A 115,343-nucleotide genomic window follows, 5' to 3' on the forward strand; every position below is an offset into this window, starting at 1 on the left:
TCATCGGGATGAGGCGCCAATAATTCGAGCCGACTAGAAAGCGCGCCATGTGTGGCACGACAAGGCCTACGAAGCCGAGCAGTCCGACGATGGAAACCGAGATTGCCGCTAGGTACACCGCGATAATCGATAGAATAATGCGCGTCTGATTCATTTTTTCACCAAGATTTACTGCGATATCATCACCGAGACTCAAGATATTGGCTTTTCGAATGAAGAGAATCGCAAAAATCCAACCGATTATGGAGTAAGGAAGGAGCAGTTGAACGTCGCCGATTCCTTTTGCAGCAAGGCTTCCGTTCATCCATTGTACGACGGCGGGTAATCGGTCGCTATACAGAATCGAGAGCAGACCGATGATTCCGCCCATAATCGCGTTGACGGCAACTCCGGACAGGATGATGCGCATCGGTGAAATTTTGCCATTTTTCCAAGCGAGCGCGTAGACAATCACGACCGCGACAAGCCCGCCAATCATGCCAGCAATCGGTGCAAAACTGCCAAGGTTCGGGAAAAGGAGTACGATGGCCAAAACGGTGACGGCGGCTCCGCTGGAAACCCCGGTTAAACCAGGATCTGCTAGTGGATTGCGCATCACAGCTTGCAAAAAAGCTCCGGATACGGCGAGATTAGTACCGACAATGACGGCGATGAGGACACGCGGAATCCGCAAATTCCATAAAATTGTTTGGGATAACTCGGCGCCTTCGCCAAATAAAGTACGGACGCTTTCTATTGGAGCGATGTGAATACTTCCGACGCCAACTGCAACAATCATTGCGACAACAAGCAAAATGGATGTCGTCCCGATGATAAACCAGCTTCTTTGTTGACGTTCCATCTTATTTGTAGAGAATGTCTTTCAGCTGCTCTAGACCAGTTGTCGCGTTGGCAAGGGATGCATAGCCGAAAATATCATAATCGAGCGCTTGAACTTTGTCATTTTTGAAAGCATTTAATTTTTCCCAAGCGCCGTTTTTCTTCACATCTGCTTTGAATTGCGTCAAGGCTGCGTTGGCATCTCCGTGCGATACGAGTAGAATCGCGTCCGGATTGGCAGCCGTCACGTCTTCCATATTTAGTGGTACATAGGATTCTTCCGTTTTCATTGTTTCGGTGACGATATTCTTCGCTTTCACCGTTTTCACGAGGCTGCCGATGTAGGTTGTGTCATTCATCAGCATGAATGAGCTGCCAGTTCCGAACAAAATCATCACTTTTGGCGCGGTTTTATCTGGAATCGAGGCGACGATTTTATCTTCGTCTTTTTGTAGTTTTGTGAGGTATGTAGTCGTCGCTTTTTCTTTATCAAACGCTGTGCCAAGAACCTCTAGCGATACTTTTAGATCAGGATAAGAGTCGGTCGGCAAGTATGCGCCTTTTAGATTGATTTGGCTGATTTTCTTGTCGATGCTAGCTTTGATGGACTCGGAACCGATGACTAAATCCGGATTCAGACTGGCGATTTTTTCAACATCGGGCTCAACGGCAGAACCGATTTTTGGAATATCTGTAAAATTGTCTGGAAGTTTGTGCGTAGTGCTCGGAATACCGACGGGCGTGATTCCTGCTATATCAAGCATTTCTGTTACGGAAACAGAAGTTGCGACGACATTTTTGGCGGGTTCAGTTGGGAATTGTGCCGCGAGTGTCTTGATTTGTGCGGTTTCTGTTTTAGATTTCACTGGCGCCGTGTTACCGTGCCCTGATGTCTCGACCTCAGCTTTCGTGGTTTCATCTGCTGTACCGCACCCAGCTAAGGCTAAAGCCGATACGGTTACTATACTAAAAACTAATTTCTTCATCATCTCATGGAGACCCCCTTTATTTTTAATTGATAGTGATAATCATTATCAATTAAAAGGAGTATACCAAATTTGGTTTTGTTTGGCAAGGTGTTATCGAAAAAGAGGAGTTGCCAATTATATCGAGCCGTGATATATTATAAACATCAAATACATCGAGGTGTGATATATTTATGGATGAAAAATTAATAAAAACCTATGTTCCGATGACGGAGACGGCCTTTTATATTTTGCTATCATTAATGCGACCGAAGCACGGCTATGCAATCACAGATAACGTGAAAAATATGACGAAAAACCGTATTGTTTTGGGACCAGGAACAATTTATGGTAGCCTGTCGAAAATGAAAAAAGATCAACTAGTTACGATTATTCAAGAAGAAAAAAACCGGAAAATCTATCAAATTACGGAACTCGGCAAACAAGTTCTTGGGATGGAAAAATCGCGTATTGAGGAACTATATAGGAATTCTAGGGAGGCGAGCGAGTGTGACGAAGAAGGTATTTAAATTCATTACAGTGGATAATGTGGAAAAAGAAGAAGCGTTTTTGGAAGAAATGGCGAATAAGGGGTGGTTTTTCAGTAAGTATGCTTCATTACGGTACCATTTTGAACAAGGAGAGCCGGCTGAATACACATATTGTATTGATTACAAGGAAAATGTAGGTGACGAGGAGGAGTATTTGGGACTATTCGAGGACGCAGGATGGGAGCACGTGTATGCGTATCCAATTTTGAATGGTAGGTGGATGTATTTTAGGAAAGAGGTGAAGGAAGGCGCGCCGAAAGAAGCCATTTTCACAGACGATGCTTCCATGGTGGCGCTTTGGAAAACAATACGTTCGCGGTGGACTCGGTTTGGCGGGAGTGTAATCTTGATGCTAATCGCCGTGGGAATCGCCACCTTACTTACTTCAACGTATCTGATTGGAAGTATTTTCACGTTTGCGGTAGCGCTACTTCTCATCGTCCTCTACGGCAAAATGTACATTAGGATAACGCGAAAAATCAAGCTCAGAAGTTAGCGTTCATCCCGAAATTGCTTTGGAGTCATGCCATAATGGCGCTTAAACTGCTTGAAAAAGAAACTGGGCGAGGCGTAGCCAATCTCTTCGGCGATATCGACAAGCTTGTTATCCGTATACGCGAGTAGGTGCGTTGCGTGATGGAGCTTTTGCTTGGAAACGAGCTCCGTCCATGTCTTCCCAGTCTCTTTTCGCAATTTATTACTCAAATAATTCTTATTAAAACCGAACTCCTGCGCCATTTTTACGAGCGTAACCGTCTTGTAATTCCTCTCAATATACTCAAGCATCGGAAATAGCGCCGAATTATCAGCAATACGAGCTTGATAGGCTTTATTTTGATGAAAAACACGCGCCAGCTCCATAAAAATAAGCGCCAGATATTGCTTCATCATCTCGCTAGAATAATCTTTCGGATCGAAAAATTCAGTGAGCATCATCTTCGTAATATGCTGCAATTGCTCATTTTCCTCAGCATCAAAGCGGATAAAATGATCTTTTGTATTACTTGATAAGGCGGCGGAAAGCAAGAAGTCCGAAACAATACTTTTATTGCTCTCCAACGTCTTAATAAAAGTCGTTTTAATCGTTTCACTACGAAAAATCACATTTAGCAAAATATCATTTTCGCCCATTTCGGCAATACTATGACTCGTATTTTGGTCAAATAAACAGAATTGCCCAGCGCTAAATTGATATTCTTCACCATTAATCACCTGCTTGGAGACGCCTGAATAAATATAATTCAGCTCAATAAATTGATGCGTATGCTCTGGCATCGGGGCAAAACGATGATGTTTACTAATGAAAATATCACCCTGCTCAAAAAAGGCGAATCGGGCATCACAATTTTATCTTTTCGCGTCTGCAGCTGGACGTCATTAATATTTTGATGGTCCAATACTTGCCGTTTTTCAATAGCATCATACGCACGTAAATACTGATCTAATTGCTGAAAATTCATGACCGAATCGCGCTCCTTTTATAAATGATATTTGCGAATAAAGTAGGCCGGGGTACAGCTCCACGCATGACAATAAGAATTAATGAGGTGACTTCCATATGGCGAAAACGACAAATCATCCGGTTTGAAAAGCTCCCAAAACGTGTCGGCGCCTTGATGCAACATATCGCCCCAATAACCGACGAGCACTTGCTTAGCGGCTTCTTTATCTCCAACTTTGAGCCAAGCAGCTACTAGAAAATGATACGCAAACGGTGTTGTCAGCCCGATTTCTGGCGAATACTCGGCTGTCCGTCGCAACAAATCCCGTGCTTCCTCATCTGGCAAAACACCTGCCATGACCATCCAAATTTGACTATGCCACGCTATTTGTTTCTCGGGACCGCTTACAAACAGTTTTTGCGACGGGTCCCAAAGATATTTTTTCGCGGCAAATGTCACTTTTTCAAGTAGATCAGAAAGCCAAGATTTTTCATCAGAATCTAGTATTTCCGCTAACGAAATTGCCTGTTTCAACGTGAAAATGAGGAGTCCTTGCACAGATGCTTGCTTTGTTAGCGCTTCATTCCAGTCCACAAAAGCCCACCAATACGGCTGTTCCACGGCTAAATAGTTCGCATCCAACAACTGTTGCGCAAATCGAATCTGGTTCAGCGCCACAGGCCACAACTCCGTCAACGTCTCCAAATCCCTAGTTGCCTCATAATAGTCATGTAACGTCGTCGCGAAATAAAGCGCATAATCCACCAAATACGTATCATCCGGAATCGGCTCCGGCTCAATAAACAAATTCGCGGCCACGCGCCCATCCGCATCCGTAAGCCCTGCAAACAAATACAAACAGCGCTTCACCAAATCCCGGTTATCAAACGTTTCATAGTTTGTCTGCGCTTGCAAATACAAATCCCCGAGCCACAAACGCCGATCCCGCTTCGGTCCATCCTCGAAAACATCCTGCATGCAATCCGCCAACGTCTTCACGCTCACCCGATCTAAAGCCTGAAAAAAGTCACTCGTATCCGGGGCAACTTTTAACATCGCCCGATCCGCCGAACTTACCGTCTTTATTTTAACATGTTGTAGCGCGACTTTATACTTCGGCGACGAATCAATCACGTCAATTTTCAAATAGCGAAAACTGTAGCGCCTCGTCAGCGTCAAATCACGCGGTAAAATATCGATATGATAATACTCCTCCTGAAGCCACGATTTACTCAACCAACCATCATAATTTGTAAATGGTTCCGCGACTTCCACTGGCATTTCTCCAAACGTAAACTTGAGGTATAGCGGCGCGTCAGGTGGGCTCCCAACAGGCACCAGCGCAAGGCTCGGAAACCCAACGACATGCTCCCCGAAGTCAAGAATCACGCTATCCCCTTGACCAAGTAAGACCCGACCTAACTCTGAAATCGGCGCCACATCGCGGACTTTCCACCCATGAATCGCTTGTTCATCCGCCACGACCTCTACTATCGATTTCGCCGCGATATCCCGATGCAATAACGGTTTTCGAAACGCCTCAGCCTTCGCCAAAAACGCCTTATTTTTCACAATCACAACATTCTCATTGACCTGCATATTCATCCAAAAAACCTCTTTCTAATCCTCCAACAAACGCGCATCAAGCTCTTTGCGAATCTCCGGATACAATTTATCTAACTTATAAAATGACATAATGACCATCGAAAGCACCACCAAAATAGCTGGAATCACGAGATAATTCAATTTTATCGCTAGCAAGGCGTCCGAACTTTGCGTTGTATTCGTCGCATAATGCCCCCAAGTCAAAATCACACCCGAAATCGCGCCAGCCACCGCCATCGCCACTTTTCCGATAAAGCCATTGACCGCCGAAAGCACACCGGCCGCACTCACGCCAGATTTCCACTCACCGTAATCAACTGGATCTGCCTGCATCGAGAAATAAATACTCTGCCGAAGCCCGTGTCCAAGCGCCGCGACAACCGATCCAATCAATAATCCCGTCACATTCACATTCGCAAAAATCATAATCGCCAGCCCCAGCAAATTCGCCACGCTACCAATCATAAATACGCTCCGCTTCAACATCCGACTCGAGAAAAACGGCGTAACTATCGTCCCAACCATCGGAACCATCGAGCCAATCCCAGCCACCACAATCGCCAAATCCGGCCGACCAACATTATACGTATAATAGTAGATAAGCGAACCTTGCATAAAGAAATACGAACCCCACATAAACAAAATATTCACCGCAAAAATGTACCATGGCTTATTCCCCTTAAGTGCAAGGAAAGTCTGCTTCACTGTTACTTTTTCAAGCTTCATCTTCACTTTTTCCTCCACATTTCGGAAGGTGAAAAAGAAGAGCAATGTCCCAACTACTGCAAAAATTACCATCGTCCAAAAGAAGCCCTGGGACTTAGAGCCACCACCGAGTAACCCGACTAATGGCAATGTCAGTACACTAACAATCGTCGCGCCAACAAAAGCAAAAATCATTCGTGTCGTCGCCAAAATCGTCCGTTCATTCGCATCGCTCGTTAAGCTAGGCAAAATCGAAGCCATCGGAATATTCACCATCGTGTAAGCCAGTGACAGACCCAAATAAGTGATATAAGCGTAAACCAATTTTCCAGCAGGCCCAATATCTGGCACATAAAAAGCTAGAATCGCCAGTAATCCAAACGGAATCGCGCCAAGCAAGAAATAAGGCCGAGATTTCCCCCATTTTGTATTCGTTTTATCAATCAAAACCCCCATCAAAACATCAGCGACCCCATCCACAACCCGAGTTACCAAAAATAATACACTGACCTGAACCGCGGCTAATCCGAAAATATCCGTATAAAAATACATTAAATAAAGCGTTATCATTTGCCAAATCAAATTACAAGCCAGATCAGCCGACCCATATCCAATCCGTTGCCGCCATTTAGAAATCCCTTTATGAGCCAATACCGTCGTGTTTTCCATTCAAAAGCCTCCTCGTCAAAATTTTGCGCTACGTAACATACTTCAATTAAAGCGCTTTCTTAACGATTCGACAAGAACAGTTATACATATGTTTGTGGTTGATTTACAGGTGTGTGCTTTATAAATAGTAGTCAATAAAACATCATCCCAATTTAAAAAAATAAAATTTCTACGATTGTTATCAAGTGGTCGGGCAAGCCAATTTCATATGATATAGTAGAAGAGCCATCTGCCTCTAAGATGAGTATCACATCTAGAGAAGGGGGGTGTACACATGTTTATCTTATCAACTATTCTTGCACCAATCATTGTTGGTTGCGTCCTTGCAGTCTTCAATAACTGGTTAGAGATTCGGAGCAAGAAGCAAAAAGATCGTAGACGGTAACTAACCAAAAGCAACCCCTATCTCGTGCCTGAGATAGGGGTTTCGCTTTGGGTATACCCATGTTTATCATTATCTGACTTTATTATACCACGGACCTAAATTTTCGCAAATACAAACCCTCTCTGTCTAACAAACTGAAAAACCAAATCAATTTTCTGGAAAATCCCTGTTTCTGAATTTTTGGATGGTAAGCTATGAGTATATTAAATCGCAACACAAAAAAATAATTGCAAATAAGAGAGGAAGTTTTTTATGAAGAAAAGTAAAAGCTGGATTGCATTATTTATTTTAAGCCTGACATTGGTAGCCGTTGTCGCAGCATGTGGAACGACAGCAGGTGCGAACGATATCGGGAAAACAAGAACGGCCAATGATTTAGAAATAACAGTGACGCACGTCGAAACTTTAAATAGTAAGAATGATAAAACGCAACTCGCAAAAATCGATTTTGAAGTCTTGAATGTAGGATCGGACGAAGCAGGCGTTGGAGCAGGAGATTTCGTTGTGAAGACGGAGAACGGCAAAAAGCACAGTGTCTACGGAATGCACGCCAACAACTTCGGTGACGCGATTGCAGCAGGAAAGATGCTTCGAGGCTCAGGTTATTACGAAGTACCAGCGGGTAAGCAGGACGTGACGGTCATTTATCAACCGGCAGTCGGCAAGGCAGATCAAGAAGCGACATGGACGATAACGCTCCCTGAAAAATAAGAAAGGTGGAATGCAGAACAATGAAAATTACAGTAGTAGGACTTGGATATATCGGCTTACCAACCGCGATTTTGTTTGCGAAGTACGGCAATAAGGTGACAGGGGTGGATTTATCCCCAGTCATGACGGACAACTTAAACGCTGGACGAATTCACATTGAAGAACCTGGACTCGAGGCAGATTTGCAAGACGCTTTAGCCTTAAATAATTTTCACGCCAGTACAACACCAGTAAGCGCAGATGCCTATATCATCGCTGTACCAACACCTAACAAAAACGACGAATATAAATCATGTGACACAGCGTATGTTGAGTCGGCGCTAGGCAGCATTGTACCACTTTTGAAGGAAAACGACACGATTATCGTCGAGTCAACGATTGCACCAAGAACGATGGCAGACGTTGTACAACCGCTTATTGAAAAACAAGGATTTACCGTCGGACAAGACATCTTCTTAGCACACTGTCCAGAACGAGTTTTACCAGGAAACATCATGCACGAACTAATCCACAACCCGCGAATCATCGGCGGAATCACCGAGCAATGTACCGAAAAAGCAGCAGCGGTATACGGCGAATTTGTTGAAGGCGAGATCATCAAGGCGCAAGCTGGTGAAGCAGAACTCAGCAAATTGATGGAGAATACGTATCGTGACCTAAATATCGCATTAGCTAACGAACTCGCAAAAATCAGTAACCACCTCGAAATTGACGCGCTACGTGTGATCGAAATGGCGAATAAACATCCCCGTGTCAACTTGCACCAACCCGGCCCCGGCGTTGGCGGACACTGTTTAGCCGTAGATCCATACTTCGTTATCGCAGCAGCCCCTGAACAATCCCCACTTATGCAAACAGCCCGTAAAGTAAACAACAGTATGCCAGAATATGTCGTCGAAAACGTGAAACAAATCATGGAACAGCGCGACGGAAACACAGTGACATTATTCGGACTTACTTACAAAGGTAATATTGATGACATCCGTGAAAGCCCAGGGATGGAAATCAAAGAAATGCTCGTAAAAGAAGGTTTTAATGTCAAAAGTTTCGATCCCCATGTTGTATCCGCACCACTAACAGGCGAAGAAGCATGTGAAGACAGCTCGCTAATCGTTGTTTTAAGCGACCATGACGAATTCCGCACCATTCCGACTAACTATACTGACAAAATGCGCTCAGCAATCGTTTTCGACACGAAAAATATGGTTCAAAATGTCGGTGAACAAGTTGTTTATGCCAATTATGGCAATTTATATAAAGTCACGAAGGATGTGGCAGAATACCAATTCAATTAAGGACGTGAAAGCCCATGGAAAAGACCTATTACAGTTTCCGAGAACAGGCCAGAACAGCCCGAGAATCCCACGAAAAACCAATGCACGACAAAGTATGGCGCATCTTCGACATCATCGCCGCCGTCTTTGCCCTCCTCATCTCCCTCCCAATCCTCCTCGCAATTGCCATCACCATCAAATTCGAAAACTGGAAAGCCCCGATTTTCTTCAAACAAAAGCGCGTCGGAAAAGACGGCGAACTCTTCTATATGTATAAATTCCGCTCGATGTATGTCGATGCAGAAGCACAACTCGCCAAACTTCAGGCTCAGAATGAAATGGACGGCCACATGTTCAAAATGAAAGACGATCCCCGCATCACCCGCGTCGGCAAATGGATTCGCAAAACGAGTCTCGACGAATTCCCCCAATTCATCAATATTTTAAAAGGCGACATGTCCTTCGTTGGACCCCGCCCACCACTGATGACAGAATATGCAAACTACACAAGCCACGAGAAAAAGCGTCTCCTCGTAACACCAGGATGTACCGGTTTATGGCAAGTCAGCGGCAGAAACAACCTGACTTTTAACGAAATGATTGACCTTGATTTACAGTACATCGAAAAGAGATCGATCCGCTTCAACATCAAGATTCTACTACTCACTTTTAAGGAATTCACAAGCAAAGGAAACGGTATGTAAAACCGCGTGTCTAAAAAGTTGATTTTCAAAAATAAGTTTCTGGAAAATCCCTGTTTTAGGGAAAATTTTTGATAAAGTATACGTAGGCCAACAAATTAGGAGGTGGGAACAATGTGAAACGAAGCAGTACTTCCCAATAAGAAAACAAACAATTATTTATTCCTCGTAACAAATTCCCTCATAAAGATTCTTAATAATAATACCCCAAAAATTCAAGTTGTGAGACAGACTCTCATAACAAAAGGAGAAAAATAAAACATGAAAAATACAATCCCATTCAACGTAATACCTACTAAAAAGGTGAAAAAAGCTTTATTCGCAACACTAGCAACAGTAACGGTTTTATCACAAATGTTAACAGTCTATCCAACAACAAGTGCAGCGGCTGAAACTGGCTCCGAAATTGGAACAACAGAAGCACCAACACAAGTAGGCGATTTTGCAACATTAAAACGAATCATTGAAGAAGATAATGGCATTACAAATATCGAATTAACAGCAGACATCACGATGACAGCAGGAATTAAGATTAATCTCAAGAAAACATCCCTTACAATTGATGGTAAAGGTTATACGCTGACAGAGAGCAAAGTGTCTATAAATGACGCATGGCAAACGATTTACACATACACTGGCGCAGCGATGAAAACCATGAATATCAAAAACATGAAGATTCGCGGTTCCCATTACTACTCACCATTCACAGTATACGGTGGTTATAAAGGTGTAGAACAAAACTTTGAAAACATCGATTATGTTGGTCCGCAATTTGTTTATAATACCGCTGGATCTGTTAACTTCACAGGAAAAAACAAAATTGTAAACGGAAAAGGTGTTGAGAATTTAGGAACACTAAATGAGCTTGTGGAAGCTAATAACGTTACGATCGCAGGTGAATTCATTGGTGAGCATAATACAACAGGAACGTATGCTTTCGTTTTAGCTGGTGCAAATCCATATTTCACTATTAAAGATGGTGCAAAAGTAGATATCGCTGCTAATGGTGGAGAACTTTTATACGCCCCAGCAAACACAGCAAACTTCACTGTAGGGAAAAGCGCAACATTCAACTTGAACACGCTTCGTGAGGTATTCCCACTTGCAATGGCTAACGTAACATTTGATACGAGCTCTACAACAACAATTAATCGTACGGACGTATCAGCCGCCGCACTAATATCCGTAGGGCAAACTTTAACTATAAATCCAAACGCAAGCTTAGTAGCAAAACAACCAGCAGCATCAAATGCAGCAGCACACATCTTCCGTACAACAGTAGCAAACGCAGTTATCAACATTAATGATCCGCGTAAATTAGACCTAGATGCAAACGGAACTGGCGCTAACCGTGTATTCTCAGCAGCGGGCAAAACAACAATTAACTTCAAAGGCCTATCAGAAATTGGCGTATTTAAACCGACAAACAAAACAGAAACACCAGACCTATCATGGCAAGAAGCTACCTTCCAAGTTATCCAAGCATCTGCACAAGCTGGAATCGTTCAAGTAGGCGCAGCTTCATCTACTGGCGATATCCAAACTAAATTCGTACTAGCAGACGCAAAACGTATTACTACAACAGGAACCGTTGAAATTGCACAAAAAGCAGTAAACGAACTTTTCACTAACAACGACCCAGCAACAGACGCAATCAAAGATACAACAACACAAGCAAAAATTGACGCAGCACAAAAATTAGTAGACGCAGTAACAGACACAGTTGAAAAAACAGCACTACAAAAAGATTTAGACCGCGCCCAAGAACTTTTAAATGAGCGTAACGCGGCAAGTACAGATAAAGAGCGTCAAGCAGCAGCACAAAAAGCGGTTAACGAATTATTCACGAGTGACCAACCATCAACAGACACAATCAAAGATACAACAACACAAGCATCTATTGACGACGCACAAGGATTAATCGACCTAGTAGTAGACCCAACAGTGAAAGTAGCACTACAAAAAGATCTAGACCGTGCGCAAGAATTGTTAGATGCACGTAACGCAGCAAATGCAGCAGAAAAAGCACGTCAAGAAGCGGCATTAAAAGCAGTAAACGAATTATTCAACAGCGACAAACCATCAACAGACGCAATCAAAGACATCACGAACCAAGATGCCATTGATGCAGCACAAAAATTAGTAAACGCAGTAACAGATGTTGCGGTAAAAGCACAATTACAAAAAGATCTAGACCGCGCACAAGAATTGCTAGATGCACGTAACGCAGAACTAGCAGCAGAAAAAGCACGTCAAGAAGCAGCATTAAAAGCAGTAAACGAGTTATTCACTAGCGACAAACCATCAACAGACGCAATCAAAGACATCACGAACCAAGACGCAATCGACGCAGCACAAAAATTAGTAGACGCAGTAACAGATCCAGCAGCAAAAGCAGCACTACAAAAAGACTTAGACCGCGCTCAAGAATTACTAGACGCTCGTAACGCAGCAGCATCATCAGAGCAAGAACGTCAAGAAGCAGCGAAAAAAGCAGTAGATGAGCTATTCACTAGCGACAAACCATCAACAGATACAATCAAAGATACAACAACACAAGCTTCCATCAATGCAGCACAAAAAGCAGTAAACGTAGTAACAGATCCAACAGTAAAAGCTGAATTACAAAAAGATCTAGACCGTGCGCAAGAACTTTTAGATGCACGTAATGCAGCAGAAGCGGCAGAGAAAGCACGCCAAGAAGCAGCACAAAAAGCAGTCAATGAATTGTTCAACAGCAACCAACCATCAACGGACGTAATCAAAGGATCAACAACACAAGAAAAAATTGATGCAGCGCAAAAATTAGTAGACACAGTAACAGATCCAACAGTAAAAGCACAACTACAAAAAGATCTAGACCGTGCACAAGAACTTTTAGATGCTAAAAATGCAGAACAAGCACGTCAAGAGGCAGCACGTAAAGCAGTAAACGAGTTATTCACGAACGATACACCATCATCAAACGAAATCAAAGATCCAACAATTCAACCATCTATTGATGCAGCACAAAAAATCATTGACACAGTAACAGATCCAGACGTAAAAGCACAACTACAAAGAGATTTAGACAAAGCGCAACAACTACTCGACATGCGTTCATCAACAGTCGGAACAATCACACCAGCTGACTTCCTAATCGGTGGCGACAAGTATGTCACAGGAACATTCACGGGTAGCGTAGCGAAAATCTCCCTACTAGTGAACGACAAAGAATACACTGGCGGAGCAGTCAAAGCAGATGGCACATTCACCTTCTACGCTAACGACAAAAACATCAAGAAAACCGACACAGTATTCGCAGTAGCATACGACAAATACGGTAAAGAACTAGAAAGAACAAAAGTGAAATTTGTAGTCGTAACAGCAGGTAAAATCACACCAGCAACCTACAACCTAGCATCAGACAAAAACATCACAGGAACGTACACGGAAGACGTAGCAAAAGTAACGGTAACAGTTGGCGATAAAGTGTACAAAGGCGGAACAGTAGCAAACGGCACTTTCACCTTCTACGCTTTTGACAAAATCAAGAACGCAACAGACCTTGTAACGATCCACGCATACGATTCAGTAGGCAAACTACTAGATACGAAAACACTAAAAGTAGTAACAGGTGTACCAGTCGTAACAAAAGGTAGCATCACAGTGAACGACATGTTGGTACCAGGCGACAAAAACATCACAGGAACATATACAGATGATGTACACTATGTAGTAGTAACAGTAGACGGTACAGAATATAAAGGCGGTACGTTTGTAGATGGCGAATTCAAGTTCTACGCTTTCGACAAAATCACGAGCGCAGGCAGCACAGTAACAATGCAAGCCTTCGATAAAGCCGGCAAAGTACTAGATACGAAAACAGTAAAACTTGTAGGACCAGCAGCAGAGAACGTAATCAAAGGTGCTATCACTCCGAACGCATTAGTACTTGGAACAGATAAAAACATCACAGGAACATATACAGGTGAAGTAAAATCAGTACAAGTAACAGTAAATGACACAGTCTATAAAGGTGGAACATTCACAGACGGCGAATTCAAGTTCTACACTTTTGACAAAATTAAATCTGTAACGGATGTAGTTACTATCAAAGCACTAGATAAAGAGGGTAACGTGTTAGATACGAAGACAGTACAAGTAACAAAATAATCAAAAGCAAAGCGGCGATCCAGTTTATGGGTCGCCGCTTTGCTTTTGATGTGCGTAGTTTTGACAGGATGGTAGAAATTGTTTATGATGTAGGGTATAGAGATATAGTGTGATGAATGAAATTTTACGGGTTTTGTGAGTAATTCTGAGTATGCTTATTTTTATATATGTGATAAAGTTCACATTTAGTTTCTAACTAAAACAAATGGAGGAATGCAGAATGAATATAGTAATTTTAGGCGCTTTTGGACATCTTGGGAAGGCGGTTTACCAACTTTTGGAACCACTTCCGAACGTCAATTTAACATTGTTTGGTCGGGAAAAAGAGAATATAGAGGTAGCCTCAACTACAAAAGTCATTTTTGGCGATGCGACGAACCCAGCGGATTTGGAAGGGGCGCTACAAGGTCAAGATGTTGTTTTTTCCACACTAGGCCCATTCCACGTTGAGACTTTCGCCACGCCACTGGTTGAAACGATGGAGAAACTAGGAGTGGCAAGGCTTTTTTGGACGACGCAATTTCAAATTAGACAAGCCGAAGTAACAGAGGAGAACATTGCGCTCGCGAAGACTTTTGGTTTTGACGAGGAGACGGAGAGAACGTATGTGGCGAATCAGCAACTAGGCGCGCGGATCATTGAAGACAGTAGTTTGGATTATACGTTGTTGATGCCGCATTTCTTCAAATACGATAATAGTATTGAAAAAGCGATTCTTCAGGATGAGAATGAAATGGTAAAAGGTGAGCCGATAAGTATTTATAGCTTGGCAGTTGTCCTTGCGAATTTGTTGCTTCAGCCGGAACATTACAGTAGAAAAGGTATTATTATTTCTGCATCTAAATAAACTATAAGAAGAGCCTAAAAGATTATTATTCCGATCTTTTAGGCTCTTCTCGCGTATATACGCTTATAAAATTGGTACGCTGACTGTTTGGATTTCGCCGCCCAGTGAGTCGTATGCTGTCAGTGAAACGGTGTCTGTCCGATTCTTAATCAATGTCTTCGCATAATACTGGAAGTCTGGCCCTGTTGATGGGACATTGATGGTTGTTTGCTTCACGTTATTTACAGTTAAGCTAATTCGTGCTACGTCACCAGTAAATTGACCTTTGACATAACCGTCTCCGAGCACGAATGGATTGACCGTTACGCCGCCGTTTGCTGATGTTACTGGGACTGCTTTTGTGCTAACGATATCACCAGCTGTGTTATAGCCGACTAGTTCGATGATATCAGTAGTCTTCGTGATGTTGGTTTTCGCGTAGTATTTAATGGTACCATCTGTCACGTTGATGCGTTGTAGGGGTACTTTGTTAATCTGCAGTTCTACTTTCGCGACATCGCCAGTGAATGTTCCTGTTACATAGCTATCTTTGCCGATTTTGAATGGTGCGATAGTGTCGATGCTACCAGGTAGGCTGATGCCATTTAGAACGGTAACTACTTTCGTATCGAGGACTTTGCCGACATTATCGTAGGCCGTCAGTTTGACATTATCGTTTAGGTTACGAATCACGTTGTTCGCATAATACTTAAAGTCTGGTGCGCTGACGCCGATTTTTGTACCTTCGACGTTATTGACGGTTAAACTAATTTTCGTGATATCCCCTGAAAATTGCCCGGTTACATAGTTGTCTTTGCCGATTTTGAACGGAGCTGCGGTAGTGATTGTACCAGCTGTAGCCGCTTCTTTTGCAATGATAACTGGCTTCGTGTCGAGAATTTTGCCGTTATTATCATAGGCTGTCATTTTCGCGTTGTCTGTCATGTTCCGGATGAGTTTGTTGGCATAGTATTGGAAATTTGCTGTTGTCGCGCCGATTTTCGTGCTTTCTACATCATTGACGGTCAAACTGATTTTCGCCACATCTCCTGAAAACTGTCCGGTTACATAGTTGTCTTTTCCTAGATAGAATGGGTTTAGGGTTAGTTGCCCGGCTGTTGGTTTCTGCACGTTTACCTGTGTTTTTTGAAGCTCGTTTCCGTCTTTATCATAGCCAATCATGTTGACTTTATCGGTCGGCGTGTTGATTTTTCCTTTTGCGTAATATTGGTACGGAGAGCTGGTTGCGTTGATGATTTGTTGTAGCGTACCGTTTATTTCAAGGGCAATTTTTGCGACGTCGCCGGTGTAGGTGCCTTTGACATAGCTATCTGTTCCGATGAAAAAGTCGTTTGTTGTGATGGTTCCAGATGTTTTGCCTCGGTTTGCGAGTAGTTCTTTGGCTGTGTTTAGATTGTTTTGTAATACAGATTTTGTTGCTAAATCGGCTACAGCGTCTACTGCTTTTTGTGCTGCGTCGATTGCGGCTTGATCTGTTTCTTTCTTGATTGCTCCAGATGCGATGTTGTCGTTTGTGAATAAAGCTTGTACTGCTTTTGTTGCGGTTTCTTCTTTTTGTGCTTGTTCTGCGGCTGAACCGTTATCGATCATTGGGCCCCAGTTGTTTGTTGTGAATGCGCGAACGGTTAGTTTTGTTGTTTTTGGAAGGATGGTTCCTGCTGTATATTTCGTTGCATTGCTTGATACAACGCCGTTTGCTCCCATTGGATCTGTGCCGTCTGTTGTGTAGTAAACGTCTGTGTTGGCGTTCGGATTGTTTAAAACAACGCCAGAACCGCTCGGTATAATGCTTACGTTTTGTAGTGTGTGGGCCATGCCGTATTTTGTCCACATTTCTAGGTTGTATTTCACGCGGTCAGGGACTTGGGCCTGGATTTTGACTTGGGCTGCTAACCAATCTTTGTAAATGGTAGTTCTAGCGCCCATGTATGCTGCATCTAGTTTGTACGCCGCGTCGATTTGTTTTTGGTTATCCAGAATCAGTTGTCTCACGTTTGCGACAGATAGTGGAGCGCCTGCTGCACCCGCGAAGTCACCGTTTGCTGGGCCGATTTGTTTTAGTACTTGGTCTTTCACGAGCGTTTTGAATTCTAGATTTCCAGCTGTTGGAACAGTCGTGCTATCCCCTGAAAAATTACCGAATAGAATGCCGGCGCCTTTTCTTGAGTTAACGTCTGACCATTTGTAGCGATACGTTCCGCCACCGCCTACGAAGATAGAAGAGGTCGTGCCAGTGCCGCCGTTATTGTAGAAAGCACCGTCTGTATCGTTGATGTTGAATTTCATTTTGATGCCGTTGCCGTTTAAAATATCATTGGAAACGACCGCGTCAACTTCTTGTTCGGTATCAATAAACATGAAGAGAATTTGTGTTTTGATTAAATCTTCGACATCCACATAGTTTTTAAATTCTTGGAAGTTTTTCGCTGTTGCAACGGCTTTTACTTTTGTCAAAATGTTCGTATCACCTTCGCCAGCTTCTACGATACCTGGAGTGAAATAGCCATCTTGGAAGCGGATTTTCGTGTAGTTGTCATCGCTGTCGCCGAAGTATTCTTCAAACATGTTTTGACCAAAGTCTTCACGCATTGTTTTGACACCCATGTATTTCCCGTTGTAGTAGTAGTGTACATATTTTGTGTGTAGGGAAATTTTATTCATTTGCTGTGCTAAGGTGTCGGTTACTTTTTCGTCGTAGCGGTTGTAGCCAAGGTTGTAGACGTCATTTTGTGGACCGTCTTGTCCTTCTTTTAGTTCTAGTTTGCTGAATTTACCTACGACTGGGAAAGCTTCGCCTGGTGTTGCGTCAAAGAAGTTGTATTTTGCTTTTTTTGCATTGTAGTCACGGTGGAATTTCACTGCTACACCGGAGTTGTATTGAGCCACACTTGCTTGGCCGAATTTTTTGGCGCCGGAGTAGTTAAAGTAGTTGGTTCCGCCAGTGCCCATGTGGGAGTCTAAATACTCGAATGTGCCCGGTGTGTAAGGGTCGGCAACTAGATTGGCTGCTGCACCTGTCACGGAAACAATCGGGAAGTCATCGATGGCTTGCGCGTATTCATCGCTCGTAATGTTGTTTTTAAATTGCCACTGGTAGCCTGATGTAACCTCGTTCTTGTAGTTATCGCGCAGTACGTAGGTGTTGGAAAGGACGCCTGTGTTACCAGTTGCATCATAACCATAGACTTTGACAACGGTTGTTTTGCTAATCGTGATTGGGCCAGTGTAAATCGTCCCTTTTGTTGCGCTCGGTTCGCTGCCATCTAGCGTGTATTTCAGTGTGATGCCAGCTTTAGAGGTCATCGTTAAGTCAAAACCAGTGTCATACATGCCGCGATCTTTGCTAAATTGCACGGCGTAGTTTGTTTGACCGCTGTTGTTTGATGTGCCGAACGTTTCAGAGCTGAATAGCGTTAGTGTTTTACTTGCATCTGTTTGACGTCCGAATGTTTGGTTGTAAGCTTGTTTTGTATATTTGATCGAGTCTACCGTTTTAAATTCAGAACCGACTTTTGCGGATAAAACAACGTCGCCACTACCACCGATCTCGAAGCTTAAGTGGTTGTTTCCAAGTTCTGGTGCTTTGTCGGAATACAACACGCGATATCCTTTTGCTGGAATAATAAGGTTGGAAAACTCGAATTTGTCGAGCGTTTTTGTTTTATCGGTCAAGTACATGCCTTTGCCTAAAACAACTGGTACATCATTGTCGTTGTAGAGTTCGACCCAGGCATCTTTAGAGCTCGCAGTTCCTTCTGATGATAGTTCGTTGATGTAGACGTTTTTGATTTTGTCTGGTGTTGCAAGTGCGTTCTCGATGTTTGGACCTTTGCCATTGTTTTTATATTTGATGATGAGTCTTGCTGAGTTGGCACCGCCGCCTTGATAGACACTGCCGATATAATTGTCGCCATCGATGCGGAATGCCATTGATTGACCGTCTTTCCAGCCATTGAAGCGATTTTCATTGATGATGTCTTTCAAATTAGCTGTGCGAACGATTTGGTTTGTTGCTGCGAATGATGGCTGATTGTACTTCACGACTAAATTACTGTAGGGACGGGAGGTGATGTTTCCAGTTGTCGCGCTGTAGATTTCTGGACTACCAAGTTCGCTACGGATTTCCATGTTGGAGCTTACATTCGCTGTCCCTTTTGCTGATGTCGTAAATTCTAAATAAGCATCTTCAATTTCAGCTGAATCTGGAAGTGTCACATTGTTAAAACGGAATGCTGAGATATCTTTGTAAGCGGGAGTGAGGGTAGCTGTGTAGTAACCGCCGATTCTCAGGTTGGCAGCAAGGTTCATTGTTTTTGCTGTCCCGTATTCCTCTGCGTCATCGTTTGCTGTGGCCACTTGAGCGCTAGAATCGCCATCTTCTGAGTAATATTCTAGGACTAGTTTTGGAGCCATTGTAGCACTTGATTCAAAAGAACGAGCAGCGTAAGAGCCTGTTTTATCACCGTCTACTTTGAAAACAAGATCTTTCAGCACGGTATTTGAACTGCGCATTTCATTGATAACTTCTGTCAAATCACCAGTGTTTACAAGGTCGTTTACTGCTACGTTTGCTGGTGTTGTAGATTTCGCAGCTGTTTCTGTAAGTGCGCGGTCTGTGAAGGAAGCAACGGTGGATGCGAAGGCCTCACCATTTCCGACTTGACCTGCAACTGACAAATTCGTTGGTGTCGTTGATGCTGTTAGTGTCGTGAAAGTAAGGTAAGCTTTTGTAATTACGGCATCCGCTGGGATAGAAACATCGGCAAAACGCACAAATGTAGATTCTGGTACAGCTTTTAAAAGGCCGTTCAGGTTGAGCGATGTGGCTGTCAAATTGGTAGACGTGGCGTTTACGGAAGCGTCATCTGTACCAGCTTTGACAAGGTATTCTTTTTTCGCTGAAGGGATATTTTCCGCGTCGTCACGAAGGGAGTACACATACGTTTGAACACCGCTATTTTGTTTGGCATTGTACGCATAGGCTTTCACTGTCATGTTTTTGTCGACTTTGATGGCACCAGTGTAAGTTGTACCGTTTGTTTCGCTAGGTGTCGAACCGTCGAGCGTGTATTTGAGCGTGTTGATGCTATCTGTTTTTAGTGTTAAGTCGAACGTCGTTTTATACATACCGGTTTTCTGACTAGGCGTGATGCTTACTAGTGGTGTAGCACCGTTGTTTGAGCTTTCATACGTCCCCGTTGTATAGGAAACTAGATTTTTGTCGGCGTCATTAAAACGGCCTAATGTTTCGTTAAAAGGCATTTTTTTCACGTCAAAAGTATCAAGCGTGTGGAAGCTGCCGTCGTATTTTGTAGATAGATAAAGCGTCGTATCGCGATCGCCTAGCGTGAAGTTTGCAGACGCATTATTTTGCGTGCCGTTCGCTTTTACGATGCGATATCCTTTTGCTGGGATGTAAATGTTGCTCAGTTCAGATTTGCCTAAAGCATTCGCGTCATCGGATATAAATACATCTTTTGAAAAGAATACTGGCGCATCATTGTTGTTGAAAATTTCGATCCAGCCGTCTGCTTGGTTGTCCGTCCCCATGCTCGCAACTTCGTTTATAAATAGGTTTTTCATTTTTGCCGGATCTTGGGTGACTTCCTCGCCGATTGCGTCTTTTTCGCTGTATGAATACTTAATAACGAGTTTTGGTTGAAGTGCTGCGTCGGTTCCACCTTGATAAATACTACCGATATAGTTGTCACCATCAACTTTGAAAGCGAGTGCATTGCCATTTGTCCAACCCATTAAGCGTGTTTCGTCAATGATGCTTTTTAGATTTGGTGTGCGGACGACTTGTTTGGTAGTTGTGAAAGAAGGTTGCTCATATTTTACGGTAGAAGCTGTGTAGTTGCGGTTGCTGATGTTTCCAGCTGTCGTTGTGTAGGCTGCGGGATTGCCTAATTCGGCTGAAATCGCCATGTTGGAAGATTGATTGGCAACGGTAGCTTTTGTTGTGAATTCTAAATAAGCATCGTCAATTTTCGCATTTTCCGGAAGATCTACATTCGCAAAACGGAACCCGGACAGGTTTTTATTTGCCGGAGTTAGCGCTGCTGCTGTGTAACCGCCGATTTTCATTTCAGCATTTAAGGCGATAGCTTTGCCCGTGCCGGATTCTTCTGCGTCATCAGATGTGTTGCTGATTTTGGCGTTGTATTCGCCAGTTGGAGACGTGTACTCAATCATGAGTTTTGGCGCCATTGGAGCGCTAGAATCGAATGAGCGCATAACGAAGGAACCTACGCCACTGCCGGTTACTTTGAATACATAATCTTTGATGTCCGCAGTATTTGCGCGCATTTCTTTCACTATAGATGAAACGTCGTCGGTATTGAAAATGGTGTTTGTGGCAACAACGGGGGTTTTCATGCTCATCGTGGTTGTTGTGAATGTGCGGCTTGCGAAGGATGCGGCAGTACTGGCAAATGCTGCTTGTGTGCCAAGTTCTCCTGTTACGTTGATTGTGGTGGATTGTGCTGCTGAGGATGCGTCGCGAGTTGTGAATGCGATGTAAGCTTTCGAGATTTTTGCGTCTGCTGGTAGGTTTACATCGGCAAATCGTAAATAAGTCGCCTGTGTTGCGCCTGCTAAACCGTGTAAATCGAGGCCGGTACTCGTTAAGTTCACCGCTGTACTCGAAACTTCGGCATCATCGGCACTTTTTTGAATTGGAAATTCTTTTGAGAATAAAAATGCTTGCTCCTCGTTTACAGTGTTTGTAGATTGCGTCGTGGCTTGGGTTTCTGCGAATGTCACGATATTTCCAATGGAACTAGGTACCATGAGAGAGACGATCATCGCCATCGATAAAACTTTTAATCCAAAATTACTTTTCTTTTTCATGTTTAAAATCATAACTACTTATGCATAAATCTTTATGGCTGGCAGTTATATCCTCCTTATTTTCTCTAGAATAGTTAACATTTTCACGGTAAATGTGTCTTACCTATTTTCTGCAAATTTTGCGTGGTTTATATCTTTTTCATGAATTAATTTCCTGATCGCTATAAAGTATACCTGTGCGCGATAGCTTTGGCGTATGCCCCGTTATATGCGCTGTTTCATCACCACTTTCCTTTTTGTTTTGACTGGGAACCTACACTATTAATCTCTTTTGTCCCTACCTATATCTTACCTGCATTTCGGGTTATAAGTCATTAAAAGGCGGGCAACTTTTTTTCTGTAAAAACAAATAGTCATAAAAAAGACACGTGATTTTTAAGGTGTATGCCTCGTTTTTATATTCGTCTTTATGTATTTTTATTCATATAAATGCAAAAAAAGTACACTCACCAAATCTGGGAGTATACTGTTCTTCATTAACTATTATACCTTGCTTCTACAATCTCGCCCAAAGCTGCGAAATCCCGTTTTATTGGAGGCATATGCCAAACAAGTACGTCGACATCCGTTATATTGGGAAGGGGGGAGTCGCTGATGATAAGATCGTGTTGTGCCCAGTGCTCCGTGGGTTTAAGGTCATCACAGAAAACAATGATTTCCTCTGAATAATACCGGCGAATCTGCGTTTTCAAATATTCCTCCCACATAAAACCGCTTTTCGAGATAATCTTAATATGCAGGGAACGAGTATAGGACTCAGTTAATAAGGCCACGGAAAAAAGATTATGGATATACGTCGCAATAACCTCTCGATTTGATCTCAAAAACTGGAAATCAGGCAAAGTTTCGTATTTTTTAAGGATAGTAATAATTTTTTCTCTATCCTGTGTATCGGGCACGAGTTTTTTTGAAAAATAATCAACATCTAGAATCAGATTCGCTTTTTCAATGAAGAGGAAGCGCGCCAGATAATCCACAATGGTCACTTTTAGCACAAGCGTATCAGCAATTCGGTCATCGACAATCGTCAAGAGATCCTCAGCAATTAAGGTACGCGGGCCCTGAAATTTCTCAGTATAGTAAAGACGTACATTCATTCGCTCACGATTGACGTACGTAAATGAACCAAGAAAGGACATTATAATCATCATGTAACGCTCCACGGGAATTAGCTGGCTACCAAGTGCCTTTTCTAAATCGCTAAAATCGATATCCATCGCGTTATGATACGTATAAATATCTTGCCAAAACTGCTCATCTTCCGCACTTGGATTAATGTTGTAGCCTTGTTTGATGCGCCTTAAAGATACCGCAATGACGGTCGCATAATCAACACGAGTACTCGGCGAAAAATAAACTTTCATATGTTGTTCGAATTTTTGAATAAATTTATCGATACAGCTCTCAAAGTCGAAATCTGGAATAACCCAACCAGAATACGGATAGCATTTACTGAAAAGATGATAGAAAAAGAAGCGGATATTAACCTCACCACCCTCAATTCCAAGCGGAGCACTGTTAAGCACGAGGCGACTCCTGGCTAAGAACGTATCCACCTCCGCCAATTTCACATAAAAAGTAGATCTACTAACGAAATTGTTCTCCGCCCATTCCGAGATTGTCGTCTTCTCTCCATTAAAAACAGAAAGAGCCAATTGGAACAGATGACTTGTGGAAATCATGTATGCCGTCAAATAATCAAAATTAATCTGAGTAGTCGTTTTTATCGATAGTTTTTTGTCAACCTCAAGTATCTGAGCAATATCCTCAGGAAGTGTAGCATTGAGAGTCTCAATATCAGCGTTCAGCGTGTTAACAGAACATTCGACAGTAGTAGCAACCTCTTTTTTTACAATCGGAGCATCTGCAAAAAACAGCAAATTGAGTAGTTTTAATCGGCGATAATCCGAAGCGGGAATGATATTCTTCACTAGTAAAACCTCCCTCATATTCTTATAATACTATCCTAATGAAATTTCCAAGAGAGGTCAAATGTAAGCGCGCGGGTGTTCATTACGCAACAAAAATTTAAATCGTGCTTATTCGATAGAAACCAAGGGATAGCGTTCCAAACACATCTATAAGAATGAAAATCCCCAATGAGCAAATAAACACAGTTGCTAACGAAAACTAGCTATGATATAATTATACCTCGTGAGTAATTAAAAATTATTCCTTGCCCGTTTCTAGTTTCAAAGCCGCAAAATGCGTTGGAAAAACTAGAGAGGTTGTTATAATATAAGAGATGAAACGCTTAAAAAAGATTGTAGGTTCTTCTTGTTTTTAAATGGGTAGGACGTAAAATTCTGCTTTAAACAAATCGAGCGAAAGCGTTTGTATTCCACCAATTTTGTGGAAGCCGGAAGTTGAGCATACTTGCGTATGTGAGAACCGGAAGTTCGCAAAATTGGTGGAATACGAACGCTTGCCGCCGATTTATATCGCTTATCGAACAAACCTCAGGGCCGCTAAGACCACAAGGAGGTGTAAAGAGATGGCAAGAACATATGAAATTATGTACATTATCCGTCCAAACATTGAAGATGAGGCGAAGAAAGCTTTAGTAGAGCGCTTCGACGGCATTTTAACTGACAATGGTGCGGAGATCATCGAATCGAAGGATTGGGGTAAACGTCGTTTGGCTTATGAAATCGAAGACCATAAAGACGGTTTGTACCAAATCACTCGTATTTCTGCTACTACTGCGGATTCTATCAATGAATTCGACCGTTTAGCAAAAATTTCTGATGATATCATTCGTCACATGGTTATTAAAGAAGAAGCTTAATATTTCCCGGGTCATGGCTCGGATTTTTATGAAAAAAAGAGAGGAGGTTGGTTCTACTTATGATGAACCGTGTTGTATTAGTTGGTCGTCTGACAAAAGATCCTGAATTACGTTACACTCCCGCGGGCGTTGCAGTTGCGACATTTACACTTGCTGTAAACCGTAACTTTACTAACCAAGCTGGAGAACGTGAAGCAGATTTCATCAATTGTGTTGTTTGGAGAAAACCAGCTGAAAACGTTGCGAACTTCCTTAAAAAAGGGAGCTTAGCAGGTGTTGACGGTAAGGTCCAAACGCGTAATTATGAAGGTCAAGACGGCAAGCGTGTCTATGTAACAGAAATTCTTGCTGAAAGTGTCCAATTCCTAGAACCCCGCAGTGCAAACGGCGGCGGTAATGGTGGCGGTGGCTACAGCAGTAACAATAATGATGGCGGTGGACAGCAGTCGTACGGTAATAGTACTGGCGGCCAAAGCCAACAGAATGATAATAGCTACGGACAACAGAATCAACAACAACCTCAATCTCAGAGTTACCAAGCACCACGTAACGCTGATCCATTTGCTAGTGATGGCAAGCCAATCGACATTTCAGATGACGATTTGCCGTTCTAATAAACGGGAAAAGCATACGTATCATTGGATTTTAATTTGATAGGAGGAAACTATAATGGCTGGAGGACGCAGAGGCGGACGCCGTCGGAAAAAGGTTTGTTACTTTACTTCGAACGGAATTACGCATATCGACTATAAAGATACTGAGTTACTGAAGAAATTCGTTTCCGAACGTGGAAAAATTCTTCCTCGTCGTGTAACTGGAACGAGCGCTAAATATCAACGTAAATTAACGATTGCTATTAAACGCTCACGCCAAGTAGCATTACTACCATTTGTTGCTGAAGAGAAATAAGATTGATAAAAACCTTCCGAATTTCGGAAGGTTTTTTTATGGGCTCTATTCATGATAGGTAAAGAGGTTCTAGCTCATTATAACGAATCTTACTTATTAAGTCGTTTATTAACCTCAATCGTAATGAATTCTGGCAGATAGTCAGGAGTACATCCTTTTGACACAATTTGGCCTTTGTAAAGTTCCGTTTTCTCGCCTATTTTAATACAACGAGCACGGTTCTGTTCATCATAAACACCTATCCAGCCCGCGGTAAAATTCATAGCCCACTGTACTTCTGATTCTTCCTGCATAATAGTAGCTTCTAATGCAGTCAGCAAGTCTTCGGTGTTATCCGGAGGTGTTTGTCCAGTCCATCTAAGTCGTGCTTGATAATACCAGAAAACGCGTCTTTGAAGGGCGGAAGAACTGTTTTTCCATGACTCCATCAATGTGATTGTCTTCTTGCTTTTCATGAGTTGATTAGCCATTAGCCAATCCATCAAATTATTTCGCTCAACAAAAGAGTGCGGTTGCATATCCGTATCAAGTTTATTTAAAAAGTCCTGTGTAAGCAGTTTTTTGTCCATAATTAAGATGGCTAATAGTCTGGGGCGAAACGCTTCTGTTGACCAAAGTTCTAAGGCTAACTCATGATCTTTTTTTATATCTTTCGCGATTTTTTTTAAATCTCCTAGCTTTGTTTCATTATCAATCTGAGTTAAAATATTTTCTGCTACGGAAGAGTGTGTTGATTTTTCAGCCATTTTTATCAAACTCCTTATATATTTGTGATAAGCTATAGCAAAAATTGATTGCAGTATAAGATATATCCTAAAATTTACTTGCTTATATTGTAGCACATCTAATTATGGAGAACAAAATGTACTTATATTATTTAAAGCATTGACGCATGTATGCTTTAAAGGTATGATGTAAATAGGATTAAGAAATACATTTTATAACAAACTAATAGGGAGCTACAATTATGTTTTTAAAATCATTATTTAGAAAAAAACCATTAGAATCACTTATTCATAACAAAAGTAATAGCATTCATTTAAAGCAAACGCTTGGCGCGATGGATTTAATTTTCCTCGGTGTTGGAGCGATTGTTGGAACCGGGATATTTATTTTGCCAGGGACGATTGCGGCGCTTCATTCAGGTCCGGCGATTGTACTGTCATTTATCATTGCAGCGCTGGTCTGTGCGCTTGCGGCCTTATGTTACTCGGAATTTTCGTCGGCAGTACCTGTTGCTGGTAGCGCCTACACGTATGGCTATGTCATTTTTGGGGAGTTCATTGCTTGGTTGCTCGGTTGGGCGCTTCTGCTTGAATATGGCTTGGCCGTGGCTTCTGTAGCTAGTGGTTGGTCGTCCTACTTCAAAACGCTACTGGCTGGATTCCATATCAACATTCCAGATGCGATTTCGGGCGCGTTTGATCCAGCTGCAGGAACGTATGTCAACATTCCTGCGATTGCGGTTGTTGGGATTATTGCCTTTTTATTGACGCGCGGTGTTCGTGAATCGACACGGGTCAATGCGTTCATGGTTATTTTGAAAATTAGCGTTATCTTAATATTCATCGTGGTCGGCGTGTTCTATGTGAAGCCAGATAACTGGCAACCGTTCATGCCATTCGGATTTAGTGGCGTACTGAACGGTGCAGCCTTGGTGTTTTTCGCTTATCTCGGATTTGACGCGGTTTCCTCAGCTGCCGAAGAAGTGAAAAATCCGCAGAAAAATATGCCGATCGGGATTATCGGATCGCTGCTTGTTTGTACGGTTTTGTATATCGCGGTATCGATTGTATTGACTGGAATTGTATCGTACAAAGATTTGAATGTCGCCGATCCAGTTGCATTCGCGCTACAAGTCATTAACCAGAACTGGATTGCTGGATTTGTTTCACTTGGCGCAGTTGTTGGGATGCTTACAGTTATTCTCGTGATGCTTTATGGCGGAACACGCTTGATTTATGCGATGGGACGCGATGGATTGTTACCGAAAAGTATGGCAAAGATCGATGAAAAAACAAATACGCCAATCAAAAGTACATGGACATATGCGATTGTTATCATGTTTTTCGCGGGTGTTGTACCATTGAATCGTTTGGCGGAGCTCGTGAATATGGGAACGTTATTCGCGTTTATGATGGTATCAATTGGGATCATTTTCTTGCGTCGGAATAAATCGATTGCGAGTGGCGGATTTAAAACGCCATTTTACCCAGTGTTGCCAATTGTCTCATTCTTGATGTGTTTATTCTTAATTACGAGACTATCCGTTGCCACTTGGATTGCGTGTGGGATTTGGTTCTTGCTAGGCCTGATTTTGTATTTTGCATATGGACGCAGGAATAGCACGCTGAACAAGTGAGTACTGTTAGCGTTGAAAAATAGATGTGGGCATGTTACAATGAGCGTAGGAAAATAATTATCATGTGAACACCCAAATACCCTAGCTGCGGTAACAGCTAGGGTATTATTTATGGGGTTAGAAGTGTCGCCTACTTTTTATCGCTACGACTTTCTAACATGTGTTTGAAGTACACAATAGCGCATCCAACCACAATTGGAGCGATAACACTGGAAAAAATAATTATCATGTGACACACCTCCCTTCAGTCAGAAAGTTCATCTGAAGGTAGACGACAGCTCAAGTATAGCATGATTAGTAGGATAGAATAAGAACAATTACATACATTTAGCGTCAAAATTTTGTCGTGTTTGTAGTCTTTTTCTTCCTTCGGTACAATGGATATATGAAATAACGAGATATCAAAGGAGCGCGATAGTAGATGGCAGATTTGGTTTTTGATAGCGGTAGAATCGTTAGTGATTTATTGGCAAACTTTCAGCAGGTGAAAAATTCGGGCGTGATGGGCGTTGATAAGCGGATTAGATTCTTGGTTGCGCAGCTTTTCACGAGTGAGGGAGAAGTGTTTGATGGTAAGGCATTTAAGGATGTGACGATGCTGTTCAAGAAGCGGTTGGGATTCTTTAATGTGCTAGATGGAGACACGCGGGCATCGCTTGCCGGGCTTTTGTTGGTGAATGGGCAAAATGATGAAAAGATAGTGGCGCGCGTGATTGATAATTATGAATTACTCGTGGAAAGTGGATTCAAACGGACAAATTTCACGTATTTTGGCGCGTACTTACTTTTACGGTCGGATAAACCGCGTAATGTGGCGGACCGGGCGCGCGATATTTACATGGCTTTGCGGAAACAGCATCCATTTTTGACGGGAGCGGAGGATGTGACGTCGGCGGTTTTGATGGCGCAATTGGATACGCCGCTTTCGGTAGAGCAGTTGACGGAGATTAACGAGTATTATTTTACCGAGTTTAATCGTGCGGGATTCAAAAGAAGTGACAGTTTGCAGTTTTTGGCGGCAACTTCGACGTTGATTTATATGGAGCGTGACGCGAATCATGTGAAAAAAGTGGTGCGTTTGGCGGAGGAATTGGAGCGCGCAGATGTGAAAATTCGTCCGATTCATTATGTGACGCTTGGAATTTTAGCGTATGTGCGGGAAAGCACGGAATTGGATGCAGTATTTTTTGATTTGTTAGCGGCGATGCGCGATGAGAGTGGCCTGCGTTGGAATCGCGAATTTTACACGGCGATGGCGCTTAGTTTGTATACAGAGGATCAAGCGCGGAACATGACGCAGGACCAGGTTGAGAGTTTGATGGTATCGGTTCACATTCTGATTGCGATAGAACGGGCGGCGGCAGCAAGTGCGGCAGCGGCGGCGAGTGCAGCGGCAGCGAGTAGCGGAGGTTCTTAATTGACTTCGCCGAGCTAGAGTGTGAAAATGAAAAAGGAAGCGTTTATCAAATAAGACAAAGAGGTGTTCTCATTGAACAAAATTAATCTTGGTAACAGTGGTTTACTCGTTCCTGAAATCGCGCTAGGTTGCATGCGTATGGCCGATTTATCGAAGGACGACGCGGCAAAAATGGTCAATACGGCGATGGATGCGGGAATTAATTTCTTCGACCACGCGGATATTTATGGTGGTGGAAAATCAGAAGAAGTTTTCGCAGATGCAGTCGGAATGAATCCAGCAGTGCGCGAAAAAATGATTTTACAATCGAAATGCGGTATTCGTCCAGGCATGTTCGACTTTTCCAAAGAACATATTTTAGAGTCGGTAGATGGTATTCTAAAACGTTTACAAACCGATTATATCGATATTTTGTTGCTTCACCGTCCCGATACATTAGTGGAGCCAGAAGAAGTAGCAGAAGCCTTCACAGCGCTTAAAAAGAGTGGGAAAGTACGCGAGTTTGGTGTAAGTAACCAGAATCCGATGCAAATCGAGCTTTTGAGCAAATATGTGGAGCAGAAATTGGTCGCGAATCAGTTGCAGCTTAGTGTTACCAATACTGGTATGATTGATGCGGGACTTAATGTGAACATGACGATTGACCGTTCTGTAGACCGCGACGGCAGCATTTTAGATTATTGTCGCCTGAAAGATATTACAATTCAAGCTTGGTCACCATTCCAATTCGGCTTTTTCGAAGGGGTTTTCCTCGATAATCCGAAATTCCCAGAGTTGAATAAAGTGATTGACCGGGTTGCTGCTGAAAAAGGTGTGAAAAATACGGCGATTGCAACGGCGTGGATTTTGCGTCATCCGGCGAAGATTCAAACCGTGGTAGGAACGATGAATCCTGAGCGTTTGCAAGCGATTAGCGAAGCATCGAATATCACGCTAACACGTCAAGAATGGTATGAAATTTATTTGGCAGCGGGGAACGAGTTGCCTTGATGATTTGAAAAAAGCTACACATGTTTTCTCATCCTGGAAATAGGGCGAAAAAACCATGTGTAGTTTTTTTAATGAAATATTTTCTGCCAAAGAGTACGCTTGGTGTTTGTTTCTATATAATCCGCTAGCAAGACTTGCGTTTTCTGAATAGACGTATCGAGTCGTCCGAACTGACTTTGCGTCGTCTTGCTTGTTTGCTTTATCTGGCTTTCCATTTTCTTGAGCCGCGAGTCTAGCGTCACAAGCCGTTTATCTAAATGCTGGAGTAATACAACGGTATCCGTGATGGTTTTGTTTAATTTTTTTGTATGCGTATAGAAAACGTTATATTGCTGCGTATCTTTCGGTAAATACGGAATAAATTGTTGGCGCACTAATTTTCGTCTGTGTTGCCATCTTTGAAAAATGTTCATATGGAGGAGCCGTTTCTGGTACAGATGTAAAGAGAGCGAATCTTTGGCGAAATTGCATGTCGCACAGGCACAGACGAGGTTGGTGAACGTCGTTAGTCCGCCTTCACAAGCTGGAATGACATGATCCGCAGTGTCGCCACGCCCGCCACAATAAACGCAAAGTTGCCGATCACGCCTGCGAACCATTCGCTTAATATCAATTTCGCGATAGAAAATATGAATCCGATCTGGCTGAATCATACCAGCGACCCCGCCGCGAATAAGCTGCTTTGCTTCGTCATACGCTATTTTACGCTTACCCTTGTTCTTCGTATGGAGCGCAATGGCCGTGATACTTGCTTGCTTTGTTAGTAATCTGTCGTCATAAAAATAATGAACCCCATCGAAAACTGTCTTCATGTGTAACCTCCTATGCATTATGTCTATTCATGAATTGTACAATGGATAGATAGGAGAGTCAAAATATAGTTTGTCTTATTTAAAACGATTCATCACAAATCAAGTTTTACCGGTAAAACGGCTTTAAACAGCGTATCCATATGAGCCCAATCCGCGGGCGTCGCCATCTGTTGCGACCAGTACATGATTGCGCCTAAGTTCGCCGCATAAATATACGTCAATAAATCTGCAGGAATATCACTAGTGAGCGTTAACTTATCAATGTTCTCCTCGATATCTTTTTGAAACTCTGTCAAGAAAAAAGAAGCCATTGTCTTGAAAAACGTATCATCATTTTTCTGTTTTTCAAGAACCAGTTGCATATCCATATAAACCGTATCAAACCCAGACTGAAACGGGTGATTAATCCGGTCTTTAATATCGAGCGCAAAATAATCCTGAAACTGCTCATGTAAAACATATACTAATAAATCATATTTATCATAAAAATGTTTATAAAAAGTAGTGCGGTGAATTAAAGCTTCTTTGCAAATACTATTCACTGTAACGCTTGCCAGTTCCTGCGTTTCGAGCATTTGCAATAGCGTTTTGTAAAGTGCATTTTTCGTTTTTCGCACACGTAAATCGGAATCGTTCATCTACACATCTCCTAAAGTGTTGCTTAACTATACAGACCAAACAATCTGGTTCTTACATTTCATCTCAAAATCGTGTAATATACACTGTATGTCTATAAATATATAATAGCGTGAATTGAAGGAGGAAACAACCAATTGGCAAATTTACTTTACAAACTAGGGCAGACCTTTGCGAAACACAAATGGAAAACAATTATTTCCTGGTTTGTTGTTTTAGGAATTATCGTGGCCGTGCTGGCTATCAAAGGTATTAATTTTACCGACGATATCAAAATGAGTGGTCTAAAATCACTCGATACATCGAATAAAATCGAGGAAGAATTCAAGCAGGACAGTCAAAAAGGCAGCATCCGCGTCGTTTTCAAAAGCGACCAAGAAAAAGGGATCATAACACCTGAATCCCAAGCTGCAATCACACAAGTTTTAGCAGAAATTAAGAAAAATGACGATAAAATCGAAAGTGTCGCGAATCCGTATGAAGCAAAAACAATTAGTCCAGACATGACGACTGCTTTTGCTGATATTAGTTATAGTGTCAGTGCACTCGCGGTAAACGAGAAATCGATCGATAAAGTCAAAGATGCACTCAAAGGAATGGATGACAAAGATCTTCAAACTGAAATGACAGGTAATGTTATGATTACGCCAATGGACATCGGTGGTTCATCCGAAGCAATCGGTATCGTTGTGGCACTCGTGATTCTAATCATCGCGTTTGGCTCCGTTATCGCAGCTGGATTACCAATCATCACAGCAATTCTAAGCTTAGGAACGAGTGTCGGCATCATTGCCATCATTTCAAGCTATTTCGAAATGCCAAACGTCACGCTCACGCTGGCAGTCATGATTGGCCTCGCCGTCGCGATCGATTACGCGTTATTTATCCTATTTAAATACCGCCAAATCATCCGCACCGAGAAAAATCATCTAAAAGCAGTCGGACTAGCGACAGGAACAGCAGGTAGCGCCGTTATTTTTGCCGGAATTACCGTTATTATCGCCGTATGTGGTTTATCCCTTGTCGGCATCGAATTCCTAACTGTTATGGGACTCGCGTCTGCACTCAGCGTCCTATTCGCCGTGCTTTCCGCGCTAATCCTAATCCCAGCGTTCATCGGCGTTTTCCATAAGAAAATCAAGCCGCAAAAAGAAAAAGCGGGCAAAAAGGGCGACAACATTTGGACGAAATTCGTTGTTGGGAAACCGCTTATCGCGTTCCTAGCAGCAGTTATCGTTCTCGGCGGACTAAGCATCCCGTTCGGCTCGATGGAACTTGGAATCCCAGATAACGGCTCCAAACCGAAAGATTCCACTGAGAAAAAAGCCTACGATATTCTATCCGATAAATTTGGCGAAGGTTTCAACGGGCCATTAGTTATTTTAGCGGATACAACAGAAAAAGGCAGTGCTGCCAATCTAGCTACAGTCACAAAACATATTTCTGGCATGAAAGACGTGGCTATCGTAACGCCGCCAATGCCGAATGCGAATGGTGATTACGCGCTGATTACCGTTATTCCAAAAACTGGACCGACGAGCAATAAAACAACGCAACTCGTTCATGATTTGAGAAGCTACGCAAAAACAGCAGATAGCAAATATGGTATCAACATGGAAGTAACCGGACAAAGCGCAATCAACATCGACATGTCCCAAAAACTCAACGACGCGATTCCAGTTTTCGCAAGTGTAATTGTTGTGTTGGCATTCATCCTGTTGACCGTGGTGTTCCGCTCGCTACTGATTCCACTGACAGCCGTACTTGGCTTCGTGCTTTCACTAACGGCAACACTCGGCTTCACGACAATGGTTATGCAAGACGGCGTATTTAGCGAACTATTCGGCATCAGCACCACCGGCCCAGTTCTCGCCTTCCTACCAGTCATAACGATCGGTATTCTGTTCGGACTCGCAATGGATTACGAGGTATTCCTCATGTCCCGCGTCCACGAAGAATACACGCTAACAAAAGACAACACGCACTCCATCAAAACCGGCTTGAAAGAGAGTGGTCCAGTCATCATTGCAGCAGCTCTCATCATGTTCTCCGTCTTCATCAGTTTCGTTTTCGCGCCAGACCCAATGATCAAATCAATCGGTATCGCGCTAGGCTTCGGTGTATTATTCGATGCATTCATCGTGCGTCTAACGATCATCCCAGCCCTAACGAAATTATTCGGAAAAGGTTCATGGTACATGCCGAAATGGCTCGATAAAGTGTTGCCATCGATGGATATTGAAGGGCATCATTTGAAGGATAAGAAATAAGATTTTAATAGCATAAAAACCCGTGGACGACGTATGAATTACGATGTCCGCGGGTTTTTATGCTGCTTAATAAATACGGTTACTATTGAATCTACTGAAGGCTAATTGTTTTAGATGATACCGCAGATCCTGCTGAATCATAACTGATAAGCGCTACTGCATCTATATTTCAATGAATGTAGCTAGTACGAGCAAGAGAATGGCATGTTTGACACACCCAAGGAGACTATAACGAAAGTCTATATAAGGATGTGTCAAACATGTTTTTTACCTTATGGAATCTTGACATCGACTGATATAATTTCTACGTTGTTTGAGTCAAGACCGATTAGCTTCACCTTGTTTGATGCAGTTAAGCCTATTGATTTGATGTAATATTGAAAAGTACCATCGGGCTGAACATTGACAGTAGTTTTTTGTTCTACATCATCAACAATAAGCCGTATCTTTTGTATATTCCCCTCTACAGAGCCTTTAATATAACCTGTTTTATTAATCTCGCTTGTTAGTATTTTTGGCTTGTTCAAGACCTTCACTGTAGATTTAGCAAGAACATTGCCCTTCGAATCGTAAGCGGTCGCGATAACAATTTGTGTGGATGATGAGATGAGATTTTTTGCATAGTATTGGAAATCGGAACCTGATGCAGGAACATTAATCCTTGTGCCAGCTACATTATCGACGGTTAGTTCGATTTTAGCAACGTCACCTGAAAATGTGCCTGTAACATGAGAGTCTCCCAATGTGTAAGTATTTGTTTGAATATCTCCTGATGGTCCAATAGGAACGGTGACTTCACTTACTGGTATACCGGCTGAATTATAACCGATTAATTTCACCACTTGATCTTTATTTGTAATTAGCTTGTACGGATAATATTTAATTATGTTATTTGTTACGTTGATGCGTTGCTTTGTTTCATTATCTATTTTTAACTCTACTTGAACAATATCACCAGTGTAGACCCCAGTTACGTAGTCATCTTGATTTAGCATAAATTTAGACGGTTCAATGCTACCGGTTGCTCCGACGTCTACTTTTTTTCTATCTAATTCTTGACCTAATGAATCGTAACCAACTACAAAAACTTTGTCGTCTAACTTTGTAACCAGGTCTTTTGCATAGTACTTGAGGTTTGGTGGTGTTACACCTATTTTTCCTTTTTCAACGTCATTTAATATAATACTGATTTTCGTAATATCACCAGAGAATGTACCTTGTATATAGTTTTCTAAGTTTATTGTGTATGGGACTGTTGTCAGAGAGCCTTTTGTTGTGATTATATCAACCTTGACTCGATCCAACTCTTCACCAGCCGAATCATAGCTGATAACATATACTTCTTTGGTTGTGTTATTTATACCTCTGATAAAATAGCTGTACGTTGGGGAGGTTGGAGCAATTTTTTGTTGCAAAGTACCGTCAATTTCTAAAGCTATTTTAGCAACCGGTCCAGTATATGTTCCAGTTACACGGTTGGTGCCATCGATTATTTTGTATTCATCTGCTGTCAATGTGGAAGGCTCTTTTTCAAAAACGAATTGGAATGATTCGCCTGTCTTTCCTGATGTATTTACAGTTATATCCCAATTATCCCCAGAAGATGTAACTATACCTTTTTCGGATTTTATACTAATTGTTGAATATGATTCTTTAGGTACAGAAAAATGAATCGAGTCTGCTTCCATGGAAGGGTCTGATAGTGTAATTGTTTTTGCTTGTTTATTTTCTATTGCAACATAGCGAATCATAATAGAACCGGGTGTGTAAGCTTTGCTGTTAAAATTATGATTTGTCACAGTTGCATACCCAGCTTCATCAGGAGCGCGGTAGTTCATGATTGCTAAGTCTTGTTCTTTGTCAAGTATGCCTTGAACGGTACTTGTATTCGTAGTTAAGACACTGGAATTAGTAGCCATTTTTTCTGTATCTTCCTTAGAGCTACCAGGTAAAATCATGTACATGTAGGAACCGTTTAATGGGTTTGCTCCGTGTGGTATAGTTAAGCCAGCATATGTTGCACTAACAACTTTTCTATTATTGCCTGAGTCAAGTTCATCCCAATCTCCAGTTTGCTTTTGTTTATAAGCGCTGACGCTTGATAGTTGTGGGAAGATATACCCTATATCTTGACTAGGTTTTGCGCCAGTCAGATGAGCCCAGCTAACATTTGTAATCTGTTTTGTTGCATTCTGAGCTAAAGGTATTTCTTGTCCGTTAACGCTAAGTGTACTAGAAGAATTCGTTAGTTGGCGATTTTCAACGATTGTTTGGGTGTTTAGACCTTCGTGCGAGTTTATATCTGTACCCATCGCTACAATTCTATCATCCAAGAAGAACCAAGATTTTTTTGCAGAAAGTGAGCTTCCTGTTACATTTGCCATGCTGTAGTCCATTGTAGCAGAACCATTTAGACCGTCTGAGACACCGCCAGACCAAGATTCGGTATTACTAAATAATTTTTGATTATCAGCGGGCGCTTCAAGCGAAGGGAGTTTCATATCCGATGTTGTACCAGGTAGCATTGCCATCCCAACTGTTGGGTAGTAGTCGCCACGAAGAGCATTATCTCCGTTGTAAAGAGAAAGTGCACCAGTGCCAGTATAAAAGCCAGTTTTATTATGTGGACCAATAAATTCAAAAGCAGAAATATTCTTAGAGAACATGCTGATACCAGCTACATAGTCTTTATTGCGATCAATCATTCGGCGTGCTGTTGCCATCATTATATTTTTTTTACTCTCGCTGTAGGTATCAGAAACATTATTATTTGTTAGTAGTGTTTTAAATGTTTGTGCTTGTGACAGTGTCATATTTTTATAGAAATCGGGTTCAAAGGAGGATTCGTAGATGGATGATTTTACAATATTGCTATACGTATTTTTGAGAGAATCTTTTTTTTGGCTGATCAGATACATATTATAAAGCATTTTGTTTGCAATATCTTTATTGGAGCCCTCTTTGTTTGAAGTTATTTTGCGGCCGCGAGTCATATCCAAAACTTCATCTTTATATAGTACTGGTAGATAACTTTTATCTAGGTATAAGTAAATATTATTTTGGAAAACTTGGAAATTATTAGCGGAATCAGAGTTGTTAAGAAGGCTTGTTCCAGTGAATAATTGCAGTAGGCTAGCACTCGTCTCTAGTATATCGGTGCCGTAACCACCAGTATTATAGGGTGTATGTTTGTGCTGGATGAAAGAGCCGTCTGCATAGAAGCCGTCGCTCGGTGTTGTACCAGGAGCGATAGTTCTGTAACCTCGCTCCATTATTTTAGCGCCTAGATTGATTTTATCTTGATCTAAACCAATTACGCCTCGCAAGACAATAATAAAACCTTTATTAATTCGATTTGATCCTGATCCAATTGTTAAATCAGTTTCACTCTGTGGTTCAAAGTGGTCAAAAGCATTTAGATAGCCTTGGGTTAAGTCTATAGAATCCTTATCTTGTTCTGCTAGCTCGATTAGTTCCCTTTGCATTAGAATAACAGTATTAATAAGTTGCTTGGGTATAAATATATTCCAGTCGTTTATATCGTTTTTTTTGATTGCTCCATCTTCGTCATCTGTATCAGTAATATCACCTGTATCTGCGGGTTGTATATTTTCGTTATACATATCCATATAAATAACTTCGAGCGAATCAATGATTTGTTGTTTTAGAACAGCGTCTTTATAATAAATAGAGCCAGGTGTATTGTACTGAATAGCCATTAATTGTACATTTGCGGTTGTTGTAACAATGGATTTGGAGTTTTCTGGCCAATTTTTTAAACCGCTGAAAATGTAACGTTTTTTAGAATCAGTAGGTACCCCTTTGATATTTTTTGATATGTCCGTTAGAATAGCGCTTAAATCAGCATCTCGATTTTTTATTACATTCATCAGGGTAGCGTCGTTCTCATCTACTGAGGTGCCTAGTAGAAAGGTACGCCAGTTGTTTAAAGCTTCGTTTTGTTCAGCTACCGTTATTTTTTTCGGTATGTCTGCTGCCGATGCTGTAGTGGTGCTAATAAATAGTAAAGCTGTAACTAGCAAGATTGCTATAAAATATTTTCTTATCATAATTGTGCTCTCCCTTTTAAAATTATTGTATTGCAAATTAACAGTCTTTTTTGTATAGGTGTAATTATTCTTTATTGAATGGACTATACGACTTTGTTTTTAGCAATAGCTGAATAAGTATCTATATAATAATTGTGTATTTTTAAACAAAAATATTATATTTTAAATTAACAGTCTTTTTTATATAGCTATAACCCATTCTTAAATGAATGAGTTATGCAATTTTATTTCTTAGCGATAGCTGGATAGGTGCTTAAATAAACTTGTCTACCTACATCTAGAAATAATTCATCCTCCAGAGGGCGGTCATGAATGACAGTATCAACTATATGGGTAATTAGATTAATATGCCCTTTTAAAAGAGGGCTATGTGTATCAGCTGTGGGCATTATAATAAGGTGAGAATCATATCTGTCATCTTTACATAAATATTTATTTAGTTCAATTAACTGTCGAAAACCATAATCTCTTATTCCAGTGTAATAATAGAATTTTTTATTTTCGATTGTTACAGGGTAGTTTGAAAGTAAACTAGAGAAATCTTTTACGTTGTCTTCAAAATTTGTATCGTTATTGAAAAATAATTTTTTGCCACTTTCTCCATAGGGAGCTGTTGATATGTTTAAGTCGGGAACCATTCCAAAAATCTTTGTAACATAAGGGTTGATTAGACCGTATAGAATAGATGCTACACCGCCTTTGGAACTTCCAATTAATATGACTTCTTTGTAATTATGTTTGCAAATAAATTCTGATAATTTGTTGTTAAATTCTTGTATGATTAAATTTCCGTGATCAAACATGTACCATCCATACAGATGAGAGTAATAGTCCTCAATAAAAAAGAAGTCAGGTTCACTAAATTGTTCAGAAAGTTTGTAAAAATGATAACGGGAGTGTTCTGCTTTTACGGATTCCTGAGTTACTGTTCCTGCAACAATTTGATCTGCGTAATCTTTATTAAGCTTGGTGAAAGCTCCTTGAAACACGATTATAACTGTATCTGATCCTTTATTTATGTGTTTTCCCTCAAAACGAATATCCAATTTTGGTCACCTCCTTAATTTTATAATGATTTGTCTCCATTTTATCACATGATTGAAATAGATGGTTAGAGGATATGTTTGTGTATTAGATTAGCCTACGCTCTATGATTCATACTACATAAATAATAATTCAAGCGCAATATTTTTTTGGACCCATGTACTCAAAAAATTAAAAAATACACAACATTGCCACACTAATGTACCGAAAAAGTATATTGATTCACAATTTCTGTGTAAAAACGTTGTGTGGGAGGGTATGAATTTCTTTTGCAGTAAAAAACATTTTTATATTTTTGCTTCATGGTACATGCCGAAATGGCTCGATAAAGTGTTGCCATCGATGGATATTGAAGGGCATCATTTGAAGGATAAGAAATAAAGTTTTAAATAGAATAATTAAACCGCGGACAACGTATTAAGTTACGGTGCCCGCGGTTTTTTGGTGAACTCAAGTAGGCGAAAAAACACCGTGAGTTGCTTCTCCTCGCCTACTAGTATAGATGATTATTTAAATGGTATAAAAGTTATTCTTGGTTTCAAGTTTGTTTTAGCAGGGGTTACCATATTGCTGAAGTTCTCGAAAGTGTAGCTGAATGATTCACCCGTTTTAGCAGAAGTATCTACTGTTATCGTCCAGTCGTCACCTGTTGATTCGATAGTCGCATTAGCAGGCGTACTAGGTGGCGTAAATGACTCCTTGGGAATTGCAAACTTGATAGTGTTCAGTTCTTTTGAAGGATCTGCAAGTGTGACGGTCTTTGTATTGACAGTTTCCCCAGATACGGATTCGGTCGAAAAACGAATCATAATTGAACCAGTTGTGTAGGCAGTATGGCTATAGTTTTTGTTGAAGTCTGTGGTCGTAAGTGAACCAGTGTGACGATAGTTGTACATTAATAATGTCGTGTTAGTGTCCACTATACCTTGAGCATACGCATCGTTAGAAGTATGAATACCATTGTTCATACCCATTCCGATTAGATTGGCTTGCTTTTCTGTGTCTTCTCTCGAGCTTCCGGGTAAAATAACATATGTGTAGGAAGCGTTTGTCGGATTTGCTCCGTGAGGTATTGTTAAGCCGGCATAAGTAGATTTAACTTCAGGAGATTCACTATCTTTTGTTGATAGATCTGACCAGTGACCAGATTGCTCTGTTTTATAGGCGTTGACAGCGGTAGCGTAAGGGAAAATATAACCGATACGTTGGCTTGGTGTTGCGTTATCTAGATACGCCCATCTAGCATCTTGAGTCTGAGTTGTTGGGTTATTTAAGGCTATACTCTGCCCATTGACACTAAAATCGGCTGAACTATCGCGTAGTTGACGATTTTCAACAATTGTTTGGGTGTTTAAATTATTGTCATTGACTATACCATTTCCCATAGCTACAATCTTACCGTCTAAAAAGAACCAAGATTTTTTAGCGGCTAGATTGCTTTCAGTTACGTCTTGCATACTATAGTCCATAGTAGCAGATCCATATGTTCCATCTGAAACACCACCAGTCCAAGATTCGGTGTTGGCATAGAGCGGTGTTGGGTCCGTTTTAAGCGTCTTACGGATACCCAAGTCAGTTGTAGTACCAGGTAAGCTTGTCATGCCTACAGTTGGATAATAATCATTTTTGAAAGAATCATCGCCGTTATAAAGTGAAAGTGCACCAGTCCCTGTATACATTCCAAGTTTATTTATCCCATTGATGGATTCAAACGCAGAAACGTCCTTGGAGAACATACTTAAACCGGCAACATATCCAGGCTTTTGATCGATCATCTGGCTTGCACGGGACATCATAACATTTTTGGGACTTTCAGGATAAACGCTTGAAATCTTACTGTTATTGAGTATTTCCTTGAATTTTTGCGCCTGTGGTATTGTTAAATCTTTGTAAAAATTCGGTTTTAAAGAAGACTCGATGATGGACGATTTAAGTAGAGTCGCATATTTAGCTCTGTAAGTTGTATCGGATTTCTTCTGGCTGATAATGAACATATCGTAAAGCATGTCATTTGCCTTGTCCTCAGAGGTAAAGGTTGAGTAAGCAATAGCTCGTCCGCGAGTCATGTCTAGCGTTTCATTTTTGTACAAAACTGGTTGATAGGTTGTATCTAAAAGATTAAATATAGTGGAATATCCTGTGTAAGCTGTTAAACCAGTTGTGCCATTTAATAGCTGGAAAATGTCTGCGCTACGAGCTAAGATATCAGAACCATATCCAGTAGTGTAAGGAGAATAGCTGTGTTGAATGAAGGTGCCGTCTTTATAAAAACCATCCCCTGTAGTAGTCGTCTTATAAGCGGGTTGAAGAATTCTGATTCCAAGATCCGCCTGCTTATTCCCTAAAATATCGGGAGAGGTAGGATTAGGATCACGATCAAGGATTCCGCGCAGGAGTAAAACAAACCCTTTGTTAACACGATTTGCCCCAGTACCAGGTGCGCGCCAGTCGGTTGTACCATCTGGATCAGGCCCATAATTATATACTTGATATGGCTCCAAGCCGTCGATAGTAGTTAGATAGTTTTGCACCAATTCATTCGTTAGATTTTTATCTTGTCTCATCAGAGTAAGCGTGTTGAGGATAGAAAGTGGTGCTGAAATTTGCCTCTCATACCAAGCGTTGCCCAATGCACTACCATTTTGAATAGTAAAGACATTAGTACTATACCATCTAAGTGCGTGAATAATTTGTTTCTCTAAACTAGGACTGTTCTCGTAAGTAGAATGCGGCGTTCTATAAAGAGTTGCCATTTTTTCAATTCTTGTAGCTATAACAGCCCAATCGGTAGCAGATACTGGACTGTTCTCAGTTATTGGGTTTATATCAGTAAAAAGTTGCTGTTCCATGTTAATTGGATCGTCAATATCTGCGCTAGGGTTAACAAAATTGATTAACATCTTTTGTAATTCGGCATCTTGAGCGTTTAAGACACCTGATAAATCAATATCGGAAGTATCAATGGGTTCTCCAATCAAAGATTTTTCCCAGTTATCAAGTGATTTATCCCGTTCTGCTTGCGTTTGTGTAAATGGAGTCTGGGTATCAGCAAATGTTTTATCCGACCCGACAAATAGTAAGACTAGAACCAACATTACTGCAATACAATATTTTTTCATTTTAATCATCTCTCTCCCTTTTTATAAAATGTGTAACTTTATACATTTTATGTTCGGGATACACCTTATTCAATGTGTTATTTCATATAATATGTTAAAAAAATAACTAAAAAAGTTAAATTGTCACAATCGGATTAGGAAAATGTTACTGAACCTCTTTTTTCTAGGTATAAAATCTTGACAATCATCACTGTTAGGCGTAATTTTGAGGGGCATGAATAATAAAGAAATGAGATGATGTAGGTTGAGTATTCAAGATTTACCAAAAGTAGGCCTAGGAACGTGGTTATTAACGGATTTCGATGATTTGAAGCAATCGATTCAAACGGCTTGGAAAACGGGATATCGGCATATTGATACGGCTCAGGTTTATAATAATGAATATGATATTGGTGTGATTTTGAAAGCGTTGAGGATTGATCGCTCGGAGTTGTTTTTAACGACGAAAATAGCACCGCAGAACTATCTCAAACATACAAAAGCGTCTGTATCGGAATCGCTAGCGCGCCTGCAAACGAGTTATGTGGATTTAATATTGCTGCACGCGGAGCTTGGGGAAACTGCGAATCTGGCGGCATATCAGGCTTTGTTGGATTTACAAATGGAAGGTGTCGTCAAGCATGTCGGGGTATCGAATTTTTCGATTTCGGGGATTCAGAAGCTGGTGGAGGAGACGGGGGTTAAGCCGTATTGCAATCAAATTGTCTGCTCACCGACGACGCGCCCGCTGGAACTCGAGGCTTATTGCTTAGAGGAGGGTATTTTGTTAACGGGTTATTCGATTTTGAAGCCTTACACGACACCGAATCCGTTTTATCCGGACTCTGCTTTGACGTCGGACGAGAAGTTTCAGTTGGATGATTTATGTAAGAAATACGATGTGAATATTGGTCAGTTATTGAATAAATGGGCACTACAACATGATTATCATGTGATTCCAAAATCAAAAAATCCGAAGCGTGTGGAGGAAAACTATCAACTGGATTTCGAGATTTCAGCCTCTGATTTGGAGATTATAGACGGGATGAACAGATTTTCAAGCGCTGAGTATCAAGAAAGCGTGAAACAGTGGGAAAGTCGGGTTACGGAGGAACAATCCGAACAAGGCTTGCTGTACAAAGAGCATTTCTAAAAAATAGAAGCGGGAAACGAGATCGCATCATGGTCTCGTTCTCCGCTTCTATTTTTAAAGGGTTAACCGAAAACAAATCCCACGTAAATGCTATCCGCCGTTTTTTGTTACGTATACAGTTATTATGTAATTCTTAAATTTTGACAGGAATTCTCCTAATATTGCTTGCTAGCCCCTCGTGTACCTTGTGTTATGCCGAAAATGTAAAAAAGTTTTCAATGGATTAAAAAAGGGAATGAGTAATTAAGATGAACTTATAAAGAGGGGGATACATGACATGAAACGTTGGGGAATATTACTTTTTGTGGTGGCGTTGATTTTACAAATTTTTGTGCCACAATTAGGCTTAGCGGATGAGAAAGAAAAGGCGGGGTCAGAGTTTTCAATGGGGTCGGTTACGTTAGCTGACACGAAAGAGGACGGACAATCGGTTTTTTCGGTAGAGGCGAAGGTGGAAAATAGTGGGGCAGAGGGAGCGACGCAAGAAATCACGGTGTCGGATAACTTGACGCTTAGCTCTAGTCAAAACACGGAAATCGTGAACGGAAATAAGGAGTCTGTCGGAACTTACAGTGTGAAAGAGAATAAGCTTGAGTTGAAGCTAACGCCGGACGCAAATGGCACGGTGAAATTCGAAGTGGCAGGCAAGTATACGGGCGAAAGTACGGCTGACGGGAAGGCTCTCATTACTTTTTCTGATGGAAAAACAAATGGTAGTCAAACGATTGATGTACCAAAATTAGAAACGAAAGAGCAGGAGCCAGCAACGGATGGAGATATAACGAAGGATGAAGAGAAGCCGGCAACTGATAAGGATGTAGTGAAGGAAAAAGAAGAGCCAGCGACTAAAGATGATGCTGTGCAGAAAAAAGCCGGTAGCACTACAAACGACAAAGTGACGAAAAGTTCGGTTGGGATTCAAGCGGCTGAGCCACAAAACGTGAAAGATATTTTTGCGAGCTTGGGCTATTCGGAAGAGGATTCTACAATATTGACGGGAATGGAAATCACATATACGGATGCAGACGGAAACCCGGTGACGGAGCCGACTGTGAATGATACGATACATTTTGCCTTTACTTGGGCGATTCCTAATGATGTTGGGGCATTAATTAATGATGGCGATTATTACATTGTCCAGTTGCCTGATAATGTGATGATTACCCAAAATCAGACTATTTCACTGAATGAATACGGCGAGGTTCAAATTACAACAGACGGGCAAGTGAAATTCGTGTTTACGGACGCGGTTCATGAAAGTTCTGATGTAAATGGGACGATTGAGTTTGAGGCAGCGTTTAATCCAGATAATATCGATGGACCGGGTGATATAGTCATCGATATTCCACAAGAAGATAAACTACCGCCAGAAACGGTTGTTATCAAACCGGATACAGATTTGACTGTCGAGAAAAGCGGTCATTTTGATAAAGAGCTGAATCCAGATTATATTACTTGGCAGGTGGATATTAATAAGAGCTTAGATACGATTGATAATGCGGTAGTTGTCGAAAATTTTCCGGCGGGGACTACGTACGAATCGGTTGAGGTTTACAAGGTGGATGTTGATTTATCAGGTAATGTTGTCGAGGGAAGCGAAGTACTCCAGACGGGCGGTTACACAGTAGATGCGAATGGGACGGTTACTTTTACAGAACCGATTTCAGACGCTTACCGACTGGTTTACACGACGAAAATTGATGATAGCGCGAAACCGCCAGAAGGTGGCGCGGTGCCATTCGTCAACACAGCGACGTTGCAAGGGGATGGTGTTGATATTCCAGCAACAGCAACAGTTACAGCCAATTATGGAAAACTGTTGAATAAAACGGTAGGGCATTATGACAGCGCCAACCAAGTGGTAGATTGGACGGTACAGTATAACTACGGAGAATTAGATATCCCTGAAAGCGACGCGGTTATTCATGATACTTTTGGCTCGGATCAAATGGTGTTAGTACCTGGTTCTGTGCAGATTAATGAGGTCACGTTCGACGCTGATGGGAATCAAATTCAAGGAGATCCTTACGTAGAAGGAACGGATTATACTATCGTGCCTACTGCGGATGGATTCGATATTGTCTTTTTACATGATGTTGATACAGCGTTAAATATCACGTATGAAACCACATTTGAAGGAACTGTCGATAGTAACACGAGTATATCAAATACGGTTACAACTGATACTGGTGGCGAGAGTACGGGCACGGGGTCTGTTACGCAGCAAAATATAGTGAAAACGTTGAGTAATGTTAACTACGATACTAAACGTGCGACTTGGAACATTGATGTTAACAAGAACCACTACGAGATGATTAATTGGTCGCTGACAGATCAGTTAAGCCCTGGTTTGACAATGGATACATCGACTTTCCAAATGAAAAATGTAACTACAGGAGCTACATTGGTTGAGGGAACGGATTACGATTTGGAATATAATACAACGAGTAATCAGTTTACGGTAACGTTTATTGGGGCGCTCGCAGCAGGCACGACAGATGAATTTATGATTACGTATACGACGGATTACGATACGAATGTGGAAGGTATTGATGACCCGGATCGGATTTTCACGAATACAGCGACGGCAACGTGGGAAGACGGTAGTGGTGGCCCGCATACAAGTACGGATGATGCAACGCTAAATCCGAAAGATGCGGCGAAGGTCAACGGTTTTAAACGTGGTAGTTATAATGCAACAACGTCACTGATCACGTGGGGTATTGGGTTAAACTATAATACGAATGACTTAGGGAGCGCGAAAATTACTGATCCAATTACGGATAATCAGGTATATGTTCCAGGTTCGCTGCATATATATAATTATACGGTTAACCCCGATGGTTCCATTGAATTAGGAGCAGAAGTTAGTGATTATGATCAATTTACGATTGAGGAACCTTCAGTGAGTAATAATCAGACGCTGACCGTAGAGTATGATGATAGCGTCTCGGGTGCCTATATAGTTGAGTTCCAAACAAGTCTGGAAGGGCAAGTGGTGCATGCGACGTATACCAATGACGCCGTGTTCTCCAATGACACGTATCCAGACAGCACATTGAGTGCGGAAGTATCGATTGCTAATGGTGATAGCCTGGTGAATAAAACTGGGTTCCAAGATCAGGATGGTTTTGTAAATTGGTCGCTTACTGTTAATCCTAGTTTATCAACCTTAGATGATGTCGTCGTAACGGATACACCTTCCAATAACCAGGCGATTGACGAAGATTCGATTGTTTTGTATCGGACGACTGTCCAACCGGACGGGACGATTACTAAAGATCCGAATTTGCCATTAGTTGAGGGCGTTGATTACACGGAGACGTTAACGACGGACAATTTAACAGGGCAGCAAGTACTCACGATTGCATTTTTACATGAAATTGATACGGCGTATATTCTCGAGTACCGTGCGATGATATTTATAAGCGATTCGGGAGCTACTGTAGCCTCGAATGAGGTAACGATTAACGGTAACAACGAGGTGACTATTGAAGATGGCGATGGAACGGACGTGCCGATTACAATAACGGACGGCTCGGGTACGGCTTCTGGTGTCAAAGGAACGATTACTTTTCAAAAAGTGGATACGGATGGGAACCCATTAACTGGTGCCGTTTTTGAAATGTTAGATAAAACGAAAGGTGTCGTTCTCAGGGAAAGTGAAGTGGATGCGAACGGGGGCCTAATGTTTGGGAATGTTCCATACGGCGATTACTTTATTCGGGAAGTAAAGGCTCCAGCAGGATATACGGTGAGTGATGCGTTAGCTGAGGGCGTTCCTGTGGCTGTATCAGCAGAGAGTTCAAACCAAGCGAATGTAATACCACTCGTTAACGCGCAAAATAAAGTGACATTGACGAAGCAAAATGAGGCATCACAACCGATTGCGGGTGCGGAATTCAAGCTTGAAGTGGAAGGCGATTCTGGCTGGACAGAAATTAATCCAGACACGAATTACGTAACGGATGCTGACGGTCAGTTAGTGATCGAAGGGTTGCTACCAGGTTCGTACCGCCTCATTGAAGAGCAAGCACCGCCAGGCTATATTTTGAACACAACGCCAATTCCATTCACCGTTGTGGAGGAAAGTGACGGTCAAATTCCAGACGTTGCGGTAGGACCCTTTATTAATTACCAAGGCGATATCGAGTTTGTGAAAACGAATGAGGATGGCAACACGTTGAGCGGTGCAATTTTTGCAGTAAAAGATGCGAATGGTACTGTGGTGAAACGGGCGGTTGCTGGGCCACGAGGGAATGTGAAGGTGACTGGTTTAGCGCCAGGCTCGTATACGATAGAGGAAACGCGAGCACCAAGAGGTATGATTCTAAATACAGCGCCAATCCCGTTTGTTATAGCCGCTGAAGCAGAAGGGGACCCGGGTATAGTGTCACTCGGCGATGTGGTTAACTACAAAGGCAGTGCCATCTTGAAAAAAGAAGATAGTTCTGGTAACCCGCTTTCTGGAGCCGTGTTCACATTGAAGAATAGCGCGGGCGAGACGATTCAGACTGATTTAGTATCAAATGATGATGGTGAAGTCATAGTGGAAGATTTAGCACCAGGTTCATATACGTTAGAGGAAACGAAAGCGCCAAAAGGTATGATTCTAAATACAGCGTCGATCCCGTTTGTTATAGCTGCGGAAGCACAAGGGAAACCAGACGCAGTGTCACTCGGCAACATGATTAACTACAAAGGCCGTGTTATTTTGAAAAAAGAAGATAGCTCTGGCAATGGGCTTTCCGGAGCCAAGTTCGTACTGAAAAATAGTGCGGGAGATACGCTTCAAACGAATTTAGTATCAAATGGTGCCGGTGATATCAGGGTGAATGATTTAGCACCAGGCGACTATCAATTTGAAGAAGTAGCTGCTCCAACGGGTTATAAACTCGATAAAAAAGCCATTCCATTCACGATTGTAACAACAGCAAACGGTGAACCAGAAGTGTTGGCATTAGAATTTGTCAATCAGAAGCTGGACAAACCGGATGGTGACGGAATTACTGTAACGCCAAGTAAACCAGGAACTCCTGATTCGTCCAATCCGAGCGCTGTGACACAACAAGGCAATATGGTATTGCCAGCGACAGGAGATAGTAACGGTGAGCTGTGGCTCGTAGGTTTTGGTGTATTATTCCTTATCGGTGGTACGGCATTATGGTTATACCGGAGAAAAGTTTCATGAGCGTAAAATAAGTATGATAGCAAAGAAGCGAAAGAAAGCATGCCTTAGCTGGTATACTTTCTTTCGCTTTTCGTCGTTTTGTAGCATGTAATGGTAATTTAATTAAAGTCAGTAGAATACAGCTATTTCTGCTTTGTTTATCAATAAATGACGTTAGGATTGTTACATTTTCGCTTCATAGTAACATCTAAAACCCGATTTATGGTATGATTAGAGTATTCTTATCTTCTAGAAAAAACGGAGATAGAATTTTAAAAGGGATGCTTGGAAATTTATATTCTATAAGGCGAATTACATAACAATAGACACCTAATTTCGATGTTAATCTAAAAAGCAAGGGGGATTTTTGCTGATGTCAGGATTTTTTCAGAAAAGGACGCTAAAATATCCACTATATGCGCTAATAGCAGTCGTAATTGTCCTGACAGTTATCACTTTTTACTATAAGTGGTGGTTGGCAGCACTATTATTTATAGCTGTTATATCGCTAGTCATATCATTGTTTATCATGGAAAGTCGGTTGAATAAAGAGGTTCAGTTATACATTTCAAACTTGTCGTATCGGATTAAGCGCAGTGAGGGTGAGGCGCTAGTTGAGATGCCGATGGGGATTTTGCTATATGATGAGAATTATAATGTCGAATGGTTTAATCCGTTTATGGCGAAATATTTTGGTCAGGATGATAACATTCTGGGGTCGTCGCTTGAGGATGTTGGACCGGAGTTTTTAGCGGTAATTCGCGGGGAAGAGGACCAAGGGATTCAGTCGATTGCGTGGCGGGATCATCGTTTTGATACGATTGTGAAGCGGAAGGAACGCATTATTTATTTGTATGATCGGACGGAATACTATGATTTGAATGCACGTTACCAGGCGGATAAATCTGTTTTTGCGATTATTTTTCTGGATAATTATGATGAGTGGACGCAAGGTATGGATGACCGTAGACGTAGCGCGCTGAACAACTTGGTGACATCGATGCTGACGAACTGGGCGAAGGAACACCGGATTTATTTGAAACGGATTTCATCGGATCGCTTTATCGCCTTTTTGACGGAGGCGCAGTTGGAGCGGTTAGAAGAGGAGAAATTCCAGATTCTTGACCGGATTCGGGAGCGGACGTCGAAGCAGAATATTCCGCTAACGCTCAGTGTTGGGATTGGTTACAAAGAGACTGATTTGATTGATTTGGCGGATCTTGCGCAGTCGGGGCTTGATTTAGCGCTCGGCCGTGGTGGAGATCAGGTCGTGATTAAGCAACCTGAGGGGCAAGTTCGCTTTTATGGCGGCAAGACGAACCCAATGGAAAAAAGGACGCGAGTTCGGGCGCGGGTTATCTCGCAAGCGCTGCAAGAAATCATTACGCAGAGCGATCAGGTTTTCGTGATGGGGCATCGGTATCCTGACATGGATGTGATCGGTTCGAGTCTAGGCGTGATGAAGATCGCGGAAATGAACGAACGGCAGGGCTATGTCGTGGTTGAACCGGGAAAAATGAGCCCGGATGTGCAGCGTTTGATGCGCGAAATCGAGAAGTATCCTGACGTGATTCGCAACATTATCACGCCACAGGCTGCGCTCGATATGATTACGGACAAAAGTTTGCTAGTCGTTGTCGATACGCACAAGCCATCGATGGTTATCAATCACGAATTGCTGGAAACCGCAGCGCATGTCGTGGTTGTGGATCATCATCGCCGTTCCGAAGAATTCGTGGAAAACCCTGTGCTCGTCTACATTGAGCCATACGCATCCTCGACGGCAGAACTTGTGACGGAGCTTTTCGAGTATCAACCAGCCACTGAAAAAGTGGGCAAAATTGAAGCGACGGCGCTCCTTTCGGGGATTGTTGTGGATACGAAAAACTTCACGCTTCGCACGGGTTCCCGTACTTTTGACGCGGCGAGTTATTTACGCTCACTTGGTGCGGACACGGTTCTTGTGCAGCAATTCTTGAAAGAAGATATTGAGACATTTAGACAGCGGAGTCGTTTGGTCGAGTCACTAGAAGTGTACCATGACGGAATGGCGATCGCGACGGGGCATGAGGATGAAGAGTTTGGAACGGTCATCGCGGCTCAGGCAGCAGACACGATGCTTTCGATGGAGAGCGTCCAAGCCTCATTCGTCATCACGCTGCGCCCGGATAAAATGATCGGAATTAGCGCACGCTCACTCGGCGAAATTAATGTCCAAGTTATTATGGAAAAACTGGGCGGCGGCGGACATTTATCCAATGCGGCTACTCAGATAAAGAATAGTACAATTTTAGAAGCTAAAAAACAACTTTTACAAGCCATCGATGCTTATTGGAAGGGAGAAAACTAAGATGAAAGTTATATTTTTAAAAGATGTAAAAGGCACAGCTAAAAAAGGTGAAATCAAAGAGGTCGCAGAGGGCTACGCGCAAAACTTCCTCATTAAAAAAGGCCTAGCAACAGAAGCGACAAACACGAGCATCAGCGCGCTTGAAGGTCAAAAAAAGAAAACAGAAAAAGAAGCAGCACAAGAACTCGCAGACGCGAAAGCTCTGAAAGAAACCGTTGAGAAATTAACAATTGAATTGAAAACAAAATCAGGCGAAGGCGGCCGACTTTTCGGATCAATCACATCCAAACAAATCGCCCAAGCCCTTGAAAAAGACCATAAAATCAAAGTCGACAAACGCAAAATCGAGTTACCAGAACCAATTCGCGCATTAGGACACACAAAAGTTCCCGTGAAACTACACCACGAAGTAGTAGCAACACTTGACGTACACGTTTCCGAAGAAAAATAAAACCATGAACCACTGATACAACCATGATTTTCACTGCAAAACTAAGCGGGCGCAGGCAAATGCTCAGATTCTAGGCAAAGCCGAGCACCGGAGCGGAGCGTACTGTGGTACGAGAGCACCGGCGCACAGGCTTTAACGACGAAGATGAGCGTTTGCCTGCGCCCGCGCGACGAGGAGGGGATGGGGAGTGGATTTGCAAGATCGCACACCACCTCAAAATATTGAGGCTGAACAAGCCGTTTTAGGAGCCGTTTTTCTGCAACCAGAAGCGCTGATTACAGCCTCCGAAATATTAATGCCAGATGATTTTTATCGGCAAGCGCATCAACTTATTTTTCAGGCAATGCTTGAACTGAGCGACCAAGGAAAAGCAGTCGATGTCGTGACTATTTATGAAGCGCTAGCCTCCACTGGCAAAATTGAAGACGTCGGTGGCTTGCCGTATTTGACCGAGCTTTCTGGTACGGTTCCGACTGCTGCCAATTTAGAATATTACGCCCATATTGTGGAAGATAAGGCCTTACTCCGTAGACTGATTCGTACCGCGACACAAATCGCGACGGATAGTTATGCGCGTGAGGATGAAGTCGAAACACTTATGGACGAAGCTGAAAAGAACATTTTAGAAGTTTCTTCACGTAAAAACGTTGGGGCTTTTAAGAATATTAAAGATGTCCTCGTCAAAACGTATGATGATATCGAAATTCTCCATAATCGAAAAGGTGATATTACTGGTATTCCGAGTGGATTTAGCGCGCTTGATCACATGACAGCGGGTTTTCAGCGCAATGATTTGATTATCGTCGCCGCCCGTCCTTCTGTAGGTAAAACCGCCTTTGCGTTGAATATCGCGCAAAATGTGGCGACTAAAACCGATGAAAATGTCGCGATTTTTAGTCTCGAAATGGGAGCGGAGCAGCTCGTGATGCGGATGCTCTGCGCAGAGGGAAATATCAACGCTCAGAACTTGCGTACCGGTGCCCTAACCGCGGATGACTGGCAGAAGCTGACTATCGCGATGGGTACGTTATCCAATTCTGGTATTTATATTGATGATTCACCCGGCGTGCGCGTGAACGAAATTCGTTCTAAATGTCGTCGTTTGCAACAAGAAGCTGGACTTGGCATGATTGTGATTGACTACTTGCAGCTTATTTCAGGAAGTGGCCGTAATGGCGGTGAAAATAGGCAACAAGAAGTTTCCGAAATTTCGCGTTCCCTTAAGGCGCTAGCTAGGGAATTGAAAATCCCAGTTATCGCACTATCCCAGTTATCGCGTAGCGTGGAATCACGACAAGATAAGCGCCCGATGATGTCGGATATTCGGGAGTCGGGTTCGATTGAGCAAGATGCGGATATCGTGGCTTTCTTGTATCGTGATGATTACTATGATCATGAAAGCGAGAATGATGGTACAATCGAAATCATTATTGCTAAACAGCGTAACGGGCCAGTTGGAACGGTGCAGTTGGCATTTGTAAAAGAATATAATAAGTTCGTAAATCTTGAAGTGAGATTTGATGATTCTCAAGTTCCGCATGGAGCCTAGGACACAAAAAGTAGTTGCATGGACCAATTTTGGTTTTGCAACTGCTTTTTTTATGAAAACTGTAACAAAATCTATGCATTTTACTCTTGTTTAGGGGAAATATGTTATTTTTTATAGGAGAAATAATGGTATCGTTAGAGTACGATAGAAATGATAAAAGAGAGGAGGACGGATAGCATGCAAGAAATGCTAGTGGAATTGTACAGCCATCGTGTTATACGTCAGCGGTTTAACTACGATAATTTTTTAGATACGTTGTTAGAAAATCGAGTACCATATACTAAAAAAATGATACCAAAACAAACAATTTTAATAAAAGAACGGGAAGCAGACTCACTCGTATACTTCATTGAGAGTGGGATTGTATCGTTGGAACGAGACGAGCAAGTTATCTCTTTTTTAGGCGATAAGCAAATTGCAGGTTTGAGCAATACCTTCATTATTGAGGAGAGTTTATACACGTTTAGGGCACTAGAAAGATGCAGTGTTTATGCATTTGCGCGTGATGCGGTCGTGGAGCTGTTGCTTAGTATGCAAGAAGGCTGGATTTATTTATATATGAACCACATGAACCATGATGGCTTTTTAATCGAGCAATGTTTGATGATGCGCGAACCAAGTGAAATCAGATTAAAAGGTTGTCTGACGGAGCTATTGGGGAGATATGCGGTTTCGGATGGTAAAAATCAGATGCTAGCAAAATGCTTCACAAAAAAAGTGATTTCAAATTATGCGAATGTTAGCACAAAAACAATGACACAAATATGGAAAAGCTGGAGTGATCAAGGATACATTGATGGCGCTGCAAACCAGTTTATATTTTATTCTTTGGATTTTTTAAAGGAGTAAGATAAGAGGATGAGTCTGAGACAAAACTCAAGATAAAGCAAAAGCGCCCTCCCGTTTCTTCGGGTAGGACGAAAAATTCTGCTTTATACAAATCGAGCGAAAGCGTTTGTATTCAGGGGACTTGGCGGAAGCCGGAAGCGGAGCATACTCGTGTATGTGAGAACCGGAAGTCCGCCAAGTCCCCTGAATGCGAGTGCTTCTCGCCGATTTATCTGGGTTATGTCCCAGACCTATCCTCTTTTTGTGTTTAAAGTTTGTGTGTCATGGTGTAATCGTCCATGATGTAACCGCCGCCGACATCGGTGACAATGGCTTTTTCGACGATGAATCCCATTCTTTTATAAGCTTCGATGGAATTTGTGTTGTATTTGTTAACGTAAAGTCGGATAGTTGGCATGTTGTTTTTTTGTGCGAATTGTAGAATCTCAGAGAAAAGTTGCTTGCCGATACCTTGGTTATGATAGGCTGGATCGATATATAGTTTGCTTAGGAATAGTTCGTCGTCTTTTTGATAGAATGCACTGTAACCAACGAATGTGGAGGCTTTGTAGGCCATGAGGTAAGTTGTGCCGTTCGTTAGTTCGCTATATATGGTGTCGGCGGATTGGAATTTTTTCAACATGTAGTCGATTTGTTCTTCGGTGATGATGGAAGGATAGTGCTCGTGCCAGATATGATGTGCGAGTTCGGAAATATGTTGGCTGTCTTCTTTAGATTTAGCGATTTTGATATGCATGGGAAAACTCCTTTGTTTTTATTATTTGATAATCGTAGCATATTGGGGATTTAATGGGAAGTGGGGCGGGTTGGAAAGGTAGACAAAACACATAAAAATAGACTTATCATAGGAGTTGCGCGAGGGTCATTGATTTTCGAAATAGAGGCCGATATACTGAAAATGAAAACGAATACAAAAATGGCTGAAAAACTGTTTTGGGATAGGTGAGAGGGGCGGAATTTTATGAAAAAGACGGCGTACATAATTTCACATTCGCATTGGGATCGGGAGTGGTTTTTACCGCTGGAGACGTTGCGTTATAAGTTGGTGATGTTGCTTGATGAGACGGCGGATTTGTTGGAGAATAAGGATGGATTTGACTATTTTCATTTGGATGGGCAGACGATTATGTTGGAGGATTATTTGGCGGTGAAGCCTGGTGAGCGGGCGCGGATGGAGCGTTTGGTTCGGGACGGGAAATTGCGGATTGGTCCTTGGTATATGTTGCAGGATGCGTTTTTGACGAGTAGTGAGGCGAATGTGCGGAATCTGCTTTATGGGATGCAGGATGCGCGGGAGTTTGGTGCGGTGGAGCGGATTGGCTATTTTCCGGATACGTTTGGGATTTATGGTCAGGCGCCGCAACTTGTGAAGCAGGCTGGGATTGATTCGGTGATTTTTGGACGGGGTGTGAAACCGACTGGATTTAATAATCAGGTTTATGAGGGCGGTTACACGTCGCCGTTTTCGGAAATGTTTTGGCAGGCGCCGGACGGGACACGGGTTTTGGGAGTGCTTTTGGCGAATTGGTATTCAAATGGGAATGAGATTCCGGTGGGGCGCGAGGATGCGATGGCTTTTTGGGATAAAAAATTTGCAGATGTGGAGAGTTATGCGTCGACGGGGGCGTTGCTGTTTTTGAATGGGTGTGATCATCAGCCGGTGCAAGTGGATTTACCGGAGGCGTTGGATGTGGCACGGGAGTTGTATCCGGATGTGGATTTCAAGCATAGTCATTTTACGGAGTATGTGGCGGAGTTGCGGAAGTTATTGCCGGTCGATGATTTGCAGGTGATTGAGGGCGAGCTTACGAATCAGCGGACGGATGGCTGGTCGACATTGGTGAATACGGCCTCGTCGCGGATGTATTTGAAGCAGGCGAATCAGCGGGTGCAGCAGTTATTGGAGAAGCAGGTCGAGCCGATTGCGGTGATGGCGACGCGGACTGGGACGGCGGTGTACCCGGAGGAGTATTTGAAATTTACGTGGAAGTTGCTGATGGAGAATCAGATTCATGATAGTATAACGGGCTGTAGCGTTGACGCGGTGCATCGGGAGATGGAGACGCGGTTCATGAAGGCGGAGCAGGCGGCGCGCGCGATGCTGGATGATAAGGTGGCGCGGATTGTGCGGCGGGTGGATACGAGAGCGGCGGCGATGACGGCAAAATTGGATGGGGATGCTGTGCCGGTTGTGGTGTTTCATACGTCGGGTTATGCGGCGACGCGGGTCGTGACGGTGGATGTGGAGCTTGCGCGGACGTATTTTGCGGAGATGCCGTTTGAGGAGATTCCGGCATATTTGGATTCGTTGCCGAGTGTGCGATTGGAGATTCGGGATCGGGACGGGAAATTGGTGGAGGCGGACGTGACGGAGTTGGGGATGCAGTTCGATTATGAGTTGCCGGATCGGGCGTTTCGGAAGCCTTATTTTGCGAGGCGCTATCAGGTGAGTTTTGTTGCGGAGGATTTGCCGCGGATGGGTTTTGTGACGTATTTTGCGGTTCCTGTGCGGGTTGAAAAGGAGACTGTAAGGGTTGAAAATGACGCGAAACGGTTGGAGAATCAATTTTTGCAAGTGGATATTGCGGAAAATGGTTCGTATACGCTGCATTGTAAGGAGTCGGGGCAAACGTTTGCGGGGCTCGGGGTGTATGTGGATCAGGGTGATATTGGGAATGAGTATATGTTTAAGGAGACTGGTGACGGGCTACGGGTTTCGACGGAGGGTTTGGACGCGGAGTTTGCGGTTTTGGAGAGTTCGAAGGTTCGTAAAACGGTGGAGATTACGCATCGGATGATGTTGCCGGAGAGCGCGGATGCGGAGGCTTTTGCGGATGAGAAGGCGCGTGTGGTTTGGCATCCTGGCAGGGTGTCGCCGAGATCGGATCGGTTGCGGGAATTTGTTGTAAGGACGCGATTGACGCTGGATTCGGGTGCTAGGGCGTTGAAGGTGGATGTGCGGATGGAGAATGAGGTGGCGGATCATCGTTTGCGAGCGATTTTCCCGACTGGAACGACGCGCGCGACGCATTTTGCGGATAGTGTTTTTGAGATTGTGGAACGGCCGAATCAGGTGAGCGAGGAGTGGCAAAACCCGAGCAATGATCAGCGGCAGCAGGCTTTTGTGGCGCTCGGTGGCTTGATGGTTGTGAATCGTGGCTTGCCGGAGTATGAGGTGAGTGCGGATGGTTCGGAGATTCGTTTGACGCTGCTTCGGGCGAATTCGGAGCTTGGTGATTGGGGCAACTTCCCAGCTCCTGAGGCGCAGTCGTTTGGCGAGCAGACCGCGGAATTTTACGTGATGCCGTATGTGGAGGAGGCGCTTCGGACGGAGGCGGCGAAATGGGCGTATGAGTATCAGATGGAACCGCTGGCTGTGCAGGCAGATGGGCAACATGATGGGGAACTTTCAAGTCGGATGGAATTTGCGATGTGGAAAGATGCGCCGGGACTTATTTTTTCTAGCTGGAAACGGGCGGCGAGTCAGGATGCGGAAATTTTGCGGTTCTATAGTGTGCGGGAAACGGTGCAGGAAATCGAGTTGCTGGACGAAATGCGTAAGACGACGATTTTGGAGGAAGCTAGTCCGGGTGTCGAGTTAGCGACGAATTGGGAAGTCGCACCGAGTGAGATTATAACGTGGAGAAAAGAGGATGGGAAATGACGACTAAAAATGTGCCGAAAAGTTTTCAGAAAATGATTGATCGGGTTGCGGAAGTTTTTCCAGAGCATGAAAAATTACAGGAAATGTTTCAGCAATGCTTTTTAAATACGTATGCGACGACGCTCACGGAGACGAAGGAAGGGTTGCCGTTTGTGATTACGGGGGACATTCCGGCGATGTGGTTGCGTGATTCGACGAGCCAAATTCGGCCGTATTTGATGGTCGCGGAAGATGATCCGGAGATGGCGGCGGTGATTGCGGGGCTTGTGAAGCAGCAGATGCGTTTTGTGCAACTGGACCCGTATGCGAACGCGTTTAATCAGGAGGCGAATGGCAAGGGTTTTCAGGCGGATAAAACGGAGATGTCGCCGCACGTTTGGGAGCGCAAATACGAGATCGATTCGCTTTGTTATCCGATTCAGCTGGGTTATTTGTTGTGGCAGAGTACGGGAAGTCTCGCGCATTTCGACGCGGATTTTCGTCAAGGCGTGGCGGCGATTCTGGATGTTTGGAAAACGGAGCAGCGTCATGAAACGGAGTCGCCGTATTCGTTTGAACGCGCGGATGTGCGCCAGTCGGATACGCTAAATCGCGACGGGAAAGGTAGCGAGGTTGCATACACCGGCATGACGTGGAGTGGCTTCCGGCCTAGTGATGACGCGTGTCTTTATGGTTATCTTGTGCCGAGCAATATGTTCGCGGTTGTCGCGCTTGGGTACCTCGAAGAAATCAACGCGGTGTGCTGGAATGACGCGAATTTAGCAGCCCAGATCGCGACGCTAAAAAAGGAAATAGAGCAAGGGATTCAAAATTTTGCGGTGCAGGAGCATCCTTATTATGGTGAAATGTACGCCTATGAAGTCGATGGAACCGGACGCAAAAATTTCATGGATGACGCGAACGTTCCGAGCCTCCTAGCTGCGCCATACTTAGGTTTTGGCGATTTCGCCGATCCGAAATACCTCGCAACACGGAATTTCATTTTGAGTCGCGAAAATCCTTTTTATGTAGAGGGAAGTCAGTTGACCGGGATTGGAAGTCCACATACGCCAGATCATTACGTGTGGCCAATCGCGCTTAGTGTGCAAGGTATGACAGCAACGAATTTGTCGGAAAAACTCGCGATTCTTGAAATGCTCACAACGACAGATGGTGGGACAGGATTCATGCACGAAGGCGTTAACGCGAGCAATCATAACGAGTACACCCGCGAATGGTTTGCGTGGTCGAATGCGATGTTCAGCGAGTTCGTTCTGAGCCTGTGCGGTATCTGTGTGAAAGGTTCCCCACTGGCAAAAATTATAAAATAAATCGCGAAAAGAGTGCGCCTAATTTGGCTCGCTCTTTCGTCGTAGGAGATGATCATGATGAATAAAGTAGAAAAAATGGATAAATTCTTCGTCGCTAGCCAGTGGTTAATCCGCTTCGTCTGGGCGAACCTCGTTTGGATGTTTCTCATCATTTTAGGACTCGGCGTTTTCGGCTTCATGCCAGCGACAGCAGCGCTTTTCACCGTAACCCGGAAATGGTCGCAAAAAGATATTGATATCGCAATCTGGCCAACAGCATGGAAAGCTTACAAAAAAGCTTTTGTCGAAACGAATCTAGCGGGGCTGTGTTTTGTAGCTATTCTTGGATTTTTATACATTGATCTCCGTATCGTTTTTGCAACAATGAATGGCTTAGCATCAAGCTTACTCTACTTTTTCTTGTTTTTCCTATTCGCGATGACGATACTTGCGATGGTGAACTATTTTTCCGTCTATGCGCATTTCATTTATCCGCTACGAGGCTACGTTATCCAGTCGTTTTTGCTCGCCTTCACAAGCTGGAAAACCTCACTGCTCCTCATCGCAGGCTTCGGAATCGCGGTCTATCTTATCGCCCAAGTCCCAGCGCTGATCCTTTTTATTTCAGGCGTTTTGCCGGCATATTGGGTGATGAAAGTCAATCTCATCCGTTTTCAGAAAATGCAAGCAAAAATCGCGGCCCAATCTGCGCAAAGTGTGGCATAATAGGGTCTGGAGGTGTTTTCTAGAATGAGTGCCAATAAACGAAAACGGCGAATTTTTCAGCGAATGTTATTGATTTTTTCCTTAACATCGCTGTTCACCGTTGGATTGTTACTATTTTTCATATCAAAGTACTATACGAACATAAAAGTCGATGCGGTGTTGCAAGAAACGAAAGCGGTTTCAGAGTCGCAATTGGTCGCTGTAGACAGGAAAGAGGCCGCGCTCGTCGCGATGACGCAGGAAATCTACAAAAATAGCGATCTTATGAACGACGTCCAGATTGCGATGACCCATGATTACGCCGATTATATCCGGCAGAACATTGATAATTACTACGCGCGGCAAGGCTTTTACAGCGTGGATTTGCAGAGTTTTCTGAGGTCTTATTTTACATATGATGAGGATGTAATCGCAGTGCAACTCGTGTCGGCGGACAAAGAATTCACGTATACTTTTCCGACGAATTACGGCAAGTGGCAACCTATTTTCGAAAAATACGGCGAGAAAAAATTACTGCAAAGCATTTCGCATAAAGATAACGTTTTCCGATTGGGTGGGAGCCTCGTGTTCAAGCAAGTCATTAATGATCCGAGTACGCTACAACCGCTCGGAACCGTGTTGATGTATGCCGATCCGGAATTCCTCGGGGATCTGGTTCCAAAAGCCAAATCAGAATCCACATTTGCCGTCCTAAATCGCTCTAAGGCAACGTTATACACCAATCACACGCTTCCTGACATCACGACTGAAAATATGGAAAACGGCTACCGTCACGGCAGCGGCTACATCCAAACCACCGAAGAACAGGCATCCGGCGTCTTCGGCCAAGTCATCATCCCAGAAAGCCAAATCGGCGGTATCCCCGTTCTCCAATGGACACTATTCGGCGTCGGAGTTGGCCTCGTCCTGATTTCCATCACCATCAACTTTTTCATCAGCAGACGCTATTCCAATCGCATTCAGGTCATTATCGACGGCATGGATCAAATGGAAAAAGGCGAGCTCCGCGCCAAGCTTCCCGTCGACGAACGTGAAGACGAACTCACGCTAATCAGTCAAAGTTTTAACAAGATGGGGGACAGCCTGAACGACTATATTAAGCAGGTTTACACGCTCGAAATCGAGGAACAGAAAGCCCAGTTGAAAGCGCTACAAGGCCAGGTCGAGCCTCATTTTCTCTACAACTCTTTGGAAGCCATCCGGATGCACGCGAGGCTGGAAGGCGCGAAGGTGACGAGCAACATGATTTACCACCTATCCACGCTCCTGCGCTACACCGCCGACAACATCGAGATGGTCACGCTCGCTGATGAAGTAGGCTACGTCCGCCAATACCTCCAATTCATGGAACTCCGCTACCAACAAGAAGTCCCGTTTTTCCTAGAAGTCGAGGAACCGTTATTGGAGCACCCGTTTTTGAAATTCACACTACAACCACTCGTCGAAAATTTCTTCAAATACGCGCGGCATGAGGAGAAACGAACGAGCCTCACATTCAGCGCAAAACGGGTTGACGACGTACTCGAAGTGAAGATGCGCGACGATGGACTTGGCATGACAGACGATAAAATGCGCCAAATACAGAGCGATTTAGCGGATGAAAAAGGGGGGCAGGGCCGTATTGGACTTGTGAATATTCACCGCCGCATCCAACTTTATTTTGGGGAACAATACGGACTCGCAATCACGAGCATCGAAGGCCGAGGCACCGAAGTGACACTGCGCGTTCCGTACACATCTGATGGGAGGAAAAACTATGTTGAAAATGCTTTTAGTAGATGACGAACCGTTGATTGTGCAGGGTTTGCAGGCAGTGATTCGGGAATTTGATGAGGAAATCGAGATTATCGGAACCGCGAAAAATGGGATGGAGGCGCTGACGCATTTCGCGAATGAGCCGTGCGACCTCGTGATTACGGATATCAAAATGCCAAAAATGGACGGTTTGCAGCTGATTGAGGCGTGGAAAAAGGAGCAACCCGAGACGAAATTCATCGTTTTGTCGGGATTCCAAGAATTTGAGTATGTGAAACGAGGACTCGCCATCGGGATTGAGAATTATTTGCTCAAACCGCTAAACGAGACGGAGTTACTTGAGACAATTACGCAAATTAAAGAGAAAGTGGAAGCTGATTTTCAAGCGACAGGGGACGATGAGGCGTACTATATTTTGCGGGATAATGCGCTGTGGCGTTGGTTGAACGACCGAATTGGGATCGAGGATTGGAAGGAACGGATGGCGCTTTATAAAATGCCACTTGCCAAAGAAATGAGGACGGCGCTTGTGTGGATTCAGCCGATGTATGGGCAGGTGGATCGGACGGCAGACGGCTGGCATAAGCTACAGAGCCATTTGCGCGCGGAATATCCCTTCATGTTACTGAATCCAGAAGAAGAACTACTCATCGGTTTGATGGCAGAGGATGAAGCCGGAATCGCGGCGCAGATCACGACGGTGTACGAAGAAATTGGCGCCCTCATCGGCGTGGAACAATGTTTCTTTTTGATGAGCGAAGTCGGCACCGGGACGGCCTATTTCCCCAAAGCATTCCGAGGTCTCGAACAACTACTCCAAGAACGCCTCGTCTCCTCACCAGGCACGCTCATTTCAGCTGATAAAATTCTACCGCATCGCTGGCGCCCGAATTTCAGCCAACACCAACTAGCGCGCGCCCTGGTTTTGCAGGAAAAAGAAAAGACGCTGACATGGCTCGACAATTTTTTCACCGAATGGGAGGCGCACCTTTACGAAAGCGACCCACATCAAGTCATCCGCGTGCTCAGTGAAGTCGCGCTGATGATGTCTGAATCCGACCCAGAGCAACTTTTAAAAGCAATCCGCAGACTCGACGGCGCAGCAACACCGTGCGAACTCAAAACAACGATGCTCGAGCTCATCCACCCATTTTTCGATCGAAATCAGCACGACGACAACAGCAAAAGTCCGATTATCCAGAAAATCATTTCCTACGTCACGGAACATTTCACAGAGGGCATGTCGCTGAAAACGCTAGGCGCCAAATTCCACATCAACGCCGTCTACCTCGGTCAACTTTTCCAAAAAGAAGTCGGCAGCCATTTCACAGACTATTTAAATCAATACCGCGTCAACCATGCCAAAGAAGTTCTGATGACAACAAAGCAACCCGTGACAGTAATCGCCGAGGAATCAGGATACACCGACATGGCTTATTTTTACCGACAATTCAAGAAATATACTGGCTACACCCCGAACGGCTTCCGCAAAAAAGAGAAAGTACAATAACAAAAAACGCGTCTCGGCTTACAAAGTGGGGCGCTATTTTTAATATAGGTGGAATTTGCTAAGTTCAAAACGCCGAGCTATAATTGACATAGTATATGAAAAGCAAGGCGTAACTATAGTTAGGGCAGTCTAGATTAATATAAAATAGGAGAGTGAGTGAAGTATGATGGCAGAAACAAAGATAAAGCAAATTTTGGTGGCGTTTGACGGATCAGAACAATCGAGGGACGCATTTCAAGAAGCGGTCAGGATTGCGAAATTCGAAAAAGCGAGCCTGACCTTCCTAACCGTAATAACGGAAATTATGCCAAACGACGATGAACTTTACTTGCAGCTGGATGTGCGCCCAGAGATCGACGACATCTACCGAGCGCTAGCAGAGAAAAGATTAGAGACGATAACTGCTGACCTCGATAAAACGATTCCTTACAAAAATGAAGCAGTGCATGGCGACGCGAAACGAAGCATTGTAGAATACGCGAAAGAAAACCAAAGCGATCTAATCGTAATCGGCGCAACAGGAAGAGGAGCGCTTGAAAGAAGACTCATCGGCTCAACAACGGCATATGTAGTTAATCATGCACCATGTAACGTGATGGTAGTTAAATAAAAATAAGCGAGGTGTGGTCACTGTGTAAGTGACCACACCTCGCTTATTTTATCATAATATCAAACTATTCCTAATTTTAAAACATCTACTTAGATATCCTTATTACATACTCAGTTGCTCATCTTGCAATCGTTTCATCCGAGTAGTCAAACGATAAAAACGCCGTCTATTTTGAGTTTCCAAAGCAAGATCAATCTCGTTTTGGATCCGTTCCATCCGTTGTTTTTGTGCGAGCATTGTCATGAAACAGTCGATGAACACATCCATAACGATTCTTTCATTTTCTAGCTCCTTGTATTGCTGGGACATTGCTTCAGATATTTTCTTGGCAGACATGACAATCACTCCTTCAAAGTATATTTTCTAAATTATTAATAGACAATACCACCTTAAAAGAAGGATGAAACATTTAATGGAAAAATATTTAGGATAGTGGCACTTAAATCGCATGGATTCATACGTATCTTCTCAAATTACATTTACGTTAATATAAGAGTTTCAAAAAGGCGTCCACCTGATGCGAGAACGCCTTTTTGTGATATTTACTGCTTCGCGTCTTAACGCCAACGCTCTAGTTTTTTCAAGAATTTTTTAGTATACATTTTATTGAGGAAAAACTTCCCGACTTTACTCATGTCAGACTCCTGAAATCCCTTTAAGCTTATTTCATAAAACTCATCAAATGTTGCGTCAGGATTTTTCCATTGCCCCATTTCATAACATTTCAAACAATATTTCTCCGAGCGCGTTCCATCTTTTTCGGTACCAAATAATTCAGGTTTATCCATAGGCATGCCGCAACTTTGACACTGTGGTGTTTTCGCCATTATTCATCTCTCCGTTTCTGTAGTATCAGTAGAACTGTACATGTCATTTTTGTTTCAATAAGAGAAGTATAGCGCACTCTCCATCTAGACACAATAGGCAAACGTAAAATGAATCGTTTTCTCGTGTCCCGCCAATCAGAATACTAATTTTGTCCACAAATCTATATTTCCCCCACTATTCGCACCACCTCCAAAAAGGGTACACTTAAGATGTTGAAAACACTTACAAAAGCGGGGGTGACACGAATTGAAGAAGTTCTTCAAAAAGCTCTACGCGAATAAAATCTGGTTATTCATGGTTTTGCCGGGAGTCGCATGGTTTTTAATCTTTGCGTATTTACCGATGTTCGGAACTGTGATTGCCTTTAAAGATTACCGCGTAGATGGAAACGGTTTCATATCTAGTCTGATGAGCAGTGACTGGGTAGGGTTAGAGAATTTCAAGTTTTTATTTAGAACAGATGATGCCTTTATTATTACGAGAAACACCGTACTTTATAACTTAGTCTTTATTATCGTGGGGCTCCTTTTGGGCGTTGCTTTGGCGATCGTCTTTAACAGTCTCGTGAACAAACGCATGGCAAAAGTTTATCAAACCGGGATGCTATTTCCGTATTTCTTATCTTGGGTTGTTGTGAGCTATTTCCTTTACAGCTTCTTAAGTGAAGATAGTGGACTACTTAATTCCTTGATTGTCTCCTTCGGCGGCGATCCGATTTCGTGGTATAGCGAACCGAAGTATTGGCCCTATATCTTGATTTTCATGAACATTTGGAAAGGTTTGGGCTATGGGAGTATCGTATATCTGGCCGCAATTGCCGGTATCGATCGGAATTATTACGAAGCCGCGATGATCGATGGCGCTGGCAAATGGCAACAAATTCGCCACGTGACGATTCCAGCTTTAACCCCACTAATCATTATTTTAACGATTCTAAATGTCGGCAAAATTTTCAACTCAGATTTCGGTTTATTCTACCAACTTCCGCGAAACTCAGGTCCTCTTTTTCCAGTAACGGATGTTATTGATACATACGTTTACCGCGGTTTGACATCGCTTGGAGATATTAGTATGAGCGCTGCGGCGGGGCTTTACCAGTCGATTGTTGGCTTCATTCTCGTCATGCTGACAAACTATATCGTGAAGAGAATCGATCCAGAATATGCACTATTTTAAAAAACGGAGGCGAGTTAATTGGCAGAACAAATCGAAAAAGTTGAGCAGTTAGAGCAGGTCAATGGCGACCTCCGCCTGCCGAAAAATGGTAAACGTAAAAAACCAGATGTCGTGGATTTCGGTCCAAATATGAACGTAGCAATGAATATTTTACTCGGATTTCTCGCGGTGCTCTGCGTCTTTCCGTTCCTTTACATCATTGTTATTTCGTTCAGTAGCCAAAATTCGCTGGCAACAGAAGGCTTCCGACTCATCCCAAGCGAGTGGAGCACGGAAGCATATAAGTATCTTTGGAATATGAAAGGTCAACTGCTGCAATCCTACGGCGTAACCATTGTCGTCACTGTAGTCGGAACGATATTCAGCGTATCGATGATTGCCTTATACTCATACGCGATTTCCCGAAAACAGTTCGCATACCGCAAGCAATTCACCTTTTTAGCCTTTTTCACGATGCTATTTAGCGGCGGAATGGTACCAGCGTACATCGTCATGACCCAAGTACTCCAACTAAAAAATTCAATCTGGGCACTGATTCTGCCCCTAGCAATGAACGCGTTTTATATCATGATTATGCGGACCTTTTTCATCCGCTCGATTCCAGAACCAATACTCGAAGCCGCGCGAATCGAAGGCGCCAGCGAACTACGAATCTTGCTAAAAATTGTGTTGCCGTTATCGTTACCAGGAATTGCAACGATTGCCCTATTTAGCACGCTCGGCTATTGGAACGACTGGTTCAACGCCTCACTTTACATCGACAACCCGCAACTAGTCCCACTCCAATCCTTGTTGATGAAAATTGAAAACAATCTAGAATTCATGCGTCAAAATGCCGACATCGCGTTCACATCAGGAGCCCTTCAAGGAATTCCCCAAGACGGCGCAAAAATGGCGATGGTAGTTATTTCAACCGTCCCAATCGCGATTACGTATCCATTTTTCCAAAAATACTTTATAAGCGGACTAACTATCGGCGGCGTAAAGGAATAGCCCAGCGGGCTGAGAAACGCTCATCTGCGTCGTTAAAGATTCCGTTCCGGTGCTCACGTACAAGTCGTACGCTCCGCTTCGGTACTCATCTTTGCCTAGCATCTAACCATTTCTCAGCCCGCTGGGGTTCGGCGATGCAAGGCTGATTTGGAGTACAAACAGTTAAAAAAATTATGATAAAATAGGGTTCTGGGCAGCGCTCGGAATCCTGATGAAAAGGGAGGATTTTTGATGAAGAAGAAATTGTTTCTCGTTATGATTTTGAGTTGTGTGATGTTGGTTATGGCGGCTTGTGGTAGTGATAAATCGGCGAGCGGAGATAGTGAAGTCACGCTGAAATGGTATATGATTGGGACGCCGCAGAAGGATAATGATAAGGTGATGAAAGAGGTCAACAAATATACGCAGGAGAAGCTTGGTTTTGGCGTGGATATGACGCAAATCGACTGGGGCGACTACGGTAGCAGAATGCAAACGATGATTAATTCGGGCGAAAATTTTGATATCGCTTACACTGCTGCCGGGGAATTTGTAACGTATTCTCAAAAAGGCGCATTCATGGATATTTCGAAGTATCTCGATAATGAAGGTAAGAAAATGAAAGCCGAATTGAACAGCCAACTTTGGGAAGGCGTGACGATGGACGGAAAAGTTTATGGCGTGCCTTCCAACAAAGAAATTGGTGAGCAGCAAGTGTATGTTTTCAATAAAGACCTTGTTGATAAATACAAAATGGACGTCTCAAAAGTCAATTCATTTGCCGATCTTGGCCCGCTTTTGAAAACAATCAAGGAAAATGAGCCGAACATCACGCCGATTGGTGGGAACAAGGATTTTAAACCGGTAACGCCGTTTGATTATTTGATTGACTCTGCGGTTCCGCTTCCATTTGCGGTGGATGAGTACAATGATACAGGCAAAATAGTGAATTTTTATGAGCAGCCTGAAACGATGAAAATTTTGAAAGATTTGCATGGTTTTTATAATGATGGCTATGTGAGTAAGGATATTGCGACGTCGACCGATCCGTGGTCTTACGAGAAGGAAAACTGGTTTGTGCGCATTGAGAAATATCAGCCGTACGCGGAATCGATTTGGGATAAGCAGACGAATGGTCAGTATAAAGTAGTGACGCAGCCAATCATGAAAACGCCAATTGTGAAAAATAGTTCTGTAACCGGAGCGATCCAGGCGGTATCGGTAACATCGAAACACCCGAAAGAATCGGTGGAGTTCTTGAATTTGCTGAACACAGATCCGTATTTGCGTAACCTAGTTGATAAAGGAATCGAAGGGACGCATTACAAGGAGTTAGCGGATGGCAGTATTGAGGATTTACCAGCACGTGTGGAGCGTTATTCGATGCCAACCTACGCGCTCGGAAATCACTTTATTTTGAAACGTTATTCGGATGAGCCGAAAGATAAGTGGGAGAAATTCAAAGAGTTTAATGAGGAATCAAAAGCATCGCCAGGACTCGGATTCTATTTTGATTCGAAAAATGTCCGCACAGAAATCGCCGCGATAACGAACGTTTGTAATGAATTCGGGCCGGCACTTCTAACTGGGACAGTGAACCCAGATGATTACATGCCGAAATTCAAGAAGAAATTGAACGACGCGGGAATGAAAACGGTGATGGTGGAGATGCAGAAGCAGTATGATGCGTTTAAGAAAGAGAATAAGGAATAAGGATGAGCATAATGAAAAGGTAATGGAATATTAGATAGACCGACTAAAACGCTAAGTCGTGGTTCGATAGCCTCTATCAAACCACGACTTTTCTGCGTTCTAAAACTAATTTCCAAACAAATGCTTGACTTTTAAAAACTACAACTGTAGAATGTAATTAACGACAGATGTAGAAAATGAAAGGAGGGGGAAGAAATGAAGCGATTACCAGATGCAGAGTTTGAAATTATGAAGGCTGTTTGGAAAAGCTCGCCGCCAGTTTCGACGAATGAAATCATCGCGGTGCTGGATGGTGATAAACACTGGAAACCGCAGACTGTTCTTACTTTATTAGTGCGCTTGATTGAGCGTGACTTTTTAGAGAGTGAGAAAGTTGGGCGGGAAAGGGTTTACACGCCGATCGTTACCGAGGAGATGTATCTTCAATCGGAGACGGAGCAGTTTATGGATAAGCATTACAATAATTCGCTGGTGGGCCTCGTTAACACGCTGTATAAGGGCGGCGATATGTCAGATGATGATATTGACGAGCTAAAAGACTGGCTTTCAAAAAGGAGTTGATAAGATGTGGGGAGAATAACATATAACATACTAGAAGCATCCATTACAATGTCCATTATCATCGTGTTAGTATTACTATTTCATCACTTCTTTGGTAAGAAATATTCAGCAAAATGGCGCTACTATATTTGGTTTGTCGTGCTAATCGGATTGCTACTACCATTTCGATTCGAGTTTGAAAAGGCTTTGATTGAAGCGCCGATTATTACGGCAACCAGCGTGAGCGAGCCACCAGTGACGGATACTATGGATGAAATAACGAACGTTAATCAGGTAGCGACAACTGTGGCGCCAGCGTCAGAGCCGTTTTGGACGCTACCAGTTATATTGTACAGCGTTTGGCTTATGGGATTTCTTATTTTTCTAGGCTATAACATTTGGAAACACTATAGCTTTTTGCGAATGGTGAAAAGATGGACAACGCCAGTAACGGACGCCGCTATTTTAGCATTATTTGAACAGGAGAAACGCAATGTAGGGGTGGATTCAAAGCGCATTGGTATACGTATGTGTAAATTTGAAATCAGTCCGATGCTCATTGGTTTCCGAAAGCCAACGATTTTATTACCGGAAAAACCGATTGATGCAGAGGAAATGGCTCTCATTTTGCGACATGAACTGGTACATTTTAAACGCAAAGATTTATGGGTGAACGCAGCACTTTTAGTTGCAACAGCGATCCACTGGTTCAATCCGTTTGTATATCTGATGGGTAAAGCGTTCCAAAATGACTGCGAAGAATCTTGTGATGAAAGATTGCTAACAGGTGAAGATATGGAGAAACGAAGAACGTATGGTGAAGCTATTATTGGCCTGATAAGAAATAAAGATGTAAGACAAACAGCACTATCAACTAATTTTTATGGAGGTAAGAAAACATTGAAAAATAGACTAACATCAATCATGGATACAGGTAAGAAGAAAGCAGGCGTGGCGGTACTTTGTCTAGGAGCTACAGCAGCGGCAGTTGTACTATCAGGAAGCTTATTCTTGAACCAAGGTAGCGAAAAAGCGGAAGCCTCAGAAATTTCAGCGGCACGTGCTAAGCAAATCGCCTTAGCAGAAACAGGCGGCGGAACGATTGTGAAGTACAGCTTGGATTATGAAAATGGCAAGAAAATGTATGATATCAAAATCGTGAACGGTAACACGGAGTACGAAATGGATATCAGCGCAACCGACTCAAAGATTTACAGTTTTGAGAAGAAAACAATAAAAGCGGCAGCAACAAACTCTGCACTCAAAGTAACGCCAGCAAAAGAAATCACAATCGAAAAAGCTAAGCAAATCGCGCTAGCAAAATCAGGTGGCGGAACGGTTACAAGCGCGAAAGTGGATTATGAAAATGGCAAGAAAGTCTTTGATATTAAGATTACAAATGGCAATGTGAAGCATGAAATGGACGTTAACGCAACGGATTCAAAAATTTACAGTTACGAAAAAGAAACAATCAGAACTGTAGCTAATAACAATAACGGCACGACAAATAATAAGGCGCAAACAACAACGCCGAAAACAACGACACCACCGAAAACTAGTACTACAACACCAAAAGCAACAGAAATTTCAGCTGCAAAAGCGCAACAAATTGCACTTGGAAAAACGGGTGGCGGACGTGTTACGAAATCGTATGTTGATTATGAAAATGGCCGTAAAGTATACGATATTACAATTGTGAACGGCAACTATGAGTATGATTTGGAAATTGGCGCGACGAATTCCGTTGTATATAGTTTTGATAAGGAAGTAATCAACAGAGCTACAACACCGGCGCCAACAAAGCCAACAAAACCGTCTACTAGTGGAAACGCATCTAGCAACAATAATAGCACATATAACAACTATGATGATGACGATGATCGTTATGATGATGATAAATATGATAAATATGACAACGATGACGACGACAAATATGATAATGATCAAGACGACGATAATGATGATAGATACGATAACGACTAATATCAAAATCGAGTAACAACAATAAAAAACATCTAATTAATTCCTGTAAATGGAGTGTTAGATGTTTTTTGTTATGGTGTCATTGATGAGAAATTGTTGTCTACCCTGCTTTTTGTTAAAGGCCAGTTCTTGAATGGAACACGCTATTTTAACGGTAGGCCTGTCGTTAAGGCAGGTTTTCCATTATTTGTTGTTAAGTAGCGTGACTTTGAGATATAATGGTGGTAACTGTTGACATCAGCAGAATGACAGGAAGATAAGGGGATACATAATGAAAAAGATAGCAAAGCAGAGGTTAAAAGGAGTTTATTTTTATTCGATTATTGTTTGGTTGGTTTGTATGTATGTGACAGGTGATCTAGGTACGACTTTTATCATATTCGGTGATTGGACAACTTCCATTCCAACACTCGGAGATCTTCTGCCAAAATCAAATCTAACAAATATAATTTTAGTCGTGTTCTATACACTGGTTATTTTGCCAGTAATCGCATCAATTCAGTGGTTTTTCTTAGACATCGCAGAGGAGAAAAAAACAAGCTGGCGTGTGATTACAGACGTTTTTACACGAACGAATTATTTGCGGTATTTCCTAGCGAGTTTATTGACCTTGATCTTTGTTGTATGTTGGGGCTTACTCCTGTTCATACCTGGATTGGTCAAGTCATACAGCTATTCCCAGACGTTTCGATTAATGCGGGATAATCCAGAACTAGGCGCGCTTGAAGCTATTACACTAAGCCGTGATCGAATGCGAGGACGTAAATTCGATCTGCTTCTGCTACATCTGAGTTTCGTTCTCTGGTTTATCATCCCAATCGGCGTTCAAATTGCTGGTACTACGACGGGGCATCAAAATCTAGAAGTCCTCGCAGGATATCTATTTTTTGTAATACTTATCTTTGTAGGACCATATTATCAAACCACGAATGCCATATTTTATCGTGAAGAGATCAGATATGCACCCGATGAATTACCACTTGTAAAATTTCAGAGTTAGGAGGAGTTAGCGTGGTTGAAACAGTAGACCAATATATCGCCGAGTTAGAGCTGGATGAGCAACGGAAATGGACGATGACGTTTGTTTCATTTATGCGTGAAAATTATCCGGACTTTGAGGAGAAGATTTCATATCAGATTCCAACATTTAAATTTGGCAAGCAGTATATCGCGTTTTCGAATGCCAAAACACATTTTTCGGTGCATACGCTGGATTTTGAGTTGGTTTTGGAGATGAAAACGCGGTTATCGCATGCGAAATTTGGTAAGGGTTGCGTGAAAGTGAAGTTTGAGGATGATGACGCGATTCCGGAGCTTTTCAAGTTTTGCCGGGAAATTGTTGTGAGAAACCAAATAGGATTGTAAATGGAAATCGCCCAAGTTGGATGACAACTTAGGCGATTTTTTGGCGTCTAGAAACACTTTTGGCATAAATGTGGATTGCAACATCGGATTTTTTGAGATTAGATACTTGGTTTCGTGGTATATTCAAACAGGAACATTTGTTCTTAAAAAGAGAATGGAGGAATTTTGAGATGTATGATGATACGATTTTAGATGGAGCAGTTGTGAACGTGAAAGATGTGTTATTTGGCGCAAAAGGGGATGGAGTGACGGATGATACAGTGGCGATTCAGGCTGCGATTGATGCATTGTTTGTATCGCCGCTTGGTCCAGACTCGACGGTTGCGATGGAAGGGGGAATTGTGTTTTTCCCACCTGGGGAGTATGTGATTACAAAGCCGATTCGTTTGGAAAATACCGGGGTCAAATTGATGGGAGCGTCACCGGTTTCGTCTATGATTGTTCCACGAGGCGAGTTGGTGACGGATGCAGGCGGCGCGAAAAAGATCTTGTTTGACGGGAAAGAAGAAGGAAATGCTGCGATTGAAATTAAGTATATTAATAAAGAGGGTAAGCGGACGTTTATGCGGAATATGAATATTCAAAATCTTGGTTTCGATATGGGGAACATAAATAAAACGACGATGATTCGTGTGATTCGGCCTTATGATTTGTGCCATTTTGAGAATTTGATGTTTGTGAATATCCGCGGAACGGCGATTGCTTGTATTAGTGAATATCCGGATAATATGCAGCCGGAGCCAAAAGGATTGGGTCAGGGAATTATTTTTCGGGATATTCATATTGATAATAGTGCGACGGTGCTGGATAGTTGGAAGAATGGGCAGTATGTGACATTTAATAAGTTACTCGATCAGGGTCGACCGCAAGATGCGACGGAGCCGGCGATTTATTTGGAGAATGTGAATGAAAGTTATATGGATAATGTGAAAGTGAATGCGACTGGTGTGGAGGTTGATTTGGATGGGAATGTGGTGCGTGATGCGGCGAACCAAACTACCATTTCTTATGCTCCGAGGTCGGCAGTTTTGATGGAAGGCTGCCAAGGTATAAATATTCACATGTCGTCGTTTAATCAGCTGAGCAAGCCGGCGGTTGATATTCGTCGTGGAACGATGGGAAAACAAGGCGCGTCGATTTATCATTTTATCGGTGGGAATACGTTCGAGGAGATTTCGGATGCAGCGATTCGGATGGATGGAGATGTTGTGGCAGCTGGTGCGGGCAAGAATGTTAGCAATATTATTGTGGAGGAAAACCGGATTCTTGGCAAAAAGCAACCGGAATATGTGTATGTGCTCGATAATTGCGATTTGGTTACGATTCACGGTCGTGCCAGTGTGAAAGTCGGAAAAAATGCGCTGAATACGACGATTTATGCTATGGATATTAATAAACCAGATACAGAAAATCTGATTTTGGGTAAGCGGAAAATACTTGATGAGGGACAGCGAACGTTGATTATTGGGCGGGAATATCGATTCGATGACTACACGCAAACGCTCGCTATCAATTCAGTTGTGAAACCAGCCGGTGCGATTTTACCAGTGCAAAAAATGGCGGACTTAGCGCGGGCTTCGGTGAATAATATTGGTAAAATGGCGTTTGTGAGGGAAGGAACGGGCGCTACGGAGCAAGATAATTTGATGTATGTAAAAAAATGTTTGGACGGGACGCATCAATGGGCACGCGTTCAGAGCCAGATTGTGTACACGGAAACGGTGACGCCGGTTAAATATAAACTGAGTGCCTCTTATATTACGGGAACTTACACGGGGAATGTGAAAAAACTACGCGTGACGGCAACGAATAGCTCGGGGACAGTGATTGATAAGCAAGGTGGCGAATTTTTGGCGGATGGGACGTTTCGTTTCTACTATAAAACGGTGTTGAATAATATCAATTATGATGTTAAACTTCAAGTACTTGGAGCGAACGACGAGATTATTTACAAGACGGGGCTCGAATTAGAGGCGTAAGGAGAGATGTGACAGTGACGAAATACCCGACGATTCACGAGGCGGCGCTCAGTTTGAAAGGCGCGACGCACGACTATAAAGAAGAATGGGGCGCGGATCGCTTTTTTGTAGGTGAAAAAATGTTTGCGATGCTCGGAACGAACAAAGAAGGCCGCGATATTCTCACGGTAAAAGTGGAGCCGAATCAGGGCGAGATTTTGCGGTCAGAAAACCAAGCGATTATCCCAGGCTACTACATGAATAAATCACATTGGGTGTCGGTATTATTAGAGGAAGAAAACAATGCAGAATTCTTAGCCAAATTGTTAGCGCATGGTTATGAACAAGTCTTGCGAAAACTCCCGAAATACCGTCAAAAAGAGATAGAAGGCTAAGAAAAAGAGATTATCGCCGTCAAAAGGTAGCGATAATCTCTTTTTGTATTATGATTTCAGGTCAGCTAATTGCACCCGATCAATATCTTTAAAATCGGTTAAATATTCGGCTGCGTCTTTTTTCATTAGCGCCATCGCAATGCTCTCTGATTTAGCATTGACGTTATCCCATAAAGCGTCAGGAACGATTACGATTTTCGTCGCGTAAGCACGTGAATCTCCAAACGTGATATTGCCGCCGTATGTGACCGGTTGCTCTTTTCCGCCAATCGAGATTTTCGTTGCATCACCTTGCGCCAATAAAAGCAGTTTCCCGTTTGTCGCAGGCAGTTCTTTCAATTTCTCTGTTTTCTTAGAATCAACTATTTTCGTGAAAGCCTGTTGTTTTTGCATTTTTTTCGCATCAGATTCCTTCAAGAAAACCGTCAAATTGTCGCCTTCACCATCTTGTTTTGCCTCATAAACAGTAGATGAATCGATGTTTTTCTTATTGCTAGCAATCGCTTTCGTTACCTGATCCTGACTGCCGTAGACAATCAAGCCCTCCGCTTTGTCAAAAATACAACCAGACAAGACGAGTAAAAGACCGCCCAGAACCATTCCTATAAGTATAAATTTCTTCATGTTATTCCCAACTCCTACAATAGATTGAGCATTTCTCGTAGCTCTTAAATCTATCTTACCGAACTTCAAGACAGGTTTCCTGCGATTTACGTGACAAGATATGTAGCTTTTCTTACGTTTTTGTAGGAAGGTTGTCATTTTGCGTATAGACGAACGATTTTTGCATTCCATTTCGAAAACGTTCGATAATTCATTGACTATTGCTGGGACAAACGGTACAATTAGTAGTGGAAAAAGCTTGCGAAATCGAGCTTAAAAGACCAATTAAATGAGGTGTTTAGATGTCTTCAGTTGTTGTTGTAGGAACACAGTGGGGCGATGAAGGAAAAGGGAAGATTACGGATTTTCTTTCCGAGAATGCGGAGGCAATCGCGCGTTACCAAGGCGGTAATAACGCAGGCCATACGATCAAATTTGATGGAGAAACGTACAAATTGCACTTAATTCCATCGGGTATTTTTTACAAAGAGAAGATTAGTGTTATCGGAAACGGGATGGTTGTTGATCCGAAAGCGCTTGTGACGGAACTGAATTACTTGCATGAAAAAGGCGTAAGTACGGAGAATCTGCGTATTTCGAACCGTGCACACGTTATTTTGCCGTATCATATTCGCATTGACGAAGCCGACGAAGTACGTAAAGGTGCTAACAAAATCGGTACAACTAAAAAAGGAATCGGCCCAGCGTACATGGATAAAGCCGCTCGTGTTGGTATTCGTATCGTGGATCTTTTGGACAAAGAGACTTTTAAAGAGAAATTAGAGCATAACTTACAAGAGAAAAACCGTTTATTGGAGCGTTTCTATGAGTTAGAAGGCTTTAAAATAGAAGATATTTTAGAAGAGTATTACGAATATGGTCAGCAATTTAAGCAATATGTTTGCGATACATCGGTCGTATTAAATGACGCGCTAGACGATGGCAAACGTGTTCTTTTTGAGGGTGCGCAAGGGGTTATGCTGGATATTGACCAAGGTACATATCCGTTTGTAACGTCGAGTAATCCGATTGCTGGTGGCGTAACGATTGGTAGCGGAGTTGGCCCATCTAAAATTAATCACGTTGTCGGTGTTGCAAAAGCTTATACAACACGTGTTGGTGATGGTCCATTCCCGACTGAGCTTGATAATGAAATCGGTGATAATATTCGTGAAGTTGGCCGTGAATATGGAACGACGACTGGCCGCCCGCGCCGTGTTGGTTGGTTCGACAGTGTTGTTGTCCGCCACGCCCGCCGTGTGAGTGGTTTGACCGATCTTTCCTTGACGCTTTTGGACGTGTTGACAGGCATTAAGAAATTGCAAGTCTGCGTCGCGTACGAGTTAGATGGCAAGGTTATCGAGGAATTCCCAGCGAGTTTGAAAGAATTAGCTCGTTGTAAACCGGTATATGAAGAGTTGGACGGTTGGGAAGAGGACATTACGAATGTGAAGTCGCTCGATGATTTACCAGCGAATGCACGTCATTACATGGAGCGTATTGCCCAATTAACAGGCGTTCAGGTTTCGATGTTTTCTGTTGGCCCAGATCGTTCGCAGACACATGTTGTGAAGAGTGTATGGCGATTATAAAGCTGAAACGGTCCGTTCAGCTCCGAAAAAAACTGGAGCGACCGCAGTAAAAAGCCGTTCTTGCTTTTTATGGAGGGCGTGAAGTTTTCGAGGAGTTGGCCGTTGAAGCTGGATTAGATTATAAAGCTGAAACGGCCCGTTCAGCTCCGAAAAAAACTGGAGCGACCGCAGTAAAAAGCCGTTCTTGCTTTTTATGGAGGGCGTGAAGTTTTCGAGGAGTTGGCCGTTGAAGCTGGATTAGGCGCATGGAACATGACGGAGTGCAAGGAACGAATGCTCCCTACGTGCGCACTCATATTGAGGCTCTAAGGAAATACAGAACATTTCCTTAGAGCCACAACAAAGCTGAAAGAGAAGTTAGGCGCAAATTCCTAACTTCTCTTTTTTATCGTGTACATAATCTCGTTTCCGTCCGCAAAATCTGGATTTAGCGTGAACCCGAGTTTTTTGAGGAGTTGGGTGGAGCGGTCGTTGTTTTTGTGGGTTACGCCGTCGATTTTTTGCAGATCAAGTTGCGTGAAACCGTAGTCAAGTATGGGTGGCAGGGCTTCGTGCATATACCCTGAACCTTGAAATGAAGGCAATAATTCGTAGCCTAAATCCGCCCGCGTCCTTTCTTCTGAAAAATTCCATAAGCAAGCTGTCCCGATTAGCTCAGCTGTTTCTGCTAGCGTTATTGCCCAGAAAAACCATTCGTTGTTGTTTACTCCGACGTTTATTTTTTCGATGAAAGCCGCGGATTCTTCGTGATTTTGATGCAAAGCACGTTCTTGAAAAGCAGCAACATCTGGATTGGATCGTAGGGTGAAAACTGCGTTGAGATCTGCGATGCTTATTTGTCTCAGTATAAGTCGTTGTGTGTGGAGAATAGGAAATGTCATAGAATTAGCCTCCTAGTTTGTTTGTTCGAGCATAGAACATTTTTTGGGGAAAAGCAACCGTTCGATGATTTACTTTTTAGTTCATTTAATTTGTATTATGTTGACAAAATAGTTATGTTTTATGTATAATGCAAGTTAAGATAGCTTTTTGTTTGATTAACTATAAAGTTTATTGTAAGCGTTTTTACAAGGAGGAGCGATGCGAAATGTTGAGAGAAGAATATCCGAGACCGCAATTTGTGAGGGAAAACTGGATGAATTTGAACGGGGAATGGGAATTTGCTTTTGATGATGGAGACGTTGGGTTGCGTGAGGGCTGGTTTCGTGGGGATACGACGTTTGCGAAACGGATTATCGTGCCATTTGCGTATCAGACGACGCTTAGTGGGATTGATGATCAGACGCATCACGAGATTGTTTGGTATAAGCGGGAGTTTGCGCTTGATGGGGATTTGGATGGTGGCAAGGAAGTGAAACTGCATTTCGGTGCGGTGGATTATTCGGCGAGCGTTTTTGTGAATGGGCAGATGGTCGGCGAGCATGATGGCGGGCATACTTCATTTACGCTGGACATTACGCCGTTTGTGGCTGTGGGTGAGGCTGTGACGCTAGTTGTACGGGTATTTGATCCGCAAAAAGATGAGACGATTCCGCGCGGGAAGCAGAGTTGGACGCCGGAACCGGATGCGATTTGGTATACGGACACGACGGGAATTTGGCAGACGGTTTGGCTGGAAATCGTGGACGCGCTACATATTGAAAAGCTGCGCATGACGCCAAATGTTGACACAGGTATGGTGGAACTCGATTTGATTTTTGCGGGCGGCGTTATTGGTAAGCGCTTACGATATAGGATTCATTTCGGGGAGACGCTAGTTGCTGAGGATACGGTAACATTGACGCAAAACCATATGCAACGCGATGTGTCGGTTTATCAAAAACAGATTTTCCGCTCGCCGAACCATAATGACGGCTGGAATTGGACACCAGAAAACCCAAACCTTTTTCAGATTGAATTTTGCCTAGAGGATGATTCGGCGGTCTATGATGCGGTTTCGTCGTATTTCGGAATGCGCAAGGTGCACACGGAGGCCGGTATGGTTTATTTGAATAACCGTCCCTACTATCAAAAATTGGTGCTGGATCAGGGTTACTGGCGCGAAGGATTGCTGACTGCGCCGTCCGACGAAGCGTTGCGTTACGATATCGAGCTCGCCAAGGAAATGGGATTCAACGGTTGCCGTAAACATCAAAAAGTAGAAGATCCGCGTTTTTTATATTGGGCAGACACGTTGGGCTACATCGTTTGGGGCGAATGTGCGGCGGCACCAGTTTATACAGAAGCTGCGGCGACCCGACTGACTCGCGAATGGTTAGAAATTATCGAACGCGATTACAATCATCCGAGTATTGTGACCTGGGTGCCGATCAACGAAAGCTGGGGCGTACCAAGCATTCACAACAACCGCGAGCAACAACATCACACACAGGCGATGTACCATCTCATCCACTCGCTCGACAAAACCCGTCCGGTAATCTCCAATGACGGTTGGGAAATGACAGAAACCGATATTTGCGCAGTGCATAATTATTCACACGGCCGTGAAGACGAACCACAGAAGTATGCTGATTTTAGCGCAATGATTCACGATAAAGAGAACATTTTAAAATCCCAATCCACCTTACGTGCCATTTATGCCGCAGGATTCGAGCACCAAGGCGCGCCAATTTTGCTAACAGAATTCGGTGGAATAGGCTTTCAAACCGGCGACCAGACAGGCTGGGGCTACACATCCGTTAAAAACGCCGAAGAATTCGTCGCCGATTACAGCCGCGTCATGCAAGCCGTTTACAACTCAAAAGCCCTACACGGCTACTGCTACACCCAACTGACCGATGTAGAAGTCGAAATCAACGGACTGCTAACATACGACCGCGAGCCAAAATGCGAATTAAAGCGGATACGAGAGATAAATGACCAGTATTTCAATCAGATTGTAGAATAGACCGCAAACAAGAAGGGTCTCCCAGCAATGAGGCCCTTCCTATCTATGTGTGAAATGTTTGCCAAGCCCGAGCGAAAGTGCTAGAATGAATCTTGTCGGTAAAACATTTATCGCACGGGTTGTTAGCTCAGTTGGTAGAGCAGCTGACTCTTAATCAGCGGGTCGTGGGTTCGATCCCCTCACAACCCATCTTAGAGCCTCAACGGTTTATGCCGTTTTTTGAAGGCTCTTTTTTGTTTGTGAATTTGCAAGTATTTGCAAGTCGATTAAAAAAGTTCATCGATCTTATCGGACATGCTTTTTTGTTTGTTCGGAAATAGATGTCCATAAGTATCAATTGTTGTAGTAATACTTGCGTGCCCCATTCGCTCTTTAATGGCTGTAAGCTCTTCTTTGTTGTCGATAAGCAAAGCTACGTGAGAATGTCTGAAATCGTGTAAGCGAATGGCTGTGATGTCTGTACTAGTACATATTTTATTGATTTTCTTTGTGCTGAAATTATCGCGGTCGGGAATCTTATCACTATATTGGAAAATATGAGTTTGCGGTGTTACTTCAATACCATATGAATTTAGAATATTATTTTGTATTTCTTTCCATTGTATAAGGATGTCTTTATATTTAGCGTTATAGCTAACATGCCTAATGCCTGATTTTGTTTTTGGGGAGGTTGTGACTACTTTTCCATGGATTCGGCTTTCTGTTTTATTTATATCGAACTCTTGTTTTTCAAAAGTGTTATCTTCCCATAATAGAGCAGTTGATTCACCAGCACGTAATCCAGTTAGGTATTGGGTATAGTAGAAAACAATGAAAACAAATTTCTCGGGTTGTTCGTCCTTTGTTTTTAAGTAATCGTCTTCAACAGCTTTAATAAAAGTTTTAAATTCGGAAAGTGTCCAGAATTTCATTTTTTGTTTTTCAACCTTCAGTTTTTTTATGTTAATGCATGGATTAGTAACAATATATTTCTTTTCAATGGCTACATCAAATATTTTCTTAAGCAAGATTAAGTGTTTATTTATGCTGTTGTTTGAAAGAGTTTTCTTCTTAATTAATTTTTTTTGGAATTGTCGAATCTCGGTAGAAGTTATTTTTGTGATATTTGTATTTTTGAAAAAAGGGATAAGATGATTTTTTGCATATCCTTCTTGTGTTCTAATATATGTTGGTTTTTGATTAAGCGTGTAATCAGAGAAATACATTCTACTCAATTCCCTGAATGAAATCTTGTTGAGTGTAGGAAGTTCATTATTTGTATATTTGCTCTTTAGATCAGCATAAATTTGCTCAGCTTCGGCTTTCGTTTTTACATTAGATATATATTTACGTCTGTGTTTTCCTGTTATTGGGTCGAAGCCAAGACTAGCTGTTACTCGATAATTTCCAGTATCTAATTTTTTAATGGGCATGAAAATCACTCCTAATAAAAAAATATTGTAAGAATACAATACTTTTGATGCGTTATGTATAACGGAGAGGCCTCCCCGTATATGTTACAATTTTAGTTCGTTTTCTAACATAGTCAAAATGACGTTTATGCTTTGAATGATGAAATGCATCCCCGCATTGTCATTTAGTATAATAACTAAATTGTTATCATAAAGCCATATGCCCGTTAACGTATCACTAAAATGTAATTGAAGATTATATTTTTTTATCGCTAATTCTGTATTTCTCATAGCATCCATCTGCCTCACCTTTTGATTTGGCGACGTCGCTTACTTATCTTACTATATTTCAAGCTATTTTCATGTGTAAAAGAAACAATATTGATACTATAATATGACGAAAAAATGTAAGTCTATTTCATTTTTCCGCGTGATTTTTGAAATTCCACAAAATCGAGAAATTGTTCAAGCATTTCTAGGCTTTCTTCTTCTGTAACATCTCTATCGAATAGTACAGAGACAGCTGGATGATTTTCTAAAAGTTCTGCGGCTTTTCCTTTTTCATGATTTCTAATGTCAGTTAATCCAAGTAAATAATCAGTAGTAACATCGTATAATTTTGCGATGTTTTTTAATGTTGTGCCATCAATTTCTTTACTTTCGTTCTCTAAGCTTGAATATAGTGATGTCGGTATATTGAGATATTTGGCAATGTCATTTTGCGACCATTTTTTTTCATGTCTAAGATATTTTAAACGGTGCTGAATATCGGTGTTGTCTAGGTTTACATTATCAAGTTGAACATTATTTCTTTGCCCAAGTAATTCATCGGTAGAACAATTTAATATTTTTGAGAGTTTAATTAATATATCAATATTAGGTGAGGTTTTTCCAGTTTCATATGCAGATACTGTTGCTTGCGTAACTTTTAATTTATCAGCGAGTGCTTTTTGATTGATGTGATTGCTTTTTCTAAGGTTTTGTATTTTTTGCCCGAGATAATTGTCATCAGTAAAGTTATAACTAAAGTTTGATTCTTCTTCAATGTTTGATAGTCCTAAAAGATAATCAATTGTTGTATTAAAAGTTTTGGCGATATCGATTAAGATGGATATGCTAGGCTTTCGTTCATTGTTTTCATATCCTGATATTGAAGATTGAGGTAACTGTAGTTTTAATGAGAGTTCTTTTTGAGTGAGCTTATTTTTTTTTCTTAGATTTTGGAATCGCTGTGAAAAATTCAATATAGTATCCTCCTTTTATATAAAATCCTTTAAAATTGTATTATTATTCTTGACTTATGTATTTATTGCTGTTATTATATAAATATAGAGTTTAAGAATAATTATAGAGAGGTGATATGTATGGATTTTCTAAACGCTAAACAAGTAGCTGAATTACTTCAAGTTAGCGAATCATATGCTTATGTAGAAATTCGTGAGCTGAATGCAGAAATGAAACAACAAGGCTATAGAGTGAAACGTGGCAGAGTGAATAAAACCTTTTTTGAAAAAGCCTATGGTTTTTCTAGCACACAAGAAAATGGAGTTGTTGAACATGACTTACAAGCAAACTAAAGACATGATGCGTAAAGCCGTCCCATTAGCTCGTAAATTAGAGGGCGACTGGACAATACGCATGAAACTAGCATTAAAAGAAACAGTCATTCTTCATTATTTACGCGAAGAATTAAACGCGCAGAACGTTCAAATTTTACTTGCAAAGGGATGTTCACAGCGTCGTATTTGCAAGCATCATGGCGTAACAAGCCACCAATTAAGTTTATTAAAATGATAATCACATAGCTGTGAAGTAGCCAGCTAGAAAGTGAATAGATACGGAAAGAACTGTATGCCGATGAAGGCATAAACAATCAATCACCGTATTTGTTGCTTCGATTGTCTCAGCTTCATTGCTCTTTGACAACTACATAAAGAAACGCCTTTGACGAACTTATCAAAGACGCATAATATAACCTGAACACTTATATTATAGCGTATGGATATAAATTTGTCATTAATAAATGAATAAAATATAAATAAGAAAGTAGGAAATGAAAATGAAAATTGTTATGACGAAAGACCAAATTGCGGAAAACTTGGGCGAGCTGCGCTTTATGGGGGCTACTTCCAAAGATAAATATCAACGCGTAGGAGATACACAAGAGTTTGTTAAATTAGAAGGGACTTACGTTATTGAGTACACAATCGGAGCGCCGTTTCTTGGGAAATCCATTACTGTAAAAGTAGATTCTCGGGAGCAAACGCCGAATATGAAGCCTTATGCACCTGTTGAACTAATTAATTTAGCGTATGATCCAACGGCTTCGGCAACGAGTTTTAACGGCAATGCAAGGGGAACGCTTGTAGATAGATTTAATTGTGAAGGCGTTAAGCTTGTGAACCCTTCGGATGTTCTTGCAAATGAAAATGGCGAAAAAATGGAACACAAAAAAGAAGAAGTGAAAGCACCTAATAAGTAAAGGTGAATAGAGGTGTTTGCAATGGATATTGTTGTTGTAAATGAACGTTTAACAGGAGCAAAAGAGGCATTAGATAACGGTCGTGTTTCTTTAAACGAACGTAAAAACATGCGCCGTTATCTTTTGTCCATAGATAGCAGAGATATATATTTTAAAGAAGGCGACTTCTTGAATATCCGTGTATGGGAGAAGGCGGAAGGCGTGGATTGCTTAGTATCTGATTGTTTTTATCTGATTGCTTTTATTGGCGACTATGATTTTGAACAAGAAGGAATAGACTTATCTTTGATGCCGTTCTCATATGTGTATAATCAAGGCTGTCACATCTGTATAGAACGGGTATGACAGCTATTTAATGAATATGTATGAATGACCATTTTTCTACGACTATTTTAGAGGGAATGACGGAGTGATGAAATGGATATTTCTTTTTTGTTAATTGTTTTACCAATGTTCATGCTTGTTCTAGTAGGTGCTTTGCTAATAGAAAATGTTCGTTTTCTTATTTTATTTGTCATTGTGCTTTTAATTAATATAATTGGTTGGGCGATTTATTTTATTTGGATAACATAGCTAAGATGACATCAATAGCTATCACAATAATTATAATGCCCAATCCTTTTAAAAGCATAACTGAAAAATAGAATATTTGTATTCTTAGTTTATGTGTTCGTCGGATGAATAAATTTTGATAATTTCTGGTGGAGTAACCAAGCTTTTGAAAGCCCGAAGCGGAGCGATATTTTTCATATGTAAACCAATAATCATCCGAGCAAGCGATTAGTAGTTTGTTTAATTTCTTTATTTTCATAAAAGAACCGTTAGTTGCTATTTTTTTTAAATTGATAAGGAATGGGCTTGAAAAATAAAGATTAGCGCTCAAATTCTCAAGTGTTATAAGTAAGGTTTGAATCTCGAGTAATTTTCTATCTTTGTTTCGCTTTGTAAAGGCAGAGGAGAAACATACTTTAAAATGTTGTTCCGTAGGTAAGTAGGCATCTTTCAGAGCATCACTGGCAACAATGGAAAGTTTTTTGTCTCTTTGTATAAACCAAGCTTGAGTGATACCAACAAAAATAGCTAGTACAGGTGACCATTTAATTATATTGTCCAAATTATTCACATCCTTGTAGTAAGATTAAAATAGCATATTTACAGTATATAACAATTGTAATAATATGTCTAGCGTCTTTTCCGAACCATCTTTAGAATGGTGAGTGTCGTATATAATTGGCTAGTTTCGTGTATTGGGAATCGCGATGAAAGATAACAAATGTCGAATGGAGGAGAAGAATGTCCTTTATAGAAGGAAATTTGCAACTTGTCATGATGATATTGATTACGGTAGCATTTGTCTGCTTTTGTCTTGATTTTTCAGGACATGCTACTGCCTCAAGAAGAATAGGAAAACTGACTTGTGTTGTGGTTGTTTTGTTCGTACTTCTATATGATCCTATGTTGCATCTTTACAATCAATATTTGCAAGAATTAAAACAAATGGCTCCAGAGATTTGGAGGGGAATTACTTGATGAAAGAATTATTTAGATACAAAGGCGTTCGAATAAAGCCATCGATGCGTTTCCTAGTAGCATATTTCATACTTGGAATCACAATGGGTGCTTTTGTTCTCGCCTTTTTTTTAATGTATCATCTAACGAAAACTGTAGAAATGAATAGCTATGTTGTTAGAAGTTTGGTTGTAGGCTGTATATTGGCGCTGATGTTGAACGCCGTTTTAACACCATTTATCCGTTTTAAATTACTAGTGTATCAACGTGTAGCAAAGATGATTTATATTGGACGGTATTACTTGATTGATAATGTGGCGGTAGTGTCGATGTTTAACAATAAGCATAAGATGCGAAGGAAAGTTGTCTACTATCCTAAACTCTATGTCATTGCAAAAAGGCGGAAAATTCAGTTAGAAATCCAGTTGGATGGGTCAAAGTTCCATGATAAATTTAAAAACTTGTCTGCGGAACTAGAAGATATGTTTTCAGGCGATTTGCATAGTGTATACACTCGAAATAGCTACATGGTGTATGATTTGCGGTTAGGTTTTAAAAATGACCGTATCAGCATAGAACAGACAGCCCCAATTGGCTATGCTATTGCCTTAATGAAAGATTTTATGTGGAATGTCGCTAAATCTCCAAATGCCCTTATCGTTGGGGGGATTGGGGGCGGTAAAACGTTCTTCTTGTTTACACTCGTGATTAATTTGCTGAAAATGGGGGCTAAAGTATCGATTTACGATGTAAAACGCTCGGCGTTATCGTCATTAAGTGATGTTATCCCCGGAGTATTTACGGAAGCAGAACACATCATAAAAGATATGAAGGCAACAAGTGAAGCGATGATAGAGCGTTATAAAAGCATACGTAAACGTTCCGATTATCAAGCGGGAAAGGATTTCACGTACTACAAAATAAAACCAGTTGTATTAGTAATGGATGAATTTGTTGCTTTACAACAAAGCTTGGACAAAAATCAGAAACTAGAATTTGATAAATATTTACGGCAAATTTCTTTAATGGGTCGTGAAGCGGGGTATTTGATGATTCTTACGACACAACGACCAGATGCAAAATTTATGCCCGCGGATGTACGCGACCAGTTAAGTTTGCGTGTAGCGTTAGGTTCAATGTCAGACGAAGGGTATCGCATGGCGTTCGGCAGTGTAGATAAAACGTTTTTATCCTTTGAAGGCGAAAAAGGACGCGGTTACTGCTTTATGGATGGTGTTACCACGAGAGTAAGGAGTTTTTACAGCCCGCATGTGCCGTCTGATTATGATTTTAGAAGTGAGATTGCCAAACTGACTGACACAGCGGCGGCGGCGTGGGCGCATGAAGCGCCAAGCGCCAAAGAAGCTGTAGAGACAGTCGACGAGGCTATGCCTCGGACACGAATAAGAGAAGTAATATTAGAGGAGGATAAATAATGAGCGAAGCGAATCAACCCACCGATACTAAAAGGTGGGTAGATAGCCAAAAAAAGAAAGATGGTAAACAAGCGTATTTATCCGCGTGCATTGATTGGATGCAATTAACGTTGAAAGATATAACGGCGGAACGCATTTGTGAGGAACTGTTAGGATTCCCGTTTGATTTAATGGTCGAAGATGCAAGACCTGGTATTAAAGGCGGGGCATCCTTTCTCTGCTTTGATGACATTCGTATTTTTCGAACAGAGGATAAAAACAGGACGAGAGTTCTGTATTATCAACTGATGATGACAGGGGAAGGATGTCGGCAATTTGAAAAATTTTTAGAGCTACAAAATCGTACATGGTTCGACTTTGTAACGACGGCTATCAATACGGAAGCGCACTTTACGCGGATCGATTTAGCCATTGATGACCGAAAAACATATTTCAAAATCGGCAGATTGATTGACATGTCTAAAAAGGGCTTGTGTCAAACGCGGTTACGTACTGCAAAGCGACATGATTCTTTCGAACTTTCGGATGGTACCACACGGGGCGATACGATTGATTTCGGAAGTCGTCAAAGTGAATTTTTTATGACCTTTTACGAGAAAAATTATGAGCAAGCCTCGAAATTTGGCATGGAGAAGCTAGAGGAATTAGGAAAATGGAACCGTTATGAGTTGAAATTTCGGCAAGACATGGCTTCTCAAGTAGCGTATAAACTGGTAGCGATTCGGGATGTGATGGATGTTGCGTTACCGATACTTAACCACAAATTACGGTTTATTGAAGCTAAAACGAACGAGAAGAAAGCGAATTGTCCAACGTGGAAACCGTGGGAATACTTTATGTCGGATGTGAGTAAAATTAAGCTGAAAATGGAACCAGTTGAGAAGAATTTTCCTCGTTTTTACGGTTGGATGGCTACGAGCGTTGGACCGTCTTTGTGGATTGCCGAGCAGATTAAGCGATATACGGGGAAGGATATTGTTCGTGAAGTTATTGATACTGCGGTTATTAATAAAAAACACCGATTTGATTTGCAGTGTTATTTACAAACATGTTCTTTACTGGAAGGAAAGCCTTCTAGTATTGAAAATAAACCGCGAGAACGTGCTATTTTAGTGCATGATAATTTGTATCAGTCATTAGAACACGCGAGGGCTTTATTCCGAGAACCAGACGCGTTGAAAGAAAATAAAATGGATGTCAATGAGTTATTGCAAAGTGCGCTTGTTGCTTTGTTTGAAAAAAACAATGTGCCTCATTTATCATTATTGAAAAACGGATAAAACAGGAAATGTCAAGAACTGAAAGCGGTAACGGACTGACGAAGGAGGGAGTATAAGGAGCTGTAAGAGCTTGATATGAGCATATGCCCTACACGCTAATGTTTGCCAATGGTTTCAACATTGGCCGAGTTCCCGACGGCGAGGGGGTTTGTAGTTTTTTTAAAAGATGATTAGAGAAAGAAGGAAAACAAGATGTTCGATAAGAAAATGTTGCAAAAAGTAGAAAAGGATATAGAAGCGAGAAAAGCAAGGGCAAAGTTTTACCGTGAAAAAGATGAAAGCATTTTTATTCTTGAAACACAATTACAATTTTTTAAATACGGTTTACAAAATGCCATGCCTTCTGAATGGAAAGAACGGTATGAGGAGGAGGAAGAATGAAAGAGGCACCAGTTGTTACTACGAATACACTGTTATCTCGATTGCCTGCCAATCTGCGGGTACATGAACTAAAGATTTTAAAGCAACATTTTGAAGAAATTTGCACCGAAAGAAAACGTTTTGAAACGCGATACAATGATCGTGACTATAAACGTGGGGATGTGCTCTACTTGCGAGAAATTGAGCCAAGAAATACCTTGTTCGATTATGCAGATAATGCAGACCTTCCCAATTTTACAGGTCGTGAAATGTTGGTGATTGTTGATTTTGTTTCGGATGCTTTGCAACGAGAGGGTTATGTAGGCATGAATTTCAGAGTTTTATGGATAGAAAAATAAGGAAATAGGAGCTGAAAAAAATGAATGAAATTATGAACGTTGTAAAAAAACCAATTCCTGCGGTGGCAGTAGAGTATACTGGGAAAAATGTAGAAAGTGTGCAAGGATTGCTAGCACTTGCGGGCTCGGTTGAAAAATTTGAAACATGCTTTTCTTTTCAAGATGATGAACTATACGTAAATACATTAGAGGGCGAGCATCATGTCACGGTAGGTTCTTTTGTTATCAGAGGTAATTTTGATGATTTTTGGTCGATAAAAAAAGAAATTTTTGAAGCGACCTATGAAATACAGAAAAAAGAAGAATATAGCGAAACATTTGGATATACTGGCGACTTTAGGGATGGTACACAACCAAGATAAGTAAAGGAAGTGTAAAAGTATGAACAGTTTAGACAAAGAAATGAAACGGCTGGGCTTCAATGTTGCCATTCCGCAGTTACTATACACGCGGGATATTGGAAAGCATACAACCTTACTTGTTGAGGGGGAATTTCCCCCTCGAAAAATGGTGCCTGCTGTTGGCGTGTACGTCTATACATTTTACAAAGCGAGATATGAATTTAAAGATGGGCGAATGTCGCATGTGAAAGTGTATGCCGAACGCAGGGACGTACGTTCTATGTTGTTCAAAGTAAAAAAACATCTTGAATTTTTAGCCGAGAATCAAATTATTTCAAAATGAGGCGGTGAGCATGTGTTTCAAAAGGCAAAAAAAATGATGAAAAATACCTTTGAACATTTTCGGAAAATACAGAAAAAAACGAAACCAAAACGGAAATTGCCGAAAAATAAGTCTAGTGGCAAGTGGCTACGTAGAGGTATCTGGTTGACTATCTTTCTTGTAGGATTTGCGGGATTATCTGGCTATTTTAAAAGTGTAAGAGCTTTAAAAGAAATTGAATCAACTAAAGCAAGTAATGTGAATGCACAGGTGGTGTCAGTCACAACAGATAGACCAATGGAGATTTTCGCAGAAAATTTTATTAAAGCATATTTCCATCGCCCGTTGTTGATGGAACAGGAATCATATACGGATGGCATGAAAAAATATTTTGCGAATGGTTTTCCACTCGAAGATATTTCGAATGTTGGCGCGCGCGAATTAATAAGTAGTTCATTGTTTGATGTTGAGAAAAAAAAGAATTACTCCGTTTTGATTTATCAAGTAGCTTATAACAATATAACGAATCAAATGGCTACGCGTATAAAGCAAGTTCCAGTTAAACAAGGAAAAAAGATAGTTCAAAAGAAAATAACAGAAAAGTACACAAAGGAGGTGAAATCGAAAGTAACATGTTTGGTGCATGTACCTGTGCAATCTGTGAAGGGTGCTTATTCGGTCGTGGATGCTGTTTACTATACAACTATCCCAAACTTGGCAACAAGCAATGGTGACGTCGTGACAGATGATAGTGCGAATCAAGATTTAGATGCAGTATCAACGAAACAACAAGGAAAAGTGGAATCTTTTTTACAGAACTTTTTTGAGAATTACGCAAGTGGTACGAAAGAAGATATGGCATTCATGATGAAAAATCCGGAGACGTTGGACGGGATGAAGCAGTACAAAGAAATTGTTTCTATGCGTGCATACAATCAAAAACAAGGTGTTTTAGTAAAAGTGAAAGTATCTTTCACTGATAAGCAGTCATCTGGTACGGATGTTGAAAATTTCACCTTGGATTTATCGAAAAAAGAGGGACAATATTTTGTCTCAAAATTAACGCATACGTTAGGAGGAAATTAAATGAACATGTTGCAGTACTTGCAATTGAAATTGGTATTAGGTGCGTTTCAATTGCCTAATTTAGATGGGATTAGAACATACATTACGGATCAAGGGGCTAATGCTATTATCATTATTACAGCAGTTTTAGCCATTGTATTTCTGTGTATGCAAAAAATCGGTGCTTTTATTGGTTTCATTATTTTTGCTGGTGTTGTCTATTTTTCGGTGTCAAGTCCCGAAAAGTTACTAGGCGCAGTGAAAGGTATTTGGGAGTTGCTTTTCTAATGAAAGAGACATTCAATTATAAACAAGCGTTTCAACATCCAATCATTCTCCGAAAAATCTACAAAAAAGTAGAGATGCCGTTTGGTGGTGTGAGGCTTTCTCGATTTGTAACGATGCTAAGTTTATTCGCGCTATTGTTGTTATTTCGCAATGTCATTTCAGCATTAAATGGTATTATACCAGGGTTATCATTAGTGATTTATATTTTGATTCCGTTTTATTTTTCAGGTTTGTTACTACAAGTGAATCCAGATGGAAAAAATTTATTTTTCTTTTTGAGAGATTATGCAACATATTTTTTTACCATCAAGTTAAGACGAAAAAAATATTCTAATGACGCCGAAGTGTTGTATATGAACCAAACGATGCGCACACGAGAGAGGAAGTGATAAACGTGGCATTACAAACACCGTTTAAAGCTGTGCAAGATAATTTGTTGCTAACGAAAACGGGGGACATTTGGGCTTATTACCAAGTGTCTCCGCAATTTATTCCAACGGGGAACCAAGAGGGAAAGCAAAAAGTTAAAAATGATTTCGATTATTTTTTCTCACAACTGGAAAAGTATCACGATTTTGAATTACAAATGATTCCGAAAGGAATTGACTTGGAGGGCATCAATAACACGTTATATCAAGATATTGATGCGAATCGTCGTAAAGTGGCTCATTATTACATTGATGAGTCTAGAAAGATGCTACAAAAGCAGTTAGGGCGTGTAACTAGATACGACTTCATTTTAGGCGTGAAATTGAAAAAGAACGTCATGCATGAAAATGATGCTAAATCGCAAGTAACGAACGCGATTTCATCTGTTGAAAATACCATTTTATCCATTTTTAACTTAGTGAAAGAAGTGGATGACTCCTTTTTTGAACGTTTTAAAGTTGCTGAAAATGATTTGTTCCAATTGGCAAGTAGCATAAAAGCGAAAAAGTTATCAGAGGATGAATTAGTTTATGTGAATCGGTACAATTTTATTCGAGATATGGAACATTCCGTTGAAAGAGAATCACAGAAACGCGATATTCATTCGATAACGGATAGTATTATCGATCCTACGCAAGCGGGCTATATCAAATTACAGACAGCCGAAGGCGAGTGTTATATGACGCATGTTGTTGTTGATTCCTTTCATGCTGATATGCGTTATTCTCATGTGTTTGAATGCGCGCAATATTTTCCGTTTTCTACGGAAGTACGTATTAAAGCCCAGTTCCGAGAAAAGGGGACGATGTTACGTAAGACCAACACGACAATGAAGCGCATGAAAGTGATGGGAAAAGAGAAAATGGAGCAAGGGGGCAACGTAGAAGATTCTGTCAAGCAGTCCCGTGCTTTAATGGAACGATTAGAAAATCAGTTAAGCGCAGATGAAAAATTTTTACAATGGCGATGCGGAATTGTTGTTACTGGGGTAACAAAAGAAGCGTGTAAACAACGTGCAAAATATGTTACGCGTGTATTGGCACAACGTAAAATAGTGTCGTTACAGCCAAGCGCTGACCAATTACAACTATTCTATCAATTCTTACCTGCGGAGCCGTTGAAGGGTCGAAATTGGCTACAACAGACGACGACAGCAGGATTTGCAGAAAATTTATTTGCTGTCAGTCAACGAATTGGAAACAATGTTGGTTTTTATCTTGGGCGTTTAAATCGGTTACAGCGTAGCGATACGATGAAAGATTCTGTCTATTCGAGTCGTGATATTGTATTGTTCCATCCTTACGTGGCGAATAAAGGAATTGAAGGGGCTATTACAGATAGTCCGCACATATCGATTACAGGGCAAACTGGCAAAGGGAAATCATTCCTAGTTGATATGTTACTAATGTTTCTTTCGAAATTGAAAGTAAAAACATTATACGTAGACCCGAAAACGGCAGTATATGAACAGTTTAAGCGTATTTATGAAGACCCCGTGTTTCAGAAGAAATATCCGTTGTTTTGTGAAGAACTCAAGTCTTTTAATTATGTAAATTTAGATGCAGATGATCCAGAATGCCATGGCGTGCTTGACCCCTTAGTTATGTTGGAAGGTTCAGAAGCGAAGGACACGGCGCAAGCGATTATTGAACAAATCTATAATTTAGACAATAAAGACGATATAAAACGTGTATTACTTCAAAAAATCGATGAAGTAGTAAGAGAACGTGAAGAGGGTAAAAAAGTCGGCTTTATGCATGTGATTGAGCGTATGATTTCGCATGAGAATGTGGCGGTTTCAAACGCGGGAAAATTACTAGATGTGGAAGTGAAACATAGCATTTTACAACTTGTATTTTCAAAGGGTGAAACGAAAGGGCTAAACACGGATGCAGATACGACTATCTTAGGTATCAAGGGGCTAGATTTACCAGATAAAGAAGTCAATCCAGATTCTTATGATAGCGGTGAGAAGAAAGCGGTGGCGTTAATGATACCACTTTCTAAATTTTGCCGTGTATTTGGGAAGGAGAATCGCAAGCAACAAACAGCGATTATTTTCGATGAAGCTTGGATGTTGGCGGCGGCGAGACAAGGGGCGAAATTAATCATGGAAATGCGTCGCGTTGGTCGTCAATTCAATAATATGTTGATTCTAGTTACGCAGTCGGTCAACGATTGTAACACGGATGCAGATAGTGGAAATTTCGGTGTGAATTTTGCGTTTGATGAAGATTCGGAGCGGAAGGACATCTTACGTTATTTGAATTTGGAGGTAAACGAAAAAGAACCGAATGCGAACGAAACGATGTTAGCAAACATGATTAAAGGCGAATGCTTATTTAAGGACATTTACGGACGTACTGGCAAATTAGCCGTGCATTGCCTATTTGAGGAATGGACAGAGGCATTTAAAACGGTGGAACATACACATTCATCCGAAGCTGAATCTAAATTTGCATCGTAAGGAGTGATAACATGAAGCAAATTTTTGCGATAATAGGCATCGTGCTTATTACGATTTGTACATTTGCACAAACGGTCAATGCGGAAGTGTCCGATAAGACATTTTCAGAGCAAGCAAAGGAACAAGCAAAAAAAGCATCGGATAAGACGATACAACAGCAGGCAGATAAAAAGGCACGGGACATTCAAGCCCAAGAAGCGAAAGAACTGAAAGCAAAAACGACAGTTCAAAAAAAGATTGTGACGGTCGCAGGAATTACGTTGCATAGTAAATACTATCCAAATGCGAATTATCGCGCCAATATTGATACATCTGACGATGGTTTTTTTGATAAAAAAATCATAAGTGCGATGAACGCTCTGACTAATTTTTTCTTTTCGCTTACAAAGATTGTGGCAAATGTGGTAGACACGAGTGTGGATAAATTGTATTCCATGGATGTAGTCAATCAAGTATCTGATATGATCGCTAATATTTCCGTTCAATTGTTCCATGGCTTAAATGAAAAATTTGGTGTGCTGTTTTTTACAATTGCGGTTATTCAAATCTTTATTATTTTTGCAGTGAAGCAGAATCATGGAGAGGCATTTAGAAAGGCGATGCTTTTATTTCTAGTTATAGGCTTGGGTTTTTTGTGGTTTTCCAACGTGTCTTATTACCTGAAGGTAGTCAATCATTTGAGTGAAGAAACGCAGGGAGTGATTATGCAGTCTGGCACGTCATTTACAGCAGATTCAAAAGAAAAAGTGGTGAAAGGCGAAGAATTGGAAGGTTCTTTGTCATTGATGCGTAACTTTTACTTTGATTTGATTGTGGAGCGCCCATATTTGCTTATGAATTATGGAACTCCAGATAAATCGGCACTCATTCAGAAGGATAAGAACAGGGTGGATAAACTGTTGTCCTATAAAGATACGAAAGAGGGGCAAAAAGCGAAGGAAAAAGTTATTAGTTCAGAGATTGATACAAAAAATAACCCTTATATGTCATCAAACTATGTGGATTATCAAATGGCAATAGCGTTCATTAGTTTTTTGTTTAGCATCTTGCTTGGGATTCCGTTGGTGTTGATTGCTTTTCTAAATCCATTAATCTCGATTCTTTTTGTTGTGTTGGCTCTGGTGTTTGCGATTACGGCAATTTTGAGTATTCTGCCAAGTTTTTCAAATAGCTTGTTAAATACATTTACAAAAATGCTCGCGGTCGCTTTTATGAAATGTATTGTTGGGTTATTCATTTTGTTTATTTATCTTATTGTTGCAGTCATGGATAAATTATTGCCACCAACATCGATTGGTATGTACGCATTGAATATTATTGCGGTGGCAGCGTCCATATTTTTGCTGATGAAATACCGAAATGAACTCATTAAGTTAGTAACGGGTGATGCGATTACATCGATTGATAATCATATACCTGAAAATATGATGCAAAATATGCAATTAGATTTGCCTAAAATGGATATACCAGAAATGCCAAAACTCCATATGCCTCAATTTTCATTTGGTGAAAATTATCCAGAAATATCAGATGCACCGAACATGTTAGAAGGAAATAATTTTGATGCATTAGGATATGAGCGAACGCCTCAAATTGAAATGGTGGAGGTGAACGGTGAATTTATGTCAGAAGATGACTCGATACGCCAATCAGTACAACAAGAATCATCTGGAACGAGTAAATACACGCCATCTGTATCAATAATAGAGCATGAGCCAATAGAAAGTGAATCTCCTGCGGATGTACCAGTTTCGCCACTGGTGTTAGAGCATCCTATGAATCATAATGTTGATGTTCGTTCTGATATTAAAGCTCCGCATTTTGATGCTTCGGATGGAGATAGGGATAATGTGATAGATATGGCATCTTTTTCGGAAGATTTTGACCGTACGTCACAAGGGGACTACGCTTCGTATGATGACGAGTATTTTGATTCTTTAGAGGCGATGGAGCCACCAGAACCAGAGGAGGGTTATGATGGGGATAAAAACATATATCAAGCTAGCTAGTGCGCTTATTTTACCCATTTTACTCATTCCATTAATGCTTATTATGTTGATAACGGGCGATGATGATACGGTTTCGATGCCTTCGAACAATATTGAAACGGCGTCGAGTATTTCGGTATCTTCTGACGTAGAGCGTTACCGTCCTTTGTTTGAAAAATATGCGAAAAAATACGGCTTAGAAACACAAATTAATATACTAATGGCGCTCACCATGCAAGAAAGTGGTGGGCGTGTTCCTGATGTGATGCAGAGCAGTGAAAGTTTAGGATTAGCCCCAAATAGTATTACTGATCCAGAACAGAGTATTGATGCTGGTTGTAATCATTTTAAATCTGTTTTAACAAAAGCAAAAGGAGATGTTGATTTGACGTTGCAGTCTTACAACTTTGGAGGTGGTTTTATCAGTTGGGTGCAGGATGGTCGAGGCGGAAAGTATACGCCGTTACTTGCTAAGCAGTTTAGCGTCGTAATGGCGAGTAAGATGGGGTGGAATAATTACGGTGACGCGGAATATGTACAGCATGTAAGGCGTTATTTAGTGGCTACAAGTGCCAATGTCGCATCTTCAAAACAGATGGATGTAATCATGAAAGAAGCGCTTAAATATCAAGGACAGCCTTATGTTTGGGGTGGTAATACAGCTAATTCTGGTTTTGATTGTTCTGGCTTAACGCAATGGTGTTATAAACAAGCAAATGTATCTCTGCCAAGGACGGCGGAAGAACAATATAATGTAGCTACGAAAATTACGGAATCACAAGCGAAGGCGGGGGATTTAGTATTTTTTTCGGGAACATATGCAGGTAAATTTATTACGCATGTAGGTATTTACGTTGGAAATGGTCGTATGTATAATAGCAATGATTCAGGTGTGGAATATAGTTCATTAAGCAATGCTTATTGGAAAGCTCATTTTGTTGGGTTTGGACGGATTTTGAAATAGGAGGGATAGGATGAAAAAGATAGTAGTAGTGATTGTTATTATGTCTTTGCTTGCCACATTGTTTCTGTATTATGCGAAGTATAGGCAGGCAGAAACAAACATTCAAGATTTGCATAATGCGCAAAAACATGTGATTAATCAGCAGGAAATTGAGAAAAAAGCTATTGCTTTAAATACAAGCTTTTTAGATGCATTTCTGACGTATTCCAAGCAATCGGAGCGTTATGCACACGTAAAAAAACTGGTCACAACAAATGTATTAGCGGATGCTTTTCCGTCGCAATCGAATGTTAATTCGAGTGTTGCATCTCAAATTATGAGCCAAGTGTCATATGTGAAAGTAGCGGAAGGTATTGTGTACTTCATAAATGATTTGAAAATTAAGACAACGTATGACATGCAAGAGAATGAATATCGTATGATATTACAAACAAAAGTTGAAGCTGACAAAGTAAGCGAATTAACTATTATGAATGTCACATCTTGATTTATCATATAGGTGAAAAAAAGACATAATTTAATGCAGTTGTGTCTTTTTTTTGAGGATTTAACTTTTCTTAAGAAAAACAGGGGTAAATAGAATAGTAAGATATAGACAATGTTAGATTATGTATATAGAATTGGTACTAGGATATAATTAAAATTAGAAAGAGAGAGTGAATAATTTGAGAAAGATGATAGTTTTAACGGGGGTTGCTTGTTTGCTGATTTTAGGAGCGTGCAGTAATGATACTTCTGAAAATAAATATGATAAGCAAATTGAAATGTCGATAAAAGAGTGTAACGAAGGTTTTAAACTTGCTGATATGAAAAGAAATTTAAAGCGTGCAGAATGTAATTTTAAAGTATATAATGATGGGGAATATGTGCTTGTTGAATATCCATTTACAAAAAATGATGATGATTTAGAAGAAGATTTATACCATGTTGTCAGTAGCAGGGAAATGAATTTATCCAATGTGGGAAATGTTGAAGGGCTGAAACCTGATTATGTAGAAACGAATGTGCAATAAGCGTTTTATTATTGTATTGACTGGTTTTTTAGTTAATTGTTTTTTTTTGACACAAAAAGAACGTATGTTCTGTACAATTATAAATACTTGTGATATTATAGCTATAAAGTTAAATACTGCATATTTACATTGAAAAAAATTCCTTTTGTGTATATAATAAAATTTGGAAGACATTATATACAGAATAGAGGAGAATTAATGGAATACATTTATTTAGAAACCCCTATTATTAATCGCTTTGCCTCTTTACATGGTGTGAAACCGGGTCAAAAACCACGAGAAGACGTTATAGAAGAGATACGTAAAATCGGTAAAGAAGAAGAATTACAATTCTTAAATCAACAATATCAATTTTCGAGTAAGCATATTTCATTGTGGAAGTTTCCAGATGGATTTCCAAATAATTTGAGAACAGCACAGCAGTTTATTGACAGCTTAGTTAAGAGGGACATAATTATGGCAGAGAGTATAAATACAGCTTGGGAACCCCCATTATTGAATAGACCTCAAATCTGTGCTATTAAAATGGTGGCAGAGAATGTTTATATGACTATAGTCGAGAAAAATTCGAGAAAAGTGAAGGAGGCTTATGGATCAACAAGCCTTGAGTCTGCAAAGTTTACCTCTTTGGTAATTCATTTTGGTACAGACCAATTAATTCAGCATAGATGTGCATTCTCGTATACAAAGAAATATACCACGTTTATTAAGGATCTTATGCTGTTACCTTCAGAAGCAGAGCCATATACATTTCCGAAAACAACAAAAAAAACGGCAATGAGAATATGTGAATTGGTGTCAGCAGGAGTTATATCCAGAGATATTGATACACCTTCTAGTATCGGTAGTATAACCCTAAACGGTACGGAAGGAATAGATTTAAATTCGGATGAAGAATGTAAAAGAATAACAGAAGCTTTGAATGAAATGGGTCTACCTACTGATAATAATAATTCCGAGACTTGTATATTTAATTTTACAGAGCCCATAACAAGTTTTGCTGTTAAAACAAAATTTGAAATTAATTATAAAAGAGGTTTTTATAAATTTTCTAAAGAAATGCCGGAATTTATTTTTGATTATTTTTGGGAGGCGCTCACTATTGCTGAGCGTGAAGAGCAGGCAGAAATTTTAGAAAAAGCTTGATTTGGTAAAAATAAACTTATTATATGAGGAGGGGAAAATATGAGTAGATTCTCTATGATTGATGTTAATGGGCTTCTTGAAGACTGGGCTAAAAGAGAAGTCGGATTACAAAATTTCACGGTAGAGCATATTTTAGCAGCACTTTCCCTTCCAGAAGATGATTATGAATCCTTATTCTTATTTTTGCGTAATAAGGTGGGAAGTGAATTAGAATTAAAAAAGATGCTCTTATGCCCAGATGGGCATAAAAATCAGGTTGTAGACCTTGATACAGATGTGTCAGACATATACACGGAGTGTGTGCGCTGTGATGCTGAGGACTACGAGCAATTCTGGGTATTTGTATTTTCTTTTAACTCTGATTATCAACAAGATGCTCGGCAACATGCTACCAAAGATGAAAAAAAAAAAATGACAAGATACCTTCCCCAGATGGGTATAGGAGTGGTGAACGTTTGGTAGAGGATGGTTTAATGCCAGAAGAAGCTTTGAAAGGAGTGGTATATATGAAAAGTGAGATAACTATTAATGGTGATGTTAGTAATTCAAATATAGCTCATGAGAATAATGGTAAGATGTTCAGCCAGAAAATAAATAGTAACCCAGAGTATGCTAAAATTTTTGATGACTTACGAGATTTTATAAAAAGTAATAGAGCATTAACTAGTGTGGAAAAGGAAGAAACTCTATCAGATTTAGAAAATGTTAGCCAAGCAATTGAGGCTCAAAAAAAATCGCGTGCACGTACATTATTTGAATTACTACCCGATGCCATTAAAACATGTGATGCTGGAATAAAATTGCTAACGACGGTATTGACCTTAAGTTAAAGAAAGGCTGAGTCAAGCTACCAATTTATTGGGGAATATTTCTTTGGATAAGTAGAAAGCTTGATTTCTAAAACTGGAATTGAGCTTTTTTTATTAGGGTAATATGGTATAATATTTCCATGGACACTAAAATAAGGAAGGATTGAGTAACAAGTGGCAAAGAAAATACAGCTACCAAGTGGCAGATTATCAGAACATGCAACGGTGATTGGGAAGAATCCAGATGCTTTGGCATTCAAGTTACGCCCTAATGTTGCTTACTCCACGGGAACTGCGCAGGAATTGGTCTATGATTGTATGGAGATGGTTCAATTTTTGCAAGCGTTTCCTAGTGCGTTTGTAAAAGATGGGCAGAATTTGAAGAATGTAGAAAAAGCTTTCGTGGCATCAGAAAAAGTACTAGGGCAGATGTTGCAATCGGGATTGGATTTAGGTAGTAAAAAATAATCATTAGGGGGGCATAGGGAAGATGGAAAAAGAGAGAAAATTACTAGAAAAACAATTAGAAGAGAGCGTTAATAAACGGAGAAAGTTGGAGGATATTCAGATAGGGCTGATTCAATTGAATCGGGATAAAGCGAATATTCTGGTGAACTTTAGTGAGGCTTGGCAAGGGGAGAAAGCGGATAAAACGATGAGTAGGTTGGAAGACGCGGCGGAAGAGGAATGGCGTGAGACGCGTAAATACGTGAATGCGTTAGAAGATGCCATCATCGAGGAAAAGCGACAAATTCGAATCCAATTGGAGAAATTGAAGGAGAATGCGAAAAATGGCGCGCATTGACATTGCAGAAATACATAATTTTGTGTCGGTATTTATCGCCGAGTCTAAGCGGGTGCAACAAGAATTAGATCAGCGAGAGACGGCGATTGGTAGTTTTTTGTCCGATTCGGATATTCAAGGAGAAATAGGCGACCAAGCAAAGGCATACTATCGAGATGTGTACTATCCGCTTATTAAAGCTACGAAAAATAGCTTGCAGGATGCCGAGGGACGCTTAAAAAAATACGTTTCAGATTTCTATTCACAAGTGGATGCCTCGATGAATGCTAAGCTCGATTTAGCACGAATGTACGAATTACAGGCAGATATGCGGAAGTATGAAAACAAAATAGAAGCATTGAAAGCAGATACCAACTCCGCGGCTAATAGTATGGCTTCCATTGGAAAGAATATTGGTTTACGATTAGGTATGGAGACGGCGATGGGGCAATATCGTAAAGAAGAAGAGATACTAGAAAAATATGAGCACTTTGAATCCACGCATCGAAATATGTTACGTGATGTATTGATGGATTTACACCAAGTGAAGCAAAGCCTTGCGCAGATTGAAAGCGGTGTTGCATTTAATGTATCCTCCCATATGTTCCAGCCAACGAAAATAAAACTAGGGGCATTAGCACCGAAAAAAGCGAAGACGTTTGATTTTAGTAAGTATGAAAAGACATTACAAGGGAGCTATTGGGTGTTGACGAAGAATGGAAAGACAGACGCAGACTGTGCAGAGGCGACGATTGCATATAATGATGGCTTAAGAGACGGCTCCGTTAAAGAAGTGAAGAGTGAGCAAGAAGATGTCGATGCTGAAATTATAAAAACCGCATTAGACGGTAGGTATTATTTCACAGATGAACCGATTACTAAAGCGCAGAGTTTTTCTATCATAGCTGGTTTAGCAACAAGTCTAGTGGCTGTGCGTGCTCGCGGGCGCGTTTTTTCCAAAGATAATCTAAATAGTGTGAAGTCTGAGTTAAAGATAAAAATGAATACGATTCCTCCAAAGGTCCATACAACGCAATTCAATATTATTAAGAAGGTCGAAAGTGGTAAAGTACAGTTAGTTACAAACAAGCGTAAAGGTAACTATGGCGAGATGAAAATGGATGTTCATTTTGAGAGTACTACTTACAAAAGAATTAGTGGAGACCGCGTAACAGGACTGAATGATAAAATTGTTAAAGGTATTGATGGCGTGTACGAAAATTCAAGTCCGCCGCCAAAGTATGTTATTGCAGAAGCTAAGTATGGCACTTCTCAATTAAGAAAAACAAAAGACGGTAAGCAAATGAGTGATACTTGGACTAATGGTGGAAAAACAGGTGTTAGACTAGAAAAATCAGTTGGAATTGATAAGGCAGATGATATACTCTTAGAAGGTTATGATAGAGAGTTGGTTAATATTGCTCCAGACGGTTCAATTACTGTTACTAAGCTAGATTCGAAAGGAAATGCTATAAAGTAAGAAGGTGGTAAGTCATGATTAGAGATCATATTAAAGACGAATTGTATTTTAAAGATTACATTGAACAGCAAGAAAAACGAATTGAAAAATTCCAACTAAAGCTAGATGAAAATGAGGTAGCAGAAAATCGTATATTTGCCGTTAAAGAAAAGATAGAAGCACTAAAATTCCAAATATTAATCGCAGGGTATTCTAGTGGGGAAAGAGTTGATATATTGGAAAGTCAATATAGAGAAATAGCTAGTAATATGAGTGATTTTTGGGATATGGATTCGAGTTATTCGGATGTACTTTGGATGGTATCAATAGGTATCATGCTTGAGATTGATGAAGTTACTTTTGGTATGTTGAAAAATTTAGTATTGCAAGGTGAACAGAGAGATTTTCTACTAAGCTACTTACTACACAGCAGAGATAGAGATGTTGATTTTGAGGATGACCATTTTTCACACGAAGAGCCATACATGTTTCTGAAAGAGGTTATAGGTGTAAGTAAGGATAGTGCTGTGATAAATTTGAAAACTTATTTAAATGAGAAATGGTACCAAGGAAATGCAGATTCTGGCTGGTTTGATATTCATAATGAAAAGGAAAAACTTTATTATGGATATTGGAGTTTTGAGAGTGGAGCGATAGCTAAGATAATGGGATTGGATGATATTAATTTAAAAGAAGTTCCGTTTTATCCATATGATTTAGTTCATTATAAAAATTAGTGTTGTTGTGGGGACTTATTGGTCATGACAATTTGCATTTTTTTCACAAGATAAATCTAGTGATAGTATGAGATAATTGTAAATAAGAAAGTATCTATCTCAAATTTAACTAGGAACTGTAGTCGACTGGTATGAAAAATTAGGACTTTTAAATGAGGTAGCAAAATGAACGGTAATCTAATGGGAGAATATAAAAAGATTTTAGAGGATAACATTCAGATATTAGGTTATGAGGAATTAAGGTATTCCATTTTTGAAGGAGCGGAGAATAACAGACAAGAATATCAAATTAGAATAGAAAAAATTGGAGATATATTTGAGGTTTACATGACAGCGGATAGGGCAGGAGTAATTGGGAAGTATGAGTTTGAGGATATTTTTGATGCATTCCATCAATTCTTAAGTATCATGCAGGATACGATTCTTTCGAATAGGAAAAGAGTAAGAGACGGGAAGCCTGCTGAATATCCTAGTTCGTTATGGGATAATTAGAGATTTTATAAAATAGACTGTGGGGAATCGCTAGGCATTGTTCGGGGTTAAAGGTGTTTTTGAAGTACCTGGCGAGGTAATTGTTCGTATTTTAAATTATTAAAACTAGCCATTTTTTTGCAAATTATTTGCAATAATTATAATAAGATATGTAATAAATACTGTTTTTTCACAAGCTAAACCTAGTGATAGCAATAAAAATAATTGTAAATAAGAAAATATGCAACTCTTAATCAGCGGGTCGTGGGTTCGATCCCCTCACAACCCATCCTAGAGCCTCAACGGATATCACGTCTGTTGGGGCTTTTTTGTGCGTGAAAATGTTTGTGAAAATCCTGAAAAATCCTTATGAAGAAAATTTAAATGAATTTAAGGAAGCCTTAGTATATGGTTAATTAACACATAAAGGATTTAACATTTCTGAAAATGCTACCTTAATAACTACTAAGAGTGAAATGTTACCCTGTCTATATACGACAAAAATTTGGAAATTATATGCTAATATCTGTTATACTATTATCAATGAAAGGAACGAAATAACAACATGACAGGAAGAGGGAGAAGAATGGGAAAATATAAAATTTTAAACTCAAAGATTGGAAATGGAAATAAAATGAGTATGTGTGCTGATGAAAGTGGCATCTTGTTTAGCAAAGAACAGATTTTGGAGAGCTGGAAAAAGGGGTATCAAGAAAAAGTTTCTCGGAGTAAAGAAGAGATTGGACTACGACTGCCCCAATTTGGTGCGCTATCCGCAATACGAGCGCACTGGGCTACGTCAATTGCACCTGCTACAATTGTTCTGCCTACTGGAACCGGGAAATCTGAAACGATGTATACTACCATTATTTCAGAGAGAATATGTTCAACATTGATTATTGTTCCTTCTAATCTTTTACGTGAACAAATCTTTGAGGGGACTAGTCGATTTGGTATTCTGTCCAAATTGGGAATGATATCAGACGAAGTCATATTTCCAACAACTTTACTTTATAAAGCAAAAGTAGGTGATAAGGATGAGGAAATTCTTTCTGATGCGTTTGATAAGGCAAATATCATTGTTTCAACTCCAGGGATGATTAAGAATTTATCTGCCAATTTATTGAGCCAATTGTCCGAAAAAGTAGAAGTCGTGATATTTGATGAAGCGCATCATCTTGGAGCTCCCGACTGGAGGACTGTCAGAGAAAAGTTTTTAGGGAAAAAAATTCTACAATTCACAGCAACCCCTTTTAGAAATGATGGTAAAAAAATTGATGGTAAAATTATTTTCAATTACAGTTTAGGCCTAGCTCAAGAATCCCAATATTTTAAGCCAATTGATTTTTATCCTATACAGGAATTCGATGAGCGTAAATCAGACAAAGCTATTGCGAAAGTAGCAGTGGACTGTTTGAGAGAAGATATTAATCTTGGCTATGAGCACATACTTTTAGCTAGAGCAAATAGTCGTAAGCGCGCTGATGAATTGTTTGAAGTTATATATTCTAAGTATAAAGAATTTAATCCTGTATTGATTCATACAGGTATTCCAAGCGTGCAGAGAAATGAAAGTCTACAGAAAGTTAAGAATGGTAGTTCACGAATTGTTGTATGCGTTAATATGTTTGGTGAAGGTATTGATATTCCGACGCTTAAGATTGCTGCAATTCATGATAAATATAAATCATTGCCAGTTACATTGCAGTTTATTGGGCGATTTGCCAGAACTAGCGATAATAAATTAGGAAATGCCAAGCTTATTACTAATGTGGCGCTAGACGATTTGAAAGAATCAGTTGAAGAGTTGTATCGTCAAGATTCTGATTGGAATAGACTTCTGAATATTCATTCGGATAAAGCTGTGGATAAAGAGGTAGAGCTTGGGGAGTTTGTTAACAAGTTTGAAAAAGGTCATGTCGAAGATATAGATTTATCACAACTAAAAATGAAGATAAGTACACGGATGTTTAGAAATTTATCAAAGTCAATTTATGAAGACGGTTGGAAACAAGTTTTAGATCCAGAAAAGACCATATGGTTCATTAATAAAGAAGACTCAGAGTATGTATTTATCGAGCCTATTGAAAAGAAAGTAGTCTGGTCGGAACAAAAGGATATAGTGGAATATGATTATGATTTCTTTGTTTTATTTTTCGATAAAGCTAATGGGGTTGTTCATATAAATGAAACTGATTCTGGAAAGGGAAATCGTCTTGTAGGTAAAATGTTTCCGGAAGCTGTTGATATCAAAGGAGACTCAGTCTATCGTATCTTAGATGGAGTTAATAGATTGATGATAGGGACTTTAGGGTTAAAACAAGTTCCAAATGGTCGAATTAGTTTTAGAATGTTCGCAGGTACAGATATTAAGTCTGGTATAAATGAAGCAGTTGTATCAAATTCAACTAAATCGAATTTGTTTGGCTATGGTTATCAAGATGGAGAACGCATTAGTGTGGGCTGTTCTTATAAAGGGAAGGTTTGGATGAGATGGGTAGAGCGAATTAGCTTTTGGATAGATTGGTGCAAGAAAATCAGTGAGAAAGTATTAGATGAAAGTATTGATACGAGTACCATATTAGAGAATTCACTTGTTTTAGAAGTTATTAAAGAATTCCCAGAAGGGGTTCCCTATAAAATATCATTACCCGAAGTGTTAGAGGTGTCGAATTCACCTTCTAAACAGTTGTATCTTGCTAAAGAAGATAAACTATTTCCTTTTTTTCAAACAGATGTAAGTAATCCAAAGGTTATAAATGGGAAAATACGATTTGATGTTCGGATAAACGCTAGAGAATTTGCTTTTGAGCAGAATATAGATGGTGATACGTATAGCTTCAAACAGGTAGAGGGTGAGAAGTTAAAGGTGAAGTTGGGATCTCGAACTGTTGAGATGTCAGATTACCTTCATGAATATTCGCCCGAAATATCTTTTATACAGGCTGATGGAACTATTGTTGTGGTGCAAGAGAACTTGAAAACAGTAATTAAGGCTAAAAGAGATCTTAAAGTATCTACAGATGCTATATATTCAATTGATTGGGGTGCATTAGGAGTTAATATTAGGTCAGAGTCCCAGGGTAAAGTAAGAAAATCAGATTCAATTCAATATGCTACAATACATAATATTGTAGATCAATCATCGGATGTTATATTTGATGACGATGGGACGGGAGAGATTGCGGATATTATTTCAATTAAAATTGACGAAGAGCTACGAAGAGTCTCTTTTCATTTATATCACTGTAAATATTCTAGTGGAGCCCTTCCTGGAGCAAGGGTTAAAGATTTGTATGAGGTATGTGGACAAGCTGAAAAATCTATCATGTGGAATGATAATATACTAGAGCTTGTTCAGCGGATGATACTAAGAGAAAATAAGAGATTTGGGAATGATAGTGAAACTCGCTTTGAAAAAGGGGATTTGCAGACTTTGCATATGTTAAAAAAAATGGTGAAATCAGGGTTTGAAACGAATTTTGAAATATCGATTGTTCAACCAGGGGTGTCTAGGGCTAAAATGACAAGCTCGATGAATCAAATAATTTTATCAACGGATGCGTATTTAAGGGATACTTATAATATCCCTTTAACGTGCTATTTTAGTAATTGATAGATATTTAGGACAGTTAATGAAATTTGTGCGGATTTGAATACTATTGGGTCAGAAGATATTATCAAATTTATCGCTCATACTCTTTTGCTTATTTGGGAATAGATGTCCGTAAGTATCAATTGTTGTAGTAATACTAGCGTGCCCCATCCGTTCTTTTATCACAGTTATTTCTTCGTGGTTATCAATTAATAATGCGACATGTGAATGCCGAAAATCATGCAGTCTGATAGGGGTCAGTCCAGCCACTTTACAAATTTTCGTGATCTTTTTCGTCCCAAAACATTCACGTATAGGCGTATTAATACTGTACTGAAAAACAGTAATATCTTTCAAATCGGTTATCAAATAGGATTTCAATAAAGCTTCCTGACGATCTTTCCAGCCCTTAAGCATCTTTGCTAATTTCGCATTAATAGTAATGTAGCGGTTACTATTAGTGCTTTTTGGCGTGGTGACAATATTCTCGCCGCCCACACGAGACATAGTTTTAGAAACATGAATTTCATTTCGTCCAAAATCAATATCTTCCCACTGCAATGCCAACATTTCTCCAGCACGCATCCCAGTTAGGTAAGCCGTCGTAAAGAATACTTTATCAACATGATCTTTTTCATCGATAGCTTCAATAAAACACCTGAATTCAGCAGTAGTCCAGAATTTCATTTTTTGTTTCACGACTTTCAATTTCTTAATCCCTGTGCAAGGGTTTCGAAGGATAAGGTTATCATCAATAGCGACATCAAAGAGTTTTTTCAGCAAGATCATGTGTTTATTAATACTATTATTAGATAAACGTGTCTTCTCATCCTCATTTAGTAGCATATCTCTGAATTGTATACAGTCTTTCTTCTCTAATTTCGAAATTAAGCTCCCTGTAAAATGAGGCATAATTCTATGGTTATAGTATCCTTTTTGAGTCCTTACATAAGTAAGCTTTTGATCTACAGTATAATTCGCGAAATATTTATCACCAATTTGGTCAAAGGTCACTTTTAAATTCGTCACCAAGTTATTTTGGAAATATTGCTGTTTGTAATAACTTTGCAAATGTTCGGCTTCTGCCTTGGTTTTAATGTTTTTTTTCTTTATTCTGCGCTGTTTTTGTGCAACTGGATCGTATCCTAGGCTAACATCAAGTATATACCCCTTGTCGGTTTTCTTAATTACCATAATAACTCCTCCTATTGGAACGTATGTTCTTTTTGCGAGTAAAAAAAATATTGTAATAATTGCAGTTATCGAAAATATTTTGGAGACGTTGATACGCGATTTCTTCGGGAATATTGAAGAGATCACTGACTTCTTGAACCAGATTATCGGATTCGAAATTGATAAATTGGAACATATGAATTGGTACGGCTAAGTATAATGAAAAATGGCAAGCTTCTTGCTCGAAGTTATCACATCGGGCTAAGTATTTATGATGATCAAAATGATTATGGCTTAACTCGTGTAGAAATTCAAAATGTTGCTGCTTAGGAGTCTTCTGCTTGTTGATAGTGATGAGGCGATACTCATTCACGACAATGTAGCTAGAGGCGTTTCCTAAGCGATAGTCTAGGTTTTCTAATGTGAATATCCGTTCTATATTTAAGTCACTGGGTAATCGAATGTTTAGTGTCCTTAAGTATTGGGATGCTTTTTGTTCAAGGTAATTTCCAATGTAGTCTGTCCTCATGTTCCCGTTCACCTCGTTGTAGGGATTTATTTATTTTTGTCTCTAGTTTTTCTTTTCAAAGCTTCTATCATAGTTTCGATGTACTCTAAATCTTCATCTGTTAAATTTTCTTTTTCGAAATAATGAACAGAGACATTATCTTTTTCACCAGATGTAGGATTGTTTGTTCTTCCTAGCAAATAATCAGTCGTTGTCTCTAATACATCAGAAAGTTTGCCTAATGTTTCAGTATCAGGCAGACGAGTGCCGCGTTCATATCCTGAGATTGAGACATGAGTGAGGTTTATTTGTTTGGCTAATTCAGTTTGTGTGAGCTTTTTTTCTTTGCGAAGTTTTTTTATTCTTTCTCCTATAATGTTAGCCATGGGAATAGCTCCTTTTCTTTACTTTAGGGTACATTTACATTCTATATTAAACGTATGGGGAAAACCAAAGAGAACTACTTTTTGTCGCTTAATAGAAAATAAATATTAAAATGTCCTTTACAAGTACAATTATTTATTATATAATGTACTCATAGGTTACAAAATAGAACGAATGAAACTAAAAGTTACATGGGTGAGGTGTTAAATTTGAAATTTTTAAATGCTAAGGAAGTCGCGAAATTAATGGGAATTAGTGTTTCAGGTGCATATGATATTATTCGAAAATTAAATGCAGAACTAGTGCAAAAAGGTTACCGAGTGAAGAGTGGCAAGGTGAACGAACTGTATTTCAAAAAAGTATATGGTTTTTCTGATTTAGGAGAGGACGATCAGCATGAATTACAAGCAAACGCATGATTTGATGAAGAAGGCTGTTCCATTGGCTCGGAAAATGGAAGGTGATTGGAATATTAGAATGAGTATAGCATTGCGTAGTGTGACGATAGACCACTTACTAGGGCTTCCTTTTTCTAAGGATACTATTCACCGTCTTTTGCAAAAAGGAGTTTCTTATCGACGTATCTGTAAGAATTACGGGGTATATCACCGTGATGTGACAGCGATTCTACAATGATTGCTTGGTGTGAGGTTAGACCACCAAGGGCAACCCGAATGACAGAATCGAAAATGATGGTAAGGCTGTTCTTTGACAATTACATATTTGTATAGTGATAGATGGCTATACAAAAAAAGAAACGCCCTGATAGATCAGGACGCTCCGATAAAACTTCGACACTTTTATTGTAGCGCAAATGATCCGAAATGTCACGTGCGATTTCGAGTGAATGCAGTTGCCACTTGATAAACGAAACTGTAGCAGGCTGGAATGAGCGTGTGCCAAGATTGCACTGGTGAAAGCAATCTGATGGTTATAATTAACCTACTATATACTGCGGGGATCTATGGAAGTGGAGAGCAGTTGATAAGCGCGATGACGGATACAAGAACCGAGCGGAAAATGATTTTTTGAGAGGTGATATCCGAATATGAATGTAGCATGTGTGATTTCGGATGATAGATGGTGACTTTTCATAAGCTAGCGTATTTTATAGCAGATTATCAATTTATGGCGAACCAGCATTGTACAGAAGAGCAAGTGGTAGAGAGCTTGCATCAAGCGTCGCAAGAACAAGGTCTCGATCAACAATCTGGTTATGGGGACGATGCATTTGTTTATGGATTATCTGCTTCGGATGCGCGTGATGGTAAGGCGGTTTCTTTTATTTTTTACGCGCAAGAAGATGGGGAAGGTTTTCTGTATTCTGGGTGGTCGCAACGAGAATAAAAGATAGTAAGAAAAAATGAGATAGCCTTTGTAATCGTGCAGAGGCTATTTTTTATGGATTGGGGGCGTGGAAAATGGCTCTTATGGATGACTTGATTTATGAAAATGCTGTGGATATCGGTGCTTTCTTTAAACGGGATTACCCGACTTTATCGGATATGGATGTGCGAGAAATAGAGCGAGAAGCTGTGCGACGCATGTTTGCTTATCTAGAGGGGATTCGCGAAAATGGGCGTGAACCAAGTGAATTAGACGTCCTTTATGGTGCGGGAGAAGAAGCTATGATGCATATTGAAAATGAATTATACGAGCTTACCATTCATCGTCGTTTTTACGCGTTAGATCGTTTTATTGAAATCTACATCGAAGAATTGATAGCTTTAACAAACGAGGACGACAATTTTCTTGCTTATGTGGTTCGGCAAGAGGTGTCATATATTGAGCGGTTGTATACTCAAACGTTGGAAAGCTATGAGGCTGGGGAAGATGCTTTTTATTTTGCTAGTCTTGTGTGTGCAAGAGAAGCGGCTGTTTGTATAGCGAATCGATTAGATGGGTATCGATCTGATTTTAACGAGGCAAGAGCTGCGCATGGTTTGCTGTGATGGATATGGATAGGCGGTGACGGTGATGTTTAAGAAGAAAGCAAAAGCGGAAGAAAAACACATTCCCTACGAAGCATTTGCAGAGGGCTTTCGCGATAATTGGTTAGAGCTGCACTTTGATGATGCTCGATTTTTTATCTTTGTGTGGGATCGCATACAAACAGAGGTGAAAGCGAGTTATGTGGATTATTTAGAAACACCAGATGGGCGGATTCGTTCTCATTACAGGGCTTTAGAAAGTCTGATTTTGGAAGATAAATTTGAGGAATTTGTAGAGGCGTTTGACGAAGCATATTCAGACGAAAGGTGGTAAATGTGTATGGAGGACATACAGGTATACCTCGTGAATCTTGGTAAGTATACGGAAGGTATTTCGCAAGGCGCATGGTTTACATTGCCAGTCGATACGGACGAAGTTGCAGACAAGATTGGGTTAGATGGTGTGCGGTATGAGGAATTTGCGATTCATGATTTCGTTGCGCCGTTTGAGATTAAGGAATATGAATCTCTGGATAAGCTCAATGAAATTGCAGAAGCCTATGATCGAGAGTCGGGAAATCCCGTTGTCAAATATGCTGGGGATCTTGTCGAAGAAGGCTGGTACCCAGAAATCTTGGAAGCGCTAGAAAGCTTGGATAGTATTTGCGTGCATGAGGAATGCAACTCCATGACCGATGTGGCATATGATTTTATCGAAGAAAATGGCTATTTACGTGGCGTGCCTGATATCATTCAACAGCATATCGATTATGAAGGCATGGGTAGAGATTTGGAATTGGAAGGTTGCTACTATGATACGGGTGACGGTGTGATTTTAGAAATTGTATAGGAAGCGGAAAGGTATCACAATGTGGTGCCTTTTTTCATTACAAAAAAGAAAGTAGGAGAGAATATGACATTACAAAATTTTTGTTTAAAGGAATCGGAATTTGGCACATTGGCTTTTAGTAGTAGGAAAGAAATGAATGATTTAACGACAGGCACGGGACGAAATCGGAAGGTAACACATCATTGCTATTTCTTATATGGGCAAAAACATGCAGGTGGCTTGGACGTTTTTGTACCTGTAGATGCCGTGGTACCAGTTTTGGAACACGATCAAACGGTTCGATTGGTAAACCCTGTCGTAGAGGGATTGGCGCAACGATCTGACGGTGGCGGTATTATTAACTGGGTCGTCAAAGTTGATACATTGGAAGCAGTTTAAAAAATAGGAGGAATGGAAAATGACAATTCGTATTAATAAACAAAATCCGTTAACGAGTGACAAAATTGATGTGGAAAAAACATTTGGGAAGCTATTGTTTTTAGGAGAAGATGGGGAGCAAATGGAAGCCATTGAAGGGGAATATACAGGTGCGATTAAAGCTTATCGATATGGCGTGAAAAGTGAAGCGCAAAATGATATTTTGAATGTTTTCTTGCCACCAACAGGTGAGCGTGTGGATCTGCCGTATCTAACTGAAGTGAAATTAGAAGGTGTGGCAATTGTTCCGTTTACTTCTTATTCTGTATCTGGGAATTTGATGGTTAACTATAAAATTGAAGCTGGGAGCATCACACCCGTTTCAGGCGGGAATAAGTCGAAACCACCTGAAAACGCGAAACCTGAAGAAGGAAAACAAAAGTAAAACGGAGGCATAAGCGATGAAAGCATTTATAGCAAAGCACATTTACCAACATCGTGGCACGCGGATTCATTATGAAACCCGTTATCTTCTTCGTCGAGCAGGGATAAGTCTTTTTATCTCTGCTTTTTTGATTGCTCTGGCTTTAGGCTTGTGGTTGGTACCAATTTTGCCAGCCTATCCGTTTCCAGAACTATCAACTAGTACGGGCTGGGAAGAGATACAGCGTTATGTACAAGCTATTCAGTATAAGCATTTCTTATTGGTGGTGCTGGGTAGCATCTTGATGGGATTAGCGTGTCCATTTTTATGTAAGATTATCTTTTTTGAGCGGTATTTATTTATGAAGCAACGGCAGATGATTGCGGTATTTGTGATTGACCGTGGTTTATTTGATATGGAGACCAAACAAGTAGAGAAGGAGCAGATGTGGGATTTTTCATTAGGAAATCAAGCAAAGGCAAGAAAAATGGTGACGAAAGAGCGTGTGACATACTTCCCGAAAATCTATTACGAAGTGACGAAAGATAAAATGATTCGTATTCGGTTTCCACTAGATGGGCGGAAGTATCAAGATACGTTTTTGACGTTTACGAAAACATTAGAAAAAACGCTCTATTGTGATTTGGACAAGGTGATTGATGAGGAAGGTTTTGTTTGTTATCAATTCATCTATGGTATTTCACGAGATCGTTTGACGATTCAAGATTTGGTATCGAAAGCAGGGAAGCTGGCACTCATGACACGCGTGATTTGGGATTTTGATAAATTGCCCCACATGCTGATTTCAGGTGGAACAGGCGCAGGGAAATCGATTTTTATTCTGTCAATCATTAAAGGTCTGTTGAATGGGGCTTGTCGAAAAGAAGATATGAAAATTTGTGATCCCAAGAATGCAGATCTGGCGGATTTAGATGGTATTTTTCCTTCTGTGTATTCGCAAAAAGGTGGGATACTCATGGCGACGCGGGTGTTTAAAGAAGAAATGCTTGCGCGATCTGGTGAGATGAAGCAGATGGAGAATTACCGTACAGGGAATAATTATCGTGCCTTGGGTTTACGACCACAGTTTCTGATTATGGACGAACTAGCTTCTTTTATTGAAATGCTGGATATGAAGGAGAAAAGCGAATATATCTCAAACTTGAAACAAATTGTGATGCTAGGTCGGCAAGCGGGCTTCTTCTTAATTGTTGGCTTGCAACGACCCGACACGGAATATCTCGGTGGTGGTATCCGCGATCAGTTTAATTTTCGTGTGGCGTTGGGAAGCAATTCTGACATTGGTTATCGCATGATGTTTGGTGATGTGGATAAGCAGTTGGGATTTAAGACGGTTAAAGGCTTTGGGTATGTGGATGCTGGGAAAGGCGTTATTTCCGAGTTTTATAGTCCGTATGTGAATCCTGAGTATGATTTTTTGGATGAGTTTCGGAATTTGAGTTCTACAGTGGGTGAAATGCAGTGATACAGCAGTTACTATTTATTATCGGAAGTTTAATTTTAATGATTGTGCTGTCTATTAGGGATTTAATTTCAAAGAAAGGAAAAAGCAAGATATCTAAATTGTACTTGTTTATTACTTTGTATATCTTACTGGCGAGTATCTTGGTTTTATCGGTGATTATTTTGTCTTTGGTTTTATCAAAATAAATCTAGAGGCAAACAGTATTATGAATACAGAGAAATGCATTAATAATGCTCCATAAATAGCCCAGTCTGCCCAATTTAATGGGTGTAAGAAGTTGAAATAATTATGGTGTAGAAAAAGTTTATTATATAGATAGATGGCTAATGTAACAGTTCCTTGTATGAAAAAGAAAAAATAATGGATATCATGCACAACTGTATTTGTGTAGGGTGAGGTGAAGAAGTTAAATGCTATCCATAGGCTGGTAATACAGACGATAGTGGATAGTATGAAGTAAAAATCATCGATATTTTGTTGCGAAATATGCAGATTATTTAAATAGTCAATGGCGAAGTTAGGAAGCAAACTATATAAAAATTTGAAAGCGGATGTTAATTTTTTTGGTAATAGCCATGCAATTAAAAGAATAATATAGCCTGTTATGTAGACATGAAAAGCGTTTTTTGTGAAAATATTGCTTATAGATTTAACGAAATCATTCATGATGAAAACCCCTTAGAATTTTACAATAATCATAACATAATTTTACATGGGGATAATAGCGATATTATATGGTGATTGGGAGTTGAAGCATAAACATGCAAAGATTAGCTTAGGTTTGGAATAATACCGTGCTAAGATTTGTATGCCAACAACTGGAGCGTTAGTGAAAGGCGTTAGTAGTAAACCCCATTTCGCGCGTGCCACGTCGGCGACCAGCGGGAGCCAGTGGCAACGTAGGGGCACGCGCGAAATGGAGTGAGAACCCCCCACTACTAACAGGGGGGTAGAGGAAGACATAGAAACAGCGTTGCGACTTAGCGCGCCAATAGATAGAGCCCATTGGAAATGGAGGTTGATTTAAGTGGAATATGGACCCACAGAGCCCATTAGTGGCAAACTAGATTATTTTCGAATGACATTCAAACGTCATGATATCGAGCATTTCCTAGAAACCGTCGTGCAAATTAAAAAAGCATATTTTTATAATGATGCCAGTTCTAAATTTGGCTATGCAGAATTATTTCAGCTAGATCAAATTCGCGTGTATAATTCATCGCCTACAGATAACAGGGGCATCATGATTGAACTTGGTGGACAAGGTTGTCGCCAACTCGAAGGTATTTTACAAGCGCAGGGGCGTGATTGGTTTTCATTTTTGGAACAATGTTTACAAGAAGGTGGGAAAATTACACGATTAGATGTTGCTATGGATGATCGTCATGGCTATTTGGAAATTCCTGAAATCATGATGCAGGCACAATTAGGTTATATCGATTCCCATTTTAGAGCGTATGATTTTCATGGTTCAGGCAATTTAAGCACAGGTGCTGTAGAAGGCGTTACGCTCTATTTTGGCTCCAAGAAAAGCGCCGTCTATATTGCAATGTATCAAAAAGACCATGAGCAAGCTAAAAAATTAAATGTAGACGTGGAGGATATCGGTTTTTGGAATCGTTATGAAATACGGCTGCGTGATGAACGGGCGGATATAGCGTTGCGAAAATTATTAGAGACACGTAATTTCGTTTTTTTAAGTCAAGGCATTCTGATGGAATACTTGAGATTCGAGGCTCAAAAAGTGCCTACCAACAAGCGGAAATGGCAACAAACTAAGAAAGGTTGGGAACAGTTATTACAAGATATAGCACCATTAAGATTGACCAGTGCACCCGAAACCGCGTTTTATCGAAAGACGGAGTACTGGCTGAAATCACAGGTTTCCGCATCTATGAAATTGGTGCAGATGGCAGATGAGATTTTAGGTAAAGATTCCACCTTGGAAACGATGATAGAGGAAGCCGTGTTGTCAGATAAGCATGAGGCAATGTTGAAAGTATTAACAGCTGAGGTACATGATATGATAATCGTTGCATGATTTTGTGAAAAAAATGTAGAGGAGGAGAAATGGATGAGTACACCGTTATTTTATATACCGTATGGCGCTGAGTTTTATATGGATTATGAGCGATATTCGAAAAAAGTAGTAGACAAGGTTTCTTTAGAAAGTGCCATTATTGAACTTGCAACAGAGTGTGCCGTATCCGTAAACAAGAAAGGAATTGAATGCCATTATACTGTTTCAGCAGAAGATTCTCTTTCTGGGGAGCCATTTGAACTTGTTTTTTCTTCACGCGAACCCGAGGAAGAAGCAAACGTTATTCCACTGCATTATTTAGGATGTGCCATATGAATAAAATTCGTTTA

103 protein-coding genes and 1 tRNA gene (1 of these 104 only partly in view) are annotated in these 115,343 nt (G+C 41.0%); 79 read left to right on the forward strand and 25 right to left on the reverse strand.

Going from position 1 to position 115,343, the window contains the following annotated elements; translation table 11 throughout:
* Window positions 1-841: the 5' portion of a FecCD family ABC transporter permease gene (locus HPK16_RS03815; protein WP_181675693.1), read on the reverse strand. Its footprint begins 146 nt before the window's first position; 841 of the gene's 987 nt are visible here — the first part of the coding sequence; the start codon lies at window positions 839-841; the stop codon falls past the left edge of the window.
* Between the two features lies 1 nt (window position 842).
* Window positions 843-1,808 carry an ABC transporter substrate-binding protein gene (locus tag HPK16_RS03820; RefSeq protein WP_246369240.1) on the reverse strand — a complete coding sequence of 322 codons (966 nt, stop codon included), beginning with the start codon at window positions 1,806-1,808 and terminating at the stop codon, window positions 843-845.
* 170 nt (window positions 1,809-1,978) lie between these two features.
* Here HPK16_RS03820 and HPK16_RS03825 point away from each other — a divergent pair, with 170 nt between their 5' ends.
* Window positions 1,979-2,314, forward strand: coding sequence for a PadR family transcriptional regulator (locus HPK16_RS03825; protein ID WP_181675694.1), 336 nt, complete (start codon window positions 1,979-1,981; stop codon window positions 2,312-2,314).
* Window positions 2,295-2,831: a DUF2812 domain-containing protein gene (locus tag HPK16_RS03830; protein WP_181675695.1), complete on the forward strand. Its 537-nt coding sequence runs from the start codon at window positions 2,295-2,297 to the stop codon at window positions 2,829-2,831. The genes HPK16_RS03825 and HPK16_RS03830 overlap by 20 nt, the downstream gene beginning before the upstream one ends.
* Here HPK16_RS03830 and HPK16_RS03835 read toward each other — a convergent pair.
* The 3 genes from HPK16_RS03835 to HPK16_RS03845 all read right to left on the reverse strand — a co-directional run bounded on the left by HPK16_RS03835 (window position 2,828) and on the right by HPK16_RS03845 (window position 6,756).
* Entirely contained in the window at window positions 2,828-3,610 is a 783-nt protein-coding gene (locus tag HPK16_RS03835; protein WP_181675696.1) for an AraC family transcriptional regulator, read from the reverse strand. The genes HPK16_RS03830 and HPK16_RS03835 overlap by 4 nt on opposite strands.
* 203 nt (window positions 3,611-3,813) lie before the next feature.
* Complete coding sequence (locus tag HPK16_RS03840; RefSeq protein WP_181675697.1) at window positions 3,814-5,382, reverse strand: alpha-L-rhamnosidase-related protein; 1,569 nt, start codon at window positions 5,380-5,382, stop codon at window positions 3,814-3,816.
* A gap of 15 nt (window positions 5,383-5,397) precedes the next feature.
* Window positions 5,398-6,756 carry a glycoside-pentoside-hexuronide (GPH):cation symporter gene (locus HPK16_RS03845; protein WP_181675698.1) on the reverse strand — a complete coding sequence of 453 codons (1,359 nt, stop codon included), beginning with the start codon at window positions 6,754-6,756 and terminating at the stop codon, window positions 5,398-5,400.
* Between the two features lie 274 nt (window positions 6,757-7,030).
* Between HPK16_RS03845 and HPK16_RS03850 the strand changes: the two genes are divergently transcribed.
* The 6 genes from HPK16_RS03850 to HPK16_RS03875 all read left to right on the forward strand — a co-directional run bounded on the left by HPK16_RS03850 (window position 7,031) and on the right by HPK16_RS03875 (window position 14,829).
* Complete coding sequence (locus tag HPK16_RS03850) at window positions 7,031-7,141, forward strand: type I toxin-antitoxin system Fst family toxin (protein WP_181675699.1); 111 nt, start codon at window positions 7,031-7,033, stop codon at window positions 7,139-7,141.
* A gap of 252 nt (window positions 7,142-7,393) precedes the next feature.
* Complete coding sequence (locus HPK16_RS03855) at window positions 7,394-7,852, forward strand: DUF4352 domain-containing protein (protein ID WP_181675700.1); 459 nt, start codon at window positions 7,394-7,396, stop codon at window positions 7,850-7,852.
* 20 nt (window positions 7,853-7,872) lie between these two features.
* The gene (locus HPK16_RS03860) at window positions 7,873-9,147 is read left to right on the forward strand and encodes a nucleotide sugar dehydrogenase (RefSeq protein WP_181675701.1); all 1,275 of its coding nucleotides are present in this window, start codon (window positions 7,873-7,875) and stop codon (window positions 9,145-9,147) included.
* Between the two features lie 80 nt (window positions 9,148-9,227).
* Entirely contained in the window at window positions 9,228-9,830 is a 603-nt protein-coding gene (locus tag HPK16_RS03865) for a sugar transferase (RefSeq protein WP_246369254.1), read from the forward strand.
* Window positions 9,831-10,088: 258 nt separating this feature from the next.
* Window positions 10,089-13,982, forward strand: a complete 3,894-nt coding sequence (locus HPK16_RS03870; RefSeq protein WP_181675703.1) for an immunoglobulin-like domain-containing protein — start codon at window positions 10,089-10,091, stop codon at window positions 13,980-13,982.
* Window positions 13,983-14,202: 220 nt separating this feature from the next.
* Complete coding sequence (locus HPK16_RS03875; RefSeq protein WP_181675704.1) at window positions 14,203-14,829, forward strand: NAD(P)H-binding protein; 627 nt, start codon at window positions 14,203-14,205, stop codon at window positions 14,827-14,829.
* 63 nt (window positions 14,830-14,892) lie between these two features.
* Here HPK16_RS03875 and HPK16_RS03880 read toward each other — a convergent pair whose 3' ends face one another.
* The gene (locus HPK16_RS03880; protein WP_181675705.1) at window positions 14,893-21,681 is read right to left on the reverse strand and encodes an immunoglobulin-like domain-containing protein; all 6,789 of its coding nucleotides are present in this window, start codon (window positions 21,679-21,681) and stop codon (window positions 14,893-14,895) included.
* A 476-nt stretch (window positions 21,682-22,157) separates the two neighbouring features.
* Window positions 22,158-23,612, reverse strand: coding sequence for an AcpB/EbpR/MafR family transcriptional regulator (locus HPK16_RS03885; protein ID WP_181675706.1), 1,455 nt, complete (start codon window positions 23,610-23,612; stop codon window positions 22,158-22,160).
* 563 nt (window positions 23,613-24,175) lie between these two features.
* Here HPK16_RS03885 and rpsF point away from each other — a divergent pair.
* From rpsF to rpsR, 3 genes are read left to right on the forward strand one after another with little or no spacing between them, the layout of a single operon-like run.
* A complete protein-coding gene (gene rpsF / locus HPK16_RS03890; protein WP_036081486.1) occupies window positions 24,176-24,469 on the forward strand; it encodes a 30S ribosomal protein S6 in 294 nt (97 codons plus the stop codon).
* Window positions 24,470-24,528: 59 nt separating this feature from the next.
* Window positions 24,529-25,083: a single-stranded DNA-binding protein gene (gene ssb / locus HPK16_RS03895; RefSeq protein WP_181675707.1), complete on the forward strand. Its 555-nt coding sequence runs from the start codon at window positions 24,529-24,531 to the stop codon at window positions 25,081-25,083.
* Between the two features lie 55 nt (window positions 25,084-25,138).
* Window positions 25,139-25,378, forward strand: a complete 240-nt coding sequence (gene rpsR, locus HPK16_RS03900; protein ID WP_036061496.1) for a 30S ribosomal protein S18 — start codon at window positions 25,139-25,141, stop codon at window positions 25,376-25,378.
* Window positions 25,379-25,467: 89 nt separating this feature from the next.
* On the opposite strand, the gene HPK16_RS03905 is transcribed toward rpsR, so the two are convergent.
* Window positions 25,468-26,124, reverse strand: coding sequence for a DNA alkylation repair protein (locus HPK16_RS03905; protein WP_181675708.1), 657 nt, complete (start codon window positions 26,122-26,124; stop codon window positions 25,468-25,470).
* Window positions 26,125-26,345: 221 nt separating this feature from the next.
* Between HPK16_RS03905 and bcaP the strand changes: the two genes are divergently transcribed.
* On the forward strand, window positions 26,346-27,740 hold the full coding sequence (bcaP, locus tag HPK16_RS03910; RefSeq protein WP_181675709.1) for a branched-chain amino acid transporter BcaP: 1,395 nt from the start codon (window positions 26,346-26,348) through the stop codon (window positions 27,738-27,740).
* A gap of 130 nt (window positions 27,741-27,870) precedes the next feature.
* Here the strand turns inward: bcaP and HPK16_RS03915 are convergent, their stop codons facing one another.
* Window positions 27,871-27,969, reverse strand: a complete 99-nt coding sequence (locus HPK16_RS03915) for a type I toxin-antitoxin system Fst family toxin (protein WP_181675710.1) — start codon at window positions 27,967-27,969, stop codon at window positions 27,871-27,873.
* 192 nt (window positions 27,970-28,161) lie between these two features.
* Here HPK16_RS03915 and HPK16_RS03920 point away from each other — a divergent pair, with 192 nt between their 5' ends.
* Both HPK16_RS03920 and HPK16_RS03925 read left to right on the forward strand, forming a co-directional pair.
* On the forward strand, window positions 28,162-29,157 hold the full coding sequence (locus HPK16_RS03920; protein ID WP_181675711.1) for a DUF4003 family protein: 996 nt from the start codon (window positions 28,162-28,164) through the stop codon (window positions 29,155-29,157).
* Window positions 29,158-29,229: 72 nt separating this feature from the next.
* Window positions 29,230-30,147 carry an aldo/keto reductase gene (locus HPK16_RS03925; RefSeq protein ID WP_181675712.1) on the forward strand — a complete coding sequence of 306 codons (918 nt, stop codon included), beginning with the start codon at window positions 29,230-29,232 and terminating at the stop codon, window positions 30,145-30,147.
* Between the two features lie 68 nt (window positions 30,148-30,215).
* On the opposite strand, the gene HPK16_RS03930 is transcribed toward HPK16_RS03925, so the two are convergent.
* The gene (locus HPK16_RS03930; protein WP_051492977.1) at window positions 30,216-30,959 is read right to left on the reverse strand and encodes an HNH endonuclease; all 744 of its coding nucleotides are present in this window, start codon (window positions 30,957-30,959) and stop codon (window positions 30,216-30,218) included.
* Between the two features lie 92 nt (window positions 30,960-31,051).
* Window positions 31,052-31,597 (reverse strand): TetR/AcrR family transcriptional regulator, encoded by a 546-nt coding sequence (locus tag HPK16_RS03935; RefSeq protein WP_181675713.1) that lies wholly within the window; start codon window positions 31,595-31,597, stop codon window positions 31,052-31,054.
* Between the two features lie 135 nt (window positions 31,598-31,732).
* Here HPK16_RS03935 and HPK16_RS03940 point away from each other — a divergent pair, with 135 nt between their 5' ends.
* A complete protein-coding gene (locus tag HPK16_RS03940; RefSeq protein WP_181675714.1) occupies window positions 31,733-33,865 on the forward strand; it encodes an MMPL family transporter in 2,133 nt (710 codons plus the stop codon).
* Window positions 33,866-34,137: 272 nt separating this feature from the next.
* Here the strand turns inward: HPK16_RS03940 and HPK16_RS03945 are convergent, their stop codons facing one another.
* Together HPK16_RS03945 and HPK16_RS03950 are read right to left on the reverse strand one after the other, a co-directional pair.
* Entirely contained in the window at window positions 34,138-37,935 is a 3,798-nt protein-coding gene (locus tag HPK16_RS03945) for an immunoglobulin-like domain-containing protein (protein WP_181675715.1), read from the reverse strand.
* A gap of 224 nt (window positions 37,936-38,159) precedes the next feature.
* Window positions 38,160-38,981 (reverse strand): hypothetical protein, encoded by an 822-nt coding sequence (locus tag HPK16_RS03950; RefSeq protein WP_181675716.1) that lies wholly within the window; start codon window positions 38,979-38,981, stop codon window positions 38,160-38,162.
* 256 nt (window positions 38,982-39,237) lie between these two features.
* Here HPK16_RS03950 and HPK16_RS16940 point away from each other — a divergent pair, with 256 nt between their 5' ends.
* On the forward strand, window positions 39,238-39,360 hold the full coding sequence (locus HPK16_RS16940) for a hypothetical protein (RefSeq protein ID WP_281368010.1): 123 nt from the start codon (window positions 39,238-39,240) through the stop codon (window positions 39,358-39,360).
* Window positions 39,361-39,485: 125 nt separating this feature from the next.
* Here the strand turns inward: HPK16_RS16940 and HPK16_RS03955 are convergent, their stop codons facing one another.
* On the reverse strand, window positions 39,486-42,107 hold the full coding sequence (locus HPK16_RS03955) for a polysaccharide lyase family 8 super-sandwich domain-containing protein (RefSeq protein WP_181675717.1): 2,622 nt from the start codon (window positions 42,105-42,107) through the stop codon (window positions 39,486-39,488).
* Between the two features lie 235 nt (window positions 42,108-42,342).
* Here HPK16_RS03955 and HPK16_RS03960 point away from each other — a divergent pair, with 235 nt between their 5' ends.
* The 6 genes from HPK16_RS03960 (at window position 42,343) to HPK16_RS03985 (ending at window position 53,599) form a co-directional block, all read left to right on the forward strand.
* Window positions 42,343-43,230, forward strand: coding sequence for an aldo/keto reductase family protein (locus HPK16_RS03960; RefSeq protein WP_181675718.1), 888 nt, complete (start codon window positions 42,343-42,345; stop codon window positions 43,228-43,230).
* Between the two features lie 277 nt (window positions 43,231-43,507).
* Window positions 43,508-48,421 (forward strand): SpaA isopeptide-forming pilin-related protein, encoded by a 4,914-nt coding sequence (locus tag HPK16_RS03965; protein WP_181675719.1) that lies wholly within the window; start codon window positions 43,508-43,510, stop codon window positions 48,419-48,421.
* A 352-nt stretch (window positions 48,422-48,773) separates the two neighbouring features.
* Window positions 48,774-50,750, forward strand: a complete 1,977-nt coding sequence (locus HPK16_RS03970; protein ID WP_181675720.1) for a DHH family phosphoesterase — start codon at window positions 48,774-48,776, stop codon at window positions 50,748-50,750.
* Between the two features lies 1 nt (window position 50,751).
* Window positions 50,752-51,201 carry a 50S ribosomal protein L9 gene (gene rplI / locus HPK16_RS03975; RefSeq protein ID WP_181675721.1) on the forward strand — a complete coding sequence of 150 codons (450 nt, stop codon included), beginning with the start codon at window positions 50,752-50,754 and terminating at the stop codon, window positions 51,199-51,201.
* A gap of 187 nt (window positions 51,202-51,388) precedes the next feature.
* Complete coding sequence (dnaB, locus tag HPK16_RS03980) at window positions 51,389-52,750, forward strand: replicative DNA helicase (protein ID WP_181675722.1); 1,362 nt, start codon at window positions 51,389-51,391, stop codon at window positions 52,748-52,750.
* Between the two features lie 177 nt (window positions 52,751-52,927).
* The gene (locus HPK16_RS03985) at window positions 52,928-53,599 is read left to right on the forward strand and encodes a Crp/Fnr family transcriptional regulator (protein ID WP_181675723.1); all 672 of its coding nucleotides are present in this window, start codon (window positions 52,928-52,930) and stop codon (window positions 53,597-53,599) included.
* 247 nt (window positions 53,600-53,846) lie between these two features.
* Here the strand turns inward: HPK16_RS03985 and HPK16_RS03990 are convergent, their stop codons facing one another.
* Entirely contained in the window at window positions 53,847-54,335 is a 489-nt protein-coding gene (locus HPK16_RS03990; RefSeq protein WP_181675724.1) for a GNAT family N-acetyltransferase, read from the reverse strand.
* 225 nt (window positions 54,336-54,560) lie between these two features.
* On the opposite strand from HPK16_RS03990, the gene HPK16_RS03995 reads away from it, so the two are divergent.
* From HPK16_RS03995 to HPK16_RS04020, 6 genes are all read left to right on the forward strand, one after another.
* Window positions 54,561-57,263, forward strand: a complete 2,703-nt coding sequence (locus HPK16_RS03995; protein WP_181675725.1) for an alpha-mannosidase — start codon at window positions 54,561-54,563, stop codon at window positions 57,261-57,263.
* Window positions 57,260-58,573 (forward strand): glycoside hydrolase family 125 protein, encoded by a 1,314-nt coding sequence (locus tag HPK16_RS04000; protein ID WP_181675726.1) that lies wholly within the window; start codon window positions 57,260-57,262, stop codon window positions 58,571-58,573. Before HPK16_RS03995 ends, HPK16_RS04000 begins: the two co-directional genes overlap by 4 nt.
* A gap of 57 nt (window positions 58,574-58,630) precedes the next feature.
* The gene (locus HPK16_RS04005; protein ID WP_181675727.1) at window positions 58,631-59,278 is read left to right on the forward strand and encodes a YesL family protein; all 648 of its coding nucleotides are present in this window, start codon (window positions 58,631-58,633) and stop codon (window positions 59,276-59,278) included.
* A 24-nt stretch (window positions 59,279-59,302) separates the two neighbouring features.
* Window positions 59,303-61,060, forward strand: coding sequence for a sensor histidine kinase (locus tag HPK16_RS04010; protein ID WP_181675728.1), 1,758 nt, complete (start codon window positions 59,303-59,305; stop codon window positions 61,058-61,060).
* Window positions 61,035-62,543 (forward strand): response regulator transcription factor, encoded by a 1,509-nt coding sequence (locus HPK16_RS04015; protein WP_181675729.1) that lies wholly within the window; start codon window positions 61,035-61,037, stop codon window positions 62,541-62,543. The genes HPK16_RS04010 and HPK16_RS04015 overlap by 26 nt, the downstream gene beginning before the upstream one ends.
* A gap of 163 nt (window positions 62,544-62,706) precedes the next feature.
* The gene (locus tag HPK16_RS04020) at window positions 62,707-63,153 is read left to right on the forward strand and encodes a universal stress protein (protein WP_181675730.1); all 447 of its coding nucleotides are present in this window, start codon (window positions 62,707-62,709) and stop codon (window positions 63,151-63,153) included.
* Window positions 63,154-63,255: 102 nt separating this feature from the next.
* Here HPK16_RS04020 and HPK16_RS04025 read toward each other — a convergent pair whose 3' ends face one another.
* Together HPK16_RS04025 and HPK16_RS04030 are read right to left on the reverse strand one after the other, a co-directional pair.
* Window positions 63,256-63,489, reverse strand: coding sequence for an IDEAL domain-containing protein (locus HPK16_RS04025; RefSeq protein ID WP_036063570.1), 234 nt, complete (start codon window positions 63,487-63,489; stop codon window positions 63,256-63,258).
* Window positions 63,490-63,710: 221 nt separating this feature from the next.
* Entirely contained in the window at window positions 63,711-63,980 is a 270-nt protein-coding gene (locus HPK16_RS04030; RefSeq protein WP_181675731.1) for a zinc ribbon domain-containing protein, read from the reverse strand.
* Window positions 63,981-64,275: 295 nt separating this feature from the next.
* Here HPK16_RS04030 and HPK16_RS04035 point away from each other — a divergent pair, with 295 nt between their 5' ends.
* From HPK16_RS04035 to HPK16_RS04075, 9 genes are all read left to right on the forward strand, one after another.
* Window positions 64,276-65,157, forward strand: a complete 882-nt coding sequence (locus HPK16_RS04035) for an ABC transporter permease (RefSeq protein WP_425487921.1) — start codon at window positions 64,276-64,278, stop codon at window positions 65,155-65,157.
* An 18-nt stretch (window positions 65,158-65,175) separates the two neighbouring features.
* A complete protein-coding gene (locus HPK16_RS04040) occupies window positions 65,176-66,150 on the forward strand; it encodes a carbohydrate ABC transporter permease (RefSeq protein ID WP_181675733.1) in 975 nt (324 codons plus the stop codon).
* A gap of 231 nt (window positions 66,151-66,381) precedes the next feature.
* Window positions 66,382-67,842 (forward strand): ABC transporter substrate-binding protein, encoded by a 1,461-nt coding sequence (locus HPK16_RS04045; RefSeq protein ID WP_181675734.1) that lies wholly within the window; start codon window positions 66,382-66,384, stop codon window positions 67,840-67,842.
* Window positions 67,843-68,037: 195 nt separating this feature from the next.
* Window positions 68,038-68,403 (forward strand): BlaI/MecI/CopY family transcriptional regulator, encoded by a 366-nt coding sequence (locus HPK16_RS04050; RefSeq protein WP_036061249.1) that lies wholly within the window; start codon window positions 68,038-68,040, stop codon window positions 68,401-68,403.
* A 6-nt stretch (window positions 68,404-68,409) separates the two neighbouring features.
* Window positions 68,410-70,365 carry a M56 family metallopeptidase gene (locus HPK16_RS17075; RefSeq protein ID WP_181675735.1) on the forward strand — a complete coding sequence of 652 codons (1,956 nt, stop codon included), beginning with the start codon at window positions 68,410-68,412 and terminating at the stop codon, window positions 70,363-70,365.
* A 271-nt stretch (window positions 70,366-70,636) separates the two neighbouring features.
* Complete coding sequence (locus HPK16_RS04060) at window positions 70,637-71,365, forward strand: DUF975 family protein (RefSeq protein ID WP_181675736.1); 729 nt, start codon at window positions 70,637-70,639, stop codon at window positions 71,363-71,365.
* 11 nt (window positions 71,366-71,376) lie between these two features.
* Window positions 71,377-71,730 (forward strand): iron chaperone, encoded by a 354-nt coding sequence (locus HPK16_RS04065; protein WP_181675737.1) that lies wholly within the window; start codon window positions 71,377-71,379, stop codon window positions 71,728-71,730.
* A 170-nt stretch (window positions 71,731-71,900) separates the two neighbouring features.
* Window positions 71,901-73,709, forward strand: coding sequence for a glycosyl hydrolase family 28-related protein (locus HPK16_RS04070; RefSeq protein WP_181675738.1), 1,809 nt, complete (start codon window positions 71,901-71,903; stop codon window positions 73,707-73,709).
* A gap of 14 nt (window positions 73,710-73,723) precedes the next feature.
* Window positions 73,724-74,083 carry an MmcQ/YjbR family DNA-binding protein gene (locus tag HPK16_RS04075; protein ID WP_181675739.1) on the forward strand — a complete coding sequence of 120 codons (360 nt, stop codon included), beginning with the start codon at window positions 73,724-73,726 and terminating at the stop codon, window positions 74,081-74,083.
* A 48-nt stretch (window positions 74,084-74,131) separates the two neighbouring features.
* On the opposite strand, the gene HPK16_RS04080 is transcribed toward HPK16_RS04075, so the two are convergent.
* The gene (locus tag HPK16_RS04080) at window positions 74,132-74,707 is read right to left on the reverse strand and encodes a lipoprotein BA_5634 family protein (protein ID WP_181675740.1); all 576 of its coding nucleotides are present in this window, start codon (window positions 74,705-74,707) and stop codon (window positions 74,132-74,134) included.
* A gap of 281 nt (window positions 74,708-74,988) precedes the next feature.
* Between HPK16_RS04080 and HPK16_RS04085 the strand changes: the two genes are divergently transcribed.
* Complete coding sequence (locus tag HPK16_RS04085) at window positions 74,989-76,278, forward strand: adenylosuccinate synthase (protein ID WP_036061244.1); 1,290 nt, start codon at window positions 74,989-74,991, stop codon at window positions 76,276-76,278.
* Between the two features lie 371 nt (window positions 76,279-76,649).
* Here HPK16_RS04085 and HPK16_RS04090 read toward each other — a convergent pair whose 3' ends face one another.
* Entirely contained in the window at window positions 76,650-77,159 is a 510-nt protein-coding gene (locus HPK16_RS04090) for a GNAT family N-acetyltransferase (RefSeq protein ID WP_181675741.1), read from the reverse strand.
* Between the two features lie 206 nt (window positions 77,160-77,365).
* Here HPK16_RS04090 and HPK16_RS04095 point away from each other — a divergent pair, with 206 nt between their 5' ends.
* Window positions 77,366-79,165 (forward strand): glycoside hydrolase family 2 protein, encoded by a 1,800-nt coding sequence (locus HPK16_RS04095; RefSeq protein WP_181675742.1) that lies wholly within the window; start codon window positions 77,366-77,368, stop codon window positions 79,163-79,165.
* 116 nt (window positions 79,166-79,281) lie between these two features.
* A tRNA-Lys gene (locus HPK16_RS04100) sits at window positions 79,282-79,354 on the forward strand.
* A gap of 77 nt (window positions 79,355-79,431) precedes the next feature.
* Here the strand turns inward: HPK16_RS04100 and HPK16_RS04105 are convergent.
* Together HPK16_RS04105 and HPK16_RS04110 are read right to left on the reverse strand one after the other, a co-directional pair.
* Window positions 79,432-80,577: a tyrosine-type recombinase/integrase gene (locus HPK16_RS04105; protein WP_181675743.1), complete on the reverse strand. Its 1,146-nt coding sequence runs from the start codon at window positions 80,575-80,577 to the stop codon at window positions 79,432-79,434.
* Window positions 80,578-80,969: 392 nt separating this feature from the next.
* Window positions 80,970-81,800, reverse strand: coding sequence for a helix-turn-helix domain-containing protein (locus tag HPK16_RS04110; protein WP_181675744.1), 831 nt, complete (start codon window positions 81,798-81,800; stop codon window positions 80,970-80,972).
* 120 nt (window positions 81,801-81,920) lie between these two features.
* Between HPK16_RS04110 and HPK16_RS04115 the strand changes: the two genes are divergently transcribed.
* The 4 genes from HPK16_RS04115 to HPK16_RS04130 all read left to right on the forward strand — a co-directional run bounded on the left by HPK16_RS04115 (window position 81,921) and on the right by HPK16_RS04130 (window position 83,383).
* Window positions 81,921-82,133 (forward strand): ICEBs1 excisionase, encoded by a 213-nt coding sequence (locus HPK16_RS04115; protein ID WP_181675745.1) that lies wholly within the window; start codon window positions 81,921-81,923, stop codon window positions 82,131-82,133.
* Window positions 82,114-82,350: a hypothetical protein gene (locus HPK16_RS04120; protein ID WP_246369242.1), complete on the forward strand. Its 237-nt coding sequence runs from the start codon at window positions 82,114-82,116 to the stop codon at window positions 82,348-82,350. Before HPK16_RS04115 ends, HPK16_RS04120 begins: the two co-directional genes overlap by 20 nt.
* A gap of 265 nt (window positions 82,351-82,615) precedes the next feature.
* Entirely contained in the window at window positions 82,616-83,038 is a 423-nt protein-coding gene (locus HPK16_RS04125) for a hypothetical protein (protein ID WP_181675746.1), read from the forward strand.
* Between the two features lie 21 nt (window positions 83,039-83,059).
* Entirely contained in the window at window positions 83,060-83,383 is a 324-nt protein-coding gene (locus tag HPK16_RS04130) for a hypothetical protein (protein WP_181675747.1), read from the forward strand.
* A 211-nt stretch (window positions 83,384-83,594) separates the two neighbouring features.
* On the opposite strand, the gene HPK16_RS04135 is transcribed toward HPK16_RS04130, so the two are convergent.
* Window positions 83,595-84,152: a hypothetical protein gene (locus HPK16_RS04135; RefSeq protein ID WP_181675748.1), complete on the reverse strand. Its 558-nt coding sequence runs from the start codon at window positions 84,150-84,152 to the stop codon at window positions 83,595-83,597.
* 179 nt (window positions 84,153-84,331) lie between these two features.
* Between HPK16_RS04135 and HPK16_RS04140 the strand changes: the two genes are divergently transcribed.
* The 24 genes from HPK16_RS04140 to HPK16_RS04255 all read left to right on the forward strand — a co-directional run bounded on the left by HPK16_RS04140 (window position 84,332) and on the right by HPK16_RS04255 (window position 105,881).
* On the forward strand, window positions 84,332-84,568 hold the full coding sequence (locus HPK16_RS04140; protein ID WP_181675749.1) for a hypothetical protein: 237 nt from the start codon (window positions 84,332-84,334) through the stop codon (window positions 84,566-84,568).
* Window positions 84,568-85,983, forward strand: a complete 1,416-nt coding sequence (locus HPK16_RS04145; protein WP_181675750.1) for an FtsK/SpoIIIE domain-containing protein — start codon at window positions 84,568-84,570, stop codon at window positions 85,981-85,983. Before HPK16_RS04140 ends, HPK16_RS04145 begins: the two co-directional genes overlap by 1 nt.
* Window positions 85,983-87,263, forward strand: coding sequence for a replication initiation factor domain-containing protein (locus HPK16_RS04150; protein WP_181675751.1), 1,281 nt, complete (start codon window positions 85,983-85,985; stop codon window positions 87,261-87,263). Before HPK16_RS04145 ends, HPK16_RS04150 begins: the two co-directional genes overlap by 1 nt.
* 192 nt (window positions 87,264-87,455) lie before the next feature.
* Window positions 87,456-87,644, forward strand: coding sequence for a hypothetical protein (locus HPK16_RS04155; RefSeq protein WP_181675752.1), 189 nt, complete (start codon window positions 87,456-87,458; stop codon window positions 87,642-87,644).
* Complete coding sequence (locus HPK16_RS04160; protein WP_181675753.1) at window positions 87,641-87,982, forward strand: DUF3850 domain-containing protein; 342 nt, start codon at window positions 87,641-87,643, stop codon at window positions 87,980-87,982. Before HPK16_RS04155 ends, HPK16_RS04160 begins: the two co-directional genes overlap by 4 nt.
* A 20-nt stretch (window positions 87,983-88,002) precedes the next feature.
* On the forward strand, window positions 88,003-88,344 hold the full coding sequence (locus tag HPK16_RS04165; protein ID WP_181675754.1) for a hypothetical protein: 342 nt from the start codon (window positions 88,003-88,005) through the stop codon (window positions 88,342-88,344).
* A 19-nt stretch (window positions 88,345-88,363) separates the two neighbouring features.
* Window positions 88,364-88,666, forward strand: a complete 303-nt coding sequence (locus HPK16_RS04170) for a hypothetical protein (RefSeq protein ID WP_181675755.1) — start codon at window positions 88,364-88,366, stop codon at window positions 88,664-88,666.
* Window positions 88,667-88,699: 33 nt separating this feature from the next.
* Window positions 88,700-89,731, forward strand: a complete 1,032-nt coding sequence (locus HPK16_RS04175) for a conjugal transfer protein (RefSeq protein WP_181675756.1) — start codon at window positions 88,700-88,702, stop codon at window positions 89,729-89,731.
* Window positions 89,732-89,998: a TcpD family membrane protein gene (locus HPK16_RS04180; RefSeq protein ID WP_181675757.1), complete on the forward strand. Its 267-nt coding sequence runs from the start codon at window positions 89,732-89,734 to the stop codon at window positions 89,996-89,998.
* Window positions 89,998-90,387 (forward strand): TcpE family conjugal transfer membrane protein, encoded by a 390-nt coding sequence (locus HPK16_RS04185; protein ID WP_181675758.1) that lies wholly within the window; start codon window positions 89,998-90,000, stop codon window positions 90,385-90,387. Before HPK16_RS04180 ends, HPK16_RS04185 begins: the two co-directional genes overlap by 1 nt.
* A 5-nt stretch (window positions 90,388-90,392) precedes the next feature.
* Window positions 90,393-92,894: an ATP-binding protein gene (locus HPK16_RS17080; protein ID WP_181675759.1), complete on the forward strand. Its 2,502-nt coding sequence runs from the start codon at window positions 90,393-90,395 to the stop codon at window positions 92,892-92,894.
* A gap of 11 nt (window positions 92,895-92,905) precedes the next feature.
* On the forward strand, window positions 92,906-94,903 hold the full coding sequence (locus tag HPK16_RS04195; protein ID WP_181675760.1) for a CD3337/EF1877 family mobilome membrane protein: 1,998 nt from the start codon (window positions 92,906-92,908) through the stop codon (window positions 94,901-94,903).
* Window positions 94,872-95,846: a bifunctional lytic transglycosylase/C40 family peptidase gene (locus HPK16_RS04200; protein WP_181675761.1), complete on the forward strand. Its 975-nt coding sequence runs from the start codon at window positions 94,872-94,874 to the stop codon at window positions 95,844-95,846. The genes HPK16_RS04195 and HPK16_RS04200 overlap by 32 nt, the downstream gene beginning before the upstream one ends.
* A 10-nt stretch (window positions 95,847-95,856) precedes the next feature.
* On the forward strand, window positions 95,857-96,333 hold the full coding sequence (locus HPK16_RS04205) for a hypothetical protein (RefSeq protein ID WP_181675762.1): 477 nt from the start codon (window positions 95,857-95,859) through the stop codon (window positions 96,331-96,333).
* A 178-nt stretch (window positions 96,334-96,511) separates the two neighbouring features.
* The gene (locus tag HPK16_RS04210; RefSeq protein WP_181675763.1) at window positions 96,512-96,859 is read left to right on the forward strand and encodes a cystatin-like fold lipoprotein; all 348 of its coding nucleotides are present in this window, start codon (window positions 96,512-96,514) and stop codon (window positions 96,857-96,859) included.
* Window positions 96,860-97,057: 198 nt separating this feature from the next.
* Window positions 97,058-98,005, forward strand: coding sequence for a hypothetical protein (locus HPK16_RS04215; protein WP_181675764.1), 948 nt, complete (start codon window positions 97,058-97,060; stop codon window positions 98,003-98,005).
* A 39-nt stretch (window positions 98,006-98,044) separates the two neighbouring features.
* Window positions 98,045-98,467 (forward strand): hypothetical protein, encoded by a 423-nt coding sequence (locus tag HPK16_RS04220; RefSeq protein WP_181675765.1) that lies wholly within the window; start codon window positions 98,045-98,047, stop codon window positions 98,465-98,467.
* Window positions 98,461-98,835: a hypothetical protein gene (locus HPK16_RS04225; RefSeq protein ID WP_181675766.1), complete on the forward strand. Its 375-nt coding sequence runs from the start codon at window positions 98,461-98,463 to the stop codon at window positions 98,833-98,835. Before HPK16_RS04220 ends, HPK16_RS04225 begins: the two co-directional genes overlap by 7 nt.
* A gap of 153 nt (window positions 98,836-98,988) precedes the next feature.
* Window positions 98,989-99,282 carry a DUF3130 family protein gene (locus tag HPK16_RS04230; RefSeq protein WP_181675767.1) on the forward strand — a complete coding sequence of 98 codons (294 nt, stop codon included), beginning with the start codon at window positions 98,989-98,991 and terminating at the stop codon, window positions 99,280-99,282.
* Between the two features lie 22 nt (window positions 99,283-99,304).
* A complete protein-coding gene (locus HPK16_RS04235) occupies window positions 99,305-99,619 on the forward strand; it encodes a hypothetical protein (protein WP_181675768.1) in 315 nt (104 codons plus the stop codon).
* On the forward strand, window positions 99,606-101,078 hold the full coding sequence (locus HPK16_RS04240) for a T7SS effector LXG polymorphic toxin (RefSeq protein WP_181675769.1): 1,473 nt from the start codon (window positions 99,606-99,608) through the stop codon (window positions 101,076-101,078). Before HPK16_RS04235 ends, HPK16_RS04240 begins: the two co-directional genes overlap by 14 nt.
* Before the next feature lie 14 nt (window positions 101,079-101,092).
* Window positions 101,093-101,794 carry a PoNe immunity protein domain-containing protein gene (locus HPK16_RS04245; protein ID WP_181675770.1) on the forward strand — a complete coding sequence of 234 codons (702 nt, stop codon included), beginning with the start codon at window positions 101,093-101,095 and terminating at the stop codon, window positions 101,792-101,794.
* 165 nt (window positions 101,795-101,959) lie between these two features.
* Window positions 101,960-102,286 (forward strand): Imm59 family immunity protein, encoded by a 327-nt coding sequence (locus HPK16_RS04250; protein WP_181675771.1) that lies wholly within the window; start codon window positions 101,960-101,962, stop codon window positions 102,284-102,286.
* A gap of 565 nt (window positions 102,287-102,851) precedes the next feature.
* A complete protein-coding gene (locus tag HPK16_RS04255; protein ID WP_181675772.1) occupies window positions 102,852-105,881 on the forward strand; it encodes a DEAD/DEAH box helicase in 3,030 nt (1,009 codons plus the stop codon).
* A gap of 51 nt (window positions 105,882-105,932) precedes the next feature.
* Here HPK16_RS04255 and HPK16_RS04260 read toward each other — a convergent pair whose 3' ends face one another.
* From HPK16_RS04260 to HPK16_RS04270, 3 genes are read right to left on the reverse strand one after another with little or no spacing between them, the layout of a single operon-like run.
* The gene (locus tag HPK16_RS04260; protein ID WP_181675773.1) at window positions 105,933-107,054 is read right to left on the reverse strand and encodes a tyrosine-type recombinase/integrase; all 1,122 of its coding nucleotides are present in this window, start codon (window positions 107,052-107,054) and stop codon (window positions 105,933-105,935) included.
* Entirely contained in the window at window positions 107,044-107,562 is a 519-nt protein-coding gene (locus HPK16_RS17170; protein WP_181675774.1) for an ImmA/IrrE family metallo-endopeptidase, read from the reverse strand. The genes HPK16_RS04260 and HPK16_RS17170 overlap by 11 nt, the downstream gene beginning before the upstream one ends.
* Window positions 107,563-107,588: 26 nt before the next feature.
* On the reverse strand, window positions 107,589-107,927 hold the full coding sequence (locus HPK16_RS04270; protein ID WP_181675775.1) for a helix-turn-helix domain-containing protein: 339 nt from the start codon (window positions 107,925-107,927) through the stop codon (window positions 107,589-107,591).
* A gap of 207 nt (window positions 107,928-108,134) precedes the next feature.
* Here HPK16_RS04270 and HPK16_RS04275 point away from each other — a divergent pair, with 207 nt between their 5' ends.
* From HPK16_RS04275 to HPK16_RS04325, 11 genes are all read left to right on the forward strand, one after another.
* Window positions 108,135-108,344 carry a DNA-binding protein gene (locus tag HPK16_RS04275; RefSeq protein WP_220132251.1) on the forward strand — a complete coding sequence of 70 codons (210 nt, stop codon included), beginning with the start codon at window positions 108,135-108,137 and terminating at the stop codon, window positions 108,342-108,344.
* The gene (locus tag HPK16_RS04280) at window positions 108,322-108,561 is read left to right on the forward strand and encodes a hypothetical protein (RefSeq protein ID WP_246369244.1); all 240 of its coding nucleotides are present in this window, start codon (window positions 108,322-108,324) and stop codon (window positions 108,559-108,561) included. Before HPK16_RS04275 ends, HPK16_RS04280 begins: the two co-directional genes overlap by 23 nt.
* Window positions 108,562-109,053: 492 nt before the next feature.
* Window positions 109,054-109,272 carry a hypothetical protein gene (locus HPK16_RS04285; RefSeq protein ID WP_181675777.1) on the forward strand — a complete coding sequence of 73 codons (219 nt, stop codon included), beginning with the start codon at window positions 109,054-109,056 and terminating at the stop codon, window positions 109,270-109,272.
* A 74-nt stretch (window positions 109,273-109,346) separates the two neighbouring features.
* Entirely contained in the window at window positions 109,347-109,877 is a 531-nt protein-coding gene (locus tag HPK16_RS04290; RefSeq protein WP_181675778.1) for a hypothetical protein, read from the forward strand.
* 25 nt (window positions 109,878-109,902) lie between these two features.
* Window positions 109,903-110,190 carry a hypothetical protein gene (locus HPK16_RS04295; RefSeq protein ID WP_181675779.1) on the forward strand — a complete coding sequence of 96 codons (288 nt, stop codon included), beginning with the start codon at window positions 109,903-109,905 and terminating at the stop codon, window positions 110,188-110,190.
* Window positions 110,191-110,196: 6 nt separating this feature from the next.
* Window positions 110,197-110,706 carry an antirestriction protein ArdA gene (locus tag HPK16_RS04300; protein ID WP_181675780.1) on the forward strand — a complete coding sequence of 170 codons (510 nt, stop codon included), beginning with the start codon at window positions 110,197-110,199 and terminating at the stop codon, window positions 110,704-110,706.
* A 63-nt stretch (window positions 110,707-110,769) separates the two neighbouring features.
* Window positions 110,770-111,084, forward strand: a complete 315-nt coding sequence (locus HPK16_RS04305; RefSeq protein WP_181675781.1) for a DUF961 family protein — start codon at window positions 110,770-110,772, stop codon at window positions 111,082-111,084.
* 19 nt (window positions 111,085-111,103) lie between these two features.
* Entirely contained in the window at window positions 111,104-111,508 is a 405-nt protein-coding gene (locus tag HPK16_RS04310) for a DUF961 family protein (protein ID WP_181675782.1), read from the forward strand.
* Window positions 111,509-111,524: 16 nt separating this feature from the next.
* The gene (locus HPK16_RS04315; protein ID WP_181675783.1) at window positions 111,525-112,973 is read left to right on the forward strand and encodes a cell division protein FtsK; all 1,449 of its coding nucleotides are present in this window, start codon (window positions 111,525-111,527) and stop codon (window positions 112,971-112,973) included.
* 1,027 nt (window positions 112,974-114,000) lie between these two features.
* Window positions 114,001-115,014, forward strand: coding sequence for a replication initiation factor domain-containing protein (locus HPK16_RS04320; RefSeq protein ID WP_181675784.1), 1,014 nt, complete (start codon window positions 114,001-114,003; stop codon window positions 115,012-115,014).
* 33 nt (window positions 115,015-115,047) lie between these two features.
* Entirely contained in the window at window positions 115,048-115,329 is a 282-nt protein-coding gene (locus HPK16_RS04325) for a hypothetical protein (RefSeq protein WP_181675785.1), read from the forward strand.
* Window positions 115,330-115,343 lie beyond the last annotated feature (14 nt).

Source organism: Paenilisteria rustica (genome assembly GCF_013820765.1).
Lineage (GTDB): Bacteria > Bacillota > Bacilli > Lactobacillales > Listeriaceae > Listeria_A > Listeria_A rustica.

Bases quoted from the DNA above. Each gene is read 5' to 3' on its own strand.
- HPK16_RS03905 (WP_181675708.1), bottom strand. From the start codon at position 26,124: ATGGCTGAAAAATCAACACACTCTTCCGTAGCAGAAAATATTTTAACT.
- HPK16_RS03835 (WP_181675696.1), bottom strand. From the start codon at position 3,610: ATGCCAGAGCATACGCATCAATTTATTGAGCTGAATTATATTTATTCA.
- HPK16_RS04125 (WP_181675746.1), top strand. From the start codon at position 82,616: ATGAAAATTGTTATGACGAAAGACCAAATTGCGGAAAACTTGGGCGAG.
- HPK16_RS03820 (WP_246369240.1), bottom strand. From the start codon at position 1,808: ATGATGAAGAAATTAGTTTTTAGTATAGTAACCGTATCGGCTTTAGCC.
- HPK16_RS04250 (WP_181675771.1), top strand. From the start codon at position 101,960: ATGAACGGTAATCTAATGGGAGAATATAAAAAGATTTTAGAGGATAAC.
- HPK16_RS04030 (WP_181675731.1), bottom strand. From the start codon at position 63,980: ATGGCGAAAACACCACAGTGTCAAAGTTGCGGCATGCCTATGGATAAA.
- HPK16_RS04085 (WP_036061244.1), top strand. From the start codon at position 74,989: ATGTCTTCAGTTGTTGTTGTAGGAACACAGTGGGGCGATGAAGGAAAA.
- HPK16_RS03840 (WP_181675697.1), bottom strand. From the start codon at position 5,382: ATGAATATGCAGGTCAATGAGAATGTTGTGATTGTGAAAAATAAGGCG.
- HPK16_RS04220 (WP_181675765.1), top strand. From the start codon at position 98,045: ATGAGTAGATTCTCTATGATTGATGTTAATGGGCTTCTTGAAGACTGG.
- HPK16_RS04180 (WP_181675757.1), top strand. From the start codon at position 89,732: ATGAACATGTTGCAGTACTTGCAATTGAAATTGGTATTAGGTGCGTTT.
- rpsF (WP_036081486.1), top strand. From the start codon at position 24,176: ATGGCAAGAACATATGAAATTATGTACATTATCCGTCCAAACATTGAA.
- HPK16_RS03935 (WP_181675713.1), bottom strand. From the start codon at position 31,597: ATGAACGATTCCGATTTACGTGTGCGAAAAACGAAAAATGCACTTTAC.
- HPK16_RS17170 (WP_181675774.1), bottom strand. From the start codon at position 107,562: ATGAGGACAGACTACATTGGAAATTACCTTGAACAAAAAGCATCCCAA.
- rplI (WP_181675721.1), top strand. From the start codon at position 50,752: ATGAAAGTTATATTTTTAAAAGATGTAAAAGGCACAGCTAAAAAAGGT.
- HPK16_RS04115 (WP_181675745.1), top strand. From the start codon at position 81,921: ATGGATTTTCTAAACGCTAAACAAGTAGCTGAATTACTTCAAGTTAGC.
- HPK16_RS03850 (WP_181675699.1), top strand. From the start codon at position 7,031: ATGTTTATCTTATCAACTATTCTTGCACCAATCATTGTTGGTTGCGTC.
- HPK16_RS03915 (WP_181675710.1), bottom strand. From the start codon at position 27,969: ATGATAATTATTTTTTCCAGTGTTATCGCTCCAATTGTGGTTGGATGC.
- HPK16_RS03860 (WP_181675701.1), top strand. From the start codon at position 7,873: ATGAAAATTACAGTAGTAGGACTTGGATATATCGGCTTACCAACCGCG.
- HPK16_RS04260 (WP_181675773.1), bottom strand. From the start codon at position 107,054: ATGGTAATTAAGAAAACCGACAAGGGGTATATACTTGATGTTAGCCTA.
- HPK16_RS16940 (WP_281368010.1), top strand. From the start codon at position 39,238: ATGAATTTCTTTTGCAGTAAAAAACATTTTTATATTTTTGCTTCATGG.
- HPK16_RS04035 (WP_425487921.1), top strand. From the start codon at position 64,276: ATGGTTTTGCCGGGAGTCGCATGGTTTTTAATCTTTGCGTATTTACCG.
- HPK16_RS04185 (WP_181675758.1), top strand. From the start codon at position 89,998: ATGAAAGAGACATTCAATTATAAACAAGCGTTTCAACATCCAATCATT.
- HPK16_RS04235 (WP_181675768.1), top strand. From the start codon at position 99,305: ATGGAAAAAGAGAGAAAATTACTAGAAAAACAATTAGAAGAGAGCGTT.
- HPK16_RS04050 (WP_036061249.1), top strand. From the start codon at position 68,038: ATGAAGCGATTACCAGATGCAGAGTTTGAAATTATGAAGGCTGTTTGG.
- HPK16_RS03955 (WP_181675717.1), bottom strand. From the start codon at position 42,107: ATGATTAAAATGAAAAAATATTGTATTGCAGTAATGTTGGTTCTAGTC.
- HPK16_RS04060 (WP_181675736.1), top strand. From the start codon at position 70,637: ATGAAAAAGATAGCAAAGCAGAGGTTAAAAGGAGTTTATTTTTATTCG.
- HPK16_RS04080 (WP_181675740.1), bottom strand. From the start codon at position 74,707: ATGAAGAAATTTATACTTATAGGAATGGTTCTGGGCGGTCTTTTACTC.
- HPK16_RS04290 (WP_181675778.1), top strand. From the start codon at position 109,347: ATGGCTCTTATGGATGACTTGATTTATGAAAATGCTGTGGATATCGGT.
- HPK16_RS04240 (WP_181675769.1), top strand. From the start codon at position 99,606: ATGGCGCGCATTGACATTGCAGAAATACATAATTTTGTGTCGGTATTT.
- HPK16_RS04090 (WP_181675741.1), bottom strand. From the start codon at position 77,159: ATGACATTTCCTATTCTCCACACACAACGACTTATACTGAGACAAATA.
- HPK16_RS04300 (WP_181675780.1), top strand. From the start codon at position 110,197: ATGGAGGACATACAGGTATACCTCGTGAATCTTGGTAAGTATACGGAA.
- HPK16_RS04095 (WP_181675742.1), top strand. From the start codon at position 77,366: ATGTTGAGAGAAGAATATCCGAGACCGCAATTTGTGAGGGAAAACTGG.
- HPK16_RS04150 (WP_181675751.1), top strand. From the start codon at position 85,983: ATGAGCGAAGCGAATCAACCCACCGATACTAAAAGGTGGGTAGATAGC.
- HPK16_RS04005 (WP_181675727.1), top strand. From the start codon at position 58,631: ATGAATAAAGTAGAAAAAATGGATAAATTCTTCGTCGCTAGCCAGTGG.
- HPK16_RS03990 (WP_181675724.1), bottom strand. From the start codon at position 54,335: ATGCATATCAAAATCGCTAAATCTAAAGAAGACAGCCAACATATTTCC.
- HPK16_RS04175 (WP_181675756.1), top strand. From the start codon at position 88,700: ATGATGAAAAATACCTTTGAACATTTTCGGAAAATACAGAAAAAAACG.
- HPK16_RS04270 (WP_181675775.1), bottom strand. From the start codon at position 107,927: ATGGCTAACATTATAGGAGAAAGAATAAAAAAACTTCGCAAAGAAAAA.
- HPK16_RS03855 (WP_181675700.1), top strand. From the start codon at position 7,394: ATGAAGAAAAGTAAAAGCTGGATTGCATTATTTATTTTAAGCCTGACA.
- HPK16_RS04305 (WP_181675781.1), top strand. From the start codon at position 110,770: ATGACATTACAAAATTTTTGTTTAAAGGAATCGGAATTTGGCACATTG.
- bcaP (WP_181675709.1), top strand. From the start codon at position 26,346: ATGTTTTTAAAATCATTATTTAGAAAAAAACCATTAGAATCACTTATT.
- HPK16_RS04315 (WP_181675783.1), top strand. From the start codon at position 111,525: ATGAAAGCATTTATAGCAAAGCACATTTACCAACATCGTGGCACGCGG.
- HPK16_RS04120 (WP_246369242.1), top strand. From the start codon at position 82,114: ATGACTTACAAGCAAACTAAAGACATGATGCGTAAAGCCGTCCCATTA.
- HPK16_RS03920 (WP_181675711.1), top strand. From the start codon at position 28,162: ATGGCAGATTTGGTTTTTGATAGCGGTAGAATCGTTAGTGATTTATTG.
- HPK16_RS04325 (WP_181675785.1), top strand. From the start codon at position 115,048: ATGAGTACACCGTTATTTTATATACCGTATGGCGCTGAGTTTTATATG.
- HPK16_RS03965 (WP_181675719.1), top strand. From the start codon at position 43,508: ATGAAACGTTGGGGAATATTACTTTTTGTGGTGGCGTTGATTTTACAA.
- HPK16_RS03985 (WP_181675723.1), top strand. From the start codon at position 52,928: ATGCAAGAAATGCTAGTGGAATTGTACAGCCATCGTGTTATACGTCAG.
- HPK16_RS04310 (WP_181675782.1), top strand. From the start codon at position 111,104: ATGACAATTCGTATTAATAAACAAAATCCGTTAACGAGTGACAAAATT.
- HPK16_RS04160 (WP_181675753.1), top strand. From the start codon at position 87,641: ATGAAAGAGGCACCAGTTGTTACTACGAATACACTGTTATCTCGATTG.
- HPK16_RS04200 (WP_181675761.1), top strand. From the start codon at position 94,872: ATGGGGATAAAAACATATATCAAGCTAGCTAGTGCGCTTATTTTACCC.
- HPK16_RS04045 (WP_181675734.1), top strand. From the start codon at position 66,382: ATGAAGAAGAAATTGTTTCTCGTTATGATTTTGAGTTGTGTGATGTTG.
- HPK16_RS04010 (WP_181675728.1), top strand. From the start codon at position 59,303: ATGAGTGCCAATAAACGAAAACGGCGAATTTTTCAGCGAATGTTATTG.
- HPK16_RS04025 (WP_036063570.1), bottom strand. From the start codon at position 63,489: ATGTCTGCCAAGAAAATATCTGAAGCAATGTCCCAGCAATACAAGGAG.
- HPK16_RS03930 (WP_051492977.1), bottom strand. From the start codon at position 30,959: ATGAAGACAGTTTTCGATGGGGTTCATTATTTTTATGACGACAGATTA.
- HPK16_RS04070 (WP_181675738.1), top strand. From the start codon at position 71,901: ATGTATGATGATACGATTTTAGATGGAGCAGTTGTGAACGTGAAAGAT.
- HPK16_RS04130 (WP_181675747.1), top strand. From the start codon at position 83,060: ATGGATATTGTTGTTGTAAATGAACGTTTAACAGGAGCAAAAGAGGCA.
- HPK16_RS04140 (WP_181675749.1), top strand. From the start codon at position 84,332: ATGTCCTTTATAGAAGGAAATTTGCAACTTGTCATGATGATATTGATT.
- HPK16_RS04165 (WP_181675754.1), top strand. From the start codon at position 88,003: ATGAATGAAATTATGAACGTTGTAAAAAAACCAATTCCTGCGGTGGCA.
- HPK16_RS03865 (WP_246369254.1), top strand. From the start codon at position 9,228: ATGCACGACAAAGTATGGCGCATCTTCGACATCATCGCCGCCGTCTTT.
- HPK16_RS04295 (WP_181675779.1), top strand. From the start codon at position 109,903: ATGTTTAAGAAGAAAGCAAAAGCGGAAGAAAAACACATTCCCTACGAA.
- HPK16_RS03970 (WP_181675720.1), top strand. From the start codon at position 48,774: ATGTCAGGATTTTTTCAGAAAAGGACGCTAAAATATCCACTATATGCG.
- HPK16_RS04195 (WP_181675760.1), top strand. From the start codon at position 92,906: ATGAAGCAAATTTTTGCGATAATAGGCATCGTGCTTATTACGATTTGT.
- HPK16_RS03875 (WP_181675704.1), top strand. From the start codon at position 14,203: ATGAATATAGTAATTTTAGGCGCTTTTGGACATCTTGGGAAGGCGGTT.
- HPK16_RS04000 (WP_181675726.1), top strand. From the start codon at position 57,260: ATGACGACTAAAAATGTGCCGAAAAGTTTTCAGAAAATGATTGATCGG.
- HPK16_RS03870 (WP_181675703.1), top strand. From the start codon at position 10,089: ATGAAAAATACAATCCCATTCAACGTAATACCTACTAAAAAGGTGAAA.
- HPK16_RS04245 (WP_181675770.1), top strand. From the start codon at position 101,093: ATGATTAGAGATCATATTAAAGACGAATTGTATTTTAAAGATTACATT.
- HPK16_RS04015 (WP_181675729.1), top strand. From the start codon at position 61,035: ATGTTGAAAATGCTTTTAGTAGATGACGAACCGTTGATTGTGCAGGGT.
- HPK16_RS04020 (WP_181675730.1), top strand. From the start codon at position 62,707: ATGATGGCAGAAACAAAGATAAAGCAAATTTTGGTGGCGTTTGACGGA.
- HPK16_RS04280 (WP_246369244.1), top strand. From the start codon at position 108,322: ATGAATTACAAGCAAACGCATGATTTGATGAAGAAGGCTGTTCCATTG.
- rpsR (WP_036061496.1), top strand. From the start codon at position 25,139: ATGGCTGGAGGACGCAGAGGCGGACGCCGTCGGAAAAAGGTTTGTTAC.
- HPK16_RS04155 (WP_181675752.1), top strand. From the start codon at position 87,456: ATGTTCGATAAGAAAATGTTGCAAAAAGTAGAAAAGGATATAGAAGCG.
- HPK16_RS04170 (WP_181675755.1), top strand. From the start codon at position 88,364: ATGAACAGTTTAGACAAAGAAATGAAACGGCTGGGCTTCAATGTTGCC.
- HPK16_RS04215 (WP_181675764.1), top strand. From the start codon at position 97,058: ATGGAATACATTTATTTAGAAACCCCTATTATTAATCGCTTTGCCTCT.
- HPK16_RS04285 (WP_181675777.1), top strand. From the start codon at position 109,054: ATGGCGAACCAGCATTGTACAGAAGAGCAAGTGGTAGAGAGCTTGCAT.
- HPK16_RS03880 (WP_181675705.1), bottom strand. From the start codon at position 21,681: ATGAAAAAGAAAAGTAATTTTGGATTAAAAGTTTTATCGATGGCGATG.
- HPK16_RS03845 (WP_181675698.1), bottom strand. From the start codon at position 6,756: ATGGAAAACACGACGGTATTGGCTCATAAAGGGATTTCTAAATGGCGG.
- HPK16_RS04205 (WP_181675762.1), top strand. From the start codon at position 95,857: ATGAAAAAGATAGTAGTAGTGATTGTTATTATGTCTTTGCTTGCCACA.
- ssb (WP_181675707.1), top strand. From the start codon at position 24,529: ATGATGAACCGTGTTGTATTAGTTGGTCGTCTGACAAAAGATCCTGAA.
- HPK16_RS04255 (WP_181675772.1), top strand. From the start codon at position 102,852: ATGGGAAAATATAAAATTTTAAACTCAAAGATTGGAAATGGAAATAAA.
- HPK16_RS04105 (WP_181675743.1), bottom strand. From the start codon at position 80,577: ATGCCCATTAAAAAATTAGATACTGGAAATTATCGAGTAACAGCTAGT.
- HPK16_RS03995 (WP_181675725.1), top strand. From the start codon at position 54,561: ATGAAAAAGACGGCGTACATAATTTCACATTCGCATTGGGATCGGGAG.
- HPK16_RS04145 (WP_181675750.1), top strand. From the start codon at position 84,568: ATGAAAGAATTATTTAGATACAAAGGCGTTCGAATAAAGCCATCGATG.
- HPK16_RS03825 (WP_181675694.1), top strand. From the start codon at position 1,979: ATGGATGAAAAATTAATAAAAACCTATGTTCCGATGACGGAGACGGCC.
- HPK16_RS03945 (WP_181675715.1), bottom strand. From the start codon at position 37,935: ATGATAAGAAAATATTTTATAGCAATCTTGCTAGTTACAGCTTTACTA.